Below are 115,343 nucleotides of genomic sequence, written 5' to 3'. Positions count from 1 at the left end.
ACGTCCAGAACGTCGAAGTCACGCCTCCGAGCGCCATCCGCGGTTACGACTCGTACGGATCGCCGAACGGCCAAGGCGGGTCGGCGCCTGGCGGCAAAGGGAACGGCAATTGGAATTATAATCAGAAGCCGAAGTCCTCGTTCAAAAACGCGCTGACTTCATTCGCGGCCGGCGCGCTCGGCGCAGTCGTCATTACCGGATCGGCTTTCACGGCAGGTCATGCGGGCTGGTTTACCGGCGGCGAGCCGGCGGCGCAATCCGCGCCGACGACGATTGCTTCCGGCAGCTCGAATTCAAGCGGCGTATCCACGGCGGCTTACACGATCGAGTCTTCCAAAGATATCGCGGACGTCGTCAATCAAGCCAGTCCTTCGGTCGTCAAGATCGAGACGCTGTCCAAAGGAAACAATTCTTCCAACAACAGCAGCTCCAACTTCAATGATCCGTTCTTCCAATACTTTTACGGCGGTTCCCAGGACGGCAGCGGCAGCGGCGGCGGATCGGGCTCCTCGTCGGATCAGCTTACTCCGCTCGGTTTGGGAACGGGCTTTATCTTCGACAAGGAAGGCTACATTCTGACCAATAACCACGTCGTCGAAGGCGGCGACGTCATCCAGGTGACGGTGGACGGAACGAGCAAGCCGTATGAAGCGACACTGCTCGGCCACAGCGCCGATCTCGACCTTGCGGTTCTCAAAATCAAAAATACGGACGGCAAAGAATTCCCGCATATCGCGCTGGGCGACTCGAACAACATGGCGATCGGCAACTGGGTCGTCGCGATCGGCAACCCGGAAGGATTCGAGCATACCGTGACGGCCGGCGTATTGAGCGCCAAGGAACGCCAAATTTCCATCTCCGACCAAACGACGGGGAAAGCGACCGAATACAAGCATCTGCTGCAGACCGACGCTTCCATTAATCCCGGCAATTCCGGCGGTCCGCTGCTCAACCTGAACGGCGAAGTCATCGGCATGAATACGGCGGTCAGCACCGAAGCTCAGGGCATCGGGTTCGCCATCTCCTCGAACACGATCAAGAGCGTCGTCGAGCAGCTGAAAAACAACGAAGAGATTCCGAAGGAAGCCGTGCCGTTCATCGGCGCGAGCCTGACGACGATGTCAGACAGCATCGCGCAGCAAATGGGCGTCGATACGACGGAAGGTTCGCTCGTCAGCGAAGTGCTGTACGGCTCGCCGGCGTACAAAGCCGATCTGCGCAGCTACGACATCATTACGGGGATCAACGGCAAAGCCTATGCGACAAGCCAGGATTTGATCGAGGCGATCCAGACGTTCAAAGTGGGAGACGAGATTACGTTGAACGTCGTGCGCAATAACAAGAAAGTCGACTTGAAAGTCACGATCGGCGACCGCAACGAATACGAAAAATCGGCGGCGGCCCAGCAAAATAACAACAACCGAAGCCAGAACAACAACGGATTCACCAATCCGTTCGGCGGCCAATAATTTCCGCTTCGAGGCAGAAGGCATACGCGAACGGCGGCAGGCGAGGCGGGAGAGGGAGACCTCTCTCGCCTTTGCGCTTTGAAGGCTTTCTGCGCTTTTGCGGGAAACGGGATGCGCGTGCGAGGGAACGTTGTTACAATAATAAAAAAGAACGTAGAGGGGAACGAAGAAAAAGATGCGATCGAACATACTGGTTGTCGACGACGACGAAAAAATCATTTCCATGCTGCGGAGGGGACTTGCTTTCGAAGGATATGAGGTGCATACGGCGCCGAACGGAGCGGAAGGGCTGAAGATGATGCGGACGACCGACCCCGACCTGCTTGTACTCGACGTCATGATGCCCGAAGTGGACGGCTTCGAGGTCGTGCGCAGGCTGCGCGAAGCAGGCAGCGCCGTGCCCGTGCTTATGCTGACGGCCAAAGACGAGCTGGAGAACCGGGTCAAAGGACTCGATCTGGGAGCGGACGATTATTTGGTCAAGCCGTTTGCGCTGGAGGAACTGCTGGCGCGGGTTCGCGCCCTTCTGCGGCGCAAGACCGATACGGTCCGGGAAGACGACGGAGAACGCCTCAGCTTCGACGACCTGACCATGAACGTCGATTCGCGCGAAGTGACGCGGGACGGACAGCGTATCGAGCTGACGGCCAAAGAATTCGAGCTGCTGCATCTGTTCATGCTGAATCCGAGACGCGTGCTGTCGCGCGATTTGATCATGGACAAAATCTGGGGTTACGACTACAGCGGCGAGTCGAACGTCTTGGAAGTGTACGTCGCCATGCTTCGGCAGAAGACCGAAGAATTCGGCGGCAAGCGTCTGATCCAGACGATCCGCGGTGCCGGTTACATCTTAAGAAGCGATTCCTAAAAGGGGGCAGCCCTCTCATATGTCCATCCGTTTACGTCTGACCGCCTGGTATTCCGGCATTCTCGCGCTGACGCTGCTGATGTTCAGCGCGATTATTTATACCTTTGTTTATTACAATACTTACGAAAATACGTACGATACCTGGCAGAGCCGCATCAAGGAGCAGATTCGGCAGAGCATCGTAACGGACGAGAACGGCAGGCTGACTTCCGACATCCGCATCGAAGACCTATTGAAAACGATCGACAGCCGCCTGTACGTGCAGATCTATTATTACGATCCGCAGCTTTTGCAGCAGTCGAACAACATGACAAGAATCAACGGCGCTTTCAAATTCGATATTCCCCCGCTTGAGGGCATCGAAGAAGGATTCAACCGGATCCGTTCCAACGGCAGGCCTTACTTGATGTATCAGGAAGTCTTCCGCATGAACGGATTGGGCTCGCCGGTTCTTTTGCAGATCGCCGCCAGCACGGAAGAAGCGGAGAACATGCTGTCCGATCTGCGTTTTATTCTGCTGCTCGGCTCTCTTTCCACGCTGATTTTCGCTTTTACGCTGGGCATGTTCCTCGCGCGAAAATCGATGGCGCCGATCGGCAAAGTCATCGAGGCCGCGAACGCCGTGCAGACGAGCAGCGACCTCAGCGTGCGAATCGACTATACCGGCCCGCAGGACGAAGTCGGACAGCTCATCAGCACGGTCAACCGGATGATGGCGCGCACGGAGCTGTTTTACAAAGACCTGGAGGAATCGTACCGGGCGCAGCGCCGCTTCGTATCGGACGCTTCGCACGAACTGCGCACGCCGCTGACGACGATCCGGGGCAACACCGATCTGCTCAAAAAAATCTGGACGATGGACAGTATGCCGGCCGGGCTCAGCGAGGAGGATCTGCGGCAGATGTCGGTCGAAGCGATCGGGGACATCGCCGACGAATCCGAGCGGATGAGCCGGCTCATCGGCGACATGCTGTCGCTGGCGCGGGCGGATGCCGGACAGACGATGCAGAAGGAGCTGCTGCAGCTCGGTCCGCTGGTCGAAGAAGTGGTGCGCCGGGCTCAATTTCTGCCGCACCGGGCCGAATGGGCGCCGGGCGATCTGGGCGCGCTCGACGGCATCGCGGTGGTCGGCAATAAGGATTATTTGCAGCAGATGCTTTTTATCTTCATTGAAAATGCGTTCAAGTATACGATGGAGGGTCAGGTATCGCTCGACATTGTCGTGTACCGCCAGCAGGTCGGCATCCGGGTGAAAGATACCGGCATCGGCATGGACAAAGACGAAGTGCCCCATATTTTCGAGCGCTTCTACCGGGCCGACGAATCGCGGGGCAAAACGCCGGGAACCGGATTGGGGCTGTCGATCGCGAAATGGATCATCGACGAGCATCAGGGTTCGGTGGAAGTGGTTACGGTCAAAGGGGAAGGTACCACTTTTATTATCTGGCTTCCGGCGCTGTTCCCGGAAATCCAGTCGTCGTCTTCCGAAAAAGCCGATATCGACGACGAGGAAATTCGGGAAGGAGACGGGAACGAACCGCGGAAAGAAGACGGGAAATCCCGGCGCAAAACCCGATAACCGTCTTTTTTCCGTCAAGCGAATAGAAGAAACGGCAGCGAACGAAACGGCGGTTTTCGCAGGGAGGAGAAGCTCCCGCACGAAGCCGCCTTTCTTCGCGCCGTCCGATACGTTATAATCGGGGTATGCGCGAAGTTGCGCTTAAGCCATGAATCCGAAAGCAGGTGCTGATAGATGGAAGTTCTACGTATCGCTCCGCGCGGTTACTGCTACGGCGTAGTCGACGCGATGGTGCTGGCAAGACAAGCGGCCAAAAACCTCGATCTGCCCCGGCCCATTTATATACTCGGGATGATCGTGCACAATGCGCATGTGACCCAATCGTTCGAGGACGAGGGCATTGTTACGCTCGACGGGCCGAACCGCCTGGAAATTCTCGAACAGGTGGACAAGGGGACGGTCATTTTCACCGCGCACGGCGTATCGCCGGAAGTGCGCAAGCGGGCGCGCGAGCGCGGACTGACGACCGTCGACGCGACATGCCCGGACGTCACGAAGACGCACGACTTGATTCGAGAGAAGACGGACGAGGGCTACGAGATCATTTATATCGGGAAAAGGAACCACCCCGAGCCGGAAGGCGCGATCGGGATTTGTCCGGATCACGTTCATCTGATCGAGAAGGAAGAAGAGATCGATTCGCTGAACGTGCCGACGGGCAAAATCATCATTACGAATCAGACGACGATGAGCCAGTGGGATATCAAAAACATCATGAAGAGACTGCTGGAACGTTATCCGGGAGCCGAGGTGCACAACGAGATCTGCCTCGCTACCCAGGTTCGTCAAGAAGCGGTCGCCGAGCAGGCGGGCCAGGCCGACCTGGTGATCGTCGTCGGGGATCCGCGCAGCAACAACTCGAACCGCCTGGCGCAGGTCTCGGAAGAAATTGCCGGCACGACCGCCTACCGGGTAGCCGACGTCAGCGAGATCAAGCAGGAATGGCTGATGGGCATTTCCAAAGTGGCCGTGACCGCCGGCGCTTCGACGCCGACGCCGATCACGAAGGAAGTCATCCAGTATCTGGAGCAGTTCGAGGAGAGCGACCCGTCCACGTGGGAGATCAAACGGACGGTCGACATGAAGAAGCTGCTGCCGCCGGTGCGGGAAAAAACGAAAGCCAAAGCGGAATAAGAAACGGATCGTCCAATTCGTTCGGGGGACTTCTCCCCTTAAATAAGGAAAGCCGGAATGCGCAGGGACGCATTCCGGCTTTTTGACGTGCGATCGGTTCGCCGGGGATAAGGGGCAAGTTGCTTATCTCCAGCAGTATCTTCCGTTTAAATCAGCACGTATGTCGCTCTCAGCGGACCGTGCACGCCGACGACGAGCTGCATCTCGATGTCGGCCGAGTTGGACGGGCCGGAGATCAGATTGATGCAGGAGCCCAGCGTCTCGCCCGCCTCAAGGCGGCGGTTGAGGTCGCCCATCGCCTGCGTCGAGCGAGGCACAATACGGCCGCGTTCGATGACGGCGATGTAATGCGCGGGCAGAAAATGCAGCGCCCGGCCTTGATCGGGGCGGCTCTCCAGCACGACGGTGCCCGATTCGGCCAGCGCGTAATCCGCGAATACGAGCGCGACGTTGGCCGCTTCGGCCCGGCGTACGTTTTCTTCGCGGCCCGCCTTTTCCGACCAGACGAAGCCGCCGGGGAAGGCCAGGCCGTACTGCGCGAATCTGGGATCGCCGGAACGGATAACCGGGCCGCCGCCGCAGCCGGCGATCAAGTCGTCCAGCGTCGTCTGGAGAATTTCCGGCGTCGATTCGATCACCTGAGTGTGAATGAACAGACACTGTTCTTTCAGCACTTCGACCAGCTGTTCCGGCGTCCGATCGGCGAGCGTGTCGAGATGGACGGTATGCTTCCAGGCCGGTCGGCGGACAGTGTCCGTCATCCGGGGACGGCCGAGACTGGCTGCGACGTTGGTCAGAAACGATTCGCGATTCGAAACCTTCCGCTTCGACCGGTTTTCATCGGCGGAAAAAGAGGAATTCACGAGCGTCCGCCTCCTTTCCCGATTCGGGACGCCGCTTCTTCGACCGATACGTCGCGGCCCGGCTTCGCTTCCGGAAGATCCGGCGCTGCGCGGCGGCCGTCTCCCTCGTTCCGGCCGCCGGCGCCGGGCGGCGCTGCCGCAGCCGGGATGCCGCTTTCCCGATTCTCGTACCAGGATCGGAACGCGTCGCGCTTCTTGACCGGCTGAGGCATATCGCGAATGCCGATCCATCCTTCGATCGGGGCGGGACCGCGCACGATGCGCCCGTGCTTGCTCATCAGTTTGGTCATCGAATTCGCCAGGCGCAGCGTGCTGCGGAACATGCCCGGCGACGAGAGCAGTTTGCCGGCCGCTTTCATCTGTATCCGGTCGGCGGCTCCCGTCCGCCCTTGGGAGACGATATTCTGCCGGTGGAGGATCAGCTGCTCGTGCAGCGGAATTTTGACGGGGCAGACGTCCGTGCAGGCCCCGCACAGGCTGGACGCGTACGGCAGCTCTTTGTAATCGTCGTAGCCGCCGAGCAACGGCGTGATGACGGCGCCGATGGGACCCGGATAGATCGAGCCGTAAGCATGCCCGCCGATATGCCGGTACACCGGGCAGACGTTCAGGCAGGCGCCGCAGCGGATGCACTGCAGCGCTTCGCGGAACTCGCCGGCCAGAATGTCCGAACGCCCGTTGTCCACGACGACGAGATGGAATTCTTCCGGTCCGTCGGATTCGCCATTCTCGCGCGGCCCCATGACCGTAATGTAGCTGGTCAGCTTCTGCCCGACGGCGCTGCGGCAGAGCAGATTATCCAGTACCTCCATCTCTTCCAGCGTCGGCACGATCCGTTCCATGCCCATGACCGCGATATGCGTTTTGGGCAGCGCCGCGGTCAGATCGCCGTTGCCTTCGTTCGTGACCAGATTGATCGCGCCCAGATTCGCTACGGCGAAATTGCAGCCCGTGATGCCGATCTCGGCTTCAAGAAACTTTTCGCGCAGCACGCTGCGGGCGAACCGGGCCAGGCGCTCCGGCGTCTCGTCCCCGTCGTAGTTCAATTTTGAAGCGAATACGTCCCGGATTTGCTCCCGGTTTTTATGCAGGGCGGGCGCGACGATATGGGAAGGAGGGTCCCAGTCGTCTTCCTGAAGAATGTACTCGCCGAGGTCGCTTTCGATCACTTCGCAGCCGGCCTCCATCAGCACATGGTTCATTTCGATTTCTTCCGTGACCATGGACTTCGATTTCACGACTTTGCGCGCGTTTTTGCTCTGCACGACATCGCGGATATACGCGCTCGCTTCTTCCTTCGTCCGCGCGAAAAAGACATGTCCGCCGCGGCGTTCGACATTGTCCGCCATCTGCTCCAAATAATAATCCAGATGCTCCAGCGTATGCTGCCGGATCTGCTGACCCAGCTCGCGCCAGCGCTCCCAATCCCCGAGCGCCGTGGCCGCCGTCAGCCGGCGCGTTTTGAGACTGTCCTGGGCCGATCCGACCGCGCCGCGCATAAAAACGTCGCCGATCCCGTCGGCCGTGCGCTCGCCGAACTCGCGTTTATCCGTTTGCAGGCTCATGCGAAATTCCCTCCTTTGGCGGCGGCCGTTCGTTCGTGCGGGACCGGCACGCGATTGAGCACTTCGGCGATATGCATGACCTTAATCTCCCGGCCCGTCCGCGACATGCGCCCGCCGATGTTCATCAGGCAGCCCATATCGGCGCTGATGAGATATTCCGCGCCCGTTTCCGCGACGCAGGCGCTTTTTTCGTCGACCATCTGCTCGGAAATTTCCGGCATTTTAACGGAAAAGGTTCCGCCGAATCCGCAGCAGTTGTCGGCGTTTTTGAGCGGCTCGAGCCGAAGGCCGTCCACATGTTCCAGCAGCATGAACGGAGTCTCGGTCTCGCCCAGCAGCCGGCTCATATGGCAGGAGCGGTGATAAGTCGCGCTGCCGTCCAGCCGGGCGCCGACGTCGGTAACGCCGAGCACGCGAACGATGAATTGGGTGAACTCGTACGATTTTTCTTTTAAAGCAATCGCTTTCATTTCCCACTGCGGATCGCCTTTGAATACATGGGGATACTCGTGGAACATGGCGACGCAGGAGCCCGACGGGCCGACAACGTAATCGGAATGCTCGAAAGCGAGCATCATATTGATCATGGCCTGCTTGGATTCTTCCAAATAACCGCTGTTATAGGTCGGCTGTCCGCAGCACACTTGGGAAGCGGGAAAATCGGTTTCGCAGCCGAGACGTTCGAGAACTTCGACCATCGCTTTGCCGACGCCCGGGAACATGAGGTCGACCAGGCAGGTCGAGAAGATGCTGACTTTCATTCGCCATCCCTCCGTTTCTCCTCTATTGTACTCCCTGCTTTCCGCCTTGAAAACCATAAAAGGACAAAAAATAAATAAAAAACATCACAAAACCACATAATTAAAGGAATAAATGTTGACAATAAAAATTGATAACGTTTACAATATGAGAGGAAGAAAGAACCTTTTTATCCCATTTCTGAGGAGGCAGGACCGGTGCAAAAACATCAAATGTACATTGACGGGCAGTTTACCGATGCGGAAAACGGAGAATGGATGGACGTGACCAATCCGGCGACGGACGAAGTGGTTTCGCAGGTGCCGAAAGCGACGCGGGGAGACGTGATCCGGGCGATCGACGCGGCGGATGCGGCGCAGGCGGCCTGGGAGGAAACGCCGGCGGTCGAGCGCGGCATTTATCTGCACCGGATCGCGTCGGGCATTCGCGAACAGGCGGACGAAATCGCGCGCCTGATCTCGGAAGAAGTGGGCAAAACGATGGAACTGTCTACGGTGGAGGTCAACTTCACGGCGGATTATATGGATTATATGGCGGAGTGGGCGCGGCGGTACGAAGGAGAGATCGTGCAGAGCGACCGCGACAACGAAAATATTTTCGTGTTCAAGCGAGCGATCGGCGTCACAACGGGCATCCTTCCCTGGAACTTCCCGTTCTTCCTGATCGCGCGGAAGATGGCTCCGGCGCTGATCACGGGCAACACGATCGTCGTCAAGCCGAGCGTCGAGTCGCCGAACAACGCGGTCGCGTTTACCAAGATCGTCGATAAAGTCGGTCTGCCGAAAGGCGTATTCAACTTGGTGACCGGACGCGGCGGCGAAGTGGGTGGCGAGCTTGCGAGCAATCCGAAAGTGGGCATGGTCAGCCTGACGGGCAGCGTGCCGGCGGGGCAGAAAGTCATGGAAGCCGCGTCGAAAAACATTATCAAGGTGAGCCTGGAGCTGGGCGGCAAAGCTCCGGCCATCGTGTACAAAGACGCCGACCTCGACCTGGCGGTCAAGTCGATCGTCGACTCGCGCGTTATCAACACCGGCCAGGTGTGCAACTGCGCCGAGCGCGTATACGTTCACGAGGACATCAAGGAAGAGTTCACGAACCGTCTCGTCGAAGCGATGAAAGCCGTCAAATACGGCGATCCGCTGAAGGAAAGCGACATCCAGATGGGCCCGCTGATCAACAAGGACGCGCAGGAATCGGTGCAGGCCAAGGTCGACCGCGCCGTGGAGCAGGGAGCGAAGGTGCTGCTGGGCGGCAGCAAAGTCGAAGGGACGGGCAGCTTTTACGAACCTACGGTCATCGCGGATGCCCGCAACGACATGGAGATCATTCAGGAAGAAATCTTCGGTCCGGTCATCCCGATCGTGTCGTACAGCACATTGGACGAAGCGGTACGGCTTGCGAACGACAGCGAATTCGGCCTGACGTCGTCGCTGTATACGCAGAACCTGAACGTGGCCATGAAGGTCATCAAGCGCTTGAAATACGGTGAGACGTACATCAACCGCGAAAACTTCGAGGCAATGCAGGGCTTCCACGCGGGCTGGCGCAAATCCGGCATCGGCGGCGCGGACGGCAAGCACGGCCTGAACGAATACCTGCAGACGCATGTCGTTTACCTGCAGTACGACAAGGAAATCCAATAAGAAACGGACGAAGCCGAAAAGAACGGCCGGAGCGCATTCCGATCAGGAAAGCGTTCCGGCTTTTTTTGCATTCAAAAAATTACTTTACCTGTCGTAGTAATCGTGATACATTGAACGTACACAATACTACGACAGATGAAGTACGACAGGCATAGTAAAAACGAGAAAGGGGGAGGACACTTGATCAGCAGCGACGTCATCCGGGGCTATAACGATACAATAATTCTTTATATGCTGCTAGACGGGGAATCGTACGGGTACGAAATTTCGAAAAACATTCGCAGATTGTCGGAAGACAAATACGTGATGAAGGAGACTACGCTTTATTCGGCTTTTGCGCGGCTGGAGAAAAACGGTTATATCTCTTCGCTGCATAAAGACGGGGAAACGGGCAAACGGCGAACCTACTACCGGATTACGCCGGACGGCCTGGCTTACTACCGGGATAAATGCAGGGAATGGCAGATTACGCAGGAAGTCGTCGACAAATTCATCAAGGAGGCGTGAAGACGATGGACGTATTGAAGACGTATTTGGATAGTTTGTTTGCCGCATGGCCGCGTACCGCGCAGGTAGACGATCTCAAGCGGGAAATGCTGGGCACCATGGAGGAAAAATACGAAGAATTGAAACGGGAAGGCAGGTCGGAGCACGAATCGATCGGAATCGTTATCTCGGAATTCGGCAGCATCGACGAATTGATGGAAGAACTGGGGATCGAGCCGATCGGGGAAGAAGAACGGCTGCCGGCGCTGCCGGAGAATGTGGCAGCCGGGTACGAGGGTTTCGTTCGCCGCTCTGCGCTGCTTCAAGGGCTCGGCTGGATGTTGGTGCTGCTGGGCCTTGCGGCCATGATGCTGATCGCGGGCCTGAACGAGCAGGGGGCATTGGGCTCTCTGTCGGCGGATTCCGGGTATCTGCTTGCGGCCGTCGCGCTGTTCTTGCTGGTCGTTCCGGCCGTCGGATTGTTTATCGGGAGCGCGAGCGGCAGGGAAGCTTACCGGATGCTGGATGAAGAATTCGAGCTTTCGCCGGGCTTGAAAGCGGATCTCGAACGGAAATGGGCGGCGTTCCGGCCTGCGCGATCGCGTTCGGTCATCGTCGCGGCCTGCCTGGGCGTGCTGTCGCCGGTAGCCGTGCTGATCGGAGCATTAAGGGGAGAAGGAGAGATTCCGTACGGCGCGGCGATTATGTTGGCTTTGCTCGGTCTGGTCGCTTTCCTGTTCGCATACTACGGCGGTATTCATCAGGGATATCAGAAGCTTTTGCAGACGGGCGAGTTTACGCCGGAGAAAAAAGCGGAGAACCGGGCGCTGCAGGGCATATCTGCGATCGTATGGTCGATCGCGCTGGTCGTTTATTTCATCAGCGGTTTCGTTTATCAGCGTTGGGATGTCAACTGGGCGGTGTTCCCCGTCACGGCGGTACTGTTCGGCGCGATCGGCGGCATGTACACGATGCAGTGTAAATCGAAGGGAAAAGCTTGATCGTTCCGATTGCCCGGCAGCAGCCCGGAAGTTTGAACGGCTGTCCGCGAAAAGAGTGTTCTTCCGGTTGACGGGAGGCGCTTTTTTTGTTAGTATTACTTCATCGAATAAAAGCATAAAAGCTTAAAAGCGTTTAAGTGCGAAATGGCATGTTGTTACAGCTGTCCGCCCAAGAGAGACGACCGGGACCGCGGTTCCCATTCCCATAACGAAAGGAAGAGAACAATATGATCGCTATTTTATCGAATCAAGCTCCGGAGGAGCAGCTGCAGGAAGTCATTCGCGTTATCGAGCAGGAGGGACTGACCGTCCATCTGTCGAGAGGAGCCGACCGGACGGTCGTGGGCCTGATCGGCAAAGCCGAACCGAGACTGGCCGAGCATCTGCGTCAGATGAAGGGCGTCGAGGACGTCGTGAAAATCTCCAAGTCGTACAAATTGGCAAGCCGCGACTTCCACCCGGAAAACACGGTCATTCAGATCGGCGACGTCAAGATCGGCGGCGGCGAGCTCGTCGTCATGGGCGGCCCCTGCGCCGTAGAGTCGCCGGAGCAGATCGACGAGATCGCGCGTCTGGTCAAAGCGGCCGGCGGGCAGGTGCTGCGCGGCGGCGCGTTCAAGCCGCGTACCGGACCTTACAGCTTCCAAGGCGTAGGCGTGGAAGGCCTGATCATGATGGCGGAAGCCGGCAAAAAGCACGGGCTGCTGACCATCACCGAAGTCATGACGCCCGAATACGTCGACATCTGCGCGGAATACGCGGACATTTTGCAGATCGGCACGCGAAATATGCAGAATTTCGATCTGCTGCGCAAGCTGGGCGCATGCGGCCGCCCGGTGCTGCTGAAGCGCGGCTTCAGCGCGACGTACGACGAGCTGCTGAACGCGGCGGAATACATTCTGGCCGGCGGCAATCCGGACGTCATGCTGTGCGAGCGCGGCATCCGCACGTTCGAACCGTACACGCGCAATACGCTCGATCTGGCGGCCATTCCGGCCCTGCAGAGCCTGAGCCACCTGCCGGTCATTTCCGATCCGAGCCACGGCACGGGCCGGCGCGAACTCGTCGAGCCGATGGCCAAAGCTTCCGTCGCCGCCGGAGCGGACGGCCTGATTGTCGAGATGCATACCGATCCCGACAACTCCATGACGGGAGACGGCGTTCAGTCGCTGTTCCCCGACCAGTTCGCCGGACTGCTGCGCGACCTGGAACAGCTGGCTCCGATCGTGGGCAAGAAATTCGGTACGCCGAAGGCGGAAGCGGAAGCTTTTAAAAATTGGGCGATCGTCTAAATTTTGAACGCGGCGAAGCCTGAAGGCCTGCCTGCTTCGCCCGCTTCCGAAACGGAAAAAGCCCGCGTCGTGCCGCCGTTTGCGGCCGATGCCGGGCTTTCTTGGCTATTGTTGCTAAATCGCACGAAAGTGTGAGCATAACTCACATTGCCGTAAAAAATACCTGACATGACTCTTGACTGCTAAATAGTGCCGTTTTATAATGACGACAGCGAAAAAAGAGCATGAACGTTTCACAACGCACATCCGTTCAATGTTCGGAAATTTGGGAGGAAAGTGACATGTCGGTAGAAAAAGTATTGAAGCTTATTCAAGAGAACAACATCGAGTGGGTGGATTTCCGTTTCGTGGATCTGTCGGGAAAAACTCATCACATTTCGGTCCCTGCAAGCGCGGTTGAAGAAGAAACGTTTGAGAACGGGGTAGCCTTCGACGGATCGTCGATTCCGGGCTTCCGCGGTATTGAAGAGTCGGACATGGTCATGATGCCGGATCCGGAATCGGTATACATCGACGCTTTCACCGCACATCCGACATTGAACGTTATGTGCAACATCTTTACGCCGGACGGCGAACACTATGACCGCGACCCGCGCGGCATCGCCGAAAAAGCCGAAGCGTTCATGCAGGCCAGCGGCATAGGATCGGACGCGTTCTTCGCGCCTGAATCCGAGTTCTTCATTTTCGACGACGTTCGTTACCACAGCGGAATGAACAGTTCTTCGTACTCCGTCGATTCCGAAGAAGCGGCTTGGAACACCAACCGCAAAGAAGAAGGCGGCAACCTGGGCTTCAAAGTGGGCGTCAAAGGCGGATACGTGCCGGTCGCTCCGGTCGACAGCCAACAGGACATCCGCAGCGAAATGTGCCGTCTGCTCGAAGAAGCGGGTCTCGTGATCGAGCGCCATCACCACGAAGTGGCGACGGCCGGCCAAGCGGAGATCAACTTCCGTTTCGATACGCTGAAGAAAACGGCAGACAACCTGCTGAAATACAAATACATCGTGCACAACACGGCCCGCCAATACGGCAAAACGGCAACGTTCATGCCTAAGCCGCTCTTCGGCGACAACGGCAGCGGCATGCACGTTCACCAATCGATCTTCAAAGACGGAGAGCCTTTGTTCTACGAAAAAGGCGGCTACGCGAACCTGAGCGAGATGGCGCTGAACTACATCGGCGGCATCCTGTACCACGCTCCGGCGCTGATCGCGTTGACGAACCCGAGCACGAACTCGTTCAAGCGTCTCGTTCCGGGTTACGAAGCGCCGGTTAACCTGGTCTTCTCGAAAGGCAACCGTTCCGCGGCCGTTCGCATTCCGGTCGCTGCGGTAACGCCTAAAGGCTGCCGGATCGAGTTCCGTACGCCGGACTCCACGGCCAACCCTTACCTGGCTTTCTCGGCCATGCTGATGGCCGGCCTGGACGGCATCAAGAAGAAAATCAACCCGGTCGAGCTGGGCTACGGTCCTGCCGACAAGAACCTGTACGATTTGCCGGAAGAAGAAAAAGCGCAAATCCGCAGCGTTCCGGGTTCCCTGGAAGAAGCGCTCGATTCGCTGGAAGCGGACAGCTCCTTCCTGACCGAAGGCGGCGTCTTCTCCGAAGACTTCATCGCGAACTACATCGCGTTCAAACGCGCCGAAGCCAAGCAAGTGTCCATCCGCGTTCATCCGCACGAATACAGCTTGTACTACGATTGCTAATCGTTTTCGGGCGATGTCTTGAAGGACCAATGTGCCGCCGAACAACCTCCGCTCTGCTCGAGAGCGGAGGTTGTTTGTTTAAGCAAGATTATTTACCATCGGCCAAATCCGAACATTAACCGAGAATAAGGCGAAAAACGTACAGAAGTGCGGAAGAGGCTCGTTATCGCTTTATCGCGTCTTAGTTGTACTTGAAGTAATGTTAGATTGCTGTTATGATTAACCCTAAATTATCGGCTTGAGGGGGCATAAGATTCATGGGCAAACGGGCTTACAACTTTAATGCGGGACCCGCGGCGCTGCCGCTCGAAGTACTGGAGCGGGCGCAGGCGGAATTTACGGAATTTCAGGGAACGGGCATGTCGATCATGGAAATGTCCCATCGCGGCGCCGTCTACGAGAGCGTACATAACGAGGCGCAGGAACGGCTGCTGAAGCTGCTCGGCAATCCGTCCGGCTATAAGACGCTTTTCCTTCAGGGCGGCGCGAGCACGCAGTTCGCCATGATCCCGATGAACCTGCTGACTGCGGGGAAAACGGCGGGTTACGTCAAGACCGGCAGCTGGGCTTCCAAAGCGATCAAGGAAGCGAAGCTGATCGGCGAAGCCTACACCGCCGCTTCGACCGAAAGCGACAAATTCACGCGAATGCCTTCGCAGGGCGAGATCGAAGTGCGCGAAGATGCGGCTTACGTGCACATCACTTCCAACGAAACGATCGAAGGCACCCAGTTCGCGGAATATCCGGATACCGGCAGCGTGCCTCTGATCGCGGACTTGTCCAGCGACATCTTCTGCCGCCCTCTCAATATCGAACAGTTCGGCATGATCTATGCCGGCGCCCAGAAAAATCTCGGTCCGTCGGGCGTGACGGTCGTCGTCGCCAGAGAAGAACTGCTGTCCGCCGAAGCCGAAAACATTCCGACCGTGTTCCGCTACAGCACGCATCTGTCGAACAATTCGCTGTATAACACGCCGCCTTCGTTCTCGATCTATATGGTTAATCAGACGCTTCGCTGGATCGAGGAGCAGGGAGGACTGGAAGGCATCCAGGCGAAAAACGAAGCCAAAGCGAAGCTGCTGTACGACGCGATCGACGGCAGCGGCGGATTCTACCGCGGGGTCGCGCAGAAAGGCAGCCGTTCGATCATGAACGTGACTTTCCGCCTCGGCTCCGAGGAACTCGAGAAGGCCTTTGCCAAAGAGAGCGAGCAGCAGGGGTTTGTCGGCCTGAAGGGTCACCGCAGCGTCGGCGGCCTGCGCGCTTCGATCTACAATGCCGTCCCTCGCGCAAGCGTGGAAGCCCTCGTCGATTTCATGGGCGACTTTATGAAGCGCAACGGCTGACTTCGGGCGAACGGCACAAGCTCATGCCGAGGCTCGGAAAAGGGAGGACGGGTTTCCTTTCGCCTTCGATAGGCGCGAGCCTTCCCTTAAGAAGGCGATTCGGGTAAGATAAGAAGCAGAAGAGACGGAAAAGCCGCCCGACTTCAGGGCGGCTTTTCCGCGTGTTTGCGCCGGAAACGCCGCGAACCGCCGTTCGGTCTCCTTTTTCAGAAACGGAGTGAACCTCAACCATGGCATTGCATATCGTGCTGGTCGAGCCGGAGATTCCGGCCAATACCGGCAATATTTCCAGAACCTGCGCCGCAACGGATACCCACCTGCATCTGGTGCGTCCGCTCGGCTTCCGCACCGACGACGCTTCGCTGAAGCGCGCGGGGCTCGATTATTGGCCGTCCGTCAAGCTGGAGTATCACGACTCGTTCGCGGAACTGCAGGAGAAGTACCCGGAGGGACGCTTCTTCTACGCAACGACAAAGGCAACCAAACGTTACCACGATATCGAATTCCGCGACGGAGATTTTCTCGTATTCGGCAAGGAAACGAAGGGCCTCCCGCCCGAACTGATCGAAGCGAACCGGGACACCTGCATCCGCATGCCGATGAGAACCGAGCATGTGCGTTCCTTGAACCTGTCCAACTCGGTCGCGATCGTCCTTTACGAGGCTCTGCGCCAGCTCGATTTCCCGGGAATGGAATAAGGGCTAACGTTCTTCGCCTATTTCGAATCGTTTCGAACTTGTAGCTAATCACTGCTTGCCTGATTAGATAAAAGACCGATAATTAACCAGCCTTTCTTTTTTTTGTTCAACAAGAAGGAATTCGTCATTCAACCTCGAATATCTAATGTTGGGTTTGCAGAATCATTTCTGCAGGTGGGGCAGAAACAGCAAACTAAAAACAGAAGAGGTGTTTTCAAACATGAAACCTGCTGGAGTAGTCCGGAAAGTCGACCAATTGGGACGCATCGTCCTTCCGAAATCGCTGAGAAAACGATATCAGATGAACGAGGGAGACCCGGTCGAAATTTTGGTCCAGGGAGATCATATCATTTTGGAACGTTACCGCCCGAAATGTGTGTTCTGCGGTTCAATCGATGAAGTCAGCGAGTTCAAGGACCGGTACATCTGCGGAGCCTGCGTGACCGACATGATGCATCTGCCGAAGCACGGCTGAACGACATGGAGAACATCCGTATGATGCAAAAAAAAGAGCCCTTGGGCTCTTTTTTTCGTAACGGACCTGCTGTCGGCATGCGGACGACGAACGCGACAGCGGCAGTCGAAGCTTATTCGAAGAACAGGAAGTTGGTCGGAACGGGACGCAGATTGCCGTCCGAAGGATGATTGACGACCCGTCCGTTCATGACGAGCGAAGAGGAGCCTCCGCCGTCGAGATTGTACGCGTTGACGACGCCGATCTTGTACAGCTGGCCTTGAACTTCTTCCAGCGTGGCGCCGGAGCCTCCGCCCTCGTTGTAACCGTCGATGACGAAGATAATCAGCTGGTCGTCCTTATAGCTTCCGATAATCGTGCGCGGGGCACGCTTGGGAGAGGCTTTCCACTTGGTCGGAATAGGCGTTTTCTGTCCGTCCTTGAGAAGGATCGGTACGAAGGAAGCCCCGAACTGCGGTTGAAGCCTGTCCAGTTCGTCCTGCCTGTTGAACTTGCCGCCAATCAGCTTGCCGGAGCCGTTCAGGCCGACGAAGTACAGGTCTTTGAAGCTGGACTGGAATCCGGTCAGGTACTTGCCGTTCATGACGGTCGTGCTGAGCGGATAGCGCTTGCCGTCCTGGTCGGCGAACCCTCCGGCGTTGATGCCGGCGACCGCGCCGTGGCGCTGTACGGCTTTGAGCGTCGTCTCGGAGCTGCCGAGCGCTTCGCCCGCCAGGCTCATTCGCATGGCCGACGGGTCCTTCAGCTTGACCTTCATGGCGTAACCTTTATAAGTAATGGCGTTGACGCGGAACAGCTCGATCCGGATTTTTTCGCTGTCCAGGGTTTCCACCGGGCGTCCCAGCTTGGAACGGATGCGTTTATCGTAAATGCCTTCGGGCCGCTGGGCTTGAATGGACGCCCTTTGAACGATGGAAGACATCGTCTGCGTCGTTTGATTGTACAAGTTCAGCGTTTTTTGCAGCGAAGCGGAGGTCGCCTTGGCACTTGTTTCGGCCGTCTCCAAATCTTTTAAAAGCTGGGCGGAGGAGGCGTTCAAGCTTTTCTCCGTCTTGTAAGCGTCGGTGTTCAGCAGCAGCTCGGGTTTGGGCGGAAACAGCAGCAGACAAAACAGAAGGCCGATGACCGGGGCGGCCAGCATCAGGAAGAAGCGGTTAACCCGCTGGACTCTCGTCATTTCAGGAGGTCCATTTTCTTCTGAAGCTGGCTGAGCTGGGTCTTGACCTCGTTCAGCTGCGTATAAAGCTTGTTGCTGTTGTCCGTTTTGCTGTTCGCATTGTCCTTGGTGAACGTAAGCAGTTCGTTGAACGAATCGACTTTGCCCTGCAGAGCGGCTACCTGACCGTTCAGCTCGGCGAACTGTTTCTCGTAATCGGCGCGCAGGCCGGCCATCTGCGCTTCCGTCTGGGACTGCAGAGCCGTCAGCGTTTGTTCCTGAAGTCTCTGGCTGTATTCGTAAGCGGCGTAGACAAATAGGGCGATGAGCACAACCCAAACCAGCAGAAACCATCTGACGGGAAGCCTGTCCTTTTTCGTGCTGCGGGACGGGGGAGAGGTAGGTCCCGTTGAAGCTTTCATTCCATCACCTCATTAAAAAAGTAAGAAGGGCGCCGAGCCCGAAATTCAGTTTTCATTCTATCACGCAGGTTTTTTTTTCGCAAAAGGAGAAACGTATCCTTTTGCAGAAAAGATTTCATTTTCGGCAAGCAATTCGTCAACCTCTTCATCCTATTTTTCCTGCCAGGCGGACAGGACGGAGGCGTATTCCTCGAGAGCGGAGATGCCCTGCGGGGTCAGTTTATAACGGCCGCGCGATACCCGTTCGAACCATCCGTAGTGGTTGTCCCGCAAAAGGGCCGCGGCTTTGCCTACACCGCTGGCTTCCTTCAGCATAAGCGGAGACGCTTCGCCGAACATCCATAAGTGACGCGCGACTTTCAAGGCGTTCTCCCGGTAAGCGGTCACGATTTTGCGTTTGCTCGAACCGCCGATATTGTGGTCGCCGCTTCGCGCATCGAATTCCGTTCGGAGGCGCTTGGCCCGTTTGCCGCTCGCGCGGCCTGCGGGAGTTCCGGCTTCGCAGAGCACCTCGACGAACGGGGATTTCGTTTTGTAAAAAGTGACGGTGATCAGTCCCAGTCCCAACCTTCCGCACAACAGCGCGATTTCGCCGAACCGCTGGTTGTGCGCGCCGCGCTTGGCCCGGTTGCGTTCGACAGCGAGATAGACCAGCCCGCCCGTACGCTGACGGTCGGCGCCTTGCAGCAGAAGCTCGAGCGTGAACGTCTTTTTCATCTCGACGATCAGCGGTCTTTCCTCCCCTTCGCGGTAGCCGAGCAGATCGCAGTGCCTCACCTCGCTTTTGACCGAATAGCCCTGCTGTTCAAAAAATGCCTTGATCGGCGGATAGAGTTCCGTTTCGTATTTTACGGCCATCATTCAGACTCCTTTAAAGCGCAAGCTGCATAAATTCGATATCTTATCATACCCTTTAGAGGAGCCGTTGGCAAAAAAGCTTGTGGCGCAAACGACACCTATATATAATAGTAGAAAAAAACATGGGTTTCCGGGCGGATCATCGCAAAAAACAGATTTCGTCCGTGAAGGAGGTAAAACGATGGCTTCGATTCACGACGTGGCCAAAGAAGCGGGAGTCTCGGTCGCGACCGTTTCTAAGGTAATCAATAACTATCCGGATGTAAGCGATAAAACGCGCAAAAAAGTAAGCCAAACGATCAAGCGTCTCAAATACCATCCGAATGTCGCCGCACGGGGTCTCGTAAAGGGACGTTCTTGGACGGTCGGCGTTTTCGTGACGACATCGTTCACGAACCCGTTCGTGACGGAGCTGCTCGAAGGGATCAAGACCGCGCTTCAAAACAGCGGCTACGATCTGCTGCACTTGTCGACCCGGTTCGACGATCCCAATTACTCGTTTGTCGAACACTGTCTCAGCCGCAATGTGGACGGAGTCGTCGGGTTCGGGGTGGATCGCGACGATCCGCATCTTGAAGAACTGCTCGATTCCGATATTCCGACGATGTTCGTCGACGCGGATATCCAGGGCCGCCGCGCCGGTTATATCACGACCGAAAACAAAGCCGGCATCATGCAGGCCGTAAGCCACCTGGCGGAGCTGGGCCATTCCCGGGTCGCGTTCGTTTCGGGCGAACTGGATAACGCGGTCGGCGCCCTTCGTCATGAAGGATACGTCGAAGGCATGAAAAACCACAAGCTGGCGGTACGCGAATCTTACGTCAAGGTCAGCGATTATTCGATGGAGGGCGGAGCCCGCGCAATGGCCGAACTGCTGGAGCTGAAGGAACGCCCGACAGCCGTTGTCTGCACGTCGGACATGATGGCGATCGGCGCCATCAACGTCATCCATCGCAGCGGACTTTCGGTTCCGGAAGACATTTCGGTCATCGGCTTCGATAATACGTATTATTCGGAAATCTTCAGTCCCGCGCTGACGACGGTCAATCAAAACATCCGTTCCATCGGCTCGCATGCGATCGAGACGCTCATTATGATGATCGAAAACAGCGACTTTACGCCTTCGGTCGTGACGGAACCGTCGAATCTTGTCATTCGCAGCACGACGACCAAGCCGCGCGGAAGTGCCGCGCGGTAGCCGAGCCGCCGCTCGCGGAAGCCCCATAATCTGTCCGCTGTTCGGCGACGAACAAGCAGCAACCCTGACCGCTTTGGGCGGCAGGGTTTTTTGTTTTTCGGAAACCTAACAAAATCCGAATATCGAATTTTGTTTTCCTAAAAAAATAAAATACAGATAAAAAAATGGGGATGATATTGAAATTCGGCGTGCATGATGATAGGGTGTGAGTAGGTTAAAAGCGGTTACATTCATTGCATGGGAGGAAGGCGCCTTGAGCGAGATCAAATGGGAACTGAATGAGTGGACTTTTAAAGCTGCCGGAGAAAAGGAATGGCTGCCTGCGATTGTACCGGGCTGCGTGCACAGCGATTTGTACCGGAACGGGAAGATTCCCGATCCCTATTACGGCACGAACGAGCATCAGCTTCAATGGATCGACAAGCGGGACTGGGAGTACGAGAGCGTCTTTGCCGTTCCGGCCGAACTCCTTCGTCACGACAACGTTAGCCTCGTGTTCGACGGGCTGGACACCTATGCGGACGTCGAGTTGAACGGAGAGCGCATCCTGTCGGCCGACAATATGTTTCGGACGTGGAGCATGCCGGTCAAGACGCGGTTGAAGGAAGGCGAGAATCGTCTGCGCATTCTTTTCCGTTCCCCGATCAACGAAGATCTGCCGAAGCTCGAAAAGCTCGGGTACGGGCTGCCGGCGGCCAATGACCAATCGGAGCTGGGCGGTCTCGGCGACAAGAGGGTCAGTGTATTCGCGCGCAAGGCGCCTTACCATTACGGCTGGGACTGGGGGCCGCGTTTTGTCACGAGCGGCATCTGGAGGGCGGTGCGTCTGGAAGGTTGGAGCGGCCTGCGCATAACGGACCTGTTTATTCGGCAGAGCGAAGTCACGGCCTCCAAAGCGAAGCTGAGCGCGCAGGTAACGATCGAATCGGACCGCGACTTCGAAGGCCGGCTGCGGATCTCCGCGGAAGGAATGGCGTTCGAGCGTACGGAAGAGATCCGGCTCGGCGACAATACGCTGCGGTTCGAATTCGAAGTCGAGAATCCCCGGCTCTGGTGGTCGAGGGGGCTGGGCGAAGCGCATTTGTACACGTTCAGGGCCGAGATTCTCGAAGGAGAGTCGGTCAGCGCGGAAAAAAGCGTACGGACGGGACTGCGCAGCGTCAAATTGAAGCGCGAGAAAGACGGCGCGGGCGCTTCGTTCTATATCGAGCTGAACGGCGTGCCGGTCTTCGCGAAGGGGGCCAACCATATTCCGAACGACAACTTCGAGACGGACGTGACGCGCGAGCGGTACCGCTACGAGATCGTATCGGCGGCCGAAGCGAACATGAACATGCTGCGCGTCTGGGGCGGCGGCATCTACGAGGAGGACGCCTTCTACGAGCTGTGCGACGAATACGGCATCATGGTCTGGCAGGACTTCATGTTCGCGTGCAGCATGTATCCGGGCGACGAAGATTTCCTCGAGAGCGTGCGCCACGAAGCGGAAGACAATCTCCGCCGGCTGCGCAGCCATCCGAGCATCGTGCTCTGGTGCGGCAACAACGAGATCGACTCGGCATGGGCGCACTATATTCCGGACGGCGGCTGGGGCTGGAAAAAAGACTACACGCCGGAGCAGCAAAACAAGATCTGGGCCGATTACGAAGCGATCTTCCACCGTCTGCTGCCGACCGCGATCTCGAAGTTTGCGCCGGGGGCGGAATATTGGCCTTCTTCGCCGCTCGTATCGCTGACGGGCGACGAAAATCAGCATGCCAATCCGGGCACGTCCGAAGGCGATATTCATTACTGGGGCGTATGGCACAACTCGGAGCCGTTCGAGAACTATAACAAGTATATCGGCCGCTTCATGAGCGAATACGGGTTCCAATCGTTCCCCGAACATAAGTCGGTGCTGCAATATGCGCCGGAAGATTCGCTGACGCTCGATTCCGAGATTATGCTGGCGCATCAAAAGAACGGCCGCGGCAACTTCCTGATCAAGGAATACATGGACAAGTATCTGCCGGAGCCGAAAGATTTCGTTTCTTTCCTGTATATGAGTCAGGTGCTTCAAGCAGAGGCGATGAAGTCGGCGATCGAAGCGCACCGCCGCAGCAAGCCGTACTGCATGGGGACATTATACTGGCAGATGAACGACAGTTGGCCGGTCGCTTCCTGGTCGGGCATCGATTACTACGGAAGATGGAAGGCGCTGCATTATTACGCCCGCCGCAGTTTCCGCGACCTGTCCGTGTCCATCGACGCGACAAACGGCGAGGATCTGAATTTCCATGTCCTGAACGACCGGCTGCGGCCGGAATCGGCTTCGCTGAGCCTGCAGCTGCTGAACTTCGACGGTACCGTGCTGCATGAGATGATGCTGCCGGTGGAAGTGGAAGCCAATACCGCCGTGCAGGTTCATTCGGTCAAAGCCGCGGAACTGCTGGGTCGCGAAATTCCGGAGCGCACGGTGCTGCTGGCGGAATTGGAGCAGGGAGGACGCGTGCTTGATCAACGGACGCATTACTTCGTGTCTGCGCGCGAGATCGAACTGACCGTGCCTTCCATTCGCGCGACCCGCGCGGACGACGAAGAAGGCCGGACGACCATCGCGCTCGAGACGGATGTGTTGGCCAAGCAGGTGCGCCTGACGGCCGAAGAAGAAGGCGTATTTACCGACAACTACTTCGATCTTGTGCCGGGCGAAAAAGTGTATGTCGAGTTCTGGGCCCGCGGCGAAGACGGCACGCTGGCTCACGGTCCTGCCGGTGCCGTGGCCGTCCAATCGATGGCCGACTTCATCAAGTTTTAACCCGAACGTTTTTTCGTCCTCCAATCTTTTTTGCTTCTCTGCTTCTCCTTTGAAACCGCCGTCTCTGCGAGAGACGGCGGTTTTTTATCGTCGGTCCCGAACCGCTTCCCTTGTCCCGCCTGTCTGCGCGGGCGTATAATGAACGAACGAGATCCGAAGACGATCATCGAATCCGACAAAGGAAGTGCAGCGCCACATGCAACCGATCCCGATCCGTACCACGCGCAGCTACAAAATGGCGCGCGTCTTTCCTACCGACGTCAACAGCTATCAGACGCTGTTCGGCGGCAAACTGATGGCTTATATCGACGATATCGCCTCGATCGCGGCAGCCAAGCTTTCGCGCGCGAATACGATCACCGCGTCGACGGATTCCGTCGATTTTCTCTATCCGATCTACATGACCGACTCGGTCACGCTGGAATCGTTCGTAACCTGGACGGGTCGCAGCTCCATGGAAACTTTCGTAAAGGTTATCCGCGAAGATCTGAAAAGCGGAGAGCGTCAGATCGCGGCGACCGCGTTCCTGACTTTTGTGGCGCTGGACGACCTTGGACGGAAAATCGAAGTGCCGGCGGTGTATCCGGAAACGGAAGAGGAACACAAACTGCACGACAGCGCGCCGACGCGGGCACAGATGCGCAAACAGCGCCGGGAAGCGAGCCGAACGCTGGCCGAGTTCCTGACATCGCGCTATCCGTGGGAGCCGGAAATCGAATAAAATAAATATCAGCTTTATTTTATTTAGTAGGTTGTAAAAAGAGTTGACTTCGTTTATGATAAAACCAGAGACGAAAATCTGTAGACGAATGAAATTTTGCGTAACGTCCTGTTTTTTTCTTTGTTTTTGCAGAAAAACGGAGACTGTACGAATATCGTGACATTTTTCACGTGCAGGGAAAGAAAATTGGTTTAAAATAAAACTATCAAAACTAAATGAATAAAGGATCTTCGGGGTAGGGTGAAATTCCCGACCGGCGGTGATGGCTCGATGTTTTTGAGCCCAGCCCGCGACTCCGACGGCGTTGCGAACAAGACGCTTTCGGACTGATCTGGTGAAAATCCAGAGCCGACGGTACAGTCCGGATGGGAGAAGATCAAGCGCAGACATGCCGGTACGATACCGACTGCAGGTTTTTTTACCGAACCTGCCGAGGGGTATTCGCCGTGCCTGTTCAAAGCGCTCGAACCTTCGATTGACGCGAAAAGCAGCCCCGAACTGCCGGATCATCCGGCTTCGGGGCTTTTTTTGCGCACGGGATCCCCCTTATTCGAATAAGGAGACTAGGGACATGAAAACCGCCAATCGCAACGACTTTACTCAAGCAAACCCGGGAGGAACGAGCCGCTCGTTCTTCTCCAAATCCGGAAGCGGCTTCTGGTTGATCGTACTCGGAGCGGCGCTGTGGGGCGTCGATCCGCTGTTCCGCATTCTGCTGCTCGAATCGATGACTTCGTCGCAAATCGTGCTGCTGGAGCATGTGGTCATCGCCTTGTTCGTCGCTCCGATCCTGTGGAAAAACCGGGCGGAACTGAAAGGGCTCGGTCTTCGCCACGTCGGCGCGCTGTTGTTTATTTCCTGGGGCGGTTCCGCCCTGGCGACGCTGATGTTCACGCTGGCGCTGCAGTATGCGGGCGGAGCGTTCAATACGGTGCTGCTGCTGCAGAAGCTGCAGCCGCTGTTCGCCATTATCCTGGCGCACTTCATGCTGAAGGAATCGCTGCCCCGCCGCTTCGGCCCGCTCTTCCTGGTGGCTCTTGCCGGCACGTATCTCCTTACGTTCGGCTTTACGATTCCGGTCGGACATGCCGGCGAATTCATGCAGTTGGGCAGCCTGCTCGCGCTCGGCGCTGCCGCGCTGTGGGGCGGTTCGACCGTCATGGGCCGCTACATGGTCGGCAAGCTGAAGTACGAGACGGTCACTTCGCTGCGCTTCATTCTGGCGCTGCCGCTGCTGCTGGCGATCACCGCCGGCGAAGGCGGCGCCTGGGCACTGCCCGCCGGAGGCATCGCGCTGACGCTCATCGGGATCAACCTGCTGGCTCAAGCGCTGCTGCCGGGACTTCTCAGTCTGCTGGCCTATTACAAAGGCTTGAAAACGACCAAAGCTTCCGTCGCGACGCTGGCCGAATTGAGCTTCCCGATGGTCGGGGTGCTGGTGAACTGGCTGTATGGCGGCGAAGTCATAACGCCGGCGCAAATGATCGGCTTCCTGTTGATCTGGTCGGTCCTGTTTATCTTCTCCCGCCAGCAAACGCAGGAAATCGGGCCGGAGCATGCGGCAAAGCAGCAGGCCGCTTAAGCAAGCGCGTTCCGCCGGAGGCGATCGGCTGCACCGCTCGGGGCGCTCCTTTTTTGCTCCTTTCACGCGCCGTTCGCTTCCCGGCCGCAAGCCGCCTTTCCGAATTTGTTCGGAAGGGCGTTTTTTTTGCTTTCCAAGCTATGTTATCCTAAACATAAGCGTGTTTGTCCGGAGGACAGACACCGTTCCGCGAAAAGTTCGTTCGGCAACAGACGGAGCGTTACCCCATTTTACATACGGAAACGGAGAGACTTCCCATGAATAAAAAAGAAACCTGGCCGGCGCGCAAGGCGGACCGGCCGTTCGTCCGGCTCGTTCCCGATGTGCAGTTCGCCCGGTTCGCCGGCGGCAAAACGCTGAGCCTGAATCTGCTGCTGCCGGAATCCGATCGTCCCGCGCCTTTGATCCTGTGGATCGTCGGCGGAGCTTGGGTCAGCTGCAATTCGGCCCGGAATCTGCCGCAGCTGATCCGCTTTGCGGAGCGCGGATACGCGGTCGCCGCGATCGAATACCGTCTGGCTCACGAAGCGCGCTTTCCGGCGCAGATCGAAGATGCCAAGAGCGCCCTTCGCTTCCTGCGCGCCAACGCGGACAAATACGGCATCGACGCCGATCGGGTCGGCGTATGGGGCCATTCCGCCGGCGGCCAACTGGCCGCGCTGCTGGGGGCGACCGGAGGTTCGCCGGAATTCGAGACAGCCGATCATGCGGAACAATCGACCCGCGTGCGCGCGGTCGTCGATTTCAGCGGCCCGACCGATATCGAATTGGATTTTCAGAGCGAGTACCATATGCCGGTCATGGCGCTGATGCTGGGAGGAACGATCCGGATGAAGCCCGATCTTGCGCGCAGCACGAATCCCGCGCATTACCTGGACGGCCGCGAAGTTCCGCCGTTCCTGATTGTGCACGGCGACGCCGATACGACGGTTCCGCTGCGCCAGAGCGCGCTGCTGCACGATGCTCTGACCGAGGCCGGAGTCCGTTCGGAATTTTACGTTCTTGAGGGCGCGGGGCATTCCACTTCGGAGCTGCTGACCCGCGACGACGTGCTCGGCAGAGTCGGCGAATTTTTTGACGAGCATTTGAAAGTTTGAGCTTTCCCGGCTTCCCGACGATGCCGAAAAGGCGCGGCGATTTTTCGCCGCGCCTTTTTTAAAACGTCGTAAATCCGAGTCTCATCTGAATCCGGTACACCAGGTCTTTGATCCATGTCGTTTTCTCCAGGTGCTGGTCGAGGTCGGCCGTGTATTCCGCCTCTTCGTTGTTCCAGATCCGCTCGAAATACTGCCGGACGTCGCCGATCAGTTCGCTGTCCCCCGATCCTCGCACGAACAAATCGTTTTCCAGATTGTAGTCTTTGAGATTGCGGGGCGTGAAATTGGTGGAGCCGGCCAAGACGCTGCTCATGCCGCCTTGACGGTCGACGAACATCATTTTGACATGATACTGCTCCTTGACCGTATTGTACCAACGAATCTGGATTTGGCCCGGCGCTTTGTCGTTCAATTCGGCGGCGACGGGACGATTCGGGATGCCGATCTTCTCCCGGCCGAACGCATTCTCGTTGGGGTCGAGCACCAGACGCACGTTGACTCCGCGATCGGCAGCCGCCGTGAGTTCCGACAGAATCTGCTTGTCCGCCAGGTAAAACATGCCCATCCAGATCGTGTCTCCCGCAGCCGCCGCTCCGATCTCTTTTAGCGCCTGGTCGTATACTTTGCCTTCCGTCAGATACTGTACCGAATAATTCCCTTCTTCTCCGTTTTCCGCCCGAGGCGAATAGGAGGGAAGGGAGCCGCCGCCCGAAAAGTTCAGCACGGCCTGTTCGGCTTTCAGGATGTCGCCGACGATCGGGCCTTCGACTTCCAACGCGACGTTGGAATGATAAGCGCTGGCGTCGTGCACATTGCCGCTGGAGACGATCGCTCCTTTTTCCGTGATGAACGCTTTGCGGTGATTGGCCTTCACGTTCAGGAGCTTCAAGTACGAACGAAGCGTGATGTCCGGCCCATCGCTGGCCATCAGGTTCGGAACCCATCCTCTGCCCGATTGGCCGAACCATCGGATAAACGTGCGCCACACCGCCGAGTAGGCGGGAGTCGAATCGCGCAGCGGATCGGTGTCGGTGATCACCACGCGGATGCCGGCTTTTTTCATCTCCTGCAGCAGGGCGTTGGGGGCCGAACCGTAATTGGTATTCACCTCGTCCGTAATAAATACGATGTCGAGTTCCGGCACCGCCTGTTTGCGTTCGATAAGCGTTTTGGCTAACTTGGCGCTGACCTTCGGATACTGCTGACCTTCGTGCACATAATCGTTGAACAGGAACACGTCGATCACGATGAATTGTTCCGCCTCGCCGATCATTTCGATCGTCCGGTCGAAAATTTGCCTCTCCTGCGTAAAATTGCGGCTTTTCGCGGGATAGGTCAAGTCGTACAAGAAGTCGACCCGGTCCGTGCGGTAAACGGGACTCTCGTACGAAATCCCTTCGGGCAGCGGTTTGTTCATCTGATAGATCATGACTCCAAGCAGCCACAGCAGGAGAAGCAGCAGCGCGATCCGCGCCTTTGCGCCGCGGGAAGACAAGGGGCCCGGTGCGGCGCCGCGCCTGCGGCGTTCGCTGTTGGGGCTGCTTTTTCCCGACGCGCGCATGACCATGCCGCTGCGATGCGTCGTCCATAATTCGTCGTCCCTCATTGCCGTTCATCCTTCCCGATATGGTATGCGGGCTTGCCCGCCGTCTATCTCTATATAACAACAAGCAAGCGAAAATGACGCAGTAAGCCGCTTTTCGGCGGGCAAAACCGGGATCGTCCGGAATAAAGCGGAGAAACCGTTCAATACGCCCTGTCATTTCATAAAAACTTAAGATAAAATACGCTGTATGAAGATAAGGGAGATCATGAGAGAAACGAAAGGGAGTCCGCCTTGAAAAATTCATTCGGTTTGTTAGGAGAGATGTTTGCGGAGAGCGAAGTGTATCGTCCGCTGTTTGTGTATCATCCCGACGCCATCTATGTATTGAACACGGCGGGGAAACTGATTTATGCGAATCCCGCGACCGAACGCATGACCGGATATACGTTGGAAGAACTGCAGTCGATGAACCTGGACAAACTGTACGCCGAAGGGGAGCGCCGACAAAGCCTGCTTCGCCGAAATGCCATGGAGTCGGAAAAAAGGCAGGAGTTCACTTTACGGTTGATTCGCAAAGACGGAAGTCCGCTGATCGTGTCCGTGACGTACGTGGCAATCGAGCAGGACGGACGTACGGTGGGCATTTACGGCATTGCCAAAGACATTACCGAAGAAGAAGTCAAAAATCGCAGGATGCGGGAGCAGGAAAGGCTGTACCGGTCGCTGTTCGATTATAATCCGGCAGGAATTCTTTCGTTCGACCCCCGGGGCCGATGCTTGTCGGTCAATCCGCATTTGGAGGCGATGACGGGATTCGTAAACGATAAACTGGCCGGATTGAGTTACGGTTTGTTTTTCGCGCCCGAGTCGGTCGAAGAGGTGGAGCGGCGCTTCGAACACGCGCTGCGCGGCGTTTCGGGCAACTTCGAAGCGCAGCTGCTGGCTCTCGACGATCAGCGCATCGACGTGAACATGACCAGCCTGCCGATCGTCGTTGACGGGGAAACGATCGGAGTCTATATGATTGCGCTCGACATCACCGAGTGGAAGCGTCAAATGCAGCGCAGCCGCGAGCTGGCCGATCAGTACACGTCGATCCTCAATGCCGTATCGGAAGGCATTTACGAGATCAACGGCGAAGGCCGTTCGGTATTTATCAATCGGGCGGGAGCCGATATGCTGGGGTATGAAGTCGAAGAATTTCAAAATGTCTACAATCACGATCTGATCCATCACAGCCGTTCGGACGGCAGTCCGTATCCGGTCGAAAAATGTCCGATTTTCCGTTCGATGCGGGAAGGCGTCTATCGCGAAGTGGAAGGCGAAGTGTTCTGGCGCAAAGACGGCACGAGCTTCCTGGTCGAATACCGGGTCAATCCCTTGTTCGAGAACGGGAAGCCGTCCGGCGCCGTCGTGGTGTTCAAGGACGTGACGAGCCGGGACGAAATTGTCAGGCAGAAGAACGAAGCGCAGCGCGGATTGGCCGCGAAAACGGACTTTCTGAGCCTGATGAGCCATGAAATCCGGACGCCGCTGAACGGAGTGCTGGGCATGGCCGAACTGATGCAGACTACCGATTTGAGCGAAGAACAGCAGGATTACATGGAAGTGCTGTCGCTTAGCGGCCGGGGACTGCAGACGATCGTCGATCGCATTCTCGATTTCAACGCGGCAGAGAGCGGAACGCTGAAGTTCGAGAGCGAGCCTTTCGACGCGAAGGATCTGCTGGAAGAAATCGTCGGGGCTTTTTCCGTTCAAACGGAGGCGTCGGGCGTGGAGCTGCGGCTTCGGCTCGGGGAAGGATTCCCGCACGAATTGATCGGAGACAGCGGCAAGCTTCGCGGCATCCTCATCGGTTTGATCGGCAATGCGGTCAAGTTCACGCCGAAAGGAAGGATCGAAGTCGCCGCGGATTGTCTCGTTCGGCCGAGGACCGGTATTGGAGAAAAAGCGCGCTGCGTGCTGAGAGTCGAAGTGAGCGACAGCGGAATCGGCATTCCGGCGGATAAAATGGAGCTGCTGTTCCAGCCGTTCTCCCAGATCCACTCGGAACTGGATCGAAGATATGAAGGAACGGGACTCGGGCTGGCGATCTGCAAGCGCTGGATCGACCGGATGGGCGGAGCGATCTGGGCCGAGAGCCTGGAAGGACAGGGATCGGTCTTCTCGTTTACGCTGCCGATGCTATGCGACGAATGAAAGCGCGGAGCCGGAACGCTCCGTTTCCGGTCGAATCGTCTTCCATGGCCCGGATACCCCAAAAAGACCGCCGCTCGGCATCCTATCGAGGATGGAGCGGCGGTCTTTGCGTGTTTGCGGCAAGAGCCGGAGGGGCGGAGCGCCGAGGCAGCGTGCGCTTGAGCGAAGCCGTGATCGGCAGAGGCCGGACGGCTGCTAGGCTTTGGCGTACATGAGACCGATCGTTCCCGGTCCGCAGTGGGTCGAAATGACGCACCCGGCCGTGGACAACAGCACTTCTTCGGCGCCCGTTTCCCGAATAATCGTTTCCCGCAGGGAAACCGCGTCTTCTTCCGCCGCCGAGTGCACGACCACGATGGGACCGTCCAGGCGATCTCGGTTGGCCAGCAGATTCTGGAGCATTTTATCGATCGCTTTTTCGCGTTTACCCCGAACTTTGTAGGCGGGCGACATTTTGCCGTCCATTACCTTGATGATCGGCCGAATGCTCAGCAAGCTGCCGATCAAGTTCTGCATGCCCGAACAGCGGCCGCCTTTATGCAAATACTCCAGCGTATCGATGGCAAATTCGGTTTCGACCAAAGGACGGAGGCGTTCCAGCTTCTGTACGATCTCTCCCGTATCCAGTCCTTCTTCGGCCCAGCGCGCGGCACGAAGCACCTGGATGCCGATCGCCGTCGAGAGATTGAGCGAGTCGAATACGGTCACGCTTCCCGGCTCGAAATCGTCGGCCGCGATCCGGGCGTTTTGATACGTGGACGATAGGTCGGAGGACAGGCTGATATACAGAATGCGTTCCCCTTGCTCGATGTGCGGCGCGAAAGCGCGGCTGAAGTCCGCCGGAGACGGCGCGGCCGATTTCGGCAGCTTGCCCTGGCGGGCCACTTTATCGAACAGCTGGGTCGGCGTCAAATCGACGCCGTCGCGGAACGTTTCGTCTTCGAATACAACATAAAGCGGTACGATTCCGATGCCGTATCGCTCCAGCAGTTCTGCGGGCAGGTCGCTTGTGCTATCGGAAAAAATTCGGATGTTTGACATGTTCATCTCCTCGTAAATGCTCCCGTTCTCCGGCTGGCGGACGAACGGGCGAAATAAGCGAAGCTTGGACACCTTTTTCGGGTGCCGAGGACCGCGAACGACGCTGTCGATTCGTCGGCGCCGTCCACCACATTTAACAGTATATCACGATCCGAAGCAAACCGGCAGACGAAGGGCCGGCGCTGTACAGCGCCGGCCCTTTGCCTGCCGAGCATGGGCGCCTGCCCTGAACGGCGGGAATGCGGCATTTACAAGCCGCTTGCGCCCATAATGGTACTGAAGAGGATGAAACCGCCCCCGCCCAACAGGCAAAGGCCGTTCAAAACGGTGCCGATCACGGCAAAAACTTTTTTCCGTGCTTTGGACACGAGTCCGACGATTCCGAGGATGACGCCGACCAGATTCAGCAGCGCCGCCCCGAGAATGCTGACGATAAGAATAAGCGCGCCTATGCCGACGCTCATCATCTGTTCTTCGGATATGGCGGCGGAATCCAGGATCGCCCCCGATTCGCTGATCGAATAAACGACGCCGACGGCCGATACGAAAAAGACGACGTACAGCGCGATGCTGAGCAGCGACAGCACGAACGAAGCGATGCCGAGTCCGGAATGCTTCAATCGGCCCTGCGGCTGATCATGGCGCGGATATTCATCGTACGGGCTGAATGGCGGATTGACGCGCTCTTCATAGCCGCGCCCGTCCGGTTCGCTGCGGTAAGGATCTCCGAAGTTGTTGAGTTCTGTGTCGCTGCGGTCGGAATCTTTGCGAAGATCCGGTCCGCTTGGGCGGCCGTTCGGTCCGTCCCCGGGTGGAAAACGATTGTCCATGCTTCAACTCTCCTTTATTATGGAAGCTTTACGAAATAACTCTTTCATATTCGGCCTTAAAAAGCAACCCTCAATTGCCGTCTTTTCCCTAATACGGGGGCGGCGGCTTGAAGTTTCGCCGAAGCGGCGGCTGCGCAAAAACGGAACGGCATCCGATAACGACCATTACCCGTCGGCAGGGAGGGATAAGAAGAAAAAGTGAAGTTTCCGGCTTTTTTGTGGCGTTTCCTTCAGGAACCCCATATAATGAAGTTCGATTCGCCGGAACGGCTGCGCAGTTCGTCCGGCAGAGCTAATATGCTGGGGAAAGAGGGATGTCATGCAAAGGAAAATCGCGGTCGTCGCCTGTGTGACGGCGATGGTCGGTGTCGGTCTGGGCGCGTTCGGCAGCCATATTCTCGAAGCGAAAATCGGCGAGGATTCGCTGCAGACGTTTCAAACCGGCATCCAGTATCATTTTATCCATGCGCTTGCGATGCTGATCGCCGCGGTCGCGATGGGCGTATGGGGAGAGTCGCGCAGGCTTGTTTGGGCCGCCTGGCTGTTCTTTGCCGGTATCGTTATGTTCTCCGGCAGTTTGTACCTGCTGAGCACGACCGGCATGCGGATTTTCGGACCCGTCACGCCGCTGGGCGGCGCTGCTTTTATCGCGGGCTGGATCGTGCTTGCAACGGCCGTCGGCCGGCGCGCGGGGGAACGCTGACCCGAGCCGACCGAAACGCAAAAAAACCGCCGGAACGTATCGGCGGTTTTTTTGGCATGGAGGCGGCCCGGCGTTTGTATGGGGGCGGCGGCCGTGCTCCGGTTCCGGGCGGCTCTTATTGACCGCTCAATTCGTCGATCTCGTTGAGCGAAAAGCTGTAGACCTGTTTTTCGTCGACGTGATATACGCTGAGAATTTGGGCGGCTTCGTCGAAGTTGATAATCCGGCACGGGATGCTGAGGCGAGTGCCGCCCGGCTTGTTGACGGTCAAGCGGACCAGCCGGTTCTTGCTGATGGAATCCCGGATGTCTTCCGGCGTCAAATAGGAATTCGGCTTCGGGGCGGCTTGAGGAGCCTTCTTTGCGGCGGCGGCTTTGGCCTGGAAGCTGTGTCCCGAAGAGAGGCCGGCTTTGGATTTTTCGACGTAATTCGTCTTCAGGTTGACGAGCGCGGCTTCGATGACCTTGCCGAGTTCGATCCCCGAGTTGATGCGTTGGTCGACGACTTTATCCGAATTATTCAGCAGTTCCAGAAGAGACTGCAGGGCTTGTGCGTTGGTCGAGCCTTCAATCAGAATGTCCACATTGAATAAAAACCCGGAACGTTCTTGCGATGTCTTATTGTTCATAATTCCCCCGGTCTGAACCAGTTCAAATTAGGATCCGTTCGGCTTGAAAATCGGAATCCTGCGTCTTTCCATCATAGCATGACTTTTGGCATAATCCTAGTCCCGGAGCCTTGTCCGCGTCGGGATTATCCACATTTTTGAAACGGGCGCGAGCGGGGGGTTGTTCCCGTCCCGCCGATGTCCGTAAGCGCGCGCCCGCAGAGGGCGTTTCGTTCGGCGCGTTTGTTTCGGCACATTTTCGAACGGGTAAAAGGGTACTAGAAACGGCGAAAAGCGGTCTTGCGCCGTGCCCGGTCGTCGGGCAAATCGCCGCTCCGGAAATCCGGAAGCCGCGTTTCAAATACGAGGAAAGAGGGATAAACCATGACGAACACGAAAAGCGAAGCTCAAACGAAGAATATCACGGAGATTTTGAACCGCCAGGTGGCGAACCTGAACGTTCTTTACGTTAAAATCCACAATTTCCACTGGTACGTGAAAGGCGAGAACTTCTATACGCTGCACATCAAGTTCGAAGAGCTGTATAACGAAGTCACGTTGAAAATGGACGAAATCGCAGAGCGCATGCTGACGATCAAGGCCAGCCCCGCCGCGACGATGAAAGAATACCTCGAACTGTCCAGCATCCAGGAAGCGGCCGGTACCGAAGATGCGCGCACGATGGTTCAGACCATCATCGAAGACTTCGCGACGGTAGCGGAAGAAATGCAGGAAGGTCTGGAGATGGCGGAAGAAGCCCACGACCAGGCGACAAGCGATATGCTGATCTCCATGAAGCAGGATCTCGAGAAGCATATGTGGATGCTGCGTTCGTTCCTCGGACACTAAGAACCGTATCAACAAGATTCCGATCTCCGGCGCTGCCGGATTCATACAGCAAGCCCGGTCTGATTCAGACCGGGCTTTTGCTTTTGAAAGAGAAATTTCGTCATACAAATGGTTGCACAAAATTCATTAGTTACACGTTTAAATTTTTAAATATATGTCGATTCGTTGAACTGAAAAATAAATTCGGGTAAAATGGATTGAGAATCAGCGATAATCAGTTTATAATCATTATAAGATTATAATTATTTTTGATTAGAGTTTTGATTAGAGGACATCACGGATTCACTATTATATTTCTGGAGGGACGCTGAATATGGCAACTAAATTCGTCATCGAAGGACTCAAAGCGGAGATCGAAGGCAAAGAAATCTTGAAAGGCATCAATCTGGAGATGAACGGCGGGGAAATCCATGCGATCATGGGACCGAACGGTACCGGCAAAAGTACGCTGGCTTCCGCGCTGATGGGACATCCGAAGTATGAAGTAACCGAAGGAACGGCGACGCTGAACGGCGAAGACCTGCTGGAGATGGGAGTCGACGAGCGCGCGCTGGCGGGACTCTTCCTCGCGATGCAGTATCCGAGCGAAATCGCGGGCGTCACGAATTCCGACTTCCTGCGCAGCGCCATCAATGCCCGCCGCGGCGAAGGCAACGAAATCTCGCTGATCAAATTCATCCGTCAAATGGAAGGCAGCATGAAAGGACTCGAAATGAATCCGGAATTCATGCACCGCTACCTGAACGAAGGGTTCTCCGGCGGCGAGAAAAAACGGAACGAAATTCTGCAAATGATGATGCTCGATCCGAAAGTCGTCATTCTCGACGAAATCGACTCCGGTCTGGACATCGACGCCCTGCGCATCGTTGCGGCGGGCGTGAACCAGATGAGATCCGAAGATCGCGGTTTCCTGATCATTACCCACTATCAGCGTCTGCTGAACTATATCACGCCGGACTTCGTGCACGTCATGATGCAGGGACGGATCGTCAAGTCGGGCGGACCGGAACTGGCGGCGCGTCTGGAGCAGGACGGCTACGATTGGATCAAGGAAGAACTGGGCATTACCGACGAGACGGTCGGCCAAGAGCAGGAAGCTTAATAAAATCGAGGAACGGAAGGAGGAACACCGATTATGACCTTACAAACCATTCTTCCGGTACAAGCCGCGCAGATCAAGGAATGGGCGCAGACGCGCGGCGAAGCCGCGTGGCTGACCGAGCGCCGCTTGCAGGCGCTGGAACTGGCGTCTTCGCTGGAACTGCCGAAGCCGGAAAAAACGAAGCTTGACCGTTGGGACTTAAGCGGATACGGTACGTTCAAGGCGTCCGAAACGGTATCTTCGACCGACAGCCTGCCGGCTGCGGCGAAAGACCTGATCGAGGAAGGTACGCCGAACCTGATCGTGCAGCGCAACTCCGGCGTCGTGTATACGAAGCTTTCGGAAGAGCTGAGCGCCAAAGGCGTGATCTTCACCGATCTGGAGACCGCGGCACGCGAGCATGAAGTGCTGGTCAAGAAGCACCTCGGTACGGCCGTGAAAACGAGCGAGCATCAAGTGTCCGCGCTGCACTACGCGGCATGGACGGGCGGCGTTTTCCTGTATGTGCCGAAAGACGTCGAGATCGAAGTGCCGGTGCAGGCCGTATTCCTGAGCGACGACGTTTCGGCGACGTTCGCGCCGCACATCCTCGTCGTGGCCGATGCCAACAGCCGCGTGACTTACGTCGACAACTATGTGTCCGCCGGCTTGAACGGCAGCGTGCTGCATAACGGCGTCGTGGAAGTGATCGCGCTGGACGGAGCGAAAGTTCAATACGCGACCGTGCACCAATTCGGCAAGGAAGTGACCGACCTGTCCTACCGCCGCGCGCTTCTGTCGAACGATTCGGATATCGAATGGATCGTCGGCGAAATGAACGAAGGCGACACGATCGCCGATACGGCAACGACTCTGCAGGGCAGCGGCACTCATTCCGACGCCAAAGTCATCGCGATCGGTTCCGGTTCGCAGAAGATCAACTATACGACCCGCGCCGTCCACTTCGGCAAGTCGTCGGAGAGCGACATGTTCACCCGCGCGGTTATGCGCGAGGAAGCGCAGGCGATCATCAACGGCATCACGAAGATCGAACACGGCGCGACCAAAGCGAACGGCCAGCAGACGGAGAAAGTGCTGATGCTGAGTCCGAAAGCCCGCGGCGACGCCAACCCGATCCTGCTGATCGACGAAGACGACGTTATGGCCGGACACGCGGCTTCCGTCGGCAAAGTCAACCCTGAACAAATCTATTACCTGATGTCGCGCGGCATTTCCAAGACGGAAGCCGAACGCCTCATCATTTACGGCTTCCTGGCGCCGATCATCGCGGAAATCCCGCTTGAGCTGCTGCGTACCCGTCTGCAGCGCATCGTCGAAAGAAAGCTGGGGCAGTAATGAACGCCTCGGTAAGGGAGCAGTTCCCGATTCTGGACCAGGAAGTGAACGGGCACCCGCTGGTGTACCTGGACAGCGCGGCGACTTCGCAGAAGCCGCGCGCCGTTCTGGACGCGGTCCGTCGCTACTATGAATGGGACAATTCCAACGTGCACCGCGGCGTGCATACCCTCGGCAGCCGAGCGACCGACGCTTACGAAGGCGCGCGCGAAAAAGTCGCGAAGTTTATCGGAGCGAAGCATTCGGAAGAAATTATTTTCACCCGGGGCACGACGACGGCGCTGAACCTGGTTGCGGATTCTTACGGGAATGCCAACCTCAAAGAAGGCGACGAGATCGTCATTACGCCGATCGAGCATCACAGCAACCTGATTCCCTGGCAGCAGCTCGCCAAACGGACGGGCGCTGCTTTGAAATATATCGAGCCCAACCCGGACGGCACGATCGACGTCGAAGCGGCGGGCAAAGCCATCACCGACAGCACGAAGATCGTCGCCATCGCGTACGTGTCGAACGTCATGGGCGTGATTCATCCGGTTAAGGAAATCGCGGCCCTGGCGCACAAACACGGCGCGATCATCGTGGTGGACGGCGCGCAGAGCACCCCGCATATGAAGGTCGACGTGCAGGATCTCGACTGCGATTTCTACGCGCTGTCGGGGCACAAAATGTGCGGGCCGACCGGCGTCGGCGCGCTTTACGGCAAAAAGGCGCTGCTGGAGAAGATGGAGCCGACCGAATTCGGCGGCGAGATGATCGACGAAGTGGGTCTCTACGAATCGACGTGGAAAGACCTGCCTTACCGCTTCGAAGGCGGCACGCCGATTATTGCCGGCGCGGTGGGTCTCGGCGCGGCGATCGACTTTCTGAGCGAACTCGGAATGGACAATATCGCCGAGCACGAACACCGGCTGGCCATGTACGCCATGCGCCGGATCAACGAGATCGACGGGCTGAAAGTTTTCGGTCCCCAAGAACGGAAGGTCGGTATCGTCACCTTCAACCTGGACGACGTGCATCCGCACGACGTCGCGACCGTGCTCGACTCGTACGGCGTCGCCATCCGCGCGGGCCATCATTGCTGTCAGCCGCTCATGCGGTGGCTGAACGTAAGTTCGACGGCACGCGCAAGCTTTTACCTGTATAATAACGAACAAGACATCGACCGCCTGATCGACGCCTTAATCCAGACAAAGGAGTATTTTGGAGATGCAACTTGACGATTTGTACCGACGCGTCATTATGGATCATTACAAAAACCCTCGGAACAGAGGCAAGTTCGAAGAAGAAGGTGTCACGATCGACCTCAATAATCCGACCTGCGGCGACAAGATTTCGCTCCAGCTTCAGTTGGAAGACGGAATCGTCAAAAACGCCCGCTATACCGGCGACGGCTGCTCCATCAGCATGTCTTCCGCATCGATGATGACGGAAGCGGTGAAGGGCAAGACGCTGCCGCAGGCGCTCGAACTGGCCGAGCGTTTCTCTTCCCTCATGAAGGGGGAGGACGTGGAGTTCGACGAATACGAAGACATCGAAGCCTTATCCGGCGTCAATAAATTCCCGGCGCGCATCAAATGCGCGACCCTTGCCTGGAATGCCCTGCGCAAAGGAATCGAACGGGAATCCCACTAACGAAAGGGAGGAATCAACATGGCTAAACAAGCACCGATCAGCGACGAGTACCAGTACGGCTTCCGCGACGAGCACAAGTCCATTTACCAGAGCGGCAAAGGCTTGACTAAGGAAATCGTCACTTCCATTTCGAAAATGAAAAACGAGCCGGAATGGATGCTGGAGTTCCGTTTGAAAGCTTTCGAACAGTTCGAAAAGATGCCGATGCCGACTTGGGGCGGCGATCTGAGCGAACTCGACTTTAACGATATTCAATACTACGTCAAGCCGTCCGAAGGACAGAGCAAAACGTGGGAGGAAGTTCCGAGCGAAATCAAGGAAACGTTCAACAAACTGGGCATTCCGGAAGCGGAACAGAAGTTCCTCGCCGGCGTCTCGGCGCAGTACGAATCCGAAGTCGTCTACCACAATATGCAGAAGGAACTGGAAGACCAGGGCGTCATCTTCATGGATACCGACACGGCGCTGAGAGAGCACCCGGAAATTCTGAGAGAGCATTTCGCCAAAGTCATTCCGCCTTCCGACAATAAGTTCGCGGCACTGAACAGCGCCGTATGGTCCGGCGGCAGCTTCATCTACGTGCCGAAAGGCGTGAAGTGCGAAGTGCCTCTGCAGGCTTACTTCCGCATCAACTCGGAGAACATGGGCCAGTTCGAACGCACGCTGATCATCGCCGACGAAGGCAGCTTCGTGCACTACGTCGAAGGCTGCACGGCACCGGTCTACGGCACGAACTCGCTGCACAGCGCGGTCGTCGAAATCATCGTGAAGAAGGACGCGCGCGTCCGCTACACGACGATCCAAAACTGGTCGTCCAACATCTACAACCTCGTGACGAAGCGCGCGGTTGCGGAAGAGAACGCCAATATGGAATGGGTCGACGGCAACATCGGCTCCAAGCTCACCATGAAATATCCGGCCGTTGTTCTCAAAGGACGCGGCGCGAAAGGCTCCGTCCTGTCGATCGCGGTAGCCGGCAAAGACCAGCACCAGCACGCTGGCGCGAAAATGATCCACCTGGCTCCGGACACGACGTCGACGATCATCTCCAAGTCGATCAGCAAACACGGCGGCAAGGTGACGTATCAAGGCCTCGCCTCGTTCGGCCGCAAGGCGACGGGCGCCAAGTCGAACATCAAGTGCGACACGCTCATTCTCGACAACCAGTCCACGTCCGATACGATCCCGTACAACGAGATTCTGAACGACGACGTGACGCTGGAGCACGAAGCGACGGTATCGAAGGTATCCGAAGACCAGCTCTTCTACCTGATGAGCCGCGGCCTCAGCGAGAACGAAGCGACGCAGATGATCGTTATGGGCTTCATCGAGCCGTTCACGAAGGAACTGCCGATGGAATACGCGGTCGAAATGAACCGTTTGATCAAATTCGAGATGGAAGGCTCGATCGGTTAAGCCGTCGGCTTCCGGACGAACCGCTTACGGCAAAGAGGCGAACCCCAGGGTTCGCCTCTTTTTTGCGCGGTCTTTATCGGATTTCGCCTTTGGTCGCTTCGCCGAGGGCGGAGCCGCGCAAGTTTTCCATATAACTTTCGACCATTCTGCGCGCTCTTCCGGCCCCTGGGGTAGGGACGAGACCGAGAACAGCCGCCGCGGCTTCGAGTAGGCCGTACAGCTGCACGGACGAATATGTAGAGAATGCCGATGGTTCAAATACGCCGCCTGCCTGCCGAAGGACGCCGAAATGATCGATTCCGGCGGGTTCGCTTCCCTGCACATACCGGCCGCCAGGCGCTTTGGCTTCTTCGAGCGCAGGGCTTTCCGCTTCTGAGGCTTCGAGCCCCGCTTCGGCTGCAGGATAAGCTTGAACGGCAGGAGACGGGTTACGATCGAGCAAGGTTTTGAAAAAAGAACCCATAGTGATACTCCCCTCTGTTTTTAAGGTTGTATACGCGTTCAAAATCGCCGACAGGCATTGGGCATTCAAGCGGTCAGCTCCATATTAGCTCATGTTTGCGGAAGAGCACGAAGAAAAAGATAGCGATCGCCCTAATATCTTCTTGTTTCCCCAGTTCGGTCTCTTTTTTGACTCGCCCGAGTCCGGTTCCGTCTGGTATACTGGAACAGCTGACGTTTTCTTTTAATTCTGAGAAGCAGGCAGGAAAAAAGACCGCAGTCCGCGAATTAATTGGCTTACGACGCGTACGCGAATCGCGCGGCGGGCTCTCCGTGCCGGGCACGGAATAGAGTTCGCAGAGCGCATGCGGCATCGGGCGGCCGACTGAGCTTCGATCCGCTGCTGCCGCAATGAATTCGCGTACGCGCATAGAGAAGGAGGAGTATAGAAAATGAGCTTCGTTTCCGTAATCGCAAAAGAGAACTTTATAACCGTGATGAGCGATAGCAGCGCCGCCGGTTCGGAAAATACGCCGCAGCCGGAAGAGCATGTGGTGAGAGTCGGAGAACAAGAATTCGTGGCGACGGCCGGCGGAGACCGCGAAGCGCGCGAGGTCATCGCAAAGCATATATCCGGTCTGCTGGAGGAAGGCACGCCGTACGACCGGATTTTGGTCATTTTGCAAATGACGCTTTCCGCCTTCTCGGAGCAGGGGAAATCCGTCATGACCGCATTCGGCGGGGTGAATCGCGGCGGAGAGATCGAAGTGTGCACGTACGATCCGAACAGCCGGGCGGAACGCCACTTGAAGCCGCGCGGTACCGAAGTCGCTTATTTCTTCCTGGCGGAAGGGGCGGGCAAGTACGGCAATCTGCATGAACTGCTTCAAGGCTACTGGAAAGAAACGGGGACGGAGACGCCGAGCGCGATGATTCAGTCGCAGAAGCTGCTTAACCGTTACGTCGCTTCCAAAGACGACACGGTCAGCAGTTCGACGGTCAAGCTGGTATTGAAAAAATAACAAACTCAAAAACACGTATTCGCTTAAAGCGGATACGTGTTTTTTCTGCTGCGGCGCAGCAAAGGATTCGCCTGCCGGAAGATCAGGTCTCGTTGTCGGAGAACACTTCTTCGATATCGAGGTCATGTTCGAGGGAGAGATCGACGAACCGGTCGCTGACGCGTACGAGCGGACGGAAGAAGTCGGTCGGGTGGTTCATGACGATATAACCGAGTTCGCCGTTCGTAAGGCGTACCTTTTTATTAATGAAGTAAGGAAGCATATTGCGGATGAAAGTATGGGTCGGCTCCGCGGACAGCTGACCGAAGCTCAGCGCGTACAGTTCCTTCAGCACGTTAATCAATTCCTGCTTGTCCTGATAGACGCGGTTGCTGGTCATCGCGCTGTACACATCCGCCACGGCGATGATACGCGACCAGGGATGCATTTCTTCTTCCTTGATTCCGTAAGGGTAGCCGCTTCCGTCGCAGCGCTCGTGATGCTGCAGAGCGGCCGTGGCCGCAATCGTATCGCCGAGCGAATTGCGGATGATTTCGTAACCGTTGACGGTATGCATTTTCACGACTTCGTATTCTTCGCGGGTGAGTTTGCCCGGCTTGTTCAGAATTTCGCCGGGAATGGTCGACTTTCCGATATCGTGCAGGTAGCCGGCCTGACAGATGGCGGAAGCTTCGTCATGCGGGTGGCCGAGCCACAGAGCGAGATAGTAAGACAGCATGCCGACCTGCATGGAATGAACGTAGGTATAGTTGGCATCGCGATTGAGCAGCAGAAGCAGCGCGACGGCATCTTTTTGGGAAGCCAGTACGTTGAACAGGGGCTGCATGATGTCTTCGACGAGCTCGCTGTTGAAGGTGCCCGTCGTCATCGACTCATGGAACAGCGACTCGAACATGACGATGGCGTCGTCGAACGTCGATTTGATTTCCGGGAAGAAGTAAGCTGCGGAGTTGGCGGCGGATGTCTCGTCCTCCGCATTCGGATGAACTTCGACATAGTCGATGCTGTGCTGAACCAGCCGCGCGATTTCCGCATCGTGCAGCGCCGTGCCTTTGGCGAGAATATGCACGCCGTGCCTGTTGAAGGTGTCGGCGATCAAGCGGTCGCCGGGTTTAAGATCGGTAACGTGAACTTTCAAAAGCGATGTCCCCTTTCTATAACGAACGAATGCCGGGGAGAATGAAGGAACGAAGCGATCGAGACCGTTCGTTCCTTCATTCTCCAGATCTCTTGTTGTTTTGCAGATCTATGCGATCTGAACCCTCGACCGCGTTTGCGGGTTACGATCCTTTAGCGAGTCGGGCAGCGACGAACGCCGCGTTCACCGCTGATAAAGTCCTCCATGGGCGAGGATAAAGGATCGAGGTCTACCTACTCAAACGCACAAGGTCCCTCTGATTCGTATATCGGCAGAATCTGTCCGATTTGTTTGCCGTACAGAGCCTTACGTTCGGATGAGGTTGCCCTCTCAATATATCATAATTCATTAGGGTCTTGGCGCAATCTACCAGACAAAATTATCATGCAGGTGCAGATAATCCTTTATTTTCATAACAGCTTATAAGCGAGCTGCCGATAATTTGCGGCATACGAATCGCTTGTTCTTTCGGAGGGGTCGCAAGCATGTTAAAATACTTGCATAGGGCTCGGAAATTCGCTTGTGCGTTTCCGGATATGGCTTTATGATTGGATTTTGAAGCGAAGGCGATTTCGCGGCGCGTCGATCAGAAAAGAATCGCCGCCGCACAGGATGCATGGTCCGAAGGAGGACGGCCTCTATGAGCCCGACGACAGAAGAAAGAGATACGCTGACGATTCTGCATACTAACGATCTTCACAGCCATTTTGAGCAGATGGGCCGGATCGCCGCCTGGATCGCCGAGGAAAAGGCTCAGGGAAAACCGGTATGTACGCTCGACGTAGGGGACCATATGGATCGGATGGCGATCGAGACCGAAGGCAGTCTCGGTGCGGCCAACGTTGATATTTTGAACCTTTCCGGCTATGACGCCGTGACGATCGGCAATAACGAAGGGTTGACGTTCACGCCGGAGCGGCTCGGAGAGATTTACGCTTCATTGGAATGTCCGGTCGTATGCGGCAACGTGCGGATGGCGGACGGAAGCCTGCCGCACTGGCTGGATGAATCGGCAGTCATCGAAAAAGGAGGCTTCAGGATCGGAGTGCTCGGTCTGACCGCGCCGTTTTCGGACTTTTACCGGCTGCTCGGCGTCGAAGTGTCCGATCCGTTTGCCGGCTTGCAGCAGTCGGTAAACAGGCTTCGAGAGCGTGCCGATATCGTCGTGCTGCTGTCGCATCTGGGGCTTGCCTCGGACGAGCGGATCGCCGGAATGATCGAGGGAATCGATCTGATCTTGGGCGGACATACGCATCATCTGCTGACGGAGCCTATTGTGGTGGACGGCACCGTCGTCTGCGCCGCGGGCAAGTTCGGCCGCCACATCGGCCGAATCGTCATCGAACGGGGTAAGGATTCCGCTTTCTGCGAAGTGACAGAAGCAGGGGTGATCGAAATGGGGGACGAAGCCGTATCGGATGCCCGGATCGACCGGGCGATTGCCCGGCACCATGAAGAGGCGGCGGAGCGGATGCGGAGAGTGGCTGCCGTATCCGAGCGCGAGATGCCTGTCGATTACGAAAAGGAATCCGATCTCGGCAATTTGCTTGCCCAGTCGGTTCGCCGCTTTGCGGGAGGCGAATTCTCGCTCGTCAATTCCGGTCAGGTGCTCGGCCCGCTTCCGGCGGGAGAAATTACCGAAGGCATGCTGCATGCGCTGTGTCCGTCGCCGATCAATCCCTGCGTCGTGACGCTGCGCGGCAGCGACATTTTACGGAGCCTCGAGCAGTCGCTGCTGCCGGAGTACACGGGCAAAAAGCTGACGGGTTTCGGATTTCGCGGCGAACGGCTGGGAGGGCTGTGCGCCGACGGGCTGACCGTTTTTTACGATCCGGAAGCGCCGCCTTACTCGAGGATTCTGGAAGCCCGCACGGAAAGCCGTCCGATCGAGCCCGACGAAGAATACCGGGTAAGCACGCTGGATATGTTCACGTTCGGAGCCGGTTATGAATCGCTGAGCCGGGGAACGGACAAAACGTTCATGCTGCCCGAGTTTCTGCGCGACCTGCTGCGAATGGAGCTCGGACGACCGGGAGCCGTGCGGGAGGCTTCATGTTCCCGATGGATTCGGGTTTGAAGAACCGGATCGCGCGTTTGAAAAGTCAAAATATCAACGGCCCTCGCCACCGGGAGCGTCAGTCGCAGGATCCGGATTACGAGACGGCTTAAATGGAGTGGAAGTTTGTGCGCCTGCTGTCGATCGGACAAGTACAACCCGGCATGAAGCTGGGCAAACGTATCTATAATGAAGAGGGCTTGACGCTGCTCGCCGAAGGAGCCGAACTGACGGTTTCGATTCTTCGCAGATTGGGGAATCTCGGGATCGATATGCTGTATGTCCGGGACGAGATCACCGACGATATCGTTCTGCCCGAAATGGTGACCGACGAGACGAGGCGCCAGGCGATCAAGCAGATTCGGACGGTCTACCGCAGCATGATGAACGATACGATGGGACGCATTTCTTATCCGCATCTGGGCTACAGTTTTCGCAAAATGACCGAAGAAATCCTGAACGATCTGGGTTCCCGGGAAGACGTCCTGATCATGCTCGGCGATATTCATACGACGGATCATTATCTGTATACGCACTCGTTCAACGTATGTCTGTACACGCTGACGCTGGGCATGGCGGCCGGCTATTCGAAAGACGATCTGTTCACGCTGGGCATGGGCTCCATGCTGCACGATATCGGCAAAACGCGGATCCCCCCGGAAGTGCTGCTGAAGCCGGGCAGGCTGAGCGACGAGGAATTCGAGGAAATGAAGCGGCATACGGAACACGGCTTTGCCATCTTGAAAGACGAGCCGTTCGTGCCGCTGCTGGCCGCGCATTGCGCTTTTCAGCATCATGAGCGGCTCGACGGGAGCGGTTATCCGCGGGGAATCCAGGGCGGCGAAATTCACGATTTTGCCAAGTGGATCGCCATCACGGATTCCTATGACGCCATGACGACCAATCGGGTGTACCGACGGGGAATGCTGCCGCATGAAGCGGTGGACATTCTTTACGGCGGTTCCTGTATCCAGTACGATCAACGCAAGCTGGAAGTGTTCCGCGATAAAGTGGCTCTTTACCCGGTCGGCTTGACGGTCAAACTGAGCACCGGCGAGACCGGCGTCGTGACGAGCGTGCCGCCGAAGACGCCTAACCGGCCGATCGTAAGAGTGATCGAGGATGCGGAAGGCGCAAGGGTCCAGCCCTACGAAATCGATTTGTCCAGCAGGCTGTCGGTAATGGTCGAGCGGATCAAGGAAGCTTGATCCGCCGGATTGCCGAGAGCCGGGGCCGATCGCGAACCGGGCAGCGGATTTGCGTACAGGTTCGGGATAACGGGTTAATAAAAGAAAAGCGTGTCATCCCTTCGGGCCGCCGCGGCATACGCCGGCGGCCCGAGGGAGTTCTGAATAATAAAGGTGGTCAACATGACAGTAATCAACAACGGCGGTACCGGGCTTCGCGATCTATCACCGAGCTACGATCCTTGGGATCCGATTCGCTCGCTGCGCAAGCATGGACGGCATCGCCTGACCAGCGTGGAAATGACGGTCACGAATTTGTGCAACATGCGCTGCGAACACTGCGCGGTAGGCGATACGCTCGTCCTGAACGAGCCGGATATGATCCCGCTCGATCTCATGCTGCGCAGACTGGACGAAGTCGAGCATTTGGAGACGATCAGCATCACGGGAGGGGAACCTTCGTTTCGCCGTCAGACGGTCGACAACGTCATCGTGCCGCTGCTCCGCTATGCGCGGGAGCGCGGCGTGCGTTCGCAGATCAACTCGAACCTGACGCTGGATCTGGAACGCTACGAAAAACTGCTGCCTTATCTGGACGTTATGCATATTTCGTTCAATTACACGGGGCCGGAGCATTTTCATCAAACGGGCTTCGCCAACAGCGGACATCCCGTTCCGTTCGCCGCAGCCGAAAAAATGTACAACCGCATGATCGACAACGCCAAAAGCCTCAGCCGGTCGGGCATGCTGATTTCCGCGGAAACCATGATCAACTTCCGCACGCATAAGCACCTCCCGCAGATGCATGAGACCATTTTGGAAATGGGCTGCCGCCGCCACGAGGTGCACCCGATGTATCCGTCGGCTTTTGCGGCCAATCTGCCCGTGCTGTCGCTCGACGAGATGCGCTTGGCCATTCACGACCTGCTCGATCACAGGGACGAGAAGGTGTGGATGCTGTTCGGTACGCTGCCGTTTTTCGCCTGCGGAAGCTCCGACGAAGAGCGCGAGCTGCTGCGCAGACTCTACAGCGCAAAGAACGTTACCGTGCGCAACGATCCCGACGGACGCAACCGCGTCAACGTCAATATGTTTACCGGCGACGTATTCGTTACGGACTTTGCGGCGATTCCCGCATTCGGAAACGTGCATGAAAACAAGCTGGACGCGATTTTCGAAGAATGGACGACCAACCATCCGCTCAACCGGACCGTCAACTGCCATTGCGATGCGGCAGGCTGCTGCGGGCCGAACCTGCTGGTTGCCGACATGTATTACAAAGGCGTCGATTTTAAATCGCGCCGTGCGGTTTTGGACGAAGCTTCCGGCGGATTTTCGCATTCTAGCCAGTCCCGTTAAGCGGTACGCATTGAAGAAAAGAGGAGATTTCATTGGAGCACGAAATAGAGTTGGGAACATTGGCGATCAATCTGTTTTTGGTGCTGCTGCTCGTTTTCCTGAACGGCGTATTCGTCGCCGCGGAATTTGCGCTCGTTAAGGTTCGGCATACCCGGCTGCTTCAGTTGAACAGCGAAGGGAATCGCCTGGCACCTTACGCGCTCAAAGTCGCCAACCGGCTCGATGCTTATCTGTCCGCCACTCAGCTGGGCATTACGCTGACGTCGCTCGGACTGGGGTGGCTCGGCGAACCTGCCGTCTCGGAGCTGCTGGTGGAACCGCTGATGTATCAAATGGGCTTTACCGACCCGTCTTTGATCGGCGGAATATCGGTAGCGGTCGGATTTGCCATCATCACTTTCCTGCATATCGTACTCGGGGAGCTGGCGCCGAAATCGCTGGCGATCCAGAAATCGGAAGGCACGTCGCTTGTGTTGGCGGGGCCGCTGCTGGTATTCTACTATGTATTCCTGCCGGTGATCTGGCTGCTTAACCATGCGGCGAACGGTTTCCTGAGATTGTTCGGCCTGCAGCCGGCCAGCGAAGCCGAAGCGGCTCACTCGGAGGAAGAGATCCGCATCCTGATGAACCAGAGCGCCAAGAGCGGGGCCATCGATCTGGAAGAAGTCAAACTGATGGACAACATCTTCGACTTTTCCGATATGCTTGCCCGCGAAGTCATGCTGCCGCGAACCGACATGGACTGCCTGTACGTCAATCTTCCGCTGAAAGAGAATCTGAAGATCATTACCGAGACGCGGCATTCCCGTTATCCGGTCGCGATCGAGGACAAAGACCAGATCATCGGTTTCGTACATATTACCGACATCCTGCTATGGCCTCAGGGAACGGAACCGAATCTGCGCAAACTGGTTCGCCCGATCCTCAACGTGCCGGAATCGATGGAAATCAGCCATGTCCTGCGTCTGATGCAGCAAAAACGCGCGCAGCTGACGCTGGTCGTCGACGAGTACGGCGGAACCGCCGGCCTGCTGACCGCCGAGGAGATTCTGGAGGAGATTGTCGGCGATCTGTACGACGAGTTCGAGAGCGAGCGCGCGGAAATCGAAATGGTCGGAGACCTGATTTCCGTTGACGGCCGTTTGCTGATCGAGGAGGTTAACGATTTGACCGGCGCGAACATCGACGACGAGGAAGTCGATTCGATCGGCGGTTGGATGTTTAAGGAGCTTGAAGGCAACCCGCAGCCGGGCCAGAAAGTGGAATGGGGCGGCATTACGTTCGAAGTCGCCGAAGCCGAACGTCTGCGCATTACCCGCGTCAATATCCACAAGCCTCACGAAGAGGCGGATGAACAAGCGGAAAACGGGGAGGAGAACGGACAAGGCGAAAAGTAATGGCCGCCCGGCCCGTTTTTCCGGAGAGGATGAATTGGAACATGCAAAGCGCAAGCAAGCTGTACAAGCCCGAAGCGATGATTTTCGATATGGACGGCACGCTGTTTCAGACGGAAACGGCGCTGCTGCCGGCTTACCGCAAAATGTTCGATATTTTGCGGGCGGAAGGCTTGTATGCGGGGGAGACTCCGCCGGAACGGCTGATCCTGGGGAGCCTCGGCATGCTGCTCGAAGAGATCTGGAAGATCGTCATGCCCGATGCCGATGAAAAAGTGCGCAGCCGGGCGAACGAACTGCTGCTCGAGCTGCAGTTGGAAGTGCTGAAGCAGGGCGAGGCGCTGCTGTATCCGGACGTCAAGGAGACGCTGGAGGAACTGCAGGACCGCGGCGTGCGCCTGTTCGTCGCCAGCAACGGCCTGGAAGGCTACGTCAAAGGCGTATCCGCCGCACTGGGCCTGGAATCCTTGTTCGAGGCCCAGTACAGCGCGGGCGAATATCGGACCGCGACCAAGGTGCTGCTGGTGGAAATGCTGCTTAAAAATCACGGCGTCAAAAGCGCCTGGATGGTCGGCGACCGTTCGTCCGACGTACAAGCGGGCCGCGGCAACGGACTCGGCGTCATCGGCTGCGCCTATGCCGACTTCGGAGCCAACCACGAATTGGAAGATGCGGACGTGCTGATCACGAAGTTCGGACAGCTGATCGAACTGTACGACAATGCGCCGTCCGCCTGACGGAACGGCCATATAAGCCCGGGAGACCGGAAGAGAAGGGAAACCCACAACCATGACCAACATTTACGACAAAGCCAACGAACTTGCGAGCTCGCTCCAGAACAGCCAGGAGGTGCAGGATATCACCGCCGCCTTGAAGCTGATCGAAGCCGATGCCGAAAGCAAGCGGATGCTGGACGATTTCCGTACCCGGCAGATGAACATCCAACAGCGCATCATGAGCGGAGACGTGCCGCCTCAAGAAGAGATGGAACAGATGGAAAAATTGTTCGAGGTGCTCAGCTTGAACCTGAATATCCGTCGTCTGTTCGAGGCTGAACAGCGTCTTAGCGTCATCATTCAGGACGTGAACAAGATTATCTCCGACAGCCTGGCCAACATGTACGACCCTCGCTAAGCTGGGGGAAGGCATCTCTTGGGATGCCTCTGCCGCCCGGCAGACGCCGCTCCGGTTTCCCAATGGGAAATCGGGGCTTTTTGGCTTTTTTCAAAACGGGAACTTGGATTTTCAATGCCGATATTTATGTTATAATAGATACAGCATAATACAGATTTCTGGAGAGGAGTACAACAGTTGGAAGGGCATGAACAGACCGTGACGAAGCACGAACAACTGCTGCAGCATATCGAACAGCTCAAAGTCGGCACGAAGATCTCCGTCCGTAAGCTGGCCAAAGAAATGAACGTCAGCGAAGGCACCGCGTACCGGGCCGTCAAAGAAGCCGAGACGCTGGGCATCGTGATTACCAAGGAACGGATCGGCACCGTCCGGGTAGAGAAGAAGCCTCGAAATATCACGGACCAGCTGACCTTCGCGGATGTCGTCGACATCGTCGAAGGCCATGTACTCGGCGGCAACGAAGGCTTGTCCATTACGCTGAACAAGTATGTCATCGGCGCGATGAAAGTGGACGCGATGGCACGCTACATCGATACGGGCAGCCTGTTGATCGTCGGCAACCGCGAAAACGCGCACTCTCTGGCGATCGAACACGGAGCGGGCGTTCTGATTACCGGCGGCTTCGGTACGAGCCGCGAAGTCAAAAGTCTCGCCGATCGCCTCGGCCTGCCGATCATCTCCTCGCGGCACGATACGTTTACGGTCGCCTCGATGATCAACCGGGCCATCTTCGATCGTCTGATCAAGAAGAAAATCATGCTGGTCGAAGACTTGATCGGCCTCAAACCGAAACCCTATTCGCTCAAAGCGACCAGCACGGCGGAAGATTTTTGGCGGATTTCGGAACGTACCGGAGCTACGAGTTTTCCCGTGACCGACGAATGGAACCGGGTGCTCGGCATCGTCAGCCGCAGGGATATCGAGAGCGTCGAACCGGGCCAGACGATCGAGCGCGCGATGGTACGCAGCCCCGTTACCGCGGGCATGCTGACATCGCTGGCCTCGGCCGCGCAGATCATGACGTGGGAGGGCATCGATTTTCTTCCGGTCGTCGACCGCAACCGCAAGCTGACCGGCGTGCTGACGCGAAGGGAAGTGCTGCAGGCGATGCGGGACGCGCGCGAGCACAGCAGCCTGGGCGAAACGTTCGATCATCTGATCTGGAACGGATTCGCGGAAGAGAGAGACGCCGAGGGGCGGCTGTTCTTTCACGGATTTATCACGCCGCAGATGGCGACCGACCTCGGCACCATTTCGGAAGGCGTCATCACTTCGGTGATGGTCCAAGCCGCGCTGCGCATGGCCAAAGATCACAGCGGCAACGATTATGTCGTCGACAATATGAGCACGTATTTTATCCGTCCCGTCCAGATCGAGGACGCGGTCACCGTCATGCCTCTGGTACTGGAAGTCGGCCGCCGGATCTGCCGGCTGGAGATCGGCATTTCGCATGAGGAACAGACCGTGGCCAAAGCGATCATGACGCTGCATTCGATCGAAAACGGCTGATAACGAACGGAAAAGGGGGAACGTCCGCATGAACGATTTTGTCCATCTGCATGTGCACAGCGAATACAGCCTGCTCGACGGAGCGGCGAGGATCAAGGAACTGGTGGGCCGCGCGGCCGAGCTCGGCATGAAGTCGCTCGCGCTGACCGACCACGGCGTCATGTACGGCGCCATTCCGTTTTACAAAGCGTGCCGGGCCGCCGGCATTAAGCCGATTCTCGGCTTCGAAGCCTATTACACTTCGGGCTCCCGACTGGAGAGAGCGAGCCGCAAAGAACAGCCGATTTACCATCTGCTGCTGCTGGCCAAGAACGAGACCGGCTACCGCAACCTGATGAAGATCTGCTCCGCCGGCCATCTCGAAGGCTTCCATTACAAGCCGAGAATCGATCGGGAGGTGCTGAAGAAGCACAGCGAGGGCATCGTGTGCACCAGCGCCTGCATCGGCGGCGAAATCCCGCAGCATTTTCTGAACGGACGTCCCGAGGAAGCGAAAGCCGCGGCGCTGCGCTACCAAGAGATTTTCGGGGATGATTTTTATATCGAACTGCAGGATCACGGACTTCCGGAGCAAAAAAAGGTAAACCCGATGCTGATCGCACTGGCGGAGGAAATCGGCGCGGAGCTGATCGTTACCAACGATTCGCACTATCTGGCCGAACCGGACGCCGAAATCCAGGACGTGCTGATCTGCATCGGCACGGGCAAAACGATGGAGGACGAGGAGCGTCTGCGCATCCCGACCCGCCAGTTGTATTTGAAAAGCGGGGAAGAGATGGCCAAGCTGTTCCCGCATCTTCCCCGGGCGCTCGCCAATACGGCGAAGATTGCGGAAGAGTGCGAGCTGGAAATCGAGCTCGGCCGTTCGATTCTGCCGGAATACCAGCCGCTGCCGGAGGGCAGATCGCCGCAGGAATACTTGATCGACCTGTGCCGCGGCGGCTTGGAAAGACGCTATGGCAGCCTGCCGGAGTGGAACGACCCGGAATACCGGAGCAAGCTGGATCAGCGGCTCGAGTACGAACTGGGCGTCATCGGCACGATGGGCTTCTCCGATTATTTCTTGATCGTATGGGACTTTATCCGCTATGCCCACGAACAGGGGATCGTCACGGGACCGGGACGGGGTTCTTCGGCGGGCAGCCTGGTCGCGTATACGCTGAACATCACGGATGTCGATCCGATCAAGTACAATCTGCTCTTCGAACGCTTTCTCAATCCGGCGCGGATCACGATGCCCGATATCGATATCGACTTCAGCGACGAACGCCGCGACGAGGTCATCGCCTACGTTACCGACAAATACGGCTCGGACCGCGTGGCGCAGATCATCACGTTCGGAACGCTCGCCGCACGGGCCGCCGTGCGCGACGTCGGCCGCGTGCTGGCGCTGCCGTACGGGGACGTCGACAAAACGGCCAAACTGATTCCGGTGCAGGTCGGCATGACGATCGACCGGGCGCTCGCGCAGAACGCCGCTCTGCGCGAACGCGCGGACGCTTCGCCCGACGCGAAGCGGCTGATCGACACGGCCCGGCGCGTCGAAGGCATGCCGCGGCACGCCTCGACCCACGCCGCCGGCGTCGTCATCGCCCGAGGCCCGCTGACGGATTACGTTCCGCTGCAGGAAGGCGGGGAGAAAACGGCGCTGACCCAGTATCCGATGGAAAGCCTGGAATCGGTCGGGCTGCTCAAGATGGACTTCCTGGGACTGCGCACGCTGTCGATCATCGAGCGCTGCCAGAACTGGATCGCGGAGCGTTCCGGAGCGCCGGTCGACTTCAAGAGCGTGTCCGACAGCGATCCCGGCACGTACGAGCTGCTCGGGCGCGGAGACACGACGGGAGTGTTCCAGTTGGAGTCGCCGGGGATCCGCCGGGTGATGAAGGAGATGAAGCCGTCGGTCATCGAAGACATTATCTCGGTCGTGGCCCTGTACCGCCCGGGTCCGATGGAATTCATCCCGAATTATATTCAGGTCAAGCACGGAGCCGTCGCCGCGCATTATCCGCACGAAGACCTGCGTCCGATTCTGGAAGACACGCACGGCATCATCGTTTATCAGGAGCAGATCATGCAGATCGCTTCGACGATGGCCGGATTCTCGCTCGGCGAAGCGGATCTGCTGCGCCGGGCCGTGTCGAAGAAAAAGCGCGAGACGCTGGACCAGGAGCGCGAACATTTCGTTCGCGGCAGTCTGGGGCAGCGGTACAGCGAAGAGGACGCCAATAAGGTCTACGACATGATCGTGCGCTTCGCCGACTACGGATTCCCGCGCGCGCACGCGGCGGCCTACGGCGTACTGGCGTTCCAAACCGCCTACCTGAAGGCTCATTATCCGGTCGAGTTCATGGCGTCGATGCTTGCGGCCGTTACCGGCAACCACCGCAAGGTGGCCGAGTACGTCGTCGAGGCCCGGCGGATGAATATTCCGGTGCTGCCTCCGGACGTGAACAAGAGCGGCATGCTGTTCACGCCTTCGGAAGAAAACGGCGTGCACAGTCTGCGTTTCGGTCTGGCGGCGATCAAAAACGTCGGCACGAACGCCATTCGCAATATTATGGAAGAACGGGCGGAGCGTCCGTTCGAAAGCCTGCTCGACTTCTGCCGCCGCGTCGATCCCAAGACGTGCAACCGGCGCGTCGTGGAAGCTTTGATCCAGGCGGGCGCGTTCGATACGCTGCCGGGACATCGGGCGCAGCTGCTGGCCATGCTGGACGAGGCGCTCGACGCCGCGGCCAAGTGGCGCAAAGAGCGCGAAGACTTTCAGATTCAGATGTTCGATTTCGTCGAGACGCCGAACTGGGAGATCGAATATCCCGACGTGCGCGAATATACCGCTTCGGAGCAGTTGGATCTGGAGCGCGAACTGCTCGGTCTGTACCTGTCCGGTCATCCGCTGGACGACTACGAGCGCCTGCTGGACGAGACCGGCGCGCAGAAGCTGATGGAGCTCGGCGAAGCGCCCGACGAAAGCCATGCCGTGACGGCCGGCATGGTCGTCGCTCTCAAGACGATCACGACCAAGCAGGGCAAGGCGATGGCTTTCGCCGAGATCGAGGACCAGATCGAGCGCTGCGAGCTCGTGCTGTTCCCCGAGGTGTGGAAGCGGAGCCAGGAGGCCGTGCAGCCGGGCGCGCTGGTTGCGCTGCGCGCCAAGGTCCAACAGCAGGACGAAGGCTTTAAGCTCCTCGCCGATACGGTTCTGCCTCTCGGCGAAGACGCCGTGCGCGGCCTCGTCGCCCGCGGCGAAGCGCGCGGAAGCGGCTCCGGCCAAGGCCGTCCGCCCCGCTCTGCCCGCGGCGGGGCGGAGGCCGCCGAAGGCGGCTCTCCGGGAGCGCGAAGCGCCGCTCCCGGAGGGACCGGCGGACGCCCGAGCGCGTCCGCTTCTGCGGCTCCGCCGCGCGTCCCGGACGGCGGAGCCGCAGAAGCCGGCCCGAGCCGGCCCGCGGCCGAATCCGCGGACCGCATGCCCGCCGCCGTGCGGAAGGACGCGCCGCAGCAGCGCGTATTCATCAAGATCGCGGAAGGCCGGCGCAGCCCGGAGCTGCTCGAGACGCTCAAGGGCATGCTGCAGAGCCATCCCGGCCCGATGCCGACGCTGCTCTTCTATGAAGATACGCAGAAGCTGATCGCCTTGAGCGACGCTTACCGGATTCAGCCTTCGCCGGAGCTGTTCGCCCGGATGGAAGGGCTGCTGGGCGCCGGAACGGTCCGCGTCAAATAAAAAGCATCGACGCGCGGCAGCTGCCGAAGCGGCAGATTTGCAGGCCCGGTCCCGCCTTCGCGGCGTGCCGGGCTTTGCGTCTTTTCCCGGGCGGGAACGAACGGGACGCTCGGCCGCATGCGGGCGTTCCGCCGCCGTTTTCGTTTCTTTCCCGATCGGCCTGCCCCTGTTAAAGGGCCGATTCTGTTGCTAAAAAAAACAGCCTTATGGTATCATTAAGCCATTATGCGGGGATACGGCTTCATACGGGCAGTCGACAAGGGGGACATATTCGTTCATGTGGACGGTGATTTATATCGCCTCTACCGCCAAAATGGCGGAGAAGCTTCAGAGCAGGCTGACCGAAGAAGGCTTTCTTGTCAAACTCCGTCCCGTCAACATGTCCAAACAGCAGTTCGAGATTTTGGTCCCTTCCGGCGAACTCGACGAGATTCAGGAGGTGCTGAATTCCATTTTGCATCCCTGAAAGGCAGCCGGGTCCGGCCGGGATCAAGCGCGAGAGCAAGTGCGGTTTTTTTTAAGATCGACCTTCAAGGCGAGGCCCGCCAAATAACGGCTGAAGAGGTGTAGTGGTGTTCAAGGATTTATTTCAGAAAAAAAGAAAGTACGCAACCCTTCCTCCCGACCGGAGCGCCGGAAACGGCGAAGCGGAGGCGCAGCAGCGCCCCAAGCGGGAGATCCCCGAAGGGCTCATGAATAAATGCAGCAAATGCGGCACGATCCAATACAGCAAGGAATTGGAGAAAAACCTGAAGGTCTGCCCGTCCTGCGGCCATCACATGCGGTTGAACGCCATGGAGCGCATCGCGATGACGCTCGACGAAGGCAGCTTCGTCGAGCATGATCGCGACGTCGTTTCGATCGATCCGCTCGAGTTTCCAGGTTACGCCGGCAAGCTCGAAGAGCAAAAACTGAAGTCGGGCTTGAACGAGGCGGTCGTGACGGGAGAAGGCGCCATCAACGGGCAGCCGGTCGCCGTCGCCGTCATGAGCTTCGACTTTTTCAGCGGCAGCATGGGTTCTGCGGTCGGCGAGAAAATCACGCGGATCATCGAGCATGCGGGCGAGTACGGCCTGCCGCTGATCATCTTTTCGACTTCGGGCGGAGCGCGCATGCAGGAGAGCATCCTCAGCCTTATGCAGATGGCGAAAACGAGCGCGGCACTGGGACAGTTTGCGGATAAGGGCGGACTCTACCTGTCGGTGATCACGGATCCGACCATGGGCGGGGTATCGGCCAGTTTCGCTATGCTCGGAGATCTCATTATCGCCGAGCCGGGCGCGGCGTTCGGCTTTGCCGGCCGGATCGTCATCGAGCAGACCATCAGGCAGAAGCTGCCGGACGACTTCCAGACGGCGGAATTCAACATGCAGCACGGCCAGCTCGACCTGGTCGTGCACCGCAAAGAAATGAAAACGATGCTGGGCAAACTGATCGGCATGCACAGTAAAAAGGAGGAGCTCTAGACGGATGGCGGGAGAATTGGCGTTTGAGCAGCCTCTCGTAGAGCTGCGCAAGAAGATCGACGAGCTTAAGCAGTTCGGTCAAGAAAAAGGAATCGACTTCAGCGACGAAATTTCCCGGCTGGAGGAGCGCTACGCGCAGCTTCAGCAGGAAATCTATACGAACGTCACGCCGGCGCAGAAAATGCATCTGGCGCGGCATCACCAGCGTCCGACGACGCTGGATCTGATCCCGTACGTCTTCACGGACTTCGTGGAGCTGCACGGCGACCGGATGTTCGGCGACGACCTGGCGGTCGTGGGCGGACTGGCGCGTTTTCGCGGAACGCCGGTCACGGTGATCGGCCACCAGCGGGGCAAAGATACAAAAGACAATATCGCGCGTTTTTTCGGCAGTCCCCATCCCGAGGGCTTCCGCAAGGCGCTTCGCTTGATGCAGCAGGCGGAGAAATTCGGCCGTCCCATCATTACGTTCATCGACACGAAGGGCGCGTATCCGGGCAACACGGCGGAAGAGCGCGGACAGTCGGAGGCCATTGCGCGCAATCTGCGGGATATGGCAATGCTGAAAGTTCCGGTTATCTGCGTGGTGATCGGCGAAGGCGGAAGCGGCGGGGCGCTGGCGCTCGGCGTCGGCAACCGCGTATTGATGCTGGAAAACGCAATCTATGCCGCCATTTCGCCGAACGGAGCGGCGTCCATCCTGTGGAAAGACGCTTCGAAAGCCGATCAAGCGGCGGAAGCGATGAAGATCACGGCGTCCGACCTGCTGGAGATGAAGGTGATCGAGGATATCGTGCCGGAACCGAAAGGCGGCGCGCACCGCGATTACGAAGCGACCGGGCTTGCGATTCGCGACTGCCTGGCGCGTCATCTTGACGAACTCTCTTCGCTGGACGCCCAGGGACTGATCGCGGACCGCTACGAGAAATTCCGCAGAATCGGAGAGTACGGCTCGGGGCGGACTTTACCGAATTCCTGAGCAGTTTTTACTTTAAAAACCTATACAAATTCGTGCTTTTAGTGTAGATTTAATTGTTGGTGAGGATTTGATGTCCATCCGAAAACCGACTTCCGAGCACGGATTACAGAGAGGTCGGAGCACCGGTAGCCGGCCTCTTTTTTTGTGTCCGGCCCGGCAGGACGGCAGCGAATTTTCGTTGGCAGGACAGGCAAGGAGACAGAGAGAGTCTCGTCAAGAGACCGAAGCAGAGATCGACAGAGATCAAAAAACGGAGGAACCCAAATGCGCAAAACGAAAATCGTATGTACGATCGGACCGGCGAGCGAATCGCTCGAAAACACGAAAAAACTGATTATGGCGGGCATGAACGTCGCTCGGATGAACTTCTCCCACGGTGATTTCGAAGAGCACGGCAACCGCATTAAAAATATCCGCCAGGCGTGCCAGGAGCTCGGCAAGAGCGTCGCGCTGCTGCTGGATACCAAAGGACCGGAAATCCGCACGGGCAAAATCGCGGTCGAGCCGCTGGATCTAGTAGAAGGCGAAAGCATCACGCTGACGACCGAAGAAATCGCCGGCGACAAAAATCGTCTGTCGGTGTCTTACAAAGACCTGCCGAAGGACGTTTCGGTCGGATCGACGATCCTCATCGACGACGGCCTGATCGGACTGACGGTTACGAAAGTCGAAGGAACCGAAATCGAATGCAGCATCGTCAACGGCGGACAGATCAAGAGCCGCAAGGGCGTAAACGTTCCGGGCGTCAGCATCTCGCTTCCGGGCATTACCGAAAAGGATACGAACGATATCGTTTTCGGCATCGAGCAGGGCGTAGACTTCATCGCCGCTTCGTTCGTCCGTAAAGCAAGCGACGTGCTGGAAATTCGCGAGCTGCTGAAAAAGCACAACGCCGAACATATCCAAATCATCTCCAAGATCGAAAACCAAGAAGGCGTCGACAACCTGGACGAAATCCTGGAAGTATCCGACGGCCTGATGGTTGCCCGCGGCGACCTCGGCGTGGAGATTCCGGCGGAAGAAGTGCCGCTGGTGCAAAAGCAAATGATCGAGAAGTGCAACCGTGCCGGCAAGCCGGTCATCACGGCTACGCAGATGCTCGATTCGATGCAGCGCAACCCGCGCCCTACGCGCGCCGAAGCGAGCGACGTGGCGAACGCCATCCTCGACGGCACGGACGCGATCATGCTGTCCGGCGAAACGGCTGCCGGCAAGTATCCGATGGAATCCGTCCAGACGATGGCCCGCATCGCCGAAAAAGCGGAATCCGCGATGGCCAATCGCGAAATCCTGAAAAAACAGAGCGAAGCGCAGCAAAAATCCGTAACGGAGTCGATCAGCCAATCGGTCGCTCACGCGGCTTGGAACCTGGACGTTAAAGCGATCGTGACTTCGACGCAGTCGGGCACGACGGCGCGCATGATCTCCAAGTACCGTCCGGTCGCTCCGATCATCGCGGTCACGACGCAGGAGCAGACGCTGCGCCGCCTGGCTCTGGCATGGGGCGTTATCCCGGTCAAAGGCGAAGTGGCGGAAACGACCGACGAGCTGTTCGAAAGCGCGCTGCGCGGAGCGAAAACGTCGGGCCTCGTGGAAGAAGGCGACCTCGTCGTCATCACGGCCGGCGTACCGCTGGGCCGTTCCGGCTCGACCAACCTGATCAAGGTCGATCACATTCACTAAGATTCGGATTCGCATTTCGGAAACTGCGCCGCGAAGCGGAAGTTTCGTTCCCCGGAACGAAACCGTCCGCTTCGCGAACCGTATAGTTTCTTATGCGGAAAGCCGCCGCTTGCGGAATTTGAGTCTTCGATTATCAGGACTCCTTAAGTCGCCGCCAACCGGCGGCTTTTTCTTTTCTCCGGAAGTCTGCCGGGCTTCGGGCAAAGTTGGAAATGCGGTGCCTTTTTCGTATACAATAGACAGACAGGCTTAAGGACGCAGGACCAGCGAATTAGGGGTCCGTCCGACAGGAATGAGGAGTGGAAGGCAATGGGCAATTCCGAAGCAAAACATTCCGTTGCACACGGAAGATGGTTTCGTACAGGTCTGAAAGTTCGCTATCAGGAGACCGATCAGATGTCGGTCGTTTATCATGCCAATTATTTGAACTGGTTCGAAATCGGACGAACGGAGATGATCCGGGCTGTCGGACTGACTTATCGGGCGATCGAGGAGCAGGGCGTTTATCTGCCGGTGCTCGAAGCACGCGCCCGTTTCGTAAGTCCGGCCCGTTACGACGACCGAATCTGGATTTATTCGCGGATCAGCGCATTTTCGCCGCTGCGTCTGGAGTATGAATACGAGATCCGCCGCTGCGAGGACGAATCGCAGTGGAGCGCCGACACCGCCGTTTTCGGCGGAGAGGCGGAGCGTCCGGGCACCCTGCTCAATATCGGGGGGACCGAACATATTTGGCTTAACGCCGCCTGGAAACCGATCCGCCTCAACAAAGCCGCACCCGACGTGTACAAGCGGCTCGGAAGCTGGCTTGCGGCGGAGTCTGCCGAACAAGGGGGGGACTCACATGAAGAACAGAAATAAAATGGCCATCCTGTTTATTTTGGCCGTAGTGCTCGAAGTCGTGGCCTTTACCTGGTTGATCGACCGCTTCGGCTTTTTCAAGACGCTTGTGCTGGCGCTCGCGACGACGGTAATCGGAATCGCGATGGTTCAATTCGAGGGACGCAAAGCGATGAACGATCTCAAACGGCTTGCCGAGAACGGTCAGCCGCCCGGCCGCAAACTGGTCGACGGCGTCTGCATCATGGCGGGAGGCGCCATTCTGATCGCGCCCGGCTTTATTACCGATTTGATCGGCATCTCGATGGTTTTCCCGCTCACGCGGCCTCTTTATCACCGCGCCGCCATGCGCTGGATCGAGAAGAGAATGAAGAACGGTAACATCACCTTTTACCGGCGTTAAGCCGCCGCCTCGTTCCACCGTCCGCCTTCGGCGGACGGTTTTTGACGTTTTCCAAAACTTGCAAACGCTTGCTCTCTCCTGTAACATATATCATTGTAAGGGGTTGCAAAGATGTCTTATCGCCTCGATAAAACAATTTGATTCCCGGTTAACACGCAGAAATGTTCAAAAAAATGACAAAATCCGGTATGATGACAAAGAAGGAATGTTACACGTCTTGTTGTTTTCGGCTTGGACCGAAACCGGAGACAAAACCGTTTTCCAAGTCTTAAAAACGGTTACAAATGCTAGGGGTGCATCTGCAAGCTTGCCGCAGGCCCTCTTAAAAGTTATGCCTGCATTTATCCGTTCCATTCACAAAGGAGAGATGTACGATGACAGCGACTAAAGGTCTGGAAGGCATTGTAGCCGCAACTTCCTCGATCAGTTCGATCGTGGACGGTGTGCTTACATACCGGGGGTACAACATCGACGATCTGGCCGAGAACGCCTCGTTCGACGAAGTGGCGTACCTGCTTTGGCACGGCGCGCTTCCGAACGAGGAGCAGTTGGAAAAACTGCGGAGCAACCTGCAGAGTTATGCCGCGGTTCCGCCTCAACTGCTGGAGCAGATGAAGCTGTATCCGAAGGACATGAACATGATGGCCGCGCTGCGGACGGCCGTATCGGCTCTCGCCCTGTACGATGCGGATGCCGACGATATGAGCCGCGAGTCGAACGTGACCAAGGCTGAACGTCTTCAAGCGCAGCTGCCGACGCTGGTCGCCGCGCTGGCGCGGATTGCGGAAGGCCAGGAGCCGATCGCGCCGAAAGAAGGACTCGGCCTGACCGAAAACTTCCTCTACATGATGAGCGGGAAGCAGCCGGAACAAACGGCGATCGAAGCGCTGGACAAGGCGCTGGTGCTGCATGCCGACCATGAATTGAACGCCTCCACATTCGCTTCGCGGGTTACGGTAGCGACGCTGTCGGATATTTATTCGGGCGTTACTTCGGCGATCGGCGCTCTGAAAGGTCCGCTCCACGGTGGCGCCAACGAAGCCGTTATGCGGATGCTCGAAGAAATCGGAACTCCCGACAAGGTCGAAGGTTATATTAACGACAAGCTCGCGAACAAAGTGAAAATCATGGGCTTCGGACACCGCGTTTACAAAAACGGCGATCCGCGCGCCAAGCACCTTATGGAAATGTCGCGCCGTCTCGGCGAAACGAACGGCGATTCGTCGCTCTACGAGATGTCCGTCAAGATCGAAGAACTCGTGACGTCGCAAAAAGGGTTGAAGCCGAACGTGGACTTCTATTCCGCTTCCGTCTATACGATGCTGGGAATTCCGCGCAAGCTGTTCACCCCGATCTTTGCGATCAGCCGGGTGTCGGGATGGACCGCGCACATTCTCGAGCAGTACGAAGACAACCGCCTGATCCGTCCTCGCGCCGAATACGTGGGCGAACTGGATCTGACTTACGTGCCGCTGGAGCAGCGCTGATCGTTCGGAAGTATCGGCCCGCCGAATTCACGTTTTATTCAAAAATTGCTTGTCATCGGCTACAATAGAAAAGACTGCGGGCTTCGAACCGCCAGGGCGGTTCGGTCCGCGCTTCACCCACACTTCGAAGGAGGAATTCCATTCATGTCCAAATTGGAAAAATTCGACGCACCGACCGAGGGAGAAAAAATTCAGATCGAAGAAGGCGGAGCGCTGGTCGTTCCGAACAACCCGGTGATTCCGTTTATCGAAGGCGACGGTACCGGCCGCGACATCTGGAAGGCTTCCAAGCGCGTGCTTGACGCGGCAGTGGAAAAAGCCTACGGCGGAGAGAAAAAAATCGCCTGGTACGAAGTGTTTGCGGGAGAGAAAGCGTTCAATACATACGGAGAATGGCTGCCGGCCGATACGCTGACCGCCATCCGTGAATACATCGTGGCGATCAAGGGGCCGCTGACGACGCCGATCGGCGGCGGCATCCGTTCCCTGAACGTGGCGCTGCGCCAGGAACTCGACCTGTACGTCTGCCTGCGTCCGGTCCGTTACTTCAACGGCGTACCTTCGCCGGTCAAGCGTCCGGAGCTCGTCGACATGGTCATTTTCCGGGAAAACACGGAAGATATCTATGCCGGCATCGAGTATCAGGAAGGCAGCGAAGAAGTCAAAAAAGTGCTGGAATTCCTGAAAAACGAAATGGGCGTCAACAAGATCCGCTTCCCGGAAACGTCGGGCATCGGCATCAAGCCGGTCTCGGAAGAAGGCTCCAAGCGTCTCGTTCGCGCGGCGGTTCAATACGCGATCGATCACGGCCGCAAGAGCGTCACGCTCGTGCACAAGGGCAACATCATGAAGTTCACCGAAGGCGCATTCAAAAACTGGGGCTACGAAGTGGCCGAAGCGGAATTCGGCGACAAAGTGTTCACATGGGCCCAGTACGACCTGATCAAAGAGAAAGACGGCACGGATGCGGCCAACGCGGCGCAAAAAGAAGCCGAAGAAGCAGGCAAAATCATCGTGAAAGACGCCATCGCGGACATCGCCCTGCAGCAGGTGCTGACGCGTCCGACGGACTTCGACGTCATCGCGACCTTGAACCTGAACGGCGATTACCTGTCCGACGCACTGGCGGCGCAGGTCGGCGGCATCGGTATCGCGCCGGGCGCCAACATCAACTACGTGACGGGACACGCGATCTTCGAAGCGACGCACGGCACGGCTCCGAAATACGCGGACAAAGACGTCGTGAACCCGGGTTCGGTTATCCTCTCGGGCGTCATGATGCTGGAACACCTGGGCTGGCAGGAAGCGGCTCAGCTGATCTACAACGGACTGGAAACGTCGATCAACAACAAGACGGTCACTTACGACTTTGCCCGCCTGATGGAAGGCGCCAAGGAAGTGAAGTGCTCGGAGTTCGCCGACGAAGTCATCCGCAACATGAAGTAAAAAAGTCCAGCGGACGGAAGCGGGCCGGGAACGGTTCGTCTTTCCGTCCGTTCTTTTTTTCGGCAAACGAGAAAATCATCCATTCCACGACGGGAGGCATCAAATCATGACGATCGCACGCAAAAAAATCACTATCGTCGGTGCGGGCTTTACCGGCGCGACCGCCGCGCTGATGATCGCGCAAAAAGAACTCGGGGACGTCGTGCTCCTCGACATTCCGCAGCTCGAGAACCCGACCAAAGGCAAGGCGCTCGACATGCTGGAAGCTTCGCCGGTGCAGGGATTCGACGCCCGCATCGTCGGAACGTCCGACTACGAGGATGCCAGGGACTCCGATCTGGTCATCATTACGGCGGGCGTCGCCCGCAAGCCGGGCATGAGCCGGGACGATCTGGTCAGCACGAACGCGGGCATCGTCCGCTCGGTGTGCGAACGGATCAAAGAGGTCGCGCCGGAGACGACGGTGCTCGTGCTGAGCAACCCGGTCGATGCCATGACGTACGCGGCGTACCGGACGCTCGGCTTTCCGAAACATCGGGTCATCGGGCAGTCCGGCGTTCTCGATACCGCCCGCTACTGTACCTTTATCGCGGAGGAACTGAACGTATCGGTCGAAGATGTGCGAGGCTTCGTGCTGGGCGGCCACGGCGACGATATGGTGCCGCTTGTCCGCTATTCCAGCGTCGGAGGCATTCCGATCGACACGCTGATTTCGCGGGAACGGATCGCGGAGATCGTCCAGCGTACCCGTGTAGGCGGCGGCGAGATCGTCAACCTGCTCGGCAGCGGCAGCGCCTATTACGCGCCGGCCGCTTCGCTCGCCCAGATGGCCGAAGCGATTCTCAAGGACAAAAAGCGGGTGCTGCCCGTTATCGCGCTGCTCGAAGGAGAATACGGATACGACGATCTGTTTCTGGGCGTTCCGGCGGTGCTCGGCGGCGGCGGAATCGAGAAGGTGTTCGAGCTCGAACTGACGCCCGAGGAAAAAACGGCGCTCGACAAGTCGGCGGACTCGGTGCGCGGCGTTATTGCCGTCGTGGCGTCGGGCCTGTCGTGAACGGATGCCCGCCCGCTGACAATCTCTCCTCGATAAGGTAAAATGACGCTGAGAGCCCGTGTACTATCGGTATGACGGGCCGATCGAACACCAAAATCGAGGAGGAATAAGAAGAGTATGGAGCGGTTTGTGTTGTTTTTGCATATTCTGGGCTCGGTCGCCATGGGCTTCTATCTGCTGGCCCCGTTCGTCGTCGCGCAGCTGAACCGGATCGAAGGGGACGCCAAAAACGGCGTTTTGTCGATGATGCGTTCGCTGAATACATACGCCCAGCTCGGGTTGGTGATTCAGCTGTTGACCGGCGTCTATCTGCTGCTGCAGGAAGACTATTCGATGCTGTGGATGCTGCTGTCGTTCGTGCTGTTCGTGCTGATCGGAGCGTTCGGCGGCATGATGGCCGGTCCTATGCGCCGCGCGCTTGACGGAATCCGGGAACGGCGGGAAGTCGGCAGCGAGCTCAAAAAGCTGCGGGTGTTCAGCGCCTTGGTCTGCGTTTCGTTCGTCGCCATTTTGTTCGTGATGACATTCGAGCGTTTGTTTGCCTGATTTGCGCCTTTTGGCGTTTGGCTCCTTTTGCGAAGTGGTAATGAGGGGCGTATCCGTTTTTCGGAAACGCGCGCGATTTACCGATCCTACTTTGCGAAAGGAGCTGTTTTCATGTCCGCCAACGAAAACGCAGGAAACCTGAAGACTCCGCCGGCCCAGCAGCAGAAGCAGGACTCGCACGGCCGCGAATCGGAAATGACGCCGGCGCCGGTTGTCATTCGAGAAACGTACAAGGGTGCCGGCAAGCTGCTCGGCAGGACGGCTATCGTTACGGGAGGCGACAGCGGCATCGGCCGTTCCGTCGCGGCCCATTATGCCAGGGAAGGCGCAGACGTGGCGATCGTCTACCTGAAAGGGCACGAAGACGCCGAGGAAACGAAAAAGATGGTGGAGGCGGAGGGACGCGCCTGCCTGCTGCTGTCCGGCGACATCGGGGACGAGGCGTTCGCGCGGGAATCGGTCCGCCGCACGCTGGAAAAGTTCGGCAAGATCGATATTGTCGTGAATAACGCCGCAGAGCAGCATCCGCAGCAGTCGATCGAAGACATCACGGCGGAGCAGCTGGAGCGAACGTTCAGGACAAACATTTTTTCTATGTTTTATCTGACCAAAGCGGCGCTCCCGCATCTTGCGGAAGGAGCATCGGTCATCAATACGACTTCCGTAAACGCTTATCGAGGGAACAAGGAACTGCTCGATTATTCCTCGACCAAAGGCGCGATCGTCAGCTTCACGCGTTCGCTCTCGATGAGCCTGGCAGAGAAAAAAATTCGGGTCAACGGAGTGGCGCCGGGCCCGATCTGGACGCCGCTCATTCCGTCGACCTATCCGGCGGAAGACGTAAAGTCGTTCGGAGGCAGCCAGCCGCTCGGCCGCGTCGGCCAGCCGGCCGATCTGGGCCCGGCTTACGTCTATCTGGCTTCGGCAGATTCGTCGTACGTCAGCGGGCAGATCATTCACGTCAACGGAGGCGAAGTGATCGGCGGCTGAAGATAGAGAGAAGCCGGAAAGAAGCTGGCGAATGATGACTCTTTTGGGATTTCATGTTTGGCGCTCCGCCGGCGGTGGTAAGTAAGGAGCGGAAGCTTCAAGACAACCGCAGACCACCACGAAGGGAGTTTTCAAAGATGCCAACCAACGAGCAGCAAGCCAACGAAATGAAACCGAAAAGCCCGCCTGTCCAGCAGCTCGAGGGTCACGGTTCGGAATCGGACATGACGCCAAAGCCGGAATACATTTCTCCGACTTATAAAGCCGCGGGTAAGCTCGAAGGCATGACCGCCGTTATTACGGGAGGCGACAGCGGTATCGGCCGCGCCGTTGCTGTGCATTATGCGAGAGAAGGCGCCGACGTGGCGATCATCTACTTCAGCGAACATGGTGACGCGGAGGAGACAAAGCGTCTCGTGGAAGCCGAAGGCAAGCAGTGCCTGCTGCTGGTCGGAGACGTCGGAGACGAAGCGTTCGCACAGGAATCGGTCAAGCGAATCATCGATAAATTCGGCAAACTCGACATCGTCGTCAACAATGCCGGCGAACAGCATCCGAAGGAATCCCTCACCGATATCACGGCAGAGCAGCTGGAGCGCACGTTCCGCACGAACATTTTCGGAATGTTCTTCCTCACCAAAGCAGCGCTGCCGCATCTGAAAGAAGGGGCCTCGATCATCAATACGACGTCGATCACGGCATACCGGGGAAGCCCGCAGCTGCTCGACTATTCGTCGACCAAAGGCGCGATCGTCAGCTTCACGCGCTCGCTGTCGATGAGCTTGGCCGAGAAAAAGATTCGGGTCAACGGAGTGGCTCCGGGCCCGATCTGGACACCGCTCATTCCGTCGACGTTCCCGGAAGACAAAGTCGAGTCGTTCGGCGAAAGCCAACCGCTCGGCCGTATGGGACAGCCTTCCGAGCTGGGACCTGCGTATGTCTATCTGGCTTCGCCTGATGCCTCTTACGTTAGCGGGCAAGTTCTTCACGTGAACGGCGGGGAAGTCGTCAACGGATAAACGGCGGTAAGCCGGAATCGGCATCGTTCAACAGATTCTTACGCCCGCATTCCACGAAAAAAACCGTTCCGAAATCGCGCGAGACGCGGCAGCGGAACGGTTTTTCGTTATGCGCTTCCCGAGAAACGGCGGCGGTTTCGCTCATGCTCGCGCTTTCCGTCCGGGGCGGCGGCTCAGCGGACTTCCGGACGCGTCGTTTCCTCGCCGACCTGCGCGGACAGTTCGTCGAGCGTCATTTCGAAAGCGGGGGCGAGGTGCTTCAGGAAATATTCCACTTCCGGCATGGCGGACTCGGCAAGCTTCTCTTCGGTCTGCTGTTTGGCGACGGCGAATTCCCGGTTGCCCGCGGCCACTTCCCAGGCGCATTTCAGATAGGCGTCGATTCGGTCGGCCGCTTTGACGTAGGCGTGCAGCTGACGGTCTTCTTCGCTAGGCTCGGTCGTGCCGATCAGGGGAGCGTATACCGGCTGCAGCGGCTCGGGCGCCATGGCGGTCAGACGCTGCGCGCCCATCTGCTCGATCAGGCGGAAGTTGGAGAGCAGCGATTCGTTATGGTGCTTGACCGGGGTCGGGATGTCGCCCGTGAACACCTCCGGCGCATCGTGGAACAGCGCCAGCGTGGCGGCACGGTCGGCGTTCAGCGATTTGCCGTGCAGCTCGTTGCCGATCGTGCAGAGCAGATGGGAGAGCAGGGCCACGTGATACGAATGCTCGGCGACGTTTTCGGTCATCGTGCTGCGCATCAGGCTCCAGCGCTTGATATGTTTAAGACGGTATAAATAGGCGGAAAACGGATAAGTGGTCAATGAAGGCACCCTTTCTTTTGAGGCTGGCGCGACTTTCGGCCGCCGGACTTTGTGGTAAGATAAGAAGACACGCTACCCATTATAGCAGGATTGAAAGGAAGGGACGCAAGTGAAAAATGCAGGAGGAAAGCGAAAGGGCGGCAGCCGATGAAAGAAAAAGCCCTGGCGTTCAGCGGTTGGGTAGACCGGGGCATGTTCTGGATCACGCCGCTGATGCTCGTGCTGGGCCTGATCTTTTCCGAGCCGTTTCTTCCGCTTGTTCCCGCCATTCCGTATTTGTTCGCCTATATTACCTTCGTGATGGGCGTCGGCTGCGGGCGGGAGCATCTGAAACAGGTCTTTGCCCGGCCGATGCCGATCGTGCTGACGCTGGCGCTCAGCCATCTGGTCGCGCCGCTGGCGGCGTTCGGGCTCGGCAGCGCCCTGTTCGGCGCCTCTTCTCCGTATACGGCGGGGCTGGTTCTGTTTACGGTGATTCCGCTCGGCGTTTCTTCCGTCCTCTGGATCGAACTGTCGGGGGGAAGTCTTGCGCTCGGGCTGGCCATGGTGCTGCTCGATTCTGCGCTGAGCCCGATCGTCGTTCCGGGCCTGATCCGGCTGTTTTTCGGAGCGCAGCTGGCATTCGATACGCTGCATCTGATGCGGGACCTGCTGCTGATGGTCGTCGTGCCGACCGCGCTGGGCGTCGTGATCTACGAACGCTCGGGAGGGCGGTTCAAGCGGAAGGCGGCGCCGGTGCTGCTGCCGCTCTCGAAACTGTTTTTCATGCTCGTCATCCTGCTGAACGCGGCGGGCATCGCGCCGTATGCGTACGAGCTGCGCGGCGATCTGGCCTCGGTCGTTCCGGCGGTGCTGATTCTGGTAGCTCTCGGCTACCTGCTCGGCTACTACGCGCCTCTGCTGCTCAGGCAGCGGACGCCCGAACTGTCGGTGACGGTCTCGTTCGCGGCGGGCATGCGCAACAATTCGCTCGGCTTGGTGCTGGCGCTGGGCTACTTTTCGCCGCAGGCCGCCGTGCCGGTCGTGCTCGCCATTTTGGTCCAGCAGCCGCTGGCGACGCTGCATCAATTCGTTTTACGCAAGTTTAAACCGTATCCGCTGAAGGAGAGCCTGCATCCATGAAACCTTTTCGTTCCCGCTTGACTTTGATTTTGCTGCTGCTGGTCGGCATTTCGGTGCTGGCCGCCGGTCTCACCATGGCCAAAGTGTTCCGGGATTCCCACATCAGTTCCCTGGAAGACTATATGGGCCGGGAGATCGATCTGCTGGAGGATCTGCTCGAGCTGCCTCCGGCTCCTGCCGCGGGCGAGGCGCTGCCTTCGGTATTCGAAGAGGAAGCGAAGCGGCTCGGGTCGCTCACCGATTCGCGCGTCACGTTCGTGGCGCGCGACGGCCGGGTGATCGGCGACTCCCTCGGCAACACGGCTTCGATGGACAATCATCTGAACCGCGAAGAGATCCGCACGTCCGTCTCCGGCACCCCGGGCCATGCGGTCCGCTACAGCGATACGCTCGGCCGCGATATGCTGTACGTTGCCGCTCCGATCGTCTCTTCCGGCGGGTTCGACGGTTATCTGCGCCTGTCGATGAGCCTGGACATCGTGGGGGAAGGGCTTCAGCGCGGCTGGATCATTATGGGCAGCGCACTCGCGATTCTGTTCCTGATCGCGGCCGTGGTCAGCTACCGTCTGGCCGGAGGATTGACCCGTCCGATCGAGCATATTATGGATACCGCCAACCGTATCTCGAAGCTCGACTACGATGCCAGGGTCGGTCCGATGCGCCAGGACGAAATCGGCCAGCTCGGCGCCTCGATCGATAATATGGCCGACAGCCTGCAGGCGCAGATGCATACGATTCGGGACAACGAGAGCCTGCTGCAGAACGTGCTGGACAATATGACCGGCGGCATTCTGATGGTCAACCAGGACGAGAAGATCGGTCTGGTCAACCGGCAGGCGGAGCGGATGCTCGGCATCCGGGCCGACCGGGTCGTAGGGCGCCGGTATGTGGAATTGAAGCGGTTCTACGAGCTTACGCGATTTATCGAAGAAGGATTGCAGCGCAAATGCCGAATGCACGACGAACTGACGCTGTTCGTGCCCGAAGAGCGGCTGATCTCGCTTGACGGCGTTCCGATGACGGTGCTCGAAGAGTCGTACCACGGGATGCTCTTCCTGTTCCAGGACGTATCGGACATTCGGCGCCTGGAACGGATGCGCAGCGAATTCGTGGCCAATGTCTCGCACGAGCTGAAGACGCCGGTCGCCGCCGTACAGGGCTTTGCGGAGACGCTGCTGGCGGGCGGCGTCAAGGACGAAGAGACGGCGCGGTCGTTCCTTAAAATCATTTACGACGAAGGGGATCGGCTTAACCGGCTGATCGGAGACATTCTCGACTTGTCGAAGATCGAGTCGCGCCGGATTCAGCTCGATTACGCGCCGGTGCATGTGCTGACGCTGTTCCAATCGGTAAGCCGGGTGCTGGAAGGGGCGGCGGAGCAGAAGCGGATCGAGATTCGCCTGAACGTCCCCGAAGAGCTGTTTATCGAAGCGGACGAAGACCGGCTGCGGCAAATTTTTCTCAATTTGGTCGGCAACGGAGTCAGCTACACGCCGGACGGGGGAAGAATCGTCATCAAGGCCGAGGAGTTTACGGACGAAAGGTATGACGACGAACGGATCCGGTTCAGCGTGTCGGACAACGGGATCGGCATTCCGAAGAAGGATCTGCCGCGGATCTTCGAACGGTTTTACCGCGTCGACAAGGCGCGTTCGCGCAGTTCGGGCGGGACGGGCCTCGGCCTTTCGATCGTCAAGCATCTGGTGGAACTCCACCGCGGCACGATTTCCGTCGAAAGCGAGCTGGGCGTCGGCAGCACGTTTATCGTCGAACTGCCCATACTGCAGGAAAATCCGTAATTTTTTACACAGAGTTAACAATGCCGTGATATGCTGATGAAGGTCAAAACAAGGCGTGTGCGCGAACATGCCGTTTTCCGTCCGATAATCGGCAGCAGACAAAGGCGGAACGGCTTGCGCTTTGCGCAAATGTCGCAGGCAAACGAAATGGGGGATCGAGCCAATGGCTAGGAAACTGCTCGTCATCGAAGACGAGCCGACGCTGTCCCGGTTGATTTCTTATAATCTGTCCCAGGACGGCTACGAAGTCGTACTCGAAGAACACGGAACGGGCGGCTATGAACGCGCGCGCAGGGAAGCATTCGATCTGATCCTGCTCGACCTGATGCTGCCCGGCATGAGCGGAATCGAGATACTCGAGAAATTGCGAGGTTCCGGCGTGAAGACGCCGATCGTGATCCTTACCGCCAAAAACGCGGAGGAAGACATCGTGCTCGGACTGAAATTGGGAGCGGACGATTACATTACGAAGCCGTTCGGCGTGTCGGAAATGCTGGCGCGCGTCGGTGCGGTCATTCGCCGCACGTCGGGCGAAGAATCGGAATATACGGTTCCGGCCACGTCCGAATCGAAAATCAGTCTGGGCGCGCTGACCATTTATCCGGATAAATATGAAGTCACGCTCGGCCAGCAGGCGATCAACCTGAGACCGAAAGAATTCGAAGTGCTGCTGTACCTTGCGCGCAAGCCCGGCGTAGTCATGACCCGGGACGACTTGATGAACGCCGTCTGGGGCTTCGATTACATCGGCGGACAGCGGACGGTGGACGTGCACGTCAGTTCTTTGCGGAAAAAGTTGGAACTCGATCCGGGATCGGTACATATCGATTCGATTCGGGGCGTCGGTTACAAATTGGTCGTGGCTCAAGCCAAGGCAGACTCCAGGTCATCCCTTTGAAGGGAAGACCGGAGTCTTTTTTTGCGACTTTTTACCCGGTATTAACCGGACGTTGACATCAAGCGAACGTGCCGCCCATATAATTGAAGAAAAAACGACGGGAGAGAAGCGTTCATGCCTGGAGCGGGAACGATCGAAAGAGAAGAAATGGGACTAAAGCCGGAATTGGAAAAAGAAGTGACGGGAGAGGAAGAGACCGCGGGATCGACAGGGGCGTCGGACCGCGGTTTTGAACTTCAAGAAAGGGCGGCTTCGGAGACGGACGGCCCGGCGGGGTGGGGAAAACTGCCGGCGGAAGCGGGCGAAATCGGAGAAGGGCGTGAATCGTCGCGGCAAAAAGGAGAGGCTGAGGAGTACCCGAACGAAGCGGCGGCGGCTTCGGCCCGATTGTCGGAGCTGTTCGCGCGGCGTTCGCGGGAGCGGGAGGCCAAGCGGAGCAGCGGGCGGGATTCAGGCGCTTACGGGGCGCCGGAGGGCGCCGCGGCGAAAGTGTCGGAATCGGAAGCGACTGCCGCTCTCGAGGCCGAGATTCGCTTGGAAGCGGGCGTCGGAGCGTTCGACTTGGCGGAGAGCGAAATTGTCCGTCCCGTATTGTCGGATTACGCGCGGCAGGCGCCGACGATCGGTCCGGAACTGACCTGCTTCGAAGCGCTTCAAGTATTCAAACGGGAAGAAAACGCACCGTGCATCGCGGTCTGTTCGCCGGACGGGCGGCCGATGCTGCTGCTCATGCGCGACGCGTTCTACCGTAAGCTGACCGGCCGATTCGCGCCGGAGCTGTTTTACGACCGACCGGTTGCCGAAGCGGCCGGAATGCCGCCGCTGACGGCGGAAGTCGATACCTGCCCGAGCGAGCTGATCGACATCGCCCTGACGCGGGGTGACGAATCGTTTGCCGACTGCGTGATTTTGACGCAGGACGGCGTATACGAGGGCGTTCTGACCGTGCGGGACATGATCCGTCTGTCTCGGGATCTGCAGGGCCGCTCGGCGCTGGAACGCCAGAACCAGATTGCCGGAAGCCGGCAAATGCTGGGTCAGGTAGCCGGTTCGCTGTCAGAAATCCACGGCGCGGCGGGAAGCGTCGTTAAGGAAGCGGAACGGATGAGCCGGCGGACCGAGGAGGGGCGGCATGCTCTCGGCGACGCGGGCCGCGCCTTCTCGGAGGCGTCGGAGGCCATTGCAAGGCAGCGAGGGTCGATCGGCGACATGCTGGCCTGCGCCAAGGAGATCGCGCAGGCGACCGGTTCGATCCGGGGAATCGCCGGAACCAGTTCGCTGCTTGCGCTGAACGCTTCGATCGAGGCGGCGCGCGCGGGCGAAGCGGGGAAAGGGTTCGCGGTCGTAGCCGGCGAAGTCCGGGCGCTGGCCGAGTCGACCCGTCAGCTTTCCGACGAAATCGGCAGCCTGCTGGAACGCATGAACGTGCTCAGCCTGGAAGCGGCCGGAGGCATGGAAGAAGCGGAGACCCGTATTCGCGGGGCGGCGGGACAGATGATGGCCGCCGACGAGGAATTCCGCGAAGTGTCGGGTTCGGCGCGGAATTCCGAAGAGGGCGGCCGTTTCACCTACGGGTTGACAGAGAGCGCTTTGCGCGAGGTCGAAGCCGTCCGCCAGGCGTTGGAGCAGTCTTTGGCCGATAGGTGAACCGGCAAAGGACCGGTTTGTCGTCGGATTTTACGCTGCGTTTACAATTCTTCTTAATGTTCTTAACAAACCGGATGTAGACTGGCTTGAGGAGAACCGCGAAGGAGACTCAGAAGAATGGAACCGATTATCCGTACCGAAAACCTGGATCTGTATTACGATCAATTTCATGCGCTGAAAAGCGTTAACCTGGATATTCCCGAAAAGGCGGCAACCGCCTTCATCGGCCCTTCGGGCTGCGGCAAGTCGACGCTGCTCCGAACGCTGAACCGGATGAACGACCAAATCGCCGGAACCCGAATCGAAGGGCTTGTGTCTCTGGCGGGCGCCGACATCTACGATAAAAACATGGAAGTGGAATCGCTGCGCAAACGCGTGGGCATGGTATTCCAGCAGCCGAATCCTTTCCCGAAGTCCATTTACGAGAACGTGGCGTACGGCCCGCGCCTTCAGGGCATCAGCAAGAAGAGCGAGCTGGATCAGATCGTCGAGGAGAGCTTGAAGCAGGCGGCGCTTTGGGAAGAAGTCAAAGATTTCCTGAAGCGTTCGGCGCTCGGCCTGTCCGGCGGGCAGCAGCAGCGCTTGTGCATCGCGAGAGCGCTGGCGGTAAAGCCCGACGTGCTGCTGATGGACGAATCCACTTCCGCACTGGACCCGATTTCGACGGCGAAGATCGAAGATCTGATTCGCGAAATCAAAAACCGCTACACGATCGTCATGGTGACGCACAACATGCACCAGGCAGCCCGGATCTCGGACAAGACCGTCTTTTTCCTGAATGGCGAAGTTATTGAAGCGGCGGAAACGAAGACCTTATTTTCCACGCCGGAAGATTCGCGCACGGAAGATTACATTTCCGGCCGGTTTGGTTAAACAGAACATATAAGGAGGTCGTTTCATATGGTCCGCAGACATGATTTTGACGAAGGGCTGAACCAACTGCGCGAGCTGCTCATTCAAATGGGCACACGCATGGACGAGGCACTGAAAATGGCGGTGGAGTCGCTCAAGTCTTCCGATTTGGTCAAAGCCGAAGAAGTTATTCGCCGGGACGCCGAGTTGAATGCGCTGGAGGAAGAAATTCTGGAGCTCGGTTCGCAGTTGATTATTACGCAGCAGCCGGTGGCCAAGGACCTGCGCCGTATTATCGTCGCTTTTAAAATTTCGAGCGATTTGGAACGGATGGGCGATCTGGCCCGCGATATCGCGAAGGTAACGGTTCGCATGGACGGACAGCCGAACGTCAAGCCGTTGGTCGATATCCCGCAGATGGCAAGCATTGCTTCCACGATGATTTCGGAATCGATTCGTTCGTATATGGACGAAAATACCGATCTCGCTTACAAAATGGCGAAGGATGACGACGAAGTCGACGAATTGTACGGTTCCATGCTGCGCGAGCTGTACAACCTGCTGCTGGAAAAGCCGGAAGCCGCGCCTCAAATGATGCTGCTGCAGATGGTCGGACGCTATATCGAGCGGATTGCCGACCATGCGACGAACATCGGCGAAAACGTCGTATTCCTGGTGACCGGACGGCGTCCGGATCTCAATCCTTAAATTTTTGCAGCGGGCGTTCCGCGGAGCACGGCGGCCAGCCGATCGTCTTCCCGCTTCGCCGTAGCCGCCGGATGCTCGCCCCGCCCTTACCCGTTCTTTCGGTATTCCCTGCCGAAGGAACGGGTTTTAAGTTTGCAGACCCGCCGCGAATGGGTAATTTACAGAGCGGGCAAAGCCCGATGACGCTGGGGAAGGACCGATTAATATGAAGCCGATCGATCAACCGCTTATACATAACAAGCAGTCGGAAGAAGAAGGAACCTCGGAGCGTGAATGGCGATGGTACCGTTTTGCGGATCATGCGGAGGCGAAAGCTTATCCGGATTGCGCCAAAGACGAGGACGCGGCAAGCTGGCTATCGGAAAGCCTTGTCCGAACGCATAACCGCACCTTGGCGATCGCACGCCACCGGCAGAGCGAAAGCGTGCTGAACGGAACGCTTTTGCTCGACATGGCACCCGAGAAGCGGGACAATAATCTGCTGCTGCATTATTTCGTCAAAAAAGATCTGTTCATTTTGATCGGCGGGACGAACGCGGCGCTGACCCGAACGGACGAGCGGGGATTGACGAATGCGATGCTCGAAAGCGATTCGCCGATCGACGCCCTGCTGGTGCTGCTCAGCGAAATCCTGGAATATTTTTTCATTCAGTCCGACAGTTTCGAACAAAATCTGCACGAACTCGAAGAAGAGATGCGGCATGTGAACGACCGGCACGTGCTGCAGAAAACGATCGACCTGCGCAACGATCTGACATACTGGAACGCCCAGATCATTCCGATCAAGGAAATCCGCTACGCGTCGGAAGAAACGTTCCGGAGCGACATGGAACAATCGGACTGCAAGCATATTCTCGATCTGCGGCTGAGACGGATAGACATGCTGCAAAAGGAATACGATAACGAGATCGACTCGCTGCTGCGCGTGGACGAAAATATTACGAATTACCGCTCCAACGACATCATGAAAACGCTGACCGTATATACGGTGCTGCTGACGCCGATGACGGCTCTGGGCGCAATCTGGGGCATGAATTTCGAGCATATGCCCGAGCTGTCGTGGCCGCTGGGCTACGCTTTTGCGCTGTCCCTGATTCTGTTGACCACGCTGTTGACTTACGGGTGGCTCAAAAAAAGGGGACTGACGGGCGACATTCTCAATATGAACATGAATCCGGGAGAGAAAAAGAGGAGGCATCGTCACGGACGACGGCCGGACCGGGAATTCAAAGGGCGCACATGATTTTTCGGCCGGACTCTCGCGGAAGCGGGGTTCGGCTTTTTGTTCGATTAATGGTATCATAGAGGAACGAAGATTCCACCCAAGCGGAGGTTGTGCATGAATAAATTAATGATGATCGACGGCAACAATCTGATCTACCGGGCGTTCTACGGCATCACCGCCCCGCTGCAGACGGCCGACGGCCGGCCGACCAACGCGGTGTACGGTTTTATGCTGATGCTGCTGCGTTTGCTCCAGGACGAGAAGCCGACGCATATTTTGGTCGCGTTCGACGCCGGCAAGAAGACGTTCCGGCACGACACGTTCGGCGAGTACAAAGCGGGACGCCAGAAGACGCCGCCGGAACTGAGCACGCAGTTTCCGCTGCTGAAGGAACTGATCGAAGCGCTCGGCATCAAGCAGTACGAGCTGGAAAACTACGAGGCCGACGATATCATGGGCACGCTGGCGAAGCGGGCCGACGCCGAAAAATGCGAAACGGTCATTGTCAGCGGCGACCAGGACGTGCTGCAGCTGGCTTCGGAACACGTGCGGATCAATCTGCTGAAGGGCAAGGGGGTCGGCGACGTGCTGCCGCACGGACCGGAACAGATCATGGAGCGTTTCGGGCTGACGCCGCAGCAGATCATCGATCTCAAAGGCCTGATGGGCGATTCTTCCGACAACATTCCCGGCGTGCCGGGCGTCGGCGAGAAGACGGCGCTCAAGCTGCTGCACGAATTCGGAACGGTCGAAAATCTGCTGGCCAATACGGACAAGCTAAAAGGGAAGCAGAAAGAACGCATCGAAGAAAACGCGGACAGCGCCGAATTGAGCAAAAGATTGGCGACCATCTTCCGCGACGTTCCGCTGCCGCTCGAATGGGACGAGCTCGCTTACGCGGGCGCGAACCGCGACGAAGCGGTACCGGTGCTGCGCAATTTGCAGTTCACCTCGCTGATCGACAAAATCCCGTATGCGGGCGGAGTCGGCGAAGACGAAGATCCGTTTGCTCCGGCCGCGCCGAAAGCCGACGAACGTCCGCCGCTCGACGTGCGCGTCGCGGATGAAGACCTGCTCGGCGAACTGGCGGAGTTCCTGCCGAAAGTGAGCGTGATTCACGCGGAAACGCACGGCGACAACCCGCATCACGCGGAAGTCGCCGGCCTGACGCTGCACGGGGAAGACCGTTATTATTACGTGCCGTTCGAGCTGCTGCGCTCGCCCGAAGCGGCGCCGGTGCTCGATTGGCTGGAAGACGCCTCGGCGCCGAAAAGCGGTTACGATCTGCACCGCACCGACCTGGCTCTGTACTGGAACGGCGTGAACTTCGCGGGCGCGGCGTTCGACTCGCAGCTTGCGGCGTACTTGATCGATCCGACGGAGACGGCGACGACGGTCAGCGGGCTGGCCGCCAAGTACGAGCTTCCGGCGCTGGCGGAAGACGAAGAAGTCTACGGCCGCTTGACGAAGTTCGCCTGGCCGGATATCGAGACGCTGGCCGCGCACTCGGCGCGCAAAGTCGAGGCGCTGGAAAATATCATTCCGAAGCAGCGGGAGCTGCTGGAGAGCTTCGAGATGAATCGGCTGTTCTTCGAGCTGGAGATGCCGCTGTCGCGCATTCTGGCGGATATGGAGAAGCAGGGCATCGCCGTCAATCCGGACGATCTGGAAGCGCTCGGCCGGGAGTTCGAAAGCGAGATCAGCCGTTTGCAGGCGGAAATTTACGAGCATGCCGGCATGGAGTTTAACATCAATTCGACGCGTCAGCTCGGCGAAATTCTGTTCGACAAGCTGGGGCTGCCGGTGAAGAAGAAGACCAAGACGGGCTATTCGACCGACGCGAAAGTGTTGGAGGAGCTTGCGCCTTATCACGCGATCGTGCGGACGATCCTGCAGTACCGCCAGCTGACCAAGCTGCAGTCGACTTACATCGACGGCCTGCTGAAGGAAATCCGTCCGGAAACGGGCAAAGTGCACACGTATTACCGTCAGGCGCTGACCGCCACGGGACGTCTCAGCAGCCAGTATCCGAACCTGCAGAACATTCCGATCCGTCTGGAGGAAGGCAAAAAGATTCGCAAAGCGTTCGTGCCGTCGGAACCCGGCTGGACCATTCTCGCCGCCGACTATTCGCAGATCGAGCTGCGCGTTCTGGCCCATATTTCGAACGACGAGCGGTTGAAGGACGCTTTCCTGCATGACATGGATATCCATACGAAAACGGCGATGGACGTATTCGGCGTGCCCAAGGAAGAGGTGGATGCCAATATGCGGCGTTCGGCGAAAGCCGTCAACTTCGGCATCGTGTACGGAATCAGCGATTACGGACTGTCGCAGAACCTGGGCATCTCGCGCAAACAGGCCGCCGATTTCATCGAACAGTATTTTGCCGTCTTCAAAGGCGTTCAGCAGTATATGCACGATATCGTCGAAGAAGCGAAGAAGGACGGCTACGTCAAAACGATGCTGGAACGCCGGCGTTATCTGCCGGACATCCACAGCCGGAACTTCGCCCAGCGTTCGTTCGCCGAACGGACGGCGATGAATACGCCGATCCAGGGAACGGCGGCCGACATCATCAAGCTGGCGATGGTGCAGGTGGACGCGGTACTCCGCGAACGCGGACTCAAGAGCCGCATGCTGCTTCAGGTGCATGACGAACTGGTTTTCGAAGTGCCGCAAGACGAGCTGGAACTGATGAAGAAGCTCGTGCCGGCAACGATGGAAGGCGCGCTGAAGCTGTCCGTTCCGCTGAAGGCGGACGTCAGCTTCGGCAGCAACTGGTACGAAGCGAAGTAAACGGGCGCTTCCGCGCCCGCGCGAACAACTCAGAGATTAGCCCGCGCAGCCGTCCCGGCCGACAGGTCGGCGGCTGTCCGCGCGGCTGCCATACGGAAAGGTGATAGAAAGCATGCCGGAATTACCCGAAGTCGAAACCGTCAAACGGACGCTGAACACGCTGGTCGCCGGCAAAACGATCGAACGCGTCACGGTGTCGCTGCCGCGCATCGTTCGGCGTCCGGAAGACCCCGCGCTGTTTGCGGCGCTGTTGGAAGGGCAAACCGTTCGCGATATCGAACGAAGCGGCAAGTTTCTGCGCTTCAATCTGGACGGTTGGGTCATCGTGTCCCACCTGCGGATGGAAGGACGCTACGGCCTGTATGCGTCCGGCGATTCCGTCGAGAAGCATACGCACGTCATTTTCCATTTTACCGACGGAACGGAGCTGCGATACCGCGATGTGCGGCAGTTCGGCACCATGGATCTGCTGCCGGCAGGCGAAGAATTTTCGGGCGCTCCGCTGCATAAGCTGGGACTCGAGCCGCTGTCGCCGGCCTTCACGGCGCAGGCGCTGGAAGAGAAGCTGGCCGGGAAGAAGACCCGCCTCAAGACGGTACTGCTCAATCAGGAAGTCGTTGCCGGCATCGGCAACATTTACGTCGACGAGACGCTGTTCCGCGCGGGACTGCATCCCGAGCGGGCGGCGAACAGCCTGACCCGTACGGAACTCGAGCGGCTGCACCGCTGCATCGTGGACATTTTGACGGAAGCGGTGGCGGCCGGCGGCTCCTCCGTCAAGTCGTACGTGAACGGGCAGGGGGAATCCGGTTCGTTCCAGGATCAGCACCGCATTTACGGACGCAAAGGACAACCCTGCCGGAACTGCGGTACCCCGATCGAGCGCATCGTGGTCGGCGGGCGAGGCACGCATTACTGCCCGGAATGCCAGAAGCCGGGACAAGGAGGAACACAGGCATGAGAATCGGACTGACCGGAGGCATCGCCACCGGCAAAAGCACCGTCTCGCGTTTGCTCGAAGCGAGAGGGGTGCGGATCGTCGACGCCGACGTCATTGCGCGCGACGTGATGAATCCCGGGCAGCCGCTGCTTGCCGCCGTCGCCGAACGCTTCGGTCCGGAATTCCTGCTGCCCGAAGGCGGGTTGGACCGGCGCCGGATGGCCGAGCATATTTTTAACCGGCCGCAGGAGCGCGAAGCGCTGAACGCGATCGTGCATCCCGCCATCCGCGCGGAGATTCGGCGCCAGGTGGACGCATACGAAGCTGAAGGTCCCGGCACGCTCGTGGCGGCGGACATTCCGCTGCTGTACGAATCCGGCCTGGAAGAGCTGTACGAGAAGATCGTGGTGGTCTACGTGCCCCGCGAGCTGCAGTTGAGCCGCTTGATGCTGCGGGACGGACTGTCGCCGGAGCAGGCCCAGGGACGTTTGAATGCCCAGCTCGATATCGAGGACAAGAAACGCAGAGCCGATTACGTGATCGACAACAGCGGTTCGCCGGAGAACACGGAACGTCAGGTGGAACGTCTGCTGGAGAGTTTGAGGGCGCGATGAGGATGATCAAAAAGCGGTTCGTGCTGCCTTTGTTTCTGCTTGTGATCGCCGCGCTCTTTTTCAACAGCGGCTGGATGGCTTGGGTGTATCCGATCGGATACAAGGAAGAAATTCGGGAACAGTCCGATTCGTACGGGATCGATCCGTTCCTGATCGCTTCGATCATTCGGGTGGAAACGAATTTCCGTCCCAGCAAGGAATCGCGCGTCGGGGCACTGGGCATCATGCAGCTGATGCCCGACACGGCGGATTGGGCGATCGAACAGGGCAAGCTGCCCGCAGCGACGACGGAGCGAATCAAGCACGAGCCGGACACGAATATTCGGATCGGCACCTGGTATCTGCGCAATCTGTCCGACCAGTTCGGCGACAATACGCTGGAGGTCGTGGCCGCTTACAATGCCGGACCCGGGAACGTGAAAAAGTGGCTGGAAGACGGAACGTGGGACGGAACGCTCGAAAACGTAAAGAATATTCCGATCGGGGAGACCCGGCACTATATACAGCGGGTCGTTTACTATTATAATCAATATACGAAGGTCTACGAGACGTTCTGAACCGAACGGAGACGGCATGGGGCGTTCCGCATGCCGGTAGAAAGGAAGTGAAAGCATGAAATGCCCGTACTGCGATTACAGCGGCACGAGAGTGCTGGATTCGAGGCCGGCCAACGAAAACAAATCGATCCGCAGAAGGCGCGAATGCGAAAGCTGCGGCCGACGTTTTACGACGTTCGAGATGGTGGAGGAGACTCCGCTGATCGTGATCAAAAAGGACGGCAGCCGCGAGGAATTCAGCCGCGACAAGATTTTGCGCGGGTTGATCCGCGCCTGCGAGAAGCGTCCGGTATCGGTCGAACAGCTGGAGACGATCGTCTCCAGGGTCGAGCGTTCGCTGCGCAACACGGCGGTGGCGGAGATCGAAAGCCGCAAAATCGGCGAGCAGGTGATGCAGGAGCTGTATCCGGTGGACGAGGTCGCCTACGTGCGTTTTGCTTCGGTGTACCGGCAGTTCAAAGATATCAATATGTTTATGAAAGAGCTCAAAACGCTGCTGTCGAAAGACGGCGAGCTGGATGGTTAAAGCCGCCGCCCGGCGGCCCGCGTCCGTTTCCCCGCGAGGGAAGCGGACGCTTTTTTGCGTTCCCGCGTCTGCCGAAGTTCGGGAGTCGGCCGCATGCCGGATTTCTTTTTCAAGAAGTTTTTTCGAAAAGGGGTTTACAGTATCTATGTACTGGTGTACTATTTTGGTATAACACTAGTACATGGAGGTTGAGCAAATGACTTTGACGCAGCCGAACAGACCCCTGCAGGCCGGAGGAGAAGAACCGGTGCTGCGGATGCAGGACGTAACCAAGCGGATCGGACGTAAAACGATCGTGGACAAGTTGTCGTTCGACGTGCGGCGCGGCGAAATCGTCGGGCTGCTGGGACCGAACGGAGCCGGCAAGACGACGACGATCCGCATGATGACCGGCCTGATCAAGATCAGCGCGGGCGACGTGAAGATCGGGGGCCGCAGCATTCAGGACCATTTCAAGGAAGCGATCGTCCATGTAGGCGGCATTATCGAGAATCCGGAATTTTATCCTTACATGAGCGGCTACGACAACCTGAAGCAGGCGGCGCGGATGACCGATTCGGTCGACGAGGCGCGCATCATGGAAGTGATCGCGCTGCTCGGCCTGCAGGAGGCGCTGCACAAAAAGGTCAAAGCGTATTCGCTCGGCATGCGGCAGCGGCTCGGCATCGCGCAGGCGCTGCTCGATCGCCCCAAGCTGCTGATTCTGGACGAGCCGACCAACGGCCTCGATCCGGCGGGGATCCGCGAAATGCGGGACTACCTGAAAAAGATCGCGCACACAGAAGGCATCGCCATCCTCGTCTCGAGCCATCTGCTGTCGGAGATCGAGCAGATGTGCACCCGGGTCGTCGTGATTCAGAACGGGAAGCTCGTCACGGAGCACGCGATCGGAGAATCGGGGAATGCCGGAGCGCTGCCCGAACTGCGCATTCGCGTGGACAAGCCGGATGCGGCGAAACGCGCGATCGAAGCGCTCGAAAACGTGCGGGTGACGGAAGTTCGGGAGACGGAGTCGGACGTGATCTGCCAGGCGGCGGACGCCGACATGCCGGAGTTGATCGATGCCCTGCGACGTGCCGGCGTAGCCGTATACCGGATCGCCGAGACCAAAAAATCGCTGGAAGACGAATTCCTTCAGTGGACGGGAGGCAACCAAATTGCGTAATTTTACCCGATTGATCCAGAACGAGTGGCTGAAACTGACGAAAAAAAGAAGCTTCTGGGTACCGCCGGTACTGCTGATCGTAATCAGCGTCCTGGTGACGGTCATGCTGTACAAATTTTCATCGAACGTCGCGGAAATCGATTCGGTTGCGGCTTACCTGGCCGGCATGGTGGGGGCTTCGGGATTGGGGCAGTTTGCGGCTATTCTGTCGGTCGTCGGCACGGCTGGGATCGTCGCTCAGGAGTACGCCCAGGGCACGGTCAAATTTTTGCTGATCCGTTCCCGCGGCCGCGGCGAAATTTTGCTTTCGAAATATACCGCGGCGGTCATGTATACGCTGATGATGATCCTGATTGCCGGAGCGGCGCTGTATGTGTCGGGCGGATTCGCGTTCGGTTTCGGAGGCACGGGCGCCCAGTGGCTGGATGTGCTGCGGGAGAGCGCCTACGGGTTCGTTTATTCGCTCGTGTACGTCACGCTGGCTTTCATGGTCGGAGCGCTGACCCGCTCAACGGGCGTCGCGATTGGAGCAGGTCTTACAGGCAGCATGTTCGGCGGTATCATGATCTTCAAAGACTTCTACAAATACGTGCTGTTCCCGAATGCGGATCTGTCCGTCTACGGCACGGCGGGACCGCCGCTGCCGGGCATGTCGATCGGATTTTCCCTGATCGTGCTGGCGGTATACATGGCGATCTTCCTGGCCGCGGGGTATACTGTGTTCAGACGCCGGGACGTAGCCTGATCGAGGCGGCACGGGAAGAGGGCGGCGGAAGGGGACGATGCGGGCAGGGCCGATTCCGGCCTTCTCCGTTGAATCCGCCGATGCGCGTTCCGGCACGGGGAAAGGTGTGAACGTCAGAAGTGACTATCGAATTCGACAATAATCTGCCCATCTATTTGCAGATCATGAATTACATCAAGCTGCAGATCGTGACGGGCAAACTGGGCCCCGGCGAGAAAATACCTTCGGTGCGCGAGTTGGCCTCCGAACTGAAGATCAACCCGAATACGATTCAGCGGACTTTTCAGGAACTCGAACGGGAAGGCGTGGCGGAAAGCCGGCGCGGCCTCGGCCGATTCGTGACAAGCGAGGATGAGAAGATCATGAGCATTAAGAAAGAGATGGCTGCCGAACTGCTGGAGCGGTTTATCGGCGGGATGCGGGAGCTGGGGTTCGACAACGACAATATCGTAAAAATCGTGGCGGAGTCGGTAAATGACGGGAAGCGCGAACCGGGAGGAAGCCGAAGTGGAACAACTGCTTGAATTCGAGGCGGTGAGCAAAAAATACGGAAACAAAGCCGCGCTGAGGGACGTCTCGCTATCCGTCGGTCCCGGCCGGATCGTCGGACTGCTCGGCAGCAACGGCAGCGGCAAAACGACCCTGATGCGGATAGCGGCGGGTCTGGACCGTCCCGACTCGGGCACGGTGCGGGTGCTGGGACACGAGCCGGGCAGAGCTTCCAAAGCGCTCATTTCGTTCATGCCGGACCGGCCGCAGTTCGAGCGCTGGATGACGGTCGGGGAAGCGCTCGATTTTCAGCGGGACTTTTTCGCCGATTTCGATCCCGACAAGTCGAAGCGGATGCTTGAGTTCATGAAATTGTCCCGCGGAGACAAAGCTTCTTCGCTGTCCAAAGGCATGCAGGAACGGCTGCAGCTGACGCTTGCCCTGTCGCGCCGGGCTTCGCTGTACCTGCTGGACGAGCCGATCGGCGGCGTCGATCCGGTGGCCCGCGGCCATATCCTCGACGCGCTGGTGGAATTTTACGAAGAAGACAGCAGCATGATCGTATCCACGCATCTGATCGCGGACATCGAGCGGATCTTCGACGAGGTGCTGATGATCAAGGAAGGAAGTCTGGTGCTGCGTCAGGAAGTGGAGCAGCTCCGCATGGATTCCGGCAAAAGCGTGGATCAGCTGTTCAAAGAGGTGTATGCGGAATGTTAACCCTGCTGAAATATGATTTGAAGCGCGATCAGTTCATGCTGCTCGGCGGAATGATCGCCCTGCTGCTGGCGCTGCTTACGATCGAGCTGGGCGGAAGGCAAATCAACATAGAAACCAACGGTATTGCGGTGTTGAGCTTTATGACTTATTCCTTTTTCGGCATTCTGCTGCTGATCGCGGTATGCAACAGCTTTCGGGCCAGCATCCGTTCCGTCGGCCGTCGTCTCGTTCCGCTGGGCAGCATTCATTACGTCGGCGCCGCGCTGCTTTACGCGCTGCTGCTGAGCGCCGTGCTGCTGGCGATCGCGGGACTGCATCTGCTGTATTACAAGTCCAGCGGCATCCTGCGCGAACTGGAGCAATCGGGCGGCGTTACGGTGAACTGGAATTCTTCGCTTCCCCTGCCGTTCGGCATAGTCGTGGTCGTGCTCTGGAGCACTCTCTTCCTGGTTACCATGCTGCTGCTGGTGATGGCGGTCACGGAAAGTTTGAAATTCAAAGGGCGCAGCCTGATCGGGCTGGTGATCGTCGTTCTGCTCAGCAGTGTGATCTCCTGGGCGAAAAATGCCTTTTTCGGCGGCGTGGGCGTCGGGACGCTGCCGGGTTTCCACATCGAAAACCAATCTCAAATGACGATGCAGTCGCAATATTCCAGCATCGACGGGTTCGGGTTTGTGTTCGAGCTGGTCGTCGCCGCCCTGTTCATATGGGCAGCGGTTAAGCTGATCGACCGCAAAGTACGAATCGAGTGAAAATCATCCAAATAAAAAGCGTCTTTCGAGTCCGCAAGGATTCGGAAGACGCTTTTGTGTGTTAATCGTAAGAGGTACAAATAAATGCAACAAAAAACATCTTTCCCGGTTGATTTCCAACGGAAAAGATGTTATACTAATAGCTGTCCGTAATTTAGTTGTTTATAAACAAATATATTAAAATCATAGCACGGATTGATTATATTGTCAAATGAATTTTGAGACGAATTATTAGGGAGTCAACCCTCAATTTCTGGAAGGAAGGGGAACTATATATATGGATCGAAACCTGGAAACCGAATCCAATCAGATTCCTGAAGAAGCCGTTCTGACCGGCGCGGGCAGCGACGACTCCGTACGCATGTACCTGAAGGAGATCGGGCGCACGCCCCTTCTGTCCGCGAACGAAGAGATCTCCCTGGCGGAACGCATCGTGCAGGGAGACGAAGAAGCGAAGCGCAGACTGGCCGAAGCGAACCTGCGTCTCGTTGTCAGCATCGCGAGACGTTACGTGGGACGCGGCATGATGCTGCTCGACCTCATTCAGGAAGGCAACATGGGCCTGATCAAAGCCGTGGAGAAGTTCGACCACACCAAGGGCTTTAAATTCAGCACGTACGCGACATGGTGGATCCGCCAAGCGATTACGCGCGCTCTGGCCGACCAAGCGAGAACGATCCGGATTCCGGTACACATGGTCGAGACGATGAACAAGTTCATGCGAGTCTCGCGCCAGATGCTGCAGGAACTGGGCCGCGAGCCGTCCGTCGAAGAATTGGCGAAGGCGATGGAAATGACCGAGGAGAAAATCCGCGACATCATGAAGATCGCCCAGGACCCGGTCTCGATCGAGACGCCGATCGGCGACGAGCAGGATTCGAAGCTGGGCGACTTTATCGAAGACAAAGAAGCGATCGCGCCGTCCAAGTTCGCGGAAGCGGGCCTGCTGCGCGAACAGCTGGAAGAAGTGCTCGATACGCTGACCGAGCGCGAAGAGAACGTGCTGCGCCTGCGCTTCGGTCTGGAAGACGGCCGTGCCCGCACGCTCGAAGAAGTAGGCAAAGAGTTCGGCGTTACGCGCGAACGGATTCGTCAGATCGAAGCCAAAGCGCTGCGTAAGCTGAGACACCCGAGCCGCAGCAAGATTCTCAAAGGCTACCTCGAGTAAGCTCTTCGGGACGAAACGAATAAGTAAATGCAAAGACCGGAACCTGGCGTTCCGGTCTTTTTTGTCCAGGAAGGAGACGACAATGAAACCGAGAGAGATTTTGAACCGCGGGGAACACCGGCCTTTTCCTCTGCCGAATCGCCCATGGATCATGAAGCAGGTCTGGAACGACCTGCTGTTCGCCCACTGGCCCGTTCGGACGGAAGAAGTACTTCCGTTCGTTCCTCCGGGGATCGAACTCGATCTGTGGGAAGGGCAGCCCTGGTTGAGTTTGTCGCCTTTTTATTTGACGGGGCTTCGGCTGCGCGGAATACCGCATCTGCCGTCCCTGAGCCGTTTTCCGGAATTGAATGCCAGAACTTATGTGAACTGCGGCGGGATGCCCGGCATTCTCTTCTTCAGCCTGGACGCGGACAAGCGTATTGCCGTCGAAGCGGCACGCCGTCTGGGACTTCCGTATCTGAATGCCGACATATCGGTCAAGAGGAGCGGCGAATGGATTCGCTGCCGGAGCATACGCAGCGACGGGCGCGGGCGCGAAGCGGAGTTTGCCGCTTCGTACCGCCCCTTGTCCGCCGAAATCTTCCGCGCCAGGCCGGGCAGCCTGCTGCATTGGCTGACGGAACGCTACTGCTTATATACGAGCGAGCACAGAGGCCGAGTATCCCGCTGCGTGATCCACCACCATCCTTGGCCGCTGCAGGAGGTCGAAGCGCAGATCGGAACCGATACGATTGCGAAATCGCACGGCATCCATCTGCCCGCCCGCAAACCGCTGATGACGTATACGAAGCGGCTCGACGTGCTGTTCTGGCCGCTGGAGAGAGCTGCACGTTCGGGCGAACCGGTAGCCCACGCGGAGCGGCGGCATTAGCCGATATCCGCCCGTTTCTCCTTGCGCCAGCGTATCCGCACTGCCGACAGGAGCAGCAGGATCAGACCGGTATAAAGCAGAGGCGGGGTTAGTCGATCGTCAAAATCCTCGGCGAAGTCCGGGCCACGACGCGGGAAGACAGCCAGCAGCCCGCGGCGGAAGCGGCGATGCTGAACAGGACGGCGGCTGCCGTGCCCGGCAGACTGATGACGAGCGGCAGCCGTTCCAATCCGTAACCGGACAGGATGCGGTTCAGCAGCAGCGGCAGCGCGTAGATGCCGACGAGCGCTCCTGAGGCGGCTCCGGCTGCCGCGACCGCCGTCGCGCCCAGCATCACGGCTCTGCGGATGCGCAGCGAAGACAGCCCGACGGATTTGTAAATGCCGTAGGTCCGGCTGTTTTTGCGGACCTGAATCCGGCAGACGCTGTAAACGATCAGGCAGGTAACGGCGAGGAAGAGCACGCCCATGAGCCCGAGCGGCAGCAGCAGCGAGCGGACGGCTTCGCCGAACACGGCATCGATCAGCGAAGCCTGGGATGCGGCGGACAGAGCGTTCGGATAAGCGGCGTTCCATTCCTCGGCTACGGCTTTCGCGTCTCCCGCGTCGCGCAGCGACACGAAGGCGGTGCGATCGGCCGTGTTCGCGCCGGAGGCAGTCGGGAGCGCCTCCGCCGTCAGCCGGGCGGAATGGGACATGTTGGCGACCGACTGATAGATGCCGGTGACGGTAAACGTCTTTTTTTCTCCCCGAACATACAGGTCGACGAGGTCGCCGACCGTCCGCCCCGCATAACGCGCGGCGTTCAGCCCCAGCGCGATTTCTCCCGCGCCGCGGGGATTGCGGCCTTCCAGCACTTCATAGCCCAATCCGTCGTAGCCGCCGTCCAGCAGGCCCAGGTACACGTTCATGGACGAACCGGCCGAAGAAGGATCGTCCGATTTGAGTACGGCGGATGCGCCGGTATACCAGCCGTAGCGCTCGATTCGCGGGTCGTTTTTCATCTTTTCAATAAAGTCGCTCCGTTTCAGAAGCGGTTCGCTGACGACCGTCACCGACACGTCGGAAGCGTCGTAGCCCCACTGCCCGGCCGTCCGGCCGGTCGCAAGCACGCTGGACAGCAAAAGGATGCCGAAGACGAGGACGGAAGAGGCGACGAGCGCGATCAGCCCCGTGAAAAAAGCAGCCCGCCGGCCGCCGGCCACGCTCCCGGCTGCCAATGCCAAGCCGACAGGGAAGCGTCCCAGCCCGCTTCTTCCTTCCGGCTTCCGGCCGCGGCTTCCCGCCTGATTCTGTTCCGCCATGCCGTAGCGGATCGCCTGAGCAGGCAGAATGCGGCGGGCACTTCCGGCATAGAGAGCGGCGCAGGCCAGCACGAACAGGACCAGAAACAGGCCGGACAGCATAACCCAACCGCTGCCGTGCAGCGAGGTCGGCGCGTCTCCGGCATGCAGCGAGGCCAGCGTATTGTCTAAAATGGCGGCGGCGGGAAGGCGGCTGAGCAGCAGCCCCGCCGCGACGGACGGCAGGGCGATCGCGCCGTACTGCAGAACGTACGGGGCGACGATGCCGGCCGTCGTCAGGCCCATGGAGCGCAGCACGCCGATCGTCCGATAGCGGGTCAGCAGCGCGTCGGAGACGGTGAAGCCGATCGTGGCGAGAGCGATGGCGGCCATCACCGCGCCGAGGAACATCATAACGAAACCGATGACGCGGTTGAGGATCAAGTAAAAGGCGGAGATTTCCGCGAAGTCGGTTCTCGTCTCGAGATACGGCGATCCGAGCGCCTGTTCGAAAGCGCTCCAATCTTCGGCCTGCCGGCCGTAATCGTCGAAACGCAGCCCCATCATGAAGCGGGCGCCGCCTTCGACGGCGGACAGCTCCTGCCGGTAATCGGCATCGTTCATCCAGATCCGGGCGCTTGTAGTGAACGGGGAGCCGTACGGAACGTCGACCACGACAGCGGATACCGTGAGCTCGAACGAACCGCCGGGCGTCCGGAAACCGAGCGTGTCGCCTTCGAATATTCCCGCGGAAGCGGCCAACGAAGTGGGAATCCAGACGGTTCCCGGAGCCGGAACTTTAGCGGAAGGGACATCCGAAGAGAACAGCGGTTCGTCGACGCCGAACGGAAGGCTCGGCGTGTCCATCATGTACAAATAGAGATTGGGAAGATCTTTTCCTTCGTGCGCGAGTCCGGACAAGTTTTTGTAAGGCAGCGGCTTCGAAACCCGGACGCCGGGCCGATCTTCCCACCACCGGTAGACGAACTCCGGATCGTGCAGCCCCTGGTCCAGCGTCAGGATCTGATGCGAACCGTTCGTTTCCCGGTGGGCGTCTTCGAACAGATTTTCCGCGTTCAGCAGGACGGTCAGCGCGGTGCCGAGCAGAACGGCGGAAAGGAGCAGAAGCAGGGCGGTCAGCAGATTTTGCAGTTTCCGCCGCCGCAGCATGGACAGCGTCAATACGATAACGGCACGCACGGCGCTCACTCCTTTCCCGTGACGAAGGCGAAGATCATTTCTTCCCGCTGAGCGGCGTTCGCCTCCGGGAATTCGCCGAAATGCAGCTCGCCGCCGATGCGTCCGTCGCGGATCAGAATCAGACGGTCGGCGCGGGCGGCGGCCTTGATGTCGTGGGTGACCATGACGACGGACTGGCCCCGGCGGTTGCATGCGGTCAAAATGTCCAGCACCGCGACGCCGTGTTCGTGATTCAGGCTGCCCGTCGGCTCGTCGGCAAACAGCAGGGAGGGCGAGTGGATCAGAGCGCGGGCGATCGCCGCCCGCTGCTGCTGGCCGCCCGACACCTGGGACGGAAGCCGGCGGCGCAGCGGCGAAATCTCCATCTCGTTCATCAGCTCGGCCGCTCTTTTTTCGGTTTCCGCTTTGCCGAGACCGGCGATATAGCCGGGCAGCGCGATGTTTTCGAACAGCGTCAGATCCGGCACCAGGTTGATGCTCTGATAGACGTAGCCGATTTTCCGGGAGCGGAAAGCGGCCATCTTTTTCTCCTTATACCGGTCGATTCGCTCGCCTTCGAAATGAATCTCGCCCGACGTCGGCGCGTCCATGCCGCTCAGTACATACAATAGAGTCGATTTGCCGGAGCCGGAGTCGCCCATAATCACGGTAAATTCGCCTTCGCGGATATCCAGCGATACGTTGCGGACGGCATGGAACTGCTCGCCGCCGGCGGCATATGTTTTGCATAAATGGACGGCTTTCAATATAACGGATGGGTTCAAGGGGATGTCCTCTCTTTCCTGTCTAATAAAGGTCTAAAAAGAGTATAGCCGCCGAATCTTACAGGCCCATGCGCCAAATCTTAATAAAGTCTTACAGGACAAGGTCTTACGGCGTTTCGCGGAAGCGAAAAAGCGGCTTCGACGCCAGACGGACGAGAGGCTTCTTTTTTCAGCAGAGCGGCACCGTGAAATGAAATACCGTTTCCCGGCCCGGCAAGCTGCGGAAAGCGATGCTTCCGCCGTGCGCTTCGACGATCTGCTTGCAGATCGCGAGGCCCAGCCCGCTGCCGGGATTCGGAGCGCCGTCGATATCCTCGGTGTTTCCTTTGTAATAGCGTTCGAACACGAACGGCATGTCCTCGGGCCGGATGCCGCTTCCCGTATCGCTCAGCGATATCCGCAGATAGCCCGGAATCTCTTCGAACGACAATCCGACCGTATCGCCGGACCGCGTATGCTTGAGCGCGTTGGCCAGCAGGTTGAACACGACCTGTTCAAGCCGGAAGGCATCCGCCCGGATCAGCAGATTGGGCGGTTCCGAAGGTCCGGCGAAGATCCTGCCGCTTGTTTCGATCCGGTGGGCGGCCGTCTGCAGCATCGGTCCGAACACTTCGCGGCTGTACCGCTCGCGGGGTTCGACCGAAATTTGCCCCAGTTCCTTCAAGGCGTGCAGCAGCAGGTCGTCGATCAGCCGGGTCATTTTATCCGCATGACGATTCATGACGCTTATGTATTCCGTTACCTTTTCCATGCTCGGACACAGACCCGCCAGAATGGCTTCCATATAAGCGCGCATCGTGGCCAGCGGCGTTTTCAGGTCATGGGAAATGCCCGACACCAATTCTCTCTGCGCCTGTTCCTGGCGGTCTCTTCGGTCGTTCAAGTGACGGATTTCCAACCGCATCCGGTCGAAAGAGGCATAGAGGGAGCCGACTTCGTCGACGCGACCGTGTTCGATAGACTGCCCGGCGTCGCCCTTAAGAATTTGTTCGGTATGGAATCGCAGCTCCTCCAGCGGCCGAAAAACCCGTACTTTGAACATTCGCAGATACGCCAGAAGCAGAAGGGACACGGCGGTCAGGCACAGGAAGAGCGCGGACGTCAGGACGAACGGCAGCCGGTCTTCGGGCGGAAGCACGTCTTCGGCGCGCAGCGTGAACAGGGCGTGGCCGCTTACAGCTCCGCTGTCCGAGACGACGGGAAAAGCGATTGCATACCGGCCGGGATTCGCACGGGAAGCATGCAGGTCGTAATGCAGGCCGTGCTTGAGGTCGAAAAGGCTTCCGGGCGGCAGGGCCCCAGACGTATCGAACCGGACTTTCCCGTCCGTACCGACATAGACCAGCGAAGCGTTCGCTTCCCGGCTCAGCCTATCGATTTCGGACGGGGCCGCCGCATACGGCGCGCCGGGCTGCAGCCGTTCCAATTCCTCCAAAATAGGGCTCGTCAGCACCCGCGCGCGGTTGACGACGGGACGCCCGTCAGGAGCGCCCGCTCCGCCGGCCGCCGACAGCAGCCAGACGCCCAGCCCGAAAGCGGCCAGCAGGAGGAGGAGAGCGGCCGCCGTGCCGCGGCGGAAGGCGGATAGCAGGCTCATGGACGCGTCCTCCCGGCCGAAACGTTCCCGCCGCCTTTGCCGTCGAACTTGTAACCGACGCCCCAGACCGTTCGAAGATAGGCCGGCTGCGAAGGATCGGCTTCGATTTTTTCGCGGATGCGGCGGATATAGACGGTCACGGTCGCTTCGTCGCCGTAAGCGTCGTAACCCCAGACGGAATCGAGCAGCCTGGCTTTGGAGAAGACCTGTCCTTCGTGCAGGGCGAGGAAGTGCAGCAGCTCGAATTCCCGGGCGGAAAAAGAGATTTCCCGGCCGCCCGACTCGACCCGGTATGCCTTTTTGTCGATCTTCAGCTCGCCGAACGACAGCAGGCCCTCGCGCGAGGACTCCGGCCCGCTTCTCGCTGCGCCCGACTGCATCTCGGACCGGCGCAGCTGCGCCCCGATCCGCGCCGTCAATTCGCCGAACGAAAAAGGCTTCGTCATATAGTCGTCGGCGCCGAAGCCGAGGCCGAGAATTTTGTCGGTCTCGCCGCCGCGGGCGCTCAAGATGAGGATCGGCGCGACCGACTCTTCGCGAATCCGCCGGCAGACCTCGATGCCGTCGAGGTCGGGCAGCGTCAGATCGAGCAGGATCAGATGGGGATTCCAGGCCGCCGCCGTTTCCAGCCCTCCCGTTCCGGTTCCTTCCGAGCGGACGTCATAGCCGCCCAGCGTCAGCACGTCTTTCATGATTTTGGCCATGTCGGCTTCGTCTTCGATAATCAGAATGCGTTTGATTTCGCTCATGTCCGTACTCCCGTGTTCGTGATGGCCGGCCTTTGCGATATGCAGATGCCGGCTTATATCCCTAAGTAGACCAGCAAAGCCGGCATCTGTAAACCGGATACGGCAAAAAAGTCCGGCTCTCCCGCTTAAGGAAGAACCGGACTTTACGCCGTTCGTTTCATGCCGCCGAGCCGCCCTTTATTCCGGCTTCGTCCGTCCGTTCGCCCGAATCCGCATCTACTTTGTCAGATCCGCGAACGAAGCCTTCGCCGCTTCCGCCAATCGCTCGGGCGCAAGCTTCATCTGGAGACCGATCTTGCCCGCGCTGACGGCGATGTGTTCCAACCGCTCGCCGCTTGCGTCGACGAACGTCGGAAAATGCTTTTTCATGCCGATCGGCGAGCAGCCGCCGCGCACGTAACCTGTCCACTTCTGCAGGTCTTTGAGCGGCAGCATTTCGATTTTCTTTTCTCCCGCCGCGCGTGCCGCTTTTTTGAGATCGAGTTCTTCAGAGGCGGGAATGACGAACACGAATCCGTTTTGGCCCGCGTGGGCGACCAGCGTCTTGAATACCGTTTCCGGAGCCAAACCGATCTTCTCCGCGACGGCCGTGCCGTGAATCTGCCCGTCTTCGTTGTCGTAATCGTAAATTTCGTAGTCGATGCCGAGATCTTCGAGCATGCGCATCGCGTTCGTTTTGTGTACTTTCGGTGCCGCCATGATCATCTTTCCTTTCCGGACGGAAGGCCTCGGCCTGCCGTTTTTCGAATGAAAATCCCTGTCTGTCCATTGTAGCCAAGGCGGCCCCGCCGCGCAAAAAAAAGTGCCAAAGCGGCCTTTCTTGACATGAAAATCGAACAATGCTATAACAGGAATTGGATTAGCACTCCGCGAGAACGAGTGCTAACAGCGGGACGGTGTCGCCGTTTATGCCTTACACGACCCGATCTGAACGACCCAATCAGCCTTAACCAATCGGAGGGAGAATCACGCATGGAAAAGAAGCAGTTCCAGGCCGAATCCAAACGCCTGCTCGAAATGATGATCAACTCCATTTACACGCAGAAGGAGATCTTCCTGCGCGAACTGATCTCGAACTCGAGCGACGCCATCGACAAAATTTATTACCGGGCGCTGACCGACGACAACCTGACGTTCGACCCGGCCAATTACTACATCAAAGTGTCCGTAGACAAGGATAACCGCACGCTGACGCTGACCGACACCGGTATCGGCATGACGCGCGAAGAGCTGGAGAACAACCTCGGCGTCATCGCCAAGAGCGGCTCGCTCGCTTTTAAGAAAGACAACGAAGCCAAAGACGGCCACGATATCATCGGGCAGTTCGGCGTCGGCTTCTACTCGGCGTTCATGGTCGCGGATCGCGTGACCGTCACGAGCCGCGCGCTGGGCGAAGAACTCGCTTACCGCTGGGAATCCGACGGGGCCGACGGTTATATCGTCGAGCCGGCGGACAAAGCGGAAATCGGCACGCAGATCGTGCTGCACATCAAGAACAATACGGAAGAAGAGAGCTACGACGAATTCCTCGAGGAATACCGCCTGCGCTCGATCATCAAAAAATATTCCGATTTCATCCGCTATCCGATCAAGATGGACGCCAAAATTCGCAAACCTAAAGAAGGCGCCGAAGGCGAATTCGAAGAAACCGTCGAAGAAGAACAGGTCAACAGCATGGTGCCGATCTGGCGCAAGAACAAAAGCGAGCTGACCGACGCGGACTACGAAAACTTCTACGCCGAAAAGCACTACGGGTTCGACAAACCGCTGGCGCATGTGCACATCAACGCCGACGGCGCGGTCGTGTACCGTTCGATCCTGTTCATTCCGGAAACGCCGCCGTTCGATTTCTATTCCCGCGAGTACGAAAAAGGGCTGGAGCTGTACGCCAACGGCGTGCTGATCATGAACAAATGCGCGGACCTGCTGCCGGACTACTTCAGCTTCGTGAAAGGCATGGTCGATTCCGAGAGCCTGTCGCTCAACATCTCCCGCGAGATGCTGCAGCACGACCGCCAGCTGAAGATGATCGCCAAAAACATCGAAAGCAAGATCAAGAGCCAGCTGAAATCCCTGCAAAAAGACAACCGCGAGAAGTACGGGAAGTTCTTCGAATCGTTCGGCCGCCAGCTGAAATACGGCGTGTACAGCGACTACGGTACGCATAAGGACGCGCTGCAGGATCTGCTCATGTTCTATTCTTCGACGGAGAAAAAGCTGGTCACGCTGGACGAGTACGTATCCCGCATGCCGGAAGACCAGAAGTACATCTACTACGCGGCCGGCGCATCCTACGCGCGCATCGAGAAGCTGCCGCAGACCGAGATGGTGGCGGACAAAGGCTACGAGATTCTGTACTTCATCGACGATATCGACGAGTTCGCGGTGAAAATGCTGACGAACTACAAGGAGAAGGAATTCCGCTCCGTCTCCTCGGGAGACCTGGGCATCGAGGACAGCGAACAGGACAAGCAGGACGAGGCGGAAGCCGAAGACAGCAAAGAACTGTTCGCCTACATGAAGGAGCGCCTCGCAGGCAAAGTATCGAACGTGCGCGCTTCCAAGCGTCTGCGCTCGCATCCGGTCTGCCTGAGCAGCGACGGCGAAGTGTCGATCGAGATGGAAAAAATCCTCAGCATGATGCCGGACAATCCGAACGTGAAGGCGGAAAAAGTGCTGGAAGTGAACGTGCATCACGACGTGTTCGCTTCGCTGAAGTCTTCGTTTGATAGCGACAAGTCCAAGCTGGACCTGTATACGGATTTGCTGTACAATCAGGCGCTGCTGATCGAAGGACTGCCGATCGAAGATCCGGTGGAGTTTACGAACATGATGTGCAAAGTGATGGTGTAAAGGCGGAAAAAGCCGAACAGGCGCCGGAAGCATTCGTTTCGGTCGCTGTTTCGATCGGGAAGCCGAAGACTTTTCGAAGTCTTCGGCTTTTTTTGCCGTGAGAACAGGTTCGAATATAATAGAGGGAAGCCGGACGAATCGAAGAAACGGAGGAGGGACGCGTATGGACGAACAGCGGGAAAAACTTTCGGAGGAAACGAAAGAGAGACTGGAGCGAATGTACGGACTCGAGCGGCCGCGGACGGAAGCCGGAAGTTTGGATTCCGTACAGGGCGGCAGCGCCGAATCCGCAGCCGACCCGGCCGTGAACGGAGTGCCCCAACCGGGAGGGCGCGTCGATTATTTTTCTTGCAGGATGAGCGATCTCCCGTCGGAGGCGCCGGAACGCTTCGTCATCGAACCGGGGCAGGGGATCGGGCCGCTCCGGCTCGGAATGCCGAGGGAGGAAGCGGAAACGGTTCTCGAAGCCTGGAAAACCCGCAATCTCGCTTACTTTTTCCGGGTCGAATACGACGACGACGGACGGATCGAAGAGATCGAAACGGATCGGCACACGGGACTGCCGATGAACGCGGTGCTGCCGTCCGGGTTGAACGTTTTCGGCGTTCCGGTCGAGAGGCTGCTGCCGCGGCTGAAGCAGTTCGGTCCGGATGCGTCGGAAGAGGACGAATTCCTTTACGAATATCCGCAGGCCGGCATTTCGTTTTGGAGGCAGGGGCTGCTGTCCGAAAGCGATCTGGAGCAGGAATGGTTTCTCGAAATGGCACCGGACATTCAAGCGGACGAGAAGCGCAGACTGTATTTCGAGACGGTTACGGTGAAGTTCGGACAAAAAGCGGGGGCGGTCCGCTGATCGGACGATCGGCCCGACCCTGTCCGTTTGCCGCCGCCGTTCGTTCGGAATCCGCGAAAAGTCTTCTTCGCTCGATTCGATGCGGGAATGTCCCGACCTTGTCTGCCGAACCGGGACAATCCATGCTGTCGTTTGGATCGATCCCGGACGTAAGGCCCTGCGCGAACGATCGAACAAGCAAGCTTTAGGACCAAAGCCTTTCGGACGCGAGAGGCTTTTTTTGCGTCTTCCAACCCCCTATACTGGAAGCAAATGAGAAAGTATCCGAAGAACGGGAGGGAATCTGCATGAGTCTGATGAGACAGGCGGTATTGGGGCCGCGGGAATCCCGGATGACCGGCTCGCATTTGTCGGCGGCACAGAGGCTGATCGATTATTATCTGCTGCCGGTCGAGAAGGAGAGCTGGAGCTTCAGCAAGCAGATGATCCACCTGGAACGCTATGCCGGAGAAGTGGGCTTCGAGAAGGCCGCCCGAAAATTCCGGATTGCGGACCATGCGCTGACCGGTCTGTCGCTGTCCATTTTGATCGGCATTCTCGGAACGGCGGGACTCGATCTCGTCTGGCCGGCTCTCGGGATTCATGATACGGTGATTGGCGGCGTTGCGGCGAATTTGGAAGCCGTCATGCTGGCGGTCGCGGCGCTGCTGATGCTGTTCATCGCGCTGATGGGGGTTCGCCGGTCGCTGGAGCGCGAACTGGAGTCGCATTTGATCCTGCTGTGGCGCCGTGTGCTGGAGGTCGTCAATCCCGCGCTGAACATGCCGGCCGACTCGCCTTACGCGCTGGCCGAGGCGCTTAACGAATGGATGAACCGGCAGACGGCGAGGGACGAGCAGGCAAGCCCGGACGTTTTTTTCTGAGCATACATAATTCATATACAGTCGGGAACGGAAGCAGAGGACAGCAAAAGGCTTATCTCCGCTCCGCCCTGAACGTTAAGCGGCTTTCGATCGGACATCGCTCCGGCGGCGGCCGCTTTTTGGCATGCGGGTTGTCGGTTCCGTAAGCGAACACGATGCAAACAACCGGCGCTTCTGGTACACTGGGACTCAAACCACACGCAATGGAGGAAGCGCATTGAGAAAGCGAACGGCCGAGACGGAATGGAACGAACGGATGATCAAGTCGCTGTGCGGAGCGGGCGCTTACCGGAAGGGCGAGACTTTATTCGGGGCCGGAAAAGTCGAGCTTCGCCGCCTGCCGGAGGAAGGCCCCGGAGCTTACGAGGCTTTCGTGCGGGACGGGGACGTCTGGCGCGTCACGCTCCGCTTCGGCACGGATGACCGCGTAGATGCCGAATGCGAATGTTCGGCCGGCTTTGCGTTCGAACGCTGCTGCAAACATACGGGGGCGGCGCTGCTTCAGCTGCTTCATCAGCGCCGGGAAGGAAAGCTCTCCGAAGCGGGAGCGGGCGATCCTCAAGCGGAGGCGGAGGAGGCGGCATTCGAGCGGCGGGAGAGCGAACGCTTTTCCGAGTCTTTTTTGCCGGAAACGGAAGGCGAAATCCTGCTCCGGACGGAGAGCGAGCGGCCGCCGGACGGAGACCGCCCCGATACGGCCGCCTCGTCGTCTTTCTTCGGCCGGCCCGAAGACCGTCTGGTCGGCCGGGTGATGGATTTGTTCCGGCAGCAGCCCAGAGCGCTGGGCGGTTCGCGTTCGATCTTCGAATCCCGCCGGGAGCTGAAGGCGGAATTCCTGCTGGCGCCCTATCCGCCTGGACCGCGCCGAGGACTGCTCGGCATCGAACTGAGAGTCGGCTTCGAACGGACGTATGCCGTTCCGGACATCCGCGAATTTTTGACGAGGTTTGAACGGGGCGAATCTTATTCGCTTTCCCGTTATTTCACGTATGATCCTTCGGTCGACTGCTTCGGCCAGCAAGACGATGCCGTGCTGCTGCGTCTGGCCGAGATCCGGCGCAGCGAGAAGATGCAGCGGGCTTCGGCCGGCGCGCTGTATACGGGAGAAATCGGCGACCCGCCTTCGCTGCCTCTTCCGCCGCATGCCTGGGAAGGGCTCGCGCCGCTGCTGGAAGCGGCTCCGAGTTCCGCGATCCGCAGCGGCGGCCGATCGCATCCCGGCGTCGGCATTTCGAAAGAGCCGCTGCCGCTGCGCTTCGAATTTGAGCGCGGAACGAACGGTTCGCTGCGCATGCGGGCGCGGGGCATGGCGGAAACGACCGTGCTCGAGTCTTACGGCCTGACGCTGCACGCCGGGACTTTTTACCGGCTGGGCTCGGCCGAAGCGCGCAGATTGGCCGACCTGCAGCGGATTCTGTCGGCGGAAGAAGCGGGGGGCGGAGACGGAAGCGAGACGATAAGCATTCCCGAAGCCCAAGTCTCCGCCTTTACGGAGCGGGTCGTTCCGGGACTGATGAAGCTGGGGGACGTCTTTTTCGACGCCGGCGTGTCCGAGCAGGTCGTGCGGATTCCGCTTCAGGCCGGCGTGTATCTCGACCGGGTCCACGATCGTCTGCTGGCCGGGTTGGAGTTTCAATACGGAGACATTGTCATCAATCCGCTGGAGCGCGGAGGAGAACGGCGGGGCGAGAGCCGCATTCTCGTTCGGGAGGGCGGGAAAGAGCTGCGCATTCTCGAACTGATGGAAGAAGCGGGGTTCACCCGCACGGAAAGCGGCTATTACATGCAGGACGAAGAGCGCGAATTCGCCTTTTTGCACGGCATCGTGCCCCATCTGGAAAAGCTGGCGAAAGTGTACGCGACGACTTCCGTGAAGGAAAGAGTGATCCGGGTTACTCCTCCGCCGAAAATTTCGGCGCAGTTCGACGAACGGACGAACTGGCTGGAGTTCCGCTTCGAGATCGACGGAATTCCCGAAGCCGAGATCAAAGGAGTCCTCGAAGCGCTGCAGGACAAGCGCAGGTATTACCGGCTGCGCAGCGGCTCGCTGCTGCCGCTGGAAACGCAGGCGTTCCGTACGCTGCTCGATTTTCTGAACGGCAGCCGTCCGTTTCTCTCGGAGGAAGATGCCGCTTCCTTCCGTCTTCCGGCGGCGGAAGGGCTGCATCTGCTGGGCGGGCAGACTGAGGGAGCGGACGGCCTGATCCGTCCGGGTCGGGGACTGCGCCGCCTGCTGGACAGTCTGCGCAGCCCCGACCTGCTCGACTTTCCGGTGCCCGAAGCGATGATTCCGGTGCTGCGCGACTACCAGCAGACCGGCTACCGCTGGCTGAAGACGCTGGCGCATTACCGGCTCGGCGGCGTGCTGGCCGACGACATGGGTCTCGGCAAAACGATCCAGAGCATCGCCTATCTCTTGTCGGTGCTGCCCGAGATCCGCGAGGAGGCCCGGCCGGCATTGATCGTCGCGCCCGCTTCGCTGCTGTATAACTGGCGCAGCGAACTGGAACGTTTCGCGCCCGAGATCCGCGCCGCCGTGGCGGACGGCACGAAAGCGGAACGCGAAGCGGTACTGAGCCAAGCGAACGATTTGGACGTCCTGATCGTGTCGTATCCGCTGCTGCGCCGGGATCTGACGCGGTACGAGCAGATGAACTGGCATACGCTCGTGCTTGACGAAGCCCAGGCGATCAAGAACCCCGATACCCAGACGGCGCGGGCGGTCAAGTCGCTGCATGCGGGATTCCGCTTCGCGCTGACCGGCACGCCCATCGAGAACTCGCTGGAAGAACTGCGTTCGGTATTCGACGCGGTGCTGCCCGGCCTGTATCCGAACCGCCGGAAATTTGCGGACTTGACCCGGGAAGAGGTAGCCAAACGGGCCCGCCCGTTTCTGCTGCGCCGCCTGAAAAGCGACGTGCTGGGCGAGCTGCCGGAAAAAATCGAATCGATGCGGATTACGGAGCTGCTGCCCGAGCAGAAGAAACTGTATGCGGCGCACTTGGCGAAACTGCGCGTCGAGACGCTGAAGCATCTCGACAGCAGCGAGGAACTGGGGCGAAGCCGCATTCAGTTCTTGGCCGGCCTGACCCGGCTGCGCCAGATCTGCTGTCATCCCGCGCTGTTCGTGGAAGGTTACGCGGGACGTTCCGCCAAGTTCGAGCAGCTGCTGGAGACGCTGGAAGAATGCCGGCGGGCGGGCCGCCGCGTGCTGGTCTTCTCGCAGTTCACGGAGATGCTGAGCCTGATCGGACGGGAACTTGGGTACCGGGAAATGCCGTTCTTTTACCTGGACGGCGCGACGCCTCCGAGAGAGCGGCTGGAGCTGTGCGAGCGGTTCAACGACGGGGAGAAGGGCGTGTTCCTGATCTCGCTCAAAGCCGGGGGGACGGGACTCAATCTGACCGGAGCGGATACGGTCATCTTGTACGATCTCTGGTGGAACCCGGCCGTGGAACGGCAGGCTGAAGACCGGGCGCACCGCATGGGCCAGACCCGCGTCGTCCAGGTGATCCGCCTGGTGGCGAAGGGAACGGTAGAAGAGAAGATGCACGAACTGCAGCGCAAAAAAACGCAGCTGATCGACGAAGTCATTCGACCGGGAGAAGAGGGCATCGCGACGCTGACGGACGCGGATTTGTTGGAGCTGCTCGGTTCGGAATGATTCGCCGACAAGCGCATTGTTACGGCACGGCGACGGTCGGCACGGCGGCACGAAAAAAAGGACGGCATCCAAGCGGATGCCGTCCTTTCCTCTGTTTTGGACTTCTTTTGCTCGTATTCTCTTACACCTTGAAGCGTTCGATCGACGTCTGAAGATCCTGCGCCAGCTTGCTGAGGTACGCGGCCGAACCCGTCACTTCCTGTACGGAGGCGAGCTGTTCTTCCGTGGCCGCGGCCACGCTCTGCGTCATGTCTTTGGCGCTGCCCGCGATGGCGGCCGAAGATTCGACCGTGGCCAGAACCTGTTCGGAACTTGCGGACATCTGCTCGGTCACGGCGGACACTTCATGCAGCTGAACGGACAGATTGCGCGCGCTGTGCATGATGCCGTCGAACACGCGGGATACGTCGCTCATCACGATGCGGCCGTTTTCGGCTTGGCTGCGGCTGAGTTCCATGCTGCGGAACGCGTTCTGCGTTTCGCTCTGAATCTCGTGAATCAGGCCCGATACGTTCGCGGACGATTCCTGGGTCTGCTCGGCCAGCTTTTTGACTTCGGCGGCCACGACGGCGAATCCGCGTCCTTCTTCGCCGGCACGAGCCGCTTCGATCGCGGCATTCAGCGAGAGCAGGCTCGTCTGATCGGCGATCGCTTTGATCGTATCGGTAATGTCGCCGATGCTGGCGGATTTCTCGTTCAGCGAAGTCACGACTTCCGACAGAGTGCCGATCGAGCGGTGAATTTGTTCCATTTCCCGGATCGCTTCTTCGAGCTTGCGGTGGCCTTCCGTTACGCTGGCCTCCGAATCCTGCGAATCCGCCGCCAGCTCGGTCGCCGATTCGGCGATGCGCTGGATGCCGACGTTCATTTCTTCCATCGTGCGGTTCATTTCGATCGTGCCGCGGGCCTGCGACTCCGTGCCTTCGCTGATTTCCTGAACCTGCGTGGAAATGTGTTCGGTCGCCTGCGCGCTTTGTTCGGAGCTTGCGAGCAGCTGCTCGGAGCTTGCGGCCAAAGTAACCGCGTTCTCCGAAACTTGCTTGATCAGCGTGCCGAGCGATTCGACCATCGCGTTGTAAGAACGGGTCAATTGGCCCGTTTCGTCCTTCGATACGTTCGTGCCGACCGAAGTGAAGTCGCCTTCGGCAGCCAGCTTCATCAGTTCCTGCAGTTCCCGGATCGGCCGAGTGATGGAACGGATAATCAGCAGCGACAGAAGGCTCAGCAGAAGAACGGCGGCGATTAAGCTGAAGATGCTGACCGTCTTGGAGAGATCTCCGGCCTGATTGTTTTGCATGTTGCTTTGTTTGGCCGCATCTTCCGCCAACTGAGCCAATTCCGTGTAGAGGGCTTCCGTTTTATTTTTAAGCGGCTCCATTTCGTTTGAGTAAATCCGGTAAGCTTCGGTGTTTTCGTTCGCTTTGGCCGCCTCGATGACTTTGTCTTCGGTCGCGCGCAGATTTTTTCGGTTGCTGGTAATTTCGTCGTAGATGGACTGCTCTTCGGCGCTCAGATGGAACTCGCCGTAAGCTTTCAAGATGGACGAGTTCGAAGCGAACGTTTCTTCGAAATGCTGCGTCAGCTGCTCGTTTTTCGCTGCGTCTTTCGTTATCATCAACTGCAGCATGTCGTTCATGATCCGGTTGAAATTGGTCATGACCTGATTGATCGATTTGACCTTCATCAGGCTGTCTTCATACATCGTTCGGGAATTCGCCGTCATTTGATTGACGTAGACGTAGCTTACCGATCCGATCAGAAGCAGAAAGACGATTGCGGTTATGTTTAAGATCAACAGTTTGGAACGGAGTTTGAAATTTCGAAACAGGTTCATGCCGGTCACTCTCCATCGCGTAAAATTGTTTTTTTGGCCGGGAAGCGCATCCCTGAGCTCGCTTCGTTGCCTGATGTCAGTTTTATCGGCAATTCGAGGCAGGGACTTAGACAGAGAGATAGGAAAAACCTCTCATCTTCGACGGGAAAGAGCGAGCGTTTTTCGAATGAACCGTTTTCGAACGAAAAAAGACGCCGGAGGCGTCTTCGGAAAATAAAAGGCAGAGGTTCGAAAAATCAGAATACGCTTCGTACGAGGCCGCCGTCCGCCCGAATGGCCGCGCCGTTGACGGCTGAGGAAAGGGGACTTGCCAGATAGGCGGCGAAGAAGTATGCCTATGCTCGAAATGTTTTAAATAGACGATGTTTTGGGCCTATGGAACCAAAAAAATAGAAAAAGAGAAAATTAATATCCATTATATTACTTTTTATGACGCTTTTGATGACTATCGCCCTATTGTGCGCTTCTTCCGCCGCCCGGTTATAATTGAAAGACCGAAACGCGAAGGAGAGTAACATACATGACGGAAGCATTAAGCGAAAGACCCGATATCGAAACCGAGGAACGATACATACAGCGGCGGCGCGACGAATTGGAATCCGCGTTCGCTGCAAAGCATTACGAACAGGCGCTTGAAATAGTCGGAGCGATTCAGCAGGCGGTTCCGGGAGATTTCGACTCCCGGTTCAAAGGCGCGCGGTGTTTATGGATGCTGCACCGGCACGAGCCGGCGATGGACGGCATTCGCGAACTGATCGCGGAGTATCCCGCCAATGACCAACTGTACTGGACGGCAGGGGATATTCAAGCCGATTTGGGAAATGCGAAGGAAGCGATCGACCTGCTCGAACGGGCTGTCGAATTGAATCCCGACTTTTATTATTATCACATTCGGTTGTCTGAGGAACTCTACAATCTCCTGATGACCCTTCCCGCGATCGCGCATACCCGCCGATTTACGAGAGAATTCATCCCCGAATACCTTCAAATGGCGAATCGAGCTCTCGAAGAAGCTTGCATCGCGGTAGAAATGCGGCCCGATCTGTCGTCGGGACATTCGGCAAAAGCGGCCGTTCTAAGCCTGCTGCTGCGCTACGAGGAAGCTTTGGAATGTTATCGTACGGCGATCGTGTGCGAGCCTCAGGATGCGCGTGCCCGCGCGTCCCATGCCGATCTGCTGATGCGGCTCGGTTACCTGAAGGAGGCGCGCGAAGAAGCCGACTATGCGTTGTCGCTGGACAGCGGCCTGAGAGAAACGCGGCAGCTGCGCGAACTGATCGAAGAAGGCGAACGAAATCCGAAAGTCCTGCACGATTATTGGCTCAGCCACGCCACTTTCGGCACCTCGGAATACTTGAGCACTCCCGCGGCGATGAAGCGTCTGATCCTGCTGAAATTGAAAACCGGGGAACGTCCGATGAAGCTGATGCGGGTTTATCTGAAAGGCATGTCCGACGATGCGGAAATTCGGCTGGCTTACGGCAAAACGCTGTATGACGCGCGTCAGTACGATCGTGCCATGAAGTATTTTCGCCGGCAGCTGCGCCGTTACGAAGGCGATGTCGAACTTCGGCGCTGGGTCGACGAGCTGGACAAAATGAGCGCTTGGAAGCGGAGCGTCGCCCCGGTGATCCGGCGGACGGCATCGGGAATCGGAATGACTATTTTCAGCATTCTTTTCAGTCCGGTATTTTTCTTTGCCCTGTTCAAACAGCTGTTCGGACGCAAAGTCAAAACCGGATAAGGAGGCGAACGAATGGCTTTTTGGAAAAAAAAGAACGTCGTTTCGCAGCCCGAAGCGCAGAGCGCCGCAAACGCTTCGCAGCCCGGCGAAGACTGCGAAGCCATAGCCCGGGCGGCCTATGAGATCGTCTCCGCCCGCAAGTATGCCGAAACGGGAGAGCGGATCGACAGCGGCGGTTTGAAAAAGCTGCGCCGCAACCTGCAAATCCCGGAACACGCATGGCCGATCGCGTTTTGCGATGCGACCTTTATCGGCCGCTACGCCCACGGGGCGGCATTCACGAATTTGGGGATCCACTGGAAATACGAGCTCGATCACTATTTTATTTCCTGGGAAGAATTCAAGCGCATGCCGGCCCCCGTAAAAGGCAAAGGACCTTGGGAGATCCGTCTCGGCGATTACAGCCTGACCTGGAACAGCCGCAAATTCAAGGACAGAGACATACTGGAAATCCTTCGCGATATTCATGCGACCAATCAATTGGCCCCCGAACCCGGGACGGACGCGGTATTCGCAAAAGGACCGATTCCTTTGGCGCAGCGGGAACTTTTACAGGAAGCGGAACTTGTGCCCGACGAAGCTTTTCTTCTCGCTTTGTGCCGATCGGCCGGGTATTTTAACGATGCGCAATTTTGGGATGCGGAACGCGTGCCGAAGCAGAAGCCGGAGCGAGAAACGTTCGGCGTTCCGCAAAGCGAAAAGGTGCTGGCTTTCCGGGACGAGGGACTTCGCAGCAAAGGACATGTCGGGGCCGTGTTGACGGACAAAGGCTTCTACTTCCGCAATTCTTATCCGGTCGAGAACGGAGAGAAAGAAATCTTTCTGTCTTACGGCAGACTGGCCGACTCCGAACAGGTATCGGGCACTTCCAAAGGCGTCAAAACGGGAGAGATCGGCCTGCTTAATACGATCCACGTCTCCGAAGCCGAGGAGATGCTGGAAAACCTCAGGCTCTATCTGGCTTCGCTCAAAGCGCCGGGATCGGAAGCCTGCCGCGAATTTCCTTACGCGTCTTCTTACTTGGAACCTTGGGACACCTTCGTGGCTCCCGGCGGAGGCGAGCGGTGGATGGTCGCCGAAGACGGGATGCCCCGGGGCATTTATAAAAGCGCCCAGATTCAAGCGGCCGCGGCCGCGGGAAAAGTGGATACGTATCTGACCCGATTCTGGACGTTCGGAGCCGAACGATGGATGACGGCGGCGGAAGCCGGTTTCGCTTCCGCAGAACCTTAACCAGGCGTTCGCCCGGACCGCCGGCTGACGGCTGCGCGGCGCAGGTTTCGCCCGTCGCTTCATACGCAAAAAAAGCTGTCTCGCCTTGTTAGGCGGGACAGCTTTTTGCGTTTTTCGGTAACGTCTCGGCGGCGGTATGGTCATGGGCCGCCGGACCGTCCGATCCGCAATCAAGCCCGGACGACGCGAACGCGGTCGTCCGACAGCTCGACGCGGACGGCATTGACGTCTTCGTCGTCGAGCAGCAGATCGGTGATGCCGTCTTCCACATGCTGCTGAATCACGCGGCGCAGAGGACGGGCGCCGAAGGCCGGATCGTAGCCCAGCGAAGCCAGTTTGCTTTTCGCTTCGTCCGTGATGTCCAGCGCGATGCCGCGAGCCGACAGGTTGGCGGACACTTCGGCGAGCATGTTGTCGACGATCGTCACGAGATCGTCTTCCTTCAGCGAGGCGAACGGCACGATGCCGTCGAACCGGTTCAGGAATTCGGGACGGAAATAATTGCCGAGCGAGTCGAGAATCGAACGGGTCTGTTCCGCTTTGCCCGCCGCGGCAAAGCCGACGGTGATTTTCTTCTCCGCGGCCGTACCGGCGTTGGAGGTCATGATGATGACCGTATCTTTGAAGCTGACCGTGCGGCCCTGGCTGTCGGTCAGGCGGCCGTCGTCCAGCACCTGCAGGAACATGTGCTGCACGTCGGGATGCGCTTTTTCGATCTCGTCGAGCAGGATGATGCTGTACGGATTGCGCCGCACTTTTTCCGTCAGCTGGCCGGCTTCTTCATGGCCGACGTAGCCGGGAGGCGAACCGATCAGTTTGGAGACGGAGTGGCGTTCCATGTATTCGCTCATATCGAGACGAATCATGGAGTCGCTGCTGCCGAACAGCTCGTCCGCCAGCGCTTTGGACAGTTCGGTCTTGCCGACGCCGGTCGGTCCGACGAACAGGAACGACGCGATCGGCTTGCCGCCGCTGCGCAGTCCGGCCCGTCCGCGGCGTACCGCTTTGGACACCTTGTCGACGGCTTCGCTCTGGCCGATGACGCGGCTTTCGAGGCGGGCGGCCAGATTTTTCATCTTGCCGCGCTCGTCGGCCTGCAGCTTGCCGACCGGGATGCCCGTCTTGCGTTCGATGATATTCTGGATGTCTTCGACGGTGACTTCAAGCATGCCGCCTTCCGCCGGTTCGCCTTCCAGACGCTTCATGAGGGAAGCTTCCTCGTCGCGCAGCTTGGCGGCGCGTTCGTAATCTTCTTCGCGGGCCGCGGCGTCTTTTTCGCTTTTGATCTGTTCCAGACGAGCGCGGATCTCGTCGGCTCCGCCGCCCGAAGCGCGCAGATTCAGCTTGGCGCCCGATTCGTCCAGCAGGTCGATCGCTTTGTCCGGCAGGAAGCGGTCCTGAACGTAACGGCTCGACAGGCGCACGCACGCTTCAAGCGTTTCGTCCGGATAGCGGACGCCGTGGAACTGTTCGTATTTGGCTCGCAGTCCTTTCAGAATTTCAACCGCTTCTTCAAGGCTCGGCTCGTCGACCGTCACCGGCTGGAAGCGGCGTTCGAGCGCGGCGTCTTTTTCGATCTGCCGGTATTCCTTGAGCGTCGTCGCGCCGATAACCTGCAGTTCGCCGCGAGCCAGTACCGGCTTCAGGATGTTGCCGGCGTCCATGGAACCTTCCGCGGAACCCGCGCCGACCAGCAGATGGATCTCGTCGATGAACAGCAGGACGTTTTGACGCTGTTCCAGCTCGGCGATCAGCTGTTTGATCTTCTCTTCGAACTGGCCGCGGATGCCGGTTCCGGCCACAAGGGAGGCGACGTCCAGCGAATACACTTCTTTGTTCAGCAGCTTGGCGGGAACTTTGCCTTCCGTGATGCGAAGCGCCAGTCCTTCGGCGATCGCCGTCTTGCCGACGCCCGGTTCGCCGATCAGCACCGGATTGTTTTTGTTCCGGCGGTTCAGAATTTCGATGACGCGGTCGATTTCGTCGTCGCGGCCGATGACGTTGTCGATCTTGCCGTCTCTCGCCGCGTCGTTCAAGTTGCGGCCGAGCTGGTCGAGCAGGCCGCCGCCGCGCCGTCCGCCGGCTTGGGCGTTCGGCCGGGAAGACTGCTGCGCCGCGCCGGAGTTCGGCTGGCCGGGCTGCATGAAGCCTCTGAACAGTTCTTCGAACGGCGATTGGCCGGAAGGACCGAAGCCGGCCGCGAACGGCACGCCGCCGTTGACTTTGGCATAGCAGTCTTCGCACAGAAACATTTTTTCGGATTTATTGTTCAAGGTGAGGCTCAGACCTACGGTTGCTTGATTGTGATTGCAGTGTTGACAGCGCATGAAGGCATGCCCCTTTCATTAATGGAATAATAGGTTGATTAACGATAGTCAGAAAACGGCTGCCCGCTCCGCTCGGGAAACGGGCCGCCGGAATTAGGGGGAACGAAAGCCGAAGCCTGCTTCGAAGAAAGATCGATCCGCTATCGAACGAATCAGGGTAAAGGGCGTTTGCAAAGCAAAGGTTTGATCTTTTCTTCTGACTTTGACTTTCTTTGACCTTATTATACCGCAACGAAAACAGGAGTCAATAGCTTTTATGTTATTTTTAGTAAGTTTGTTGCGAAAAGTTTTATCACTAGAAAACAAGGCTTGACCTTAGGTCAGACCTAACCTTTATAGTGAAGAAGCGAGGAGAGGAACGGAAAGGAGCGATCGAGCATGAACGATTTTTTGACCATACGCGAGTTTGCCGGAATGATGGGCGTATCCGTGCATCAGGTGCGGTACTTCGAGGAAAAAGGACTGCTGCCGCCCGCGCATATCGATTCCGGCGGCTACCGCCGGTACGGAATCGAGGAAATGTACCGGCTGTCCCATATTTTGCTGCTGCGGCAGCTGGATATTCCGGTAGCGGAAGCGCGCCGGGCCATCGACGAATATGACGGGCGGCAATCCGAACGGCTGATCGAAGATTCGCTGGCGTCCGTCCGGGCGGAGATCGAGCGCCTGCGGCGGTTGGAGCGCTTTGCTTCGAATCTGTTGGCCGAACGGCGGGAGCAAAAAGAGCGGCCGGATGCCGGAAGCTGGGAACGCCGTCCGTCCAGACGATTGAGACGGTGGGCGATGCCGGCCGGACCCGAGCAGTCCGTCACGGCCAGGATGCTGCTGGAAGCGCCCGCGCGTCCGCGCCGTTTATTCGAAGCGGATCTTTTCCATGTCAGGGACGAAGGCGGCACCGGCTTGTATTTTCGGCTCGAACCGGAGGAGGACGGACGCCCGGACGATCTGCTGCTGGAAGCGGGCCTGTATTGGAGCGAGAGCTTCGCTGCGGCAGGCGACGAAGAGGCCGAGGCGTACGTCGAAGCGGCGTGCGCGAGGGTACGGGGACGGTTCGGCCTTTCGCCGGAACGGATCGTGCTGGCGGAAAAATCTTATCTGTCCTTGTTCGGCGGGAGCGCCGTGCAGCTTGAACTCGAAATTTATGCGGGACCGGCGGAGGAGATACGGCATGACCGATAAACCTGAATCGGCTTCGGCGCGGCAGGAACAATCGGAGCAATGGAAACGAGATGAGCGGCCGGGACGGAAAAAGGAGGACGGTCCGGCTGTTTCCGGCGCGGCCGTCCGCGGCGAGGGCCGCATCGCGGCATGCGAAGCCGCGCATCACGAAGCCGTCTGCGAGCTGCTGGCCTGCTCGTTCGGCGGCAAGTTCCGCTCGCTCGTCCGGCTGAACGATCGGCGCACCGCGCGGCTGATCGCGGCGGCCTGGCCGTTTCGGCAGGAAGAGGGCTCGCGGCAGTTCGGCTTCTTTTTGCCGGATTCCGGGCAGCCGGTCGGCACCGTCGCATTAAAATGGACGCCGACCGGAAAAAGTTCCGCAGGCGGAGGAAAGGAGCCGGATTGGGTACGCCTGATGTTCGAATTCGGCCCGCTTAACGTCTTGAAATTCGCGGCGGGAATGGCGGCGCTCGGCTATACGCCTCCCGAAGAAGAGTGTTATATCGAACATATCGCCGTCCGTCCGGACTGCCGGGGAAAAGGGATCGGACGCGCTCTGCTGGGTCATGCGGCGCGTTTTGCCCGCGAATCCGGCTTCGGCTCTCTGTCGCTGCACGTCTCGGGCCGAAGTCCGGCGACGATTCGCCTGTACGAAAACGCGGGCTTCCGAACGGTTCGCGTCGAACGGCGTCCGCTCGGCCGTTTCTTTTTCCGGGAACCGCTCTGGCATTTCATGTGCAGGCCCGCGGACGGGCGGTAAATTCAAGATCGATCGGGAAAGGAACGAAAGCAAATGAAAAAAAAGAGCAAAAAAGCGCTGTGGATCACGGGAGGGTCGGTACTGCTTGTATTGTCGGCGCTGCTCGTCTTCTTCCTGATTCAGAACACTTACCGGATAGAGGAACGGGCGGTATCGATCGACACGCCGGAAGGGGTGCTGACCGGAACGCTGGCGCTGCCGAAATCCCCTTCCGGCCCGGTCGGCCTCGTCGTGTTCGTGCACGGCGACGGACCGACGAACGCCTCCTACGACGGTGCGTACAAGCCGCTGTGGGAAGCTTTCGCCGGGGAAGGTTACGCGTCGCTGTCGCTGGACAAACGCGGCGTCGGCGGCTCGGAAGGGAACTGGCTGAACCAGAGCATGGAAGACCGGGCGCGGGATACGGCCGAAGCGATCGACTGGGCGCGCTCGCAGCCGGAGATCGACGCTTCGCGCATCGGTCTCTGGGGAGCCAGCCAGGCGGGCTGGGTCATTCCTAAAGTCGCCCGCGACGAACCGGAATTGGCGTTCCACATTCTGGTGGCGCCGGCGGTGAACTGGATCGAGCAGGGGCGGTACAACACGCGCCGGGAAATGGAGAACAGCGGCGCGTCCGCAGCGGCGATCTCGCGGATCGAACGGGAAGACGCCGACGTGCTGGATCTGCTGCAGCGCGGAGCTTCATACGAAGACTACGAAGCTTACCGCAAAAAGGCGGGCGTGTCGGGCGCGGAGGCCATCTCGCGGGACCGCTGGACGTTTATCGGGAAAAACTTCAGATCGGACTCGGCGGACGACCTGCCGGCTTTCCGGCAGCCGGTTCACCTGGTGCTGGGCGGAGAGGACCTCAATGTCGATTCCGACGATACGGAAAAAGTGTACCGCGACAACATTCCGGCGGAGCTGCTCAGCGTAACCCGGCTGCCGGAAGCCGATCATTCGATGCTGGACCGCCGGGTCGCGGCATCGGAGGCGCTGACGGTGCTGACGGCCGTTTTTATGCCCCGGGAGCTGTTCGACGACGGATATTTGCGCGACATGCGGCAGTTTTTGCGTACAATAGACAGAGGAATAGATCAAGGAAAAGAAAAAACGTCTTCTCAATGAGGAAGAGGAAAAGGGGCGATGGAGGATGGAGACGGCGAGACGCGTCAGCGTGGCGCATGTTTTTTTGATTCGCGGAGGAAACGTACTGCTGCTCAAGCGGCGGAATACCGGCCATGACGACGGATGTTACGGCCTTCCGGCGGGCAAAATCGAGCGCGGGGAGACGGCGGCGGAGGCGGCGCTGCGCGAGGCCCGCGAGGAATGCGGCGTCTTGATCGAACCTGACGATCTGCGCATGACGGCAGTCCTTCAGATCGGAGCGGCCGAGGAAGGCGGGGACGAGCGGATCGACTTCTTTTTCGAAACGGAGCGGTGGAGCGGAGAGCCGGTCAATCTGGAACGAGAGAAATGCGCGGAGCTGCGTTGGTGTCCGGCGGACGATCTGCCCGTGGAGACGAGCCCGTTTATAAAAGAAGCCCGGAACCTCTCGCGCCGCGGCGGCTGGTACGGCAGCTTCGGCATGGATAAAAAAAGATAAGCCGCTTCCCCCGTTTGGGGCAAGCGGCTTTTTCGCGCGAACGCGGATGTCGGCGGCCGACTGCCGGATATTCACGAACTGATCGAATCCGGCGGCATGAAATAAAGAGGCGAAGTTTGGAGACGCTCCGTCAATTCGGACTCGGGAATCGGACGGCCGATCAAATAGCCCTGCATTTCGTCGCAGCCTGCTTCCCGCAAAAATTCCAGCTGCTCCGGCGTTTCGACCCCTTCGGCGAGCACTTCGATTTTCAGGCTGTGCCCCAGGGAAATAATGGCGCGCACCATATCGGCGGATTCTTCGTCGTCCTGCCGGATGCAGGCGATAAAGCCGCGATCGATTTTGAGCAGCGAAGGCTTGAAGTTTTTCAAATACTTCAATGAAGCATACCCGCTGCCGAAGTCGTCGATCGCTACTCGAATGCCGGCCTGCCGAAGGCGGCTCAGCCGTTCCACCGCGACGGGAATGTCGTTCACGGCGAACGTTTCGGTAATTTCCAGCACGAGCATGCGCGGATCGATTTCCGCAGAGCGGACAATTTCCAGAAACGATTCGACGATATGATCGTCCTGAAGCTGGCGCGGAGATACGTTCACGCTCATCCGCAGATTCGCGAGTCCCGAGCGGGCCCACTTGCGCTGCTGCATGCAGGCCTGCCGCAGCACCCATTCCCCGATCGGCTTGATCGCTCCGGTCTCTTCCGCGATCGGGATAAAGTCGGCCGGCGAAATATACCCTTTGACGGGGTGCTTCCAACGCAGCAGCGCTTCGACGCCCGCGATCCGGCCGGTCCGCGCATGAACCTGCAGCTGGTAATGCAGCGATAACTCGTTTCGTTCGATCACGTTGTTGAGGTCGTTTTCGATTTCGAGCCGGCGTTCCAATTCCGAACCGATCGAAGAATCGAAGAACACCGCTTTGCTGCCGTTGTTCTTTTTGGAGCGGTACATCGCCGCGTCGGCGTTTTTGAGCAGTTCGTCCATGCTGCTCCCGTCGGCCGGGTACACCGCGATTCCTATGCTGGTCGAGACGTGCAGCGAATGCTCGTCGATCGACATGGGCTTTTTGAGACTGTCTTCCACGGCCGCAATCACGCTGCGGATCGTCTGCGTGCCCGAAGAACGCGGGATCAGAATCACGAACTCGTCTCCGCCCAGCCTGGCCAGCAGACAATGACCGGGAAGGGCTTCCTCGAATCTTGCGGCGGCTTCCTGGAGCATCCGGTCGCCGACGCCGTGACCGAGCGTGTCGTTGATATATTTGAACCGGTTAAAGTCCATGAAGACGACGGCTAGTTCGGCGCGATCCTTCTCCGCTTGAACGATGGCTTCCTGCAGCCGGAGACTGAACAGCCGGCGGTTCGGCAGACCGGTCAGTTCGTCGTGATGGGCCGCGCGGTCGCTGACTTTGAGATATTGCCCCAGCCTGGCCAGCAGCTCGTCGTTTTCCGCAAGCGTAAGGATTTGGCGGGCGGTGACGAGCAGAATTCCCGTGATGCAGCACAGCACGATCATATTGAAGTCGGGCATCTGCAGCAGCATGATGACCATTAAGGTGCCCAGGCTGACGTAGGGGAGCAGCCGCTTGAGCCATCCTTTTCCGGGTCTGACCGTTTTTTGGACGAATGCCGCCGAGAACTTCGGATTCAGCGACTCGATGCCCGACAGCGCGATAGCGATCAAGGACATGCTCCATACGGGATCGATAAAGCTTCCGATGGCGTAGGCGTCGATCGTAAGCAGGTACAGATAGATCGAATCGCCGACGATGAACAGCATGACGGCCGCGAGCAGCATCTGCTGGGCTCTGACCGCGATCGCGTACCGATTGGACAGCATCAGCAGAATCAGGAGGAAGAGGAAGCCCAAATCCTCGATCGGGTAGCTGACGTTCATAATCATGAAAGCCAGGCTTCCGCTGGCGGCTGCCTGGGCATAAAGCGGTTCGATCAGGAGGATCCAGCTCAAGGCGATCATGGTGGTCATGAAGATCGAGGCGTCGAGCAGAAGCCGGACGGCGTTAAGGCCCTTCAACTGCTTGTAGTTCAGCAGCAGCAGAGCCGAACAGATGAGGATGCCTTCGGCAAACCATAAGTAATCCGCGGGACTGGGCAAGGACATCACGAAAGACTCGCTCATGGCGTCCCACAGCCAGAAGCACATGGCCAGCGCGTAGGCGAGACTGCTGTACATCAGCAGCCGCCAGAACCTTTTCAACCCGACGTCGGCTTTTCGGGCAACCCCCCAGAGAATAAAAGCGCCGGCCGCGGCCGGCAGCAGATTGAGCAGATTGCCCAGCCAGCCCATAACGGACTCGTTCCCGCGGAACGCGTTCAACAAGACGTAATAGGCGATCAAATACAAAACGGTTCCCGCATAGAACCGGTAACGATTTTTATACATCAGACGACCTCCGGTTTTGGAAAAATAGAGCGGGTTTAACGGTACTGTTTTATATCGTCATTTTTCGTGCCTTGTGAATAGCTGGTTCATGAACATGCCGTCCGAAAGCGCGGAAAAGCCGCTCGCCCGAAGGAAGCGGGGAGCGGCGGGGAAAATGTGGAGATCGGACGATTCGCCTATGACGCGTGAACGGAAAGCCGGAAAAAGACGTTTATTTTGCGCTTTCGACTCCGGCATCCAGCTTCTCGCCGTTGCTGGCGATGCCCTGCTTGTACCAGTGGAAGCTGTCTTTGCGGGAGCGGTTCAGCGTGCCCCGGCCTTCGTTGTCTTTATCGACATGGATGAAGCCGCGGCGTGAACCGGCCCTTTCCCGATCGCCCCGGATCGTCCGCAAGTGAAATTAGATGACGACCGTCAGCAGCCCGTCGTTGTAGCCGATGTCTTTCTTCTCCGTCTCGATGACGTCGAGGTAATTGCCCGTGTTCGAGATGATGACCGGAGTGGTCAGAACGTAGCCCTCCCTGCGGATCGCGTCCATATCGAACTCCATCAGCAGATCGCCTTGTTGAACCGTATCGCCCTGTTTGACTTTAGGCGTGAAATATTTGCCTTTGAGCTTGACGGTGTCCTGGCCGACGTGAATGAGAATTTCGACGCCCGTGTCGCTCGTGATGCCGATGGCGTGTCCCGAAGAGAAGAGGGAGGTCAGCACGCCGTTTACCGGGGAATACACTTTGCCTTCGATCGGTTCGATCGCCACGCCTTTGCCCATCGCGCCGGTGGAGAACGCTTCGTCTTTGATCGCGGACAGGGCGATGACGTTGCCTTTCATCGGGCTGCCGACCGTTTCCTGTTTGATCAGGGAATCGGTTTTTTGGGACGGTTTGTTGTCTTCCGGAGCCGTTTTTTCGTCTTTGAACAGGAACAGGGTCAGAAGCGTACCGACGACGAAGCTGACGCTGATGCCGATAACCGCGCCCAGGAAGCCGTTGTCGATGCCGTTCGGGCCGAGGTAGGACGGAATGCCGAAGATGCCGAGGCCGCCCGTGCGGTAGCCGACCGTGCCCATGGCGCCGATGATGCCGCCGCCGACCGCGCCGCCGATGCAGCTGATGATGAACGGTTTTTTGCGCGGCAGCGTAATGCCGTAGATCGCAGGTTCCGTGACGCCGAAGATGCCGGAGATGAACGCCGGAACGGAGAGC

Annotated in this window: 96 protein-coding genes, 3 pseudogenes and 1 riboswitch (2 of these 100 only partly in view); of the genes and pseudogenes, 75 read left to right on the top strand and 24 right to left on the bottom strand. The window is 58.2% G+C overall.

Annotated features, from left to right (window positions below):
* The 4 genes from GYN08_RS11110 to GYN08_RS11095 form a co-directional block, all read left to right on the top strand.
* Window positions 1–1,469, top strand: partial view of a S1C family serine protease gene (locus tag GYN08_RS11110; protein WP_166274267.1) — the 3' portion only. 196 nt of this gene lie to the left of the window's left edge; 1,469 of the gene's 1,665 nt are visible here — the last part of the coding sequence; its start codon lies off the left edge, out of view; its stop codon occupies window positions 1,467–1,469.
* Window positions 1,470–1,644: 175 nt separating this feature from the next.
* Window positions 1,645–2,337: a response regulator transcription factor gene (locus GYN08_RS11105; RefSeq protein ID WP_166274266.1), complete on the top strand. Its 693-nt coding sequence runs from the start codon at window positions 1,645–1,647 to the stop codon at window positions 2,335–2,337.
* Window positions 2,338–2,356: 19 nt separating this feature from the next.
* A complete protein-coding gene (locus GYN08_RS11100) occupies window positions 2,357–3,916 on the top strand; it encodes a sensor histidine kinase (protein WP_166274265.1) in 1,560 nt (519 codons plus the stop codon).
* A gap of 174 nt (window positions 3,917–4,090) precedes the next feature.
* The gene (locus GYN08_RS11095) at window positions 4,091–5,050 is read left to right on the top strand and encodes a 4-hydroxy-3-methylbut-2-enyl diphosphate reductase (RefSeq protein ID WP_166274264.1); all 960 of its coding nucleotides are present in this window, start codon (window positions 4,091–4,093) and stop codon (window positions 5,048–5,050) included.
* A 146-nt stretch (window positions 5,051–5,196) separates the two neighbouring features.
* Here the strand turns inward: GYN08_RS11095 and GYN08_RS11090 are convergent, their stop codons facing one another.
* The 3 genes and pseudogenes from GYN08_RS11090 to GYN08_RS11080 form a co-directional block, all read right to left on the bottom strand.
* Window positions 5,197–5,913 carry a LutC/YkgG family protein gene (locus GYN08_RS11090; RefSeq protein ID WP_328802925.1) on the bottom strand — a complete coding sequence of 239 codons (717 nt, stop codon included), beginning with the start codon at window positions 5,911–5,913 and terminating at the stop codon, window positions 5,197–5,199.
* A gap of 158 nt (window positions 5,914–6,071) precedes the next feature.
* Window positions 6,072–7,478, bottom strand: a pseudogene (locus GYN08_RS11085) (LutB/LldF family L-lactate oxidation iron-sulfur protein); the annotation flags it as partial.
* The gene (locus GYN08_RS11080) at window positions 7,475–8,239 is read right to left on the bottom strand and encodes a (Fe-S)-binding protein (RefSeq protein ID WP_166274263.1); all 765 of its coding nucleotides are present in this window, start codon (window positions 8,237–8,239) and stop codon (window positions 7,475–7,477) included. The gene GYN08_RS11080 and the pseudogene GYN08_RS11085, both read right to left, overlap by 4 nt.
* A gap of 210 nt (window positions 8,240–8,449) precedes the next feature.
* Between GYN08_RS11080 and aldA the strand changes: the two genes are divergently transcribed.
* From aldA to GYN08_RS11040, 8 genes are all read left to right on the top strand, one after another.
* Complete coding sequence (gene aldA, locus GYN08_RS11075) at window positions 8,450–9,880, top strand: aldehyde dehydrogenase (protein WP_166274462.1); 1,431 nt, start codon at window positions 8,450–8,452, stop codon at window positions 9,878–9,880.
* Between the two features lie 180 nt (window positions 9,881–10,060).
* On the top strand, window positions 10,061–10,387 hold the full coding sequence (locus tag GYN08_RS11070; protein WP_166274262.1) for a PadR family transcriptional regulator: 327 nt from the start codon (window positions 10,061–10,063) through the stop codon (window positions 10,385–10,387).
* A gap of 5 nt (window positions 10,388–10,392) precedes the next feature.
* Entirely contained in the window at window positions 10,393–11,367 is a 975-nt protein-coding gene (locus GYN08_RS11065) for a permease prefix domain 1-containing protein (RefSeq protein WP_166274261.1), read from the top strand.
* A 227-nt stretch (window positions 11,368–11,594) separates the two neighbouring features.
* Complete coding sequence (aroF, locus tag GYN08_RS11060; protein ID WP_166274260.1) at window positions 11,595–12,659, top strand: 3-deoxy-7-phosphoheptulonate synthase; 1,065 nt, start codon at window positions 11,595–11,597, stop codon at window positions 12,657–12,659.
* A gap of 281 nt (window positions 12,660–12,940) precedes the next feature.
* On the top strand, window positions 12,941–14,365 hold the full coding sequence (gene glnA, locus GYN08_RS11055; RefSeq protein ID WP_166274259.1) for a type I glutamate--ammonia ligase: 1,425 nt from the start codon (window positions 12,941–12,943) through the stop codon (window positions 14,363–14,365).
* 257 nt (window positions 14,366–14,622) lie between these two features.
* Window positions 14,623–15,711 (top strand): 3-phosphoserine/phosphohydroxythreonine transaminase, encoded by a 1,089-nt coding sequence (gene serC, locus GYN08_RS11050; protein ID WP_166274258.1) that lies wholly within the window; start codon window positions 14,623–14,625, stop codon window positions 15,709–15,711.
* Between the two features lie 230 nt (window positions 15,712–15,941).
* The gene (trmL, locus tag GYN08_RS11045; protein ID WP_166274257.1) at window positions 15,942–16,409 is read left to right on the top strand and encodes a tRNA (uridine(34)/cytosine(34)/5-carboxymethylaminomethyluridine(34)-2'-O)-methyltransferase TrmL; all 468 of its coding nucleotides are present in this window, start codon (window positions 15,942–15,944) and stop codon (window positions 16,407–16,409) included.
* A gap of 220 nt (window positions 16,410–16,629) precedes the next feature.
* Window positions 16,630–16,884, top strand: a complete 255-nt coding sequence (locus GYN08_RS11040; protein ID WP_166274256.1) for an AbrB/MazE/SpoVT family DNA-binding domain-containing protein — start codon at window positions 16,630–16,632, stop codon at window positions 16,882–16,884.
* A 112-nt stretch (window positions 16,885–16,996) separates the two neighbouring features.
* On the opposite strand, the gene GYN08_RS11035 is transcribed toward GYN08_RS11040, so the two are convergent.
* From GYN08_RS11035 to GYN08_RS11025, 3 genes are all read right to left on the bottom strand, one after another.
* Window positions 16,997–18,061 carry a phosphodiester glycosidase family protein gene (locus GYN08_RS11035; RefSeq protein ID WP_166274255.1) on the bottom strand — a complete coding sequence of 355 codons (1,065 nt, stop codon included), beginning with the start codon at window positions 18,059–18,061 and terminating at the stop codon, window positions 16,997–16,999.
* Window positions 18,058–18,462: a hypothetical protein gene (locus tag GYN08_RS11030; RefSeq protein ID WP_166274254.1), complete on the bottom strand. Its 405-nt coding sequence runs from the start codon at window positions 18,460–18,462 to the stop codon at window positions 18,058–18,060. Before GYN08_RS11030 ends, GYN08_RS11035 begins: the two co-directional genes overlap by 4 nt.
* Before the next feature lie 150 nt (window positions 18,463–18,612).
* The gene (locus tag GYN08_RS11025; protein WP_166274460.1) at window positions 18,613–19,320 is read right to left on the bottom strand and encodes a DUF2161 family putative PD-(D/E)XK-type phosphodiesterase; all 708 of its coding nucleotides are present in this window, start codon (window positions 19,318–19,320) and stop codon (window positions 18,613–18,615) included.
* Window positions 19,321–19,501: 181 nt separating this feature from the next.
* On the opposite strand from GYN08_RS11025, the gene GYN08_RS11020 reads away from it, so the two are divergent.
* The 5 genes from GYN08_RS11020 to GYN08_RS11000 all read left to right on the top strand — a co-directional run bounded on the left by GYN08_RS11020 (window position 19,502) and on the right by GYN08_RS11000 (window position 26,715).
* On the top strand, window positions 19,502–20,518 hold the full coding sequence (locus GYN08_RS11020) for a LacI family DNA-binding transcriptional regulator (RefSeq protein ID WP_166274253.1): 1,017 nt from the start codon (window positions 19,502–19,504) through the stop codon (window positions 20,516–20,518).
* 253 nt (window positions 20,519–20,771) lie between these two features.
* On the top strand, window positions 20,772–23,315 hold the full coding sequence (locus GYN08_RS11015; RefSeq protein ID WP_166274252.1) for a beta-mannosidase: 2,544 nt from the start codon (window positions 20,772–20,774) through the stop codon (window positions 23,313–23,315).
* A gap of 196 nt (window positions 23,316–23,511) precedes the next feature.
* Window positions 23,512–24,036: an acyl-CoA thioesterase gene (locus tag GYN08_RS11010; protein WP_166274251.1), complete on the top strand. Its 525-nt coding sequence runs from the start codon at window positions 23,512–23,514 to the stop codon at window positions 24,034–24,036.
* A gap of 222 nt (window positions 24,037–24,258) precedes the next feature.
* Window positions 24,259–24,417: riboswitch (FMN riboswitch) on the top strand.
* Window positions 24,418–24,607: 190 nt separating this feature from the next.
* On the top strand, window positions 24,608–25,618 hold the full coding sequence (locus GYN08_RS11005) for a DMT family transporter (RefSeq protein ID WP_166274250.1): 1,011 nt from the start codon (window positions 24,608–24,610) through the stop codon (window positions 25,616–25,618).
* Between the two features lie 257 nt (window positions 25,619–25,875).
* Window positions 25,876–26,715: an alpha/beta hydrolase gene (locus GYN08_RS11000; protein ID WP_166274249.1), complete on the top strand. Its 840-nt coding sequence runs from the start codon at window positions 25,876–25,878 to the stop codon at window positions 26,713–26,715.
* A gap of 58 nt (window positions 26,716–26,773) precedes the next feature.
* Here GYN08_RS11000 and GYN08_RS10995 read toward each other — a convergent pair whose 3' ends face one another.
* Window positions 26,774–28,276, bottom strand: coding sequence for a phospholipase D family protein (locus tag GYN08_RS10995; protein ID WP_408015064.1), 1,503 nt, complete (start codon window positions 28,274–28,276; stop codon window positions 26,774–26,776).
* Between the two features lie 276 nt (window positions 28,277–28,552).
* Here GYN08_RS10995 and GYN08_RS10990 point away from each other — a divergent pair, with 276 nt between their 5' ends.
* Window positions 28,553–30,460 carry a PAS domain-containing protein gene (locus GYN08_RS10990; RefSeq protein ID WP_166274247.1) on the top strand — a complete coding sequence of 636 codons (1,908 nt, stop codon included), beginning with the start codon at window positions 28,553–28,555 and terminating at the stop codon, window positions 30,458–30,460.
* A gap of 195 nt (window positions 30,461–30,655) precedes the next feature.
* Here GYN08_RS10990 and GYN08_RS10985 read toward each other — a convergent pair whose 3' ends face one another.
* Together GYN08_RS10985 and GYN08_RS10980 are read right to left on the bottom strand one after the other, a co-directional pair.
* Window positions 30,656–31,501: a DegV family protein gene (locus tag GYN08_RS10985; RefSeq protein ID WP_166274246.1), complete on the bottom strand. Its 846-nt coding sequence runs from the start codon at window positions 31,499–31,501 to the stop codon at window positions 30,656–30,658.
* Between the two features lie 248 nt (window positions 31,502–31,749).
* On the bottom strand, window positions 31,750–32,331 hold the full coding sequence (locus tag GYN08_RS10980; protein ID WP_166274245.1) for a hypothetical protein: 582 nt from the start codon (window positions 32,329–32,331) through the stop codon (window positions 31,750–31,752).
* A gap of 319 nt (window positions 32,332–32,650) precedes the next feature.
* Between GYN08_RS10980 and GYN08_RS10975 the strand changes: the two genes are divergently transcribed.
* The gene (locus GYN08_RS10975) at window positions 32,651–33,034 is read left to right on the top strand and encodes a DUF423 domain-containing protein (RefSeq protein WP_166274244.1); all 384 of its coding nucleotides are present in this window, start codon (window positions 32,651–32,653) and stop codon (window positions 33,032–33,034) included.
* 115 nt (window positions 33,035–33,149) lie between these two features.
* On the opposite strand, the gene GYN08_RS10970 is transcribed toward GYN08_RS10975, so the two are convergent.
* On the bottom strand, window positions 33,150–33,662 hold the full coding sequence (locus GYN08_RS10970) for a hypothetical protein (protein ID WP_166274243.1): 513 nt from the start codon (window positions 33,660–33,662) through the stop codon (window positions 33,150–33,152).
* Between the two features lie 363 nt (window positions 33,663–34,025).
* Between GYN08_RS10970 and GYN08_RS10965 the strand changes: the two genes are divergently transcribed.
* The 6 genes from GYN08_RS10965 to sufB all read left to right on the top strand — a co-directional run bounded on the left by GYN08_RS10965 (window position 34,026) and on the right by sufB (window position 39,978).
* On the top strand, window positions 34,026–34,490 hold the full coding sequence (locus tag GYN08_RS10965; protein ID WP_166274242.1) for a Dps family protein: 465 nt from the start codon (window positions 34,026–34,028) through the stop codon (window positions 34,488–34,490).
* Window positions 34,491–34,803: 313 nt separating this feature from the next.
* Window positions 34,804–35,592: a Fe-S cluster assembly ATPase SufC gene (sufC, locus tag GYN08_RS10960; protein ID WP_166274241.1), complete on the top strand. Its 789-nt coding sequence runs from the start codon at window positions 34,804–34,806 to the stop codon at window positions 35,590–35,592.
* 33 nt (window positions 35,593–35,625) lie between these two features.
* Window positions 35,626–36,927 (top strand): Fe-S cluster assembly protein SufD, encoded by a 1,302-nt coding sequence (gene sufD / locus GYN08_RS10955; RefSeq protein WP_166274240.1) that lies wholly within the window; start codon window positions 35,626–35,628, stop codon window positions 36,925–36,927.
* Window positions 36,927–38,147, top strand: coding sequence for a cysteine desulfurase (locus GYN08_RS10950; RefSeq protein WP_166274239.1), 1,221 nt, complete (start codon window positions 36,927–36,929; stop codon window positions 38,145–38,147). The genes sufD and GYN08_RS10950 overlap by 1 nt, the downstream gene beginning before the upstream one ends.
* The gene (gene sufU, locus GYN08_RS10945; RefSeq protein WP_166274238.1) at window positions 38,137–38,562 is read left to right on the top strand and encodes a Fe-S cluster assembly sulfur transfer protein SufU; all 426 of its coding nucleotides are present in this window, start codon (window positions 38,137–38,139) and stop codon (window positions 38,560–38,562) included. The genes GYN08_RS10950 and sufU overlap by 11 nt, the downstream gene beginning before the upstream one ends.
* A gap of 18 nt (window positions 38,563–38,580) precedes the next feature.
* Complete coding sequence (sufB, locus tag GYN08_RS10940; RefSeq protein WP_166274237.1) at window positions 38,581–39,978, top strand: Fe-S cluster assembly protein SufB; 1,398 nt, start codon at window positions 38,581–38,583, stop codon at window positions 39,976–39,978.
* A 73-nt stretch (window positions 39,979–40,051) separates the two neighbouring features.
* Here sufB and GYN08_RS10935 read toward each other — a convergent pair whose 3' ends face one another.
* Entirely contained in the window at window positions 40,052–40,441 is a 390-nt protein-coding gene (locus GYN08_RS10935) for a hypothetical protein (RefSeq protein ID WP_166274236.1), read from the bottom strand.
* A 430-nt stretch (window positions 40,442–40,871) separates the two neighbouring features.
* Between GYN08_RS10935 and GYN08_RS10930 the strand changes: the two genes are divergently transcribed.
* Window positions 40,872–41,441 (top strand): hypothetical protein, encoded by a 570-nt coding sequence (locus GYN08_RS10930; protein WP_166274235.1) that lies wholly within the window; start codon window positions 40,872–40,874, stop codon window positions 41,439–41,441.
* A gap of 82 nt (window positions 41,442–41,523) precedes the next feature.
* Here the strand turns inward: GYN08_RS10930 and GYN08_RS10925 are convergent, their stop codons facing one another.
* On the bottom strand, window positions 41,524–42,579 hold the full coding sequence (locus GYN08_RS10925; protein WP_166274234.1) for an HD-GYP domain-containing protein: 1,056 nt from the start codon (window positions 42,577–42,579) through the stop codon (window positions 41,524–41,526).
* A gap of 640 nt (window positions 42,580–43,219) precedes the next feature.
* Between GYN08_RS10925 and GYN08_RS10920 the strand changes: the two genes are divergently transcribed.
* The 20 genes from GYN08_RS10920 to GYN08_RS10825 all read left to right on the top strand — a co-directional run bounded on the left by GYN08_RS10920 (window position 43,220) and on the right by GYN08_RS10825 (window position 66,864).
* Window positions 43,220–44,656 carry a bifunctional metallophosphatase/5'-nucleotidase gene (locus GYN08_RS10920; RefSeq protein ID WP_166274233.1) on the top strand — a complete coding sequence of 479 codons (1,437 nt, stop codon included), beginning with the start codon at window positions 43,220–43,222 and terminating at the stop codon, window positions 44,654–44,656.
* A 92-nt stretch (window positions 44,657–44,748) separates the two neighbouring features.
* On the top strand, window positions 44,749–45,843 hold the full coding sequence (locus GYN08_RS10915; protein WP_206023690.1) for an HD-GYP domain-containing protein: 1,095 nt from the start codon (window positions 44,749–44,751) through the stop codon (window positions 45,841–45,843).
* A gap of 162 nt (window positions 45,844–46,005) precedes the next feature.
* Window positions 46,006–47,181, top strand: a complete 1,176-nt coding sequence (gene yfkAB / locus GYN08_RS10910; RefSeq protein WP_166274232.1) for a radical SAM/CxCxxxxC motif protein YfkAB — start codon at window positions 46,006–46,008, stop codon at window positions 47,179–47,181.
* A gap of 32 nt (window positions 47,182–47,213) precedes the next feature.
* Window positions 47,214–48,578, top strand: coding sequence for a hemolysin family protein (locus GYN08_RS10905; protein ID WP_166274231.1), 1,365 nt, complete (start codon window positions 47,214–47,216; stop codon window positions 48,576–48,578).
* Between the two features lie 41 nt (window positions 48,579–48,619).
* Window positions 48,620–49,312: an HAD family hydrolase gene (locus GYN08_RS10900; protein ID WP_166274230.1), complete on the top strand. Its 693-nt coding sequence runs from the start codon at window positions 48,620–48,622 to the stop codon at window positions 49,310–49,312.
* Window positions 49,313–49,364: 52 nt separating this feature from the next.
* Complete coding sequence (locus GYN08_RS10895) at window positions 49,365–49,709, top strand: YlbF family regulator (protein WP_166274229.1); 345 nt, start codon at window positions 49,365–49,367, stop codon at window positions 49,707–49,709.
* A gap of 177 nt (window positions 49,710–49,886) precedes the next feature.
* The gene (locus GYN08_RS10890) at window positions 49,887–51,221 is read left to right on the top strand and encodes a DRTGG domain-containing protein (RefSeq protein ID WP_166274228.1); all 1,335 of its coding nucleotides are present in this window, start codon (window positions 49,887–49,889) and stop codon (window positions 51,219–51,221) included.
* 28 nt (window positions 51,222–51,249) lie between these two features.
* Window positions 51,250–54,948, top strand: a complete 3,699-nt coding sequence (locus GYN08_RS10885) for a DNA polymerase III subunit alpha (protein ID WP_166274227.1) — start codon at window positions 51,250–51,252, stop codon at window positions 54,946–54,948.
* 277 nt (window positions 54,949–55,225) lie between these two features.
* On the top strand, window positions 55,226–55,414 hold the full coding sequence (locus GYN08_RS10880) for a glutamate decarboxylase (protein ID WP_166274226.1): 189 nt from the start codon (window positions 55,226–55,228) through the stop codon (window positions 55,412–55,414).
* Between the two features lie 106 nt (window positions 55,415–55,520).
* Complete coding sequence (gene accD, locus GYN08_RS10875; RefSeq protein WP_166274225.1) at window positions 55,521–56,414, top strand: acetyl-CoA carboxylase, carboxyltransferase subunit beta; 894 nt, start codon at window positions 55,521–55,523, stop codon at window positions 56,412–56,414.
* Window positions 56,415–56,418: 4 nt separating this feature from the next.
* Window positions 56,419–57,393, top strand: coding sequence for an acetyl-CoA carboxylase carboxyltransferase subunit alpha (locus GYN08_RS10870; RefSeq protein WP_166274224.1), 975 nt, complete (start codon window positions 56,419–56,421; stop codon window positions 57,391–57,393).
* Between the two features lie 264 nt (window positions 57,394–57,657).
* Window positions 57,658–59,076: a pyruvate kinase gene (pyk, locus tag GYN08_RS10865; RefSeq protein WP_166274223.1), complete on the top strand. Its 1,419-nt coding sequence runs from the start codon at window positions 57,658–57,660 to the stop codon at window positions 59,074–59,076.
* Between the two features lie 309 nt (window positions 59,077–59,385).
* Window positions 59,386–59,937, top strand: a complete 552-nt coding sequence (locus tag GYN08_RS10860) for an acyl-CoA thioesterase (RefSeq protein WP_166274222.1) — start codon at window positions 59,386–59,388, stop codon at window positions 59,935–59,937.
* Complete coding sequence (locus GYN08_RS10855) at window positions 59,921–60,319, top strand: FxsA family protein (protein ID WP_206023689.1); 399 nt, start codon at window positions 59,921–59,923, stop codon at window positions 60,317–60,319. The genes GYN08_RS10860 and GYN08_RS10855 overlap by 17 nt, the downstream gene beginning before the upstream one ends.
* 374 nt (window positions 60,320–60,693) lie before the next feature.
* Window positions 60,694–61,806 (top strand): citrate synthase, encoded by a 1,113-nt coding sequence (gene citZ / locus GYN08_RS10850; RefSeq protein WP_166274221.1) that lies wholly within the window; start codon window positions 60,694–60,696, stop codon window positions 61,804–61,806.
* A 144-nt stretch (window positions 61,807–61,950) separates the two neighbouring features.
* Complete coding sequence (gene icd, locus GYN08_RS10845; protein ID WP_166274220.1) at window positions 61,951–63,252, top strand: NADP-dependent isocitrate dehydrogenase; 1,302 nt, start codon at window positions 61,951–61,953, stop codon at window positions 63,250–63,252.
* Window positions 63,253–63,358: 106 nt separating this feature from the next.
* A complete protein-coding gene (gene mdh, locus GYN08_RS10840; protein ID WP_166274219.1) occupies window positions 63,359–64,309 on the top strand; it encodes a malate dehydrogenase in 951 nt (316 codons plus the stop codon).
* A gap of 117 nt (window positions 64,310–64,426) precedes the next feature.
* Window positions 64,427–64,855: a DUF2269 family protein gene (locus GYN08_RS10835; protein ID WP_166274218.1), complete on the top strand. Its 429-nt coding sequence runs from the start codon at window positions 64,427–64,429 to the stop codon at window positions 64,853–64,855.
* Between the two features lie 111 nt (window positions 64,856–64,966).
* Window positions 64,967–65,845, top strand: coding sequence for an SDR family oxidoreductase (locus tag GYN08_RS10830; RefSeq protein ID WP_166274217.1), 879 nt, complete (start codon window positions 64,967–64,969; stop codon window positions 65,843–65,845).
* Window positions 65,846–65,982: 137 nt separating this feature from the next.
* A complete protein-coding gene (locus GYN08_RS10825) occupies window positions 65,983–66,864 on the top strand; it encodes an SDR family oxidoreductase (protein WP_268952868.1) in 882 nt (293 codons plus the stop codon).
* Between the two features lie 173 nt (window positions 66,865–67,037).
* On the opposite strand, the gene yfbR is transcribed toward GYN08_RS10825, so the two are convergent.
* Window positions 67,038–67,670 carry a 5'-deoxynucleotidase gene (gene yfbR, locus GYN08_RS10820; RefSeq protein ID WP_166274216.1) on the bottom strand — a complete coding sequence of 211 codons (633 nt, stop codon included), beginning with the start codon at window positions 67,668–67,670 and terminating at the stop codon, window positions 67,038–67,040.
* Window positions 67,671–67,817: 147 nt separating this feature from the next.
* Here yfbR and GYN08_RS10815 point away from each other — a divergent pair, with 147 nt between their 5' ends.
* From GYN08_RS10815 to GYN08_RS10725, 19 genes and pseudogenes are all read left to right on the top strand, one after another.
* A complete protein-coding gene (locus GYN08_RS10815; RefSeq protein ID WP_166274215.1) occupies window positions 67,818–68,792 on the top strand; it encodes a bile acid:sodium symporter family protein in 975 nt (324 codons plus the stop codon).
* Window positions 68,789–70,591, top strand: coding sequence for a two-component system histidine kinase PnpS (gene pnpS, locus GYN08_RS10810; RefSeq protein ID WP_166274214.1), 1,803 nt, complete (start codon window positions 68,789–68,791; stop codon window positions 70,589–70,591). Before GYN08_RS10815 ends, pnpS begins: the two co-directional genes overlap by 4 nt.
* Window positions 70,592–70,754: 163 nt before the next feature.
* On the top strand, window positions 70,755–71,489 hold the full coding sequence (locus GYN08_RS10805; RefSeq protein WP_166274213.1) for a response regulator transcription factor: 735 nt from the start codon (window positions 70,755–70,757) through the stop codon (window positions 71,487–71,489).
* Window positions 71,490–71,603: 114 nt separating this feature from the next.
* The gene (locus tag GYN08_RS10800) at window positions 71,604–73,136 is read left to right on the top strand and encodes a methyl-accepting chemotaxis protein (RefSeq protein WP_166274212.1); all 1,533 of its coding nucleotides are present in this window, start codon (window positions 71,604–71,606) and stop codon (window positions 73,134–73,136) included.
* A 117-nt stretch (window positions 73,137–73,253) separates the two neighbouring features.
* Window positions 73,254–74,009, top strand: a complete 756-nt coding sequence (pstB, locus tag GYN08_RS10795; RefSeq protein WP_166274211.1) for a phosphate ABC transporter ATP-binding protein PstB — start codon at window positions 73,254–73,256, stop codon at window positions 74,007–74,009.
* A 27-nt stretch (window positions 74,010–74,036) separates the two neighbouring features.
* Window positions 74,037–74,696, top strand: a complete 660-nt coding sequence (gene phoU / locus GYN08_RS10790) for a phosphate signaling complex protein PhoU (protein ID WP_166274210.1) — start codon at window positions 74,037–74,039, stop codon at window positions 74,694–74,696.
* A 205-nt stretch (window positions 74,697–74,901) separates the two neighbouring features.
* Entirely contained in the window at window positions 74,902–75,939 is a 1,038-nt protein-coding gene (locus GYN08_RS10785; protein WP_166274209.1) for a CorA family divalent cation transporter, read from the top strand.
* 96 nt (window positions 75,940–76,035) lie between these two features.
* A complete protein-coding gene (gene polA, locus GYN08_RS10780) occupies window positions 76,036–78,720 on the top strand; it encodes a DNA polymerase I (RefSeq protein WP_166274208.1) in 2,685 nt (894 codons plus the stop codon).
* 112 nt (window positions 78,721–78,832) lie between these two features.
* Window positions 78,833–79,681, top strand: coding sequence for a DNA-formamidopyrimidine glycosylase (gene mutM, locus GYN08_RS10775; RefSeq protein ID WP_166274207.1), 849 nt, complete (start codon window positions 78,833–78,835; stop codon window positions 79,679–79,681).
* Window positions 79,678–80,274: a dephospho-CoA kinase gene (gene coaE / locus GYN08_RS10770; protein WP_166274206.1), complete on the top strand. Its 597-nt coding sequence runs from the start codon at window positions 79,678–79,680 to the stop codon at window positions 80,272–80,274. Before mutM ends, coaE begins: the two co-directional genes overlap by 4 nt.
* Window positions 80,271–80,831, top strand: coding sequence for a lytic transglycosylase domain-containing protein (locus GYN08_RS10765; RefSeq protein ID WP_166274205.1), 561 nt, complete (start codon window positions 80,271–80,273; stop codon window positions 80,829–80,831). The genes coaE and GYN08_RS10765 overlap by 4 nt, the downstream gene beginning before the upstream one ends.
* Window positions 80,832–80,886: 55 nt before the next feature.
* Window positions 80,887–81,357, top strand: a complete 471-nt coding sequence (gene nrdR / locus GYN08_RS10760; protein ID WP_166274204.1) for a transcriptional regulator NrdR — start codon at window positions 80,887–80,889, stop codon at window positions 81,355–81,357.
* 196 nt (window positions 81,358–81,553) lie between these two features.
* Window positions 81,554–82,522 carry an ABC transporter ATP-binding protein gene (locus tag GYN08_RS10755; RefSeq protein WP_235946120.1) on the top strand — a complete coding sequence of 323 codons (969 nt, stop codon included), beginning with the start codon at window positions 81,554–81,556 and terminating at the stop codon, window positions 82,520–82,522.
* Complete coding sequence (locus GYN08_RS10750; RefSeq protein WP_166274202.1) at window positions 82,515–83,267, top strand: ABC transporter permease; 753 nt, start codon at window positions 82,515–82,517, stop codon at window positions 83,265–83,267. Before GYN08_RS10755 ends, GYN08_RS10750 begins: the two co-directional genes overlap by 8 nt.
* Window positions 83,268–83,386: 119 nt before the next feature.
* Window positions 83,387–83,791: a GntR family transcriptional regulator gene (locus GYN08_RS10745; RefSeq protein ID WP_166274201.1), complete on the top strand. Its 405-nt coding sequence runs from the start codon at window positions 83,387–83,389 to the stop codon at window positions 83,789–83,791.
* Window positions 83,775–84,476, top strand: coding sequence for an ABC transporter ATP-binding protein (locus GYN08_RS10740; protein WP_328802923.1), 702 nt, complete (start codon window positions 83,775–83,777; stop codon window positions 84,474–84,476). The genes GYN08_RS10745 and GYN08_RS10740 overlap by 17 nt, the downstream gene beginning before the upstream one ends.
* Window positions 84,470–85,228: a hypothetical protein gene (locus tag GYN08_RS10735; protein ID WP_166274199.1), complete on the top strand. Its 759-nt coding sequence runs from the start codon at window positions 84,470–84,472 to the stop codon at window positions 85,226–85,228. Before GYN08_RS10740 ends, GYN08_RS10735 begins: the two co-directional genes overlap by 7 nt.
* A 349-nt stretch (window positions 85,229–85,577) precedes the next feature.
* Window positions 85,578–86,396 (top strand): annotated as a pseudogene (gene rpoD / locus GYN08_RS10730) (RNA polymerase sigma factor RpoD); the annotation flags it as partial.
* A gap of 82 nt (window positions 86,397–86,478) precedes the next feature.
* Entirely contained in the window at window positions 86,479–87,270 is a 792-nt protein-coding gene (locus GYN08_RS10725; protein WP_166274197.1) for a YqjF family protein, read from the top strand.
* Window positions 87,271–87,358: 88 nt separating this feature from the next.
* On the opposite strand, the gene GYN08_RS23685 is transcribed toward GYN08_RS10725, so the two are convergent.
* The 5 genes from GYN08_RS23685 to ybaK form a co-directional block, all read right to left on the bottom strand.
* Complete coding sequence (locus GYN08_RS23685; RefSeq protein ID WP_166274196.1) at window positions 87,359–89,752, bottom strand: ABC transporter permease; 2,394 nt, start codon at window positions 89,750–89,752, stop codon at window positions 87,359–87,361.
* A gap of 5 nt (window positions 89,753–89,757) precedes the next feature.
* A complete protein-coding gene (locus tag GYN08_RS10715) occupies window positions 89,758–90,516 on the bottom strand; it encodes an ABC transporter ATP-binding protein (RefSeq protein WP_206023688.1) in 759 nt (252 codons plus the stop codon).
* Window positions 90,517–90,685: 169 nt separating this feature from the next.
* Complete coding sequence (locus tag GYN08_RS10710; protein WP_166274195.1) at window positions 90,686–92,113, bottom strand: HAMP domain-containing sensor histidine kinase; 1,428 nt, start codon at window positions 92,111–92,113, stop codon at window positions 90,686–90,688.
* The gene (locus GYN08_RS10705; protein WP_166274194.1) at window positions 92,110–92,862 is read right to left on the bottom strand and encodes a response regulator transcription factor; all 753 of its coding nucleotides are present in this window, start codon (window positions 92,860–92,862) and stop codon (window positions 92,110–92,112) included. Before GYN08_RS10705 ends, GYN08_RS10710 begins: the two co-directional genes overlap by 4 nt.
* Before the next feature lie 216 nt (window positions 92,863–93,078).
* Window positions 93,079–93,561: a Cys-tRNA(Pro) deacylase gene (ybaK, locus tag GYN08_RS10700; protein WP_166274193.1), complete on the bottom strand. Its 483-nt coding sequence runs from the start codon at window positions 93,559–93,561 to the stop codon at window positions 93,079–93,081.
* Window positions 93,562–93,834: 273 nt separating this feature from the next.
* Between ybaK and htpG the strand changes: the two genes are divergently transcribed.
* The 4 genes from htpG (at window position 93,835) to GYN08_RS10680 (ending at window position 101,095) form a co-directional block, all read left to right on the top strand.
* On the top strand, window positions 93,835–95,715 hold the full coding sequence (htpG, locus tag GYN08_RS10695) for a molecular chaperone HtpG (protein ID WP_166274192.1): 1,881 nt from the start codon (window positions 93,835–93,837) through the stop codon (window positions 95,713–95,715).
* 163 nt (window positions 95,716–95,878) lie between these two features.
* Window positions 95,879–96,568, top strand: a complete 690-nt coding sequence (locus GYN08_RS10690) for a hypothetical protein (RefSeq protein ID WP_166274191.1) — start codon at window positions 95,879–95,881, stop codon at window positions 96,566–96,568.
* A 287-nt stretch (window positions 96,569–96,855) separates the two neighbouring features.
* A complete protein-coding gene (locus tag GYN08_RS10685) occupies window positions 96,856–97,431 on the top strand; it encodes a DUF6097 family protein (protein WP_166274190.1) in 576 nt (191 codons plus the stop codon).
* Window positions 97,432–97,648: 217 nt separating this feature from the next.
* On the top strand, window positions 97,649–101,095 hold the full coding sequence (locus GYN08_RS10680; protein WP_166274189.1) for a DEAD/DEAH box helicase: 3,447 nt from the start codon (window positions 97,649–97,651) through the stop codon (window positions 101,093–101,095).
* 121 nt (window positions 101,096–101,216) lie between these two features.
* On the opposite strand, the gene GYN08_RS10675 is transcribed toward GYN08_RS10680, so the two are convergent.
* The gene (locus GYN08_RS10675) at window positions 101,217–102,929 is read right to left on the bottom strand and encodes a methyl-accepting chemotaxis protein (RefSeq protein WP_166274188.1); all 1,713 of its coding nucleotides are present in this window, start codon (window positions 102,927–102,929) and stop codon (window positions 101,217–101,219) included.
* Between the two features lie 236 nt (window positions 102,930–103,165).
* A pseudogene (locus GYN08_RS10670) lies at window positions 103,166–103,255 on the bottom strand (SDR family NAD(P)-dependent oxidoreductase); the annotation flags it as partial.
* Window positions 103,256–103,449: 194 nt separating this feature from the next.
* Here GYN08_RS10670 and GYN08_RS10665 point away from each other — a divergent pair.
* Both GYN08_RS10665 and GYN08_RS10660 read left to right on the top strand, forming a co-directional pair.
* Complete coding sequence (locus GYN08_RS10665; protein WP_166274187.1) at window positions 103,450–104,673, top strand: tetratricopeptide repeat protein; 1,224 nt, start codon at window positions 103,450–103,452, stop codon at window positions 104,671–104,673.
* A gap of 12 nt (window positions 104,674–104,685) precedes the next feature.
* Window positions 104,686–105,906 carry a hypothetical protein gene (locus GYN08_RS10660; RefSeq protein ID WP_166274186.1) on the top strand — a complete coding sequence of 407 codons (1,221 nt, stop codon included), beginning with the start codon at window positions 104,686–104,688 and terminating at the stop codon, window positions 105,904–105,906.
* 170 nt (window positions 105,907–106,076) lie between these two features.
* Here GYN08_RS10660 and GYN08_RS10655 read toward each other — a convergent pair whose 3' ends face one another.
* Window positions 106,077–108,233 (bottom strand): ATP-dependent Clp protease ATP-binding subunit, encoded by a 2,157-nt coding sequence (locus GYN08_RS10655; protein WP_166274185.1) that lies wholly within the window; start codon window positions 108,231–108,233, stop codon window positions 106,077–106,079.
* A 378-nt stretch (window positions 108,234–108,611) separates the two neighbouring features.
* Here GYN08_RS10655 and GYN08_RS10650 point away from each other — a divergent pair, with 378 nt between their 5' ends.
* Genes GYN08_RS10650 through GYN08_RS10635 form a run of 4 tightly spaced genes read left to right on the top strand, consistent with a single transcriptional unit; the run spans window position 108,612 to window position 111,736 of the window.
* Window positions 108,612–109,412, top strand: a complete 801-nt coding sequence (locus GYN08_RS10650) for a helix-turn-helix domain-containing protein (protein WP_166274184.1) — start codon at window positions 108,612–108,614, stop codon at window positions 109,410–109,412.
* Entirely contained in the window at window positions 109,402–110,151 is a 750-nt protein-coding gene (locus GYN08_RS10645) for a GNAT family N-acetyltransferase (RefSeq protein WP_166274183.1), read from the top strand. The genes GYN08_RS10650 and GYN08_RS10645 overlap by 11 nt, the downstream gene beginning before the upstream one ends.
* A gap of 33 nt (window positions 110,152–110,184) precedes the next feature.
* Window positions 110,185–111,258, top strand: a complete 1,074-nt coding sequence (locus tag GYN08_RS10640) for an alpha/beta hydrolase family protein (protein WP_166274182.1) — start codon at window positions 110,185–110,187, stop codon at window positions 111,256–111,258.
* A gap of 25 nt (window positions 111,259–111,283) precedes the next feature.
* On the top strand, window positions 111,284–111,736 hold the full coding sequence (locus GYN08_RS10635) for an NUDIX domain-containing protein (RefSeq protein WP_166274181.1): 453 nt from the start codon (window positions 111,284–111,286) through the stop codon (window positions 111,734–111,736).
* 71 nt (window positions 111,737–111,807) lie between these two features.
* On the opposite strand, the gene GYN08_RS10630 is transcribed toward GYN08_RS10635, so the two are convergent.
* The 3 genes from GYN08_RS10630 to GYN08_RS10620 all read right to left on the bottom strand — a co-directional run.
* Window positions 111,808–114,138, bottom strand: coding sequence for a putative bifunctional diguanylate cyclase/phosphodiesterase (locus tag GYN08_RS10630; protein WP_166274180.1), 2,331 nt, complete (start codon window positions 114,136–114,138; stop codon window positions 111,808–111,810).
* Window positions 114,139–114,349: 211 nt separating this feature from the next.
* Window positions 114,350–114,532 carry a hypothetical protein gene (locus GYN08_RS10625; RefSeq protein ID WP_166273846.1) on the bottom strand — a complete coding sequence of 61 codons (183 nt, stop codon included), beginning with the start codon at window positions 114,530–114,532 and terminating at the stop codon, window positions 114,350–114,352.
* Window positions 114,533–114,538: 6 nt separating this feature from the next.
* On the bottom strand, window positions 114,539–115,343 hold the 3' end of the coding sequence (locus GYN08_RS10620) for a beta-glucoside-specific PTS transporter subunit IIABC (RefSeq protein ID WP_166274179.1). The gene runs 1,112 nt beyond the window's last position; only the last 805 of its 1,917 coding nucleotides appear in the window; the start codon falls outside the window, past its right edge; its stop codon occupies window positions 114,539–114,541.

The sequence above is a fragment of the Saccharibacillus alkalitolerans genome (genome assembly GCF_011090185.1).
GTDB classification, from domain to species: domain Bacteria; phylum Bacillota; class Bacilli; order Paenibacillales; family Paenibacillaceae; genus Saccharibacillus; species Saccharibacillus alkalitolerans.
This window is presented reverse-complemented; position numbering and strand designations above follow the sequence as displayed.

Bases quoted from the DNA above. Each gene is read 5' to 3' on its own strand.
- GYN08_RS11020 (WP_166274253.1), top strand. From the start codon at position 19,502: ATGGCTTCGATTCACGACGTGGCCAAAGAAGCGGGAGTCTCGGTCGCG.
- GYN08_RS10995 (WP_408015064.1), bottom strand. From the start codon at position 28,276: ATGCGCGCGTCGGGAAAAAGCAGCCCCAACAGCGAACGCCGCAGGCGC.
- polA (WP_166274208.1), top strand. From the start codon at position 76,036: ATGAATAAATTAATGATGATCGACGGCAACAATCTGATCTACCGGGCG.
- htpG (WP_166274192.1), top strand. From the start codon at position 93,835: ATGGAAAAGAAGCAGTTCCAGGCCGAATCCAAACGCCTGCTCGAAATG.
- GYN08_RS10970 (WP_166274243.1), bottom strand. From the start codon at position 33,662: ATGAACAATAAGACATCGCAAGAACGTTCCGGGTTTTTATTCAATGTG.
- GYN08_RS10785 (WP_166274209.1), top strand. From the start codon at position 74,902: ATGAAGCCGATCGATCAACCGCTTATACATAACAAGCAGTCGGAAGAA.
- GYN08_RS10985 (WP_166274246.1), bottom strand. From the start codon at position 31,501: ATGTCAAACATCCGAATTTTTTCCGATAGCACAAGCGACCTGCCCGCA.
- GYN08_RS11000 (WP_166274249.1), top strand. From the start codon at position 25,876: ATGAATAAAAAAGAAACCTGGCCGGCGCGCAAGGCGGACCGGCCGTTC.
- GYN08_RS10900 (WP_166274230.1), top strand. From the start codon at position 48,620: ATGCAAAGCGCAAGCAAGCTGTACAAGCCCGAAGCGATGATTTTCGAT.
- GYN08_RS10710 (WP_166274195.1), bottom strand. From the start codon at position 92,113: ATGAGCCTGCTATCCGCCTTCCGCCGCGGCACGGCGGCCGCTCTCCTC.
- GYN08_RS11005 (WP_166274250.1), top strand. From the start codon at position 24,608: ATGAAAACCGCCAATCGCAACGACTTTACTCAAGCAAACCCGGGAGGA.
- GYN08_RS10980 (WP_166274245.1), bottom strand. From the start codon at position 32,331: ATGGACAATCGTTTTCCACCCGGGGACGGACCGAACGGCCGCCCAAGC.
- GYN08_RS11035 (WP_166274255.1), bottom strand. From the start codon at position 18,061: ATGACGAGAGTCCAGCGGGTTAACCGCTTCTTCCTGATGCTGGCCGCC.
- GYN08_RS10805 (WP_166274213.1), top strand. From the start codon at position 70,755: ATGGCTAGGAAACTGCTCGTCATCGAAGACGAGCCGACGCTGTCCCGG.
- GYN08_RS10645 (WP_166274183.1), top strand. From the start codon at position 109,402: ATGACCGATAAACCTGAATCGGCTTCGGCGCGGCAGGAACAATCGGAG.
- sufU (WP_166274238.1), top strand. From the start codon at position 38,137: ATGCAACTTGACGATTTGTACCGACGCGTCATTATGGATCATTACAAA.
- phoU (WP_166274210.1), top strand. From the start codon at position 74,037: ATGGTCCGCAGACATGATTTTGACGAAGGGCTGAACCAACTGCGCGAG.
- pnpS (WP_166274214.1), top strand. From the start codon at position 68,789: ATGAAACCTTTTCGTTCCCGCTTGACTTTGATTTTGCTGCTGCTGGTC.
- ybaK (WP_166274193.1), bottom strand. From the start codon at position 93,561: ATGGCGGCACCGAAAGTACACAAAACGAACGCGATGCGCATGCTCGAA.
- GYN08_RS10630 (WP_166274180.1), bottom strand. From the start codon at position 114,138: ATGTATAAAAATCGTTACCGGTTCTATGCGGGAACCGTTTTGTATTTG.
- GYN08_RS10755 (WP_235946120.1), top strand. From the start codon at position 81,554: ATGACTTTGACGCAGCCGAACAGACCCCTGCAGGCCGGAGGAGAAGAA.
- GYN08_RS11010 (WP_166274251.1), top strand. From the start codon at position 23,512: ATGCAACCGATCCCGATCCGTACCACGCGCAGCTACAAAATGGCGCGC.
- GYN08_RS11030 (WP_166274254.1), bottom strand. From the start codon at position 18,462: ATGAAAGCTTCAACGGGACCTACCTCTCCCCCGTCCCGCAGCACGAAA.
- GYN08_RS10640 (WP_166274182.1), top strand. From the start codon at position 110,185: ATGAAAAAAAAGAGCAAAAAAGCGCTGTGGATCACGGGAGGGTCGGTA.
- mutM (WP_166274207.1), top strand. From the start codon at position 78,833: ATGCCGGAATTACCCGAAGTCGAAACCGTCAAACGGACGCTGAACACG.
- GYN08_RS10855 (WP_206023689.1), top strand. From the start codon at position 59,921: ATGAAGAACAGAAATAAAATGGCCATCCTGTTTATTTTGGCCGTAGTG.
- GYN08_RS10735 (WP_166274199.1), top strand. From the start codon at position 84,470: ATGTTAACCCTGCTGAAATATGATTTGAAGCGCGATCAGTTCATGCTG.
- yfkAB (WP_166274232.1), top strand. From the start codon at position 46,006: ATGACAGTAATCAACAACGGCGGTACCGGGCTTCGCGATCTATCACCG.
- pstB (WP_166274211.1), top strand. From the start codon at position 73,254: ATGGAACCGATTATCCGTACCGAAAACCTGGATCTGTATTACGATCAA.
- GYN08_RS11040 (WP_166274256.1), top strand. From the start codon at position 16,630: ATGAAACCTGCTGGAGTAGTCCGGAAAGTCGACCAATTGGGACGCATC.
- GYN08_RS10725 (WP_166274197.1), top strand. From the start codon at position 86,479: ATGAAACCGAGAGAGATTTTGAACCGCGGGGAACACCGGCCTTTTCCT.
- citZ (WP_166274221.1), top strand. From the start codon at position 60,694: ATGACAGCGACTAAAGGTCTGGAAGGCATTGTAGCCGCAACTTCCTCG.
- GYN08_RS11025 (WP_166274460.1), bottom strand. From the start codon at position 19,320: ATGGCCGTAAAATACGAAACGGAACTCTATCCGCCGATCAAGGCATTT.
- GYN08_RS10920 (WP_166274233.1), top strand. From the start codon at position 43,220: ATGAGCCCGACGACAGAAGAAAGAGATACGCTGACGATTCTGCATACT.
- aldA (WP_166274462.1), top strand. From the start codon at position 8,450: ATGTACATTGACGGGCAGTTTACCGATGCGGAAAACGGAGAATGGATG.
- pyk (WP_166274223.1), top strand. From the start codon at position 57,658: ATGCGCAAAACGAAAATCGTATGTACGATCGGACCGGCGAGCGAATCG.
- GYN08_RS10650 (WP_166274184.1), top strand. From the start codon at position 108,612: ATGAACGATTTTTTGACCATACGCGAGTTTGCCGGAATGATGGGCGTA.
- GYN08_RS10870 (WP_166274224.1), top strand. From the start codon at position 56,419: ATGGCGGGAGAATTGGCGTTTGAGCAGCCTCTCGTAGAGCTGCGCAAG.
- GYN08_RS10965 (WP_166274242.1), top strand. From the start codon at position 34,026: ATGACGAACACGAAAAGCGAAGCTCAAACGAAGAATATCACGGAGATT.
- glnA (WP_166274259.1), top strand. From the start codon at position 12,941: ATGTCGGTAGAAAAAGTATTGAAGCTTATTCAAGAGAACAACATCGAG.
- mdh (WP_166274219.1), top strand. From the start codon at position 63,359: ATGACGATCGCACGCAAAAAAATCACTATCGTCGGTGCGGGCTTTACC.
- sufD (WP_166274240.1), top strand. From the start codon at position 35,626: ATGACCTTACAAACCATTCTTCCGGTACAAGCCGCGCAGATCAAGGAA.
- GYN08_RS11065 (WP_166274261.1), top strand. From the start codon at position 10,393: ATGGACGTATTGAAGACGTATTTGGATAGTTTGTTTGCCGCATGGCCG.
- GYN08_RS10915 (WP_206023690.1), top strand. From the start codon at position 44,749: ATGGAGTGGAAGTTTGTGCGCCTGCTGTCGATCGGACAAGTACAACCC.
- GYN08_RS11080 (WP_166274263.1), bottom strand. From the start codon at position 8,239: ATGAAAGTCAGCATCTTCTCGACCTGCCTGGTCGACCTCATGTTCCCG.
- GYN08_RS10665 (WP_166274187.1), top strand. From the start codon at position 103,450: ATGACGGAAGCATTAAGCGAAAGACCCGATATCGAAACCGAGGAACGA.
- coaE (WP_166274206.1), top strand. From the start codon at position 79,678: ATGAGAATCGGACTGACCGGAGGCATCGCCACCGGCAAAAGCACCGTC.
- GYN08_RS10635 (WP_166274181.1), top strand. From the start codon at position 111,284: ATGGAGACGGCGAGACGCGTCAGCGTGGCGCATGTTTTTTTGATTCGC.
- GYN08_RS10705 (WP_166274194.1), bottom strand. From the start codon at position 92,862: ATGAGCGAAATCAAACGCATTCTGATTATCGAAGACGAAGCCGACATG.
- GYN08_RS10950 (WP_166274239.1), top strand. From the start codon at position 36,927: ATGAACGCCTCGGTAAGGGAGCAGTTCCCGATTCTGGACCAGGAAGTG.
- icd (WP_166274220.1), top strand. From the start codon at position 61,951: ATGTCCAAATTGGAAAAATTCGACGCACCGACCGAGGGAGAAAAAATT.
- sufB (WP_166274237.1), top strand. From the start codon at position 38,581: ATGGCTAAACAAGCACCGATCAGCGACGAGTACCAGTACGGCTTCCGC.
- nrdR (WP_166274204.1), top strand. From the start codon at position 80,887: ATGAAATGCCCGTACTGCGATTACAGCGGCACGAGAGTGCTGGATTCG.
- GYN08_RS11105 (WP_166274266.1), top strand. From the start codon at position 1,645: ATGCGATCGAACATACTGGTTGTCGACGACGACGAAAAAATCATTTCC.
- GYN08_RS10935 (WP_166274236.1), bottom strand. From the start codon at position 40,441: ATGGGTTCTTTTTTCAAAACCTTGCTCGATCGTAACCCGTCTCCTGCC.
- GYN08_RS10885 (WP_166274227.1), top strand. From the start codon at position 51,250: ATGAACGATTTTGTCCATCTGCATGTGCACAGCGAATACAGCCTGCTC.
- GYN08_RS10930 (WP_166274235.1), top strand. From the start codon at position 40,872: ATGAGCTTCGTTTCCGTAATCGCAAAAGAGAACTTTATAACCGTGATG.
- GYN08_RS11095 (WP_166274264.1), top strand. From the start codon at position 4,091: ATGGAAGTTCTACGTATCGCTCCGCGCGGTTACTGCTACGGCGTAGTC.
- GYN08_RS10690 (WP_166274191.1), top strand. From the start codon at position 95,879: ATGGACGAACAGCGGGAAAAACTTTCGGAGGAAACGAAAGAGAGACTG.
- GYN08_RS10880 (WP_166274226.1), top strand. From the start codon at position 55,226: ATGTGGACGGTGATTTATATCGCCTCTACCGCCAAAATGGCGGAGAAG.
- GYN08_RS10655 (WP_166274185.1), bottom strand. From the start codon at position 108,233: ATGCGCTGTCAACACTGCAATCACAATCAAGCAACCGTAGGTCTGAGC.
- GYN08_RS10830 (WP_166274217.1), top strand. From the start codon at position 64,967: ATGTCCGCCAACGAAAACGCAGGAAACCTGAAGACTCCGCCGGCCCAG.
- trmL (WP_166274257.1), top strand. From the start codon at position 15,942: ATGGCATTGCATATCGTGCTGGTCGAGCCGGAGATTCCGGCCAATACC.
- aroF (WP_166274260.1), top strand. From the start codon at position 11,595: ATGATCGCTATTTTATCGAATCAAGCTCCGGAGGAGCAGCTGCAGGAA.
- GYN08_RS10835 (WP_166274218.1), top strand. From the start codon at position 64,427: ATGGAGCGGTTTGTGTTGTTTTTGCATATTCTGGGCTCGGTCGCCATG.
- GYN08_RS10825 (WP_268952868.1), top strand. From the start codon at position 65,983: ATGCCAACCAACGAGCAGCAAGCCAACGAAATGAAACCGAAAAGCCCG.
- serC (WP_166274258.1), top strand. From the start codon at position 14,623: ATGGGCAAACGGGCTTACAACTTTAATGCGGGACCCGCGGCGCTGCCG.
- sufC (WP_166274241.1), top strand. From the start codon at position 34,804: ATGGCAACTAAATTCGTCATCGAAGGACTCAAAGCGGAGATCGAAGGC.
- GYN08_RS10765 (WP_166274205.1), top strand. From the start codon at position 80,271: ATGAGGATGATCAAAAAGCGGTTCGTGCTGCCTTTGTTTCTGCTTGTG.
- GYN08_RS10895 (WP_166274229.1), top strand. From the start codon at position 49,365: ATGACCAACATTTACGACAAAGCCAACGAACTTGCGAGCTCGCTCCAG.
- GYN08_RS10815 (WP_166274215.1), top strand. From the start codon at position 67,818: ATGAAAGAAAAAGCCCTGGCGTTCAGCGGTTGGGTAGACCGGGGCATG.
- GYN08_RS10675 (WP_166274188.1), bottom strand. From the start codon at position 102,929: ATGAACCTGTTTCGAAATTTCAAACTCCGTTCCAAACTGTTGATCTTA.
- GYN08_RS10860 (WP_166274222.1), top strand. From the start codon at position 59,386: ATGGGCAATTCCGAAGCAAAACATTCCGTTGCACACGGAAGATGGTTT.
- GYN08_RS10660 (WP_166274186.1), top strand. From the start codon at position 104,686: ATGGCTTTTTGGAAAAAAAAGAACGTCGTTTCGCAGCCCGAAGCGCAG.
- GYN08_RS10800 (WP_166274212.1), top strand. From the start codon at position 71,604: ATGCCTGGAGCGGGAACGATCGAAAGAGAAGAAATGGGACTAAAGCCG.
- GYN08_RS10685 (WP_166274190.1), top strand. From the start codon at position 96,856: ATGAGTCTGATGAGACAGGCGGTATTGGGGCCGCGGGAATCCCGGATG.
- GYN08_RS11100 (WP_166274265.1), top strand. From the start codon at position 2,357: ATGTCCATCCGTTTACGTCTGACCGCCTGGTATTCCGGCATTCTCGCG.
- GYN08_RS10975 (WP_166274244.1), top strand. From the start codon at position 32,651: ATGCAAAGGAAAATCGCGGTCGTCGCCTGTGTGACGGCGATGGTCGGT.